103 protein-coding genes, 1 tRNA gene and 5 pseudogenes (1 of these 109 cut by a window edge) are annotated in these 112,083 nt (G+C 73.0%); 52 read left to right on the forward strand and 57 right to left on the reverse strand.

The features are described 5' to 3' along the window. Positions 1–122: 122 nt before the first annotated feature. A complete protein-coding gene (locus ACWGJ5_RS11740; protein WP_453309567.1) occupies positions 123–995 on the reverse strand; it encodes an SGNH/GDSL hydrolase family protein in 873 nt (290 codons plus the stop codon). A gap of 444 nt (positions 996–1,439) precedes the next feature. Between ACWGJ5_RS11740 and ACWGJ5_RS11745 the strand changes: the two genes are divergently transcribed. Further along, entirely contained in the window at positions 1,440–2,429 is a 990-nt protein-coding gene (locus tag ACWGJ5_RS11745; RefSeq protein ID WP_453309568.1) for an NAD-dependent epimerase/dehydratase family protein, read from the forward strand. A 100-nt stretch (positions 2,430–2,529) separates the two neighbouring features. Then, the gene (locus tag ACWGJ5_RS11750) at positions 2,530–2,838 is read left to right on the forward strand and encodes a hypothetical protein (protein WP_453309569.1); all 309 of its coding nucleotides are present in this window, start codon (positions 2,530–2,532) and stop codon (positions 2,836–2,838) included. Positions 2,839–2,842: 4 nt separating this feature from the next. Here ACWGJ5_RS11750 and ACWGJ5_RS11755 read toward each other — a convergent pair whose 3' ends face one another. Next, entirely contained in the window at positions 2,843–3,955 is a 1,113-nt protein-coding gene (locus ACWGJ5_RS11755; RefSeq protein WP_453309570.1) for a sensor histidine kinase, read from the reverse strand. Positions 3,956–3,957: 2 nt separating this feature from the next. Next, positions 3,958–4,689 carry a response regulator transcription factor gene (locus tag ACWGJ5_RS11760; RefSeq protein ID WP_453309571.1) on the reverse strand — a complete coding sequence of 244 codons (732 nt, stop codon included), beginning with the start codon at positions 4,687–4,689 and terminating at the stop codon, positions 3,958–3,960. Between the two features lie 111 nt (positions 4,690–4,800). On the opposite strand from ACWGJ5_RS11760, the gene ACWGJ5_RS11765 reads away from it, so the two are divergent. The 3 genes from ACWGJ5_RS11765 to ACWGJ5_RS11775 are packed head-to-tail and all read left to right on the forward strand — an operon-like array spanning position 4,801 to position 6,856. Beyond that, complete coding sequence (locus ACWGJ5_RS11765) at positions 4,801–5,493, forward strand: glycosyltransferase family 2 protein (RefSeq protein ID WP_453309572.1); 693 nt, start codon at positions 4,801–4,803, stop codon at positions 5,491–5,493. Continuing rightward, on the forward strand, positions 5,490–6,104 hold the full coding sequence (locus ACWGJ5_RS11770; RefSeq protein WP_453309573.1) for a TIGR04282 family arsenosugar biosynthesis glycosyltransferase: 615 nt from the start codon (positions 5,490–5,492) through the stop codon (positions 6,102–6,104). The genes ACWGJ5_RS11765 and ACWGJ5_RS11770 overlap by 4 nt, the downstream gene beginning before the upstream one ends. Continuing rightward, positions 6,104–6,856, forward strand: a complete 753-nt coding sequence (locus ACWGJ5_RS11775) for a class I SAM-dependent methyltransferase (RefSeq protein WP_453309574.1) — start codon at positions 6,104–6,106, stop codon at positions 6,854–6,856. The genes ACWGJ5_RS11770 and ACWGJ5_RS11775 overlap by 1 nt, the downstream gene beginning before the upstream one ends. A 313-nt stretch (positions 6,857–7,169) precedes the next feature. Here ACWGJ5_RS11775 and ACWGJ5_RS11780 read toward each other — a convergent pair whose 3' ends face one another. Next, complete coding sequence (locus tag ACWGJ5_RS11780) at positions 7,170–8,402, reverse strand: molybdopterin-dependent oxidoreductase (protein WP_453309575.1); 1,233 nt, start codon at positions 8,400–8,402, stop codon at positions 7,170–7,172. A gap of 113 nt (positions 8,403–8,515) precedes the next feature. Here ACWGJ5_RS11780 and ACWGJ5_RS11785 point away from each other — a divergent pair, with 113 nt between their 5' ends. Together ACWGJ5_RS11785 and ACWGJ5_RS11790 are read left to right on the forward strand one after the other, a co-directional pair. Continuing rightward, positions 8,516–9,850: a hypothetical protein gene (locus ACWGJ5_RS11785; protein WP_453309576.1), complete on the forward strand. Its 1,335-nt coding sequence runs from the start codon at positions 8,516–8,518 to the stop codon at positions 9,848–9,850. Positions 9,851–10,017: 167 nt separating this feature from the next. Further along, complete coding sequence (locus tag ACWGJ5_RS11790; RefSeq protein WP_453309577.1) at positions 10,018–13,179, forward strand: amidohydrolase family protein; 3,162 nt, start codon at positions 10,018–10,020, stop codon at positions 13,177–13,179. Positions 13,180–13,195: 16 nt separating this feature from the next. Here the strand turns inward: ACWGJ5_RS11790 and ACWGJ5_RS11795 are convergent, their stop codons facing one another. The 5 genes from ACWGJ5_RS11795 to ACWGJ5_RS11815 all read right to left on the reverse strand — a co-directional run bounded on the left by ACWGJ5_RS11795 (position 13,196) and on the right by ACWGJ5_RS11815 (position 21,587). Beyond that, a complete protein-coding gene (locus ACWGJ5_RS11795; protein ID WP_453309578.1) occupies positions 13,196–16,222 on the reverse strand; it encodes a CHAT domain-containing protein in 3,027 nt (1,008 codons plus the stop codon). Continuing rightward, the gene (locus ACWGJ5_RS11800) at positions 16,207–17,013 is read right to left on the reverse strand and encodes a hypothetical protein (protein WP_453309579.1); all 807 of its coding nucleotides are present in this window, start codon (positions 17,011–17,013) and stop codon (positions 16,207–16,209) included. Before ACWGJ5_RS11800 ends, ACWGJ5_RS11795 begins: the two co-directional genes overlap by 16 nt. Next, a complete protein-coding gene (locus ACWGJ5_RS11805; RefSeq protein ID WP_453309580.1) occupies positions 17,006–19,459 on the reverse strand; it encodes a tetratricopeptide repeat protein in 2,454 nt (817 codons plus the stop codon). The genes ACWGJ5_RS11800 and ACWGJ5_RS11805 overlap by 8 nt, the downstream gene beginning before the upstream one ends. Before the next feature lie 110 nt (positions 19,460–19,569). Then, positions 19,570–20,016: a DNA-binding protein gene (locus ACWGJ5_RS11810; RefSeq protein WP_453309581.1), complete on the reverse strand. Its 447-nt coding sequence runs from the start codon at positions 20,014–20,016 to the stop codon at positions 19,570–19,572. Between the two features lie 77 nt (positions 20,017–20,093). Beyond that, a complete protein-coding gene (locus tag ACWGJ5_RS11815) occupies positions 20,094–21,587 on the reverse strand; it encodes a long-chain-fatty-acid--CoA ligase (RefSeq protein ID WP_453309582.1) in 1,494 nt (497 codons plus the stop codon). A 160-nt stretch (positions 21,588–21,747) separates the two neighbouring features. On the opposite strand from ACWGJ5_RS11815, the gene ACWGJ5_RS11820 reads away from it, so the two are divergent. Next, positions 21,748–22,914 carry a PucR family transcriptional regulator gene (locus ACWGJ5_RS11820; RefSeq protein WP_453309583.1) on the forward strand — a complete coding sequence of 389 codons (1,167 nt, stop codon included), beginning with the start codon at positions 21,748–21,750 and terminating at the stop codon, positions 22,912–22,914. A gap of 108 nt (positions 22,915–23,022) precedes the next feature. Here ACWGJ5_RS11820 and ACWGJ5_RS11825 read toward each other — a convergent pair whose 3' ends face one another. Beyond that, a complete protein-coding gene (locus ACWGJ5_RS11825; RefSeq protein ID WP_453309584.1) occupies positions 23,023–23,766 on the reverse strand; it encodes a class I SAM-dependent methyltransferase in 744 nt (247 codons plus the stop codon). Positions 23,767–23,978: 212 nt separating this feature from the next. On the opposite strand from ACWGJ5_RS11825, the gene ACWGJ5_RS11830 reads away from it, so the two are divergent. The 4 genes and pseudogenes from ACWGJ5_RS11830 to ACWGJ5_RS11845 all read left to right on the forward strand — a co-directional run bounded on the left by ACWGJ5_RS11830 (position 23,979) and on the right by ACWGJ5_RS11845 (position 27,256). Next, complete coding sequence (locus tag ACWGJ5_RS11830; protein ID WP_453309585.1) at positions 23,979–24,950, forward strand: TIGR01777 family oxidoreductase; 972 nt, start codon at positions 23,979–23,981, stop codon at positions 24,948–24,950. 73 nt (positions 24,951–25,023) lie between these two features. Continuing rightward, positions 25,024–25,939, forward strand: a pseudogene (locus tag ACWGJ5_RS11835) (TIGR01777 family oxidoreductase). Between the two features lie 149 nt (positions 25,940–26,088). After that, complete coding sequence (locus ACWGJ5_RS11840; protein ID WP_453309586.1) at positions 26,089–26,958, forward strand: class II glutamine amidotransferase; 870 nt, start codon at positions 26,089–26,091, stop codon at positions 26,956–26,958. Positions 26,959–27,022: 64 nt separating this feature from the next. After that, positions 27,023–27,256 carry a hypothetical protein gene (locus tag ACWGJ5_RS11845; protein WP_451004570.1) on the forward strand — a complete coding sequence of 78 codons (234 nt, stop codon included), beginning with the start codon at positions 27,023–27,025 and terminating at the stop codon, positions 27,254–27,256. 49 nt (positions 27,257–27,305) lie between these two features. Here the strand turns inward: ACWGJ5_RS11845 and tatA are convergent, their stop codons facing one another. The 4 genes from tatA to ACWGJ5_RS11865 all read right to left on the reverse strand — a co-directional run bounded on the left by tatA (position 27,306) and on the right by ACWGJ5_RS11865 (position 31,271). Continuing rightward, on the reverse strand, positions 27,306–27,512 hold the full coding sequence (gene tatA / locus ACWGJ5_RS11850; protein ID WP_453309587.1) for a Sec-independent protein translocase subunit TatA: 207 nt from the start codon (positions 27,510–27,512) through the stop codon (positions 27,306–27,308). Between the two features lie 70 nt (positions 27,513–27,582). Further along, complete coding sequence (locus ACWGJ5_RS11855; protein WP_453309588.1) at positions 27,583–29,280, reverse strand: LCP family protein; 1,698 nt, start codon at positions 29,278–29,280, stop codon at positions 27,583–27,585. 344 nt (positions 29,281–29,624) lie between these two features. After that, the gene (locus ACWGJ5_RS11860) at positions 29,625–29,990 is read right to left on the reverse strand and encodes an ArsR/SmtB family transcription factor (RefSeq protein WP_453309589.1); all 366 of its coding nucleotides are present in this window, start codon (positions 29,988–29,990) and stop codon (positions 29,625–29,627) included. Positions 29,991–30,161: 171 nt separating this feature from the next. Next, the gene (locus ACWGJ5_RS11865; RefSeq protein ID WP_453309590.1) at positions 30,162–31,271 is read right to left on the reverse strand and encodes a TerD family protein; all 1,110 of its coding nucleotides are present in this window, start codon (positions 31,269–31,271) and stop codon (positions 30,162–30,164) included. 254 nt (positions 31,272–31,525) lie between these two features. On the opposite strand from ACWGJ5_RS11865, the gene ACWGJ5_RS11870 reads away from it, so the two are divergent. Together ACWGJ5_RS11870 and ACWGJ5_RS11875 are read left to right on the forward strand one after the other, a co-directional pair. Beyond that, the gene (locus ACWGJ5_RS11870) at positions 31,526–31,792 is read left to right on the forward strand and encodes a GlsB/YeaQ/YmgE family stress response membrane protein (protein WP_453309591.1); all 267 of its coding nucleotides are present in this window, start codon (positions 31,526–31,528) and stop codon (positions 31,790–31,792) included. 161 nt (positions 31,793–31,953) lie between these two features. Next, positions 31,954–32,406: a hypothetical protein gene (locus ACWGJ5_RS11875; RefSeq protein WP_453309592.1), complete on the forward strand. Its 453-nt coding sequence runs from the start codon at positions 31,954–31,956 to the stop codon at positions 32,404–32,406. Positions 32,407–32,635: 229 nt separating this feature from the next. Here the strand turns inward: ACWGJ5_RS11875 and ACWGJ5_RS11880 are convergent, their stop codons facing one another. Both ACWGJ5_RS11880 and ACWGJ5_RS11885 read right to left on the reverse strand, forming a co-directional pair. Further along, on the reverse strand, positions 32,636–33,508 hold the full coding sequence (locus tag ACWGJ5_RS11880; protein ID WP_453309593.1) for a trypsin-like serine protease: 873 nt from the start codon (positions 33,506–33,508) through the stop codon (positions 32,636–32,638). A 99-nt stretch (positions 33,509–33,607) separates the two neighbouring features. Further along, the gene (locus ACWGJ5_RS11885; protein WP_453309594.1) at positions 33,608–34,369 is read right to left on the reverse strand and encodes a helix-turn-helix domain-containing protein; all 762 of its coding nucleotides are present in this window, start codon (positions 34,367–34,369) and stop codon (positions 33,608–33,610) included. An 86-nt stretch (positions 34,370–34,455) separates the two neighbouring features. On the opposite strand from ACWGJ5_RS11885, the gene ACWGJ5_RS11890 reads away from it, so the two are divergent. Together ACWGJ5_RS11890 and ACWGJ5_RS11895 are read left to right on the forward strand one after the other, a co-directional pair. Further along, entirely contained in the window at positions 34,456–35,454 is a 999-nt protein-coding gene (locus ACWGJ5_RS11890) for an LLM class flavin-dependent oxidoreductase (RefSeq protein ID WP_453309595.1), read from the forward strand. A 198-nt stretch (positions 35,455–35,652) separates the two neighbouring features. Next, a complete protein-coding gene (locus ACWGJ5_RS11895; RefSeq protein WP_453309596.1) occupies positions 35,653–36,063 on the forward strand; it encodes a hypothetical protein in 411 nt (136 codons plus the stop codon). Positions 36,064–36,569: 506 nt separating this feature from the next. Here the strand turns inward: ACWGJ5_RS11895 and ACWGJ5_RS11900 are convergent. Continuing rightward, complete coding sequence (locus ACWGJ5_RS11900; protein WP_453309597.1) at positions 36,570–37,172, reverse strand: Rv1733c family protein; 603 nt, start codon at positions 37,170–37,172, stop codon at positions 36,570–36,572. A 410-nt stretch (positions 37,173–37,582) separates the two neighbouring features. On the opposite strand from ACWGJ5_RS11900, the gene ACWGJ5_RS11905 reads away from it, so the two are divergent. Then, a complete protein-coding gene (locus ACWGJ5_RS11905) occupies positions 37,583–38,086 on the forward strand; it encodes a pyridoxamine 5'-phosphate oxidase family protein (protein WP_453309598.1) in 504 nt (167 codons plus the stop codon). Positions 38,087–38,148: 62 nt separating this feature from the next. Here ACWGJ5_RS11905 and ACWGJ5_RS11910 read toward each other — a convergent pair whose 3' ends face one another. Continuing rightward, a complete protein-coding gene (locus ACWGJ5_RS11910) occupies positions 38,149–38,895 on the reverse strand; it encodes a TIGR03943 family putative permease subunit (protein ID WP_453309599.1) in 747 nt (248 codons plus the stop codon). After that, on the reverse strand, positions 38,892–39,932 hold the full coding sequence (locus ACWGJ5_RS11915; protein WP_453309600.1) for a permease: 1,041 nt from the start codon (positions 39,930–39,932) through the stop codon (positions 38,892–38,894). The genes ACWGJ5_RS11910 and ACWGJ5_RS11915 overlap by 4 nt, the downstream gene beginning before the upstream one ends. A gap of 203 nt (positions 39,933–40,135) precedes the next feature. Between ACWGJ5_RS11915 and ACWGJ5_RS11920 the strand changes: the two genes are divergently transcribed. Beyond that, a complete protein-coding gene (locus tag ACWGJ5_RS11920; RefSeq protein WP_453309601.1) occupies positions 40,136–40,960 on the forward strand; it encodes a serine hydrolase in 825 nt (274 codons plus the stop codon). On the opposite strand, the gene ACWGJ5_RS11925 is transcribed toward ACWGJ5_RS11920, so the two are convergent. Beyond that, entirely contained in the window at positions 40,957–41,736 is a 780-nt protein-coding gene (locus ACWGJ5_RS11925) for a hypothetical protein (protein WP_453309602.1), read from the reverse strand. The two genes, ACWGJ5_RS11920 and ACWGJ5_RS11925, sit on opposite strands and share 4 nt — an antisense overlap. A 102-nt stretch (positions 41,737–41,838) precedes the next feature. Between ACWGJ5_RS11925 and ACWGJ5_RS11930 the strand changes: the two genes are divergently transcribed. Both ACWGJ5_RS11930 and ACWGJ5_RS11935 read left to right on the forward strand, forming a co-directional pair. Further along, positions 41,839–42,024 (forward strand): response regulator transcription factor, encoded by a 186-nt coding sequence (locus tag ACWGJ5_RS11930; protein ID WP_453309603.1) that lies wholly within the window; start codon positions 41,839–41,841, stop codon positions 42,022–42,024. A 189-nt stretch (positions 42,025–42,213) separates the two neighbouring features. Then, positions 42,214–42,444: a response regulator transcription factor gene (locus ACWGJ5_RS11935; protein WP_228622134.1), complete on the forward strand. Its 231-nt coding sequence runs from the start codon at positions 42,214–42,216 to the stop codon at positions 42,442–42,444. 214 nt (positions 42,445–42,658) lie between these two features. Here the strand turns inward: ACWGJ5_RS11935 and ACWGJ5_RS11940 are convergent, their stop codons facing one another. After that, on the reverse strand, positions 42,659–44,464 hold the full coding sequence (locus ACWGJ5_RS11940) for an alkaline phosphatase family protein (protein ID WP_453309604.1): 1,806 nt from the start codon (positions 44,462–44,464) through the stop codon (positions 42,659–42,661). Between the two features lie 247 nt (positions 44,465–44,711). Here ACWGJ5_RS11940 and ACWGJ5_RS11945 point away from each other — a divergent pair, with 247 nt between their 5' ends. Then, positions 44,712–45,125 (forward strand): SRPBCC family protein, encoded by a 414-nt coding sequence (locus ACWGJ5_RS11945; RefSeq protein ID WP_453309605.1) that lies wholly within the window; start codon positions 44,712–44,714, stop codon positions 45,123–45,125. Between the two features lie 391 nt (positions 45,126–45,516). Here the strand turns inward: ACWGJ5_RS11945 and ACWGJ5_RS11950 are convergent. After that, a pseudogene (locus ACWGJ5_RS11950) lies at positions 45,517–45,738 on the reverse strand (hypothetical protein); the annotation flags it as partial. A 92-nt stretch (positions 45,739–45,830) separates the two neighbouring features. Between ACWGJ5_RS11950 and ACWGJ5_RS11955 the strand changes: the two are divergent. The 9 genes from ACWGJ5_RS11955 to hypA all read left to right on the forward strand — a co-directional run bounded on the left by ACWGJ5_RS11955 (position 45,831) and on the right by hypA (position 53,352). After that, positions 45,831–46,415 carry a LysR substrate-binding domain-containing protein gene (locus ACWGJ5_RS11955; protein ID WP_453309851.1) on the forward strand — a complete coding sequence of 195 codons (585 nt, stop codon included), beginning with the start codon at positions 45,831–45,833 and terminating at the stop codon, positions 46,413–46,415. A 337-nt stretch (positions 46,416–46,752) separates the two neighbouring features. Next, positions 46,753–48,315, forward strand: a complete 1,563-nt coding sequence (locus ACWGJ5_RS11960) for a hypothetical protein (RefSeq protein WP_453309606.1) — start codon at positions 46,753–46,755, stop codon at positions 48,313–48,315. A gap of 144 nt (positions 48,316–48,459) precedes the next feature. After that, positions 48,460–49,548 carry an NADH-quinone oxidoreductase subunit B family protein gene (locus ACWGJ5_RS11965; protein WP_453309607.1) on the forward strand — a complete coding sequence of 363 codons (1,089 nt, stop codon included), beginning with the start codon at positions 48,460–48,462 and terminating at the stop codon, positions 49,546–49,548. Positions 49,549–49,611: 63 nt separating this feature from the next. Further along, positions 49,612–51,405: a nickel-dependent hydrogenase large subunit gene (locus ACWGJ5_RS11970; protein WP_453309608.1), complete on the forward strand. Its 1,794-nt coding sequence runs from the start codon at positions 49,612–49,614 to the stop codon at positions 51,403–51,405. Further along, complete coding sequence (locus tag ACWGJ5_RS11975) at positions 51,398–51,958, forward strand: NifU family protein (protein WP_453309609.1); 561 nt, start codon at positions 51,398–51,400, stop codon at positions 51,956–51,958. Before ACWGJ5_RS11970 ends, ACWGJ5_RS11975 begins: the two co-directional genes overlap by 8 nt. Further along, a complete protein-coding gene (locus tag ACWGJ5_RS11980; protein WP_453309610.1) occupies positions 51,955–52,551 on the forward strand; it encodes a DUF5947 family protein in 597 nt (198 codons plus the stop codon). Before ACWGJ5_RS11975 ends, ACWGJ5_RS11980 begins: the two co-directional genes overlap by 4 nt. A 21-nt stretch (positions 52,552–52,572) precedes the next feature. Continuing rightward, complete coding sequence (locus ACWGJ5_RS11985; RefSeq protein WP_453309611.1) at positions 52,573–52,779, forward strand: hypothetical protein; 207 nt, start codon at positions 52,573–52,575, stop codon at positions 52,777–52,779. 59 nt (positions 52,780–52,838) lie between these two features. Continuing rightward, entirely contained in the window at positions 52,839–52,988 is a 150-nt protein-coding gene (locus ACWGJ5_RS11990) for a hypothetical protein (protein WP_453309612.1), read from the forward strand. A gap of 7 nt (positions 52,989–52,995) precedes the next feature. Then, positions 52,996–53,352, forward strand: a complete 357-nt coding sequence (gene hypA, locus ACWGJ5_RS11995; RefSeq protein WP_228622121.1) for a hydrogenase maturation nickel metallochaperone HypA — start codon at positions 52,996–52,998, stop codon at positions 53,350–53,352. A 19-nt stretch (positions 53,353–53,371) separates the two neighbouring features. Here the strand turns inward: hypA and hypE are convergent, their stop codons facing one another. The 11 genes from hypE to ACWGJ5_RS12050 form a co-directional block, all read right to left on the reverse strand. Next, positions 53,372–54,451: a hydrogenase expression/formation protein HypE gene (gene hypE, locus ACWGJ5_RS12000; RefSeq protein WP_453309613.1), complete on the reverse strand. Its 1,080-nt coding sequence runs from the start codon at positions 54,449–54,451 to the stop codon at positions 53,372–53,374. Next, positions 54,444–55,613, reverse strand: a complete 1,170-nt coding sequence (gene hypD, locus ACWGJ5_RS12005) for a hydrogenase formation protein HypD (RefSeq protein WP_453309614.1) — start codon at positions 55,611–55,613, stop codon at positions 54,444–54,446. Before hypD ends, hypE begins: the two co-directional genes overlap by 8 nt. Beyond that, on the reverse strand, positions 55,610–55,900 hold the full coding sequence (locus tag ACWGJ5_RS12010) for a HypC/HybG/HupF family hydrogenase formation chaperone (protein WP_453309615.1): 291 nt from the start codon (positions 55,898–55,900) through the stop codon (positions 55,610–55,612). Before ACWGJ5_RS12010 ends, hypD begins: the two co-directional genes overlap by 4 nt. Before the next feature lie 3 nt (positions 55,901–55,903). Continuing rightward, a complete protein-coding gene (gene hypF, locus ACWGJ5_RS12015; protein WP_453309616.1) occupies positions 55,904–58,249 on the reverse strand; it encodes a carbamoyltransferase HypF in 2,346 nt (781 codons plus the stop codon). After that, entirely contained in the window at positions 58,246–58,968 is a 723-nt protein-coding gene (gene hypB / locus ACWGJ5_RS12020; RefSeq protein ID WP_453309617.1) for a hydrogenase nickel incorporation protein HypB, read from the reverse strand. The genes hypF and hypB overlap by 4 nt, the downstream gene beginning before the upstream one ends. A gap of 73 nt (positions 58,969–59,041) precedes the next feature. Continuing rightward, positions 59,042–59,608, reverse strand: coding sequence for a hydrogenase maturation protease (locus ACWGJ5_RS12025; RefSeq protein WP_453309618.1), 567 nt, complete (start codon positions 59,606–59,608; stop codon positions 59,042–59,044). After that, positions 59,605–61,311, reverse strand: coding sequence for a hydrogenase maturation protein (locus ACWGJ5_RS12030; protein ID WP_453309619.1), 1,707 nt, complete (start codon positions 61,309–61,311; stop codon positions 59,605–59,607). Before ACWGJ5_RS12030 ends, ACWGJ5_RS12025 begins: the two co-directional genes overlap by 4 nt. Positions 61,312–61,377: 66 nt before the next feature. Next, a complete protein-coding gene (locus ACWGJ5_RS12035) occupies positions 61,378–61,746 on the reverse strand; it encodes a hypothetical protein (protein ID WP_453309620.1) in 369 nt (122 codons plus the stop codon). Between the two features lie 55 nt (positions 61,747–61,801). Beyond that, positions 61,802–62,014 carry a hypothetical protein gene (locus ACWGJ5_RS12040; protein ID WP_453309621.1) on the reverse strand — a complete coding sequence of 71 codons (213 nt, stop codon included), beginning with the start codon at positions 62,012–62,014 and terminating at the stop codon, positions 61,802–61,804. A 199-nt stretch (positions 62,015–62,213) separates the two neighbouring features. Beyond that, positions 62,214–62,432: a hypothetical protein gene (locus tag ACWGJ5_RS12045; protein WP_453309622.1), complete on the reverse strand. Its 219-nt coding sequence runs from the start codon at positions 62,430–62,432 to the stop codon at positions 62,214–62,216. Positions 62,433–62,509: 77 nt separating this feature from the next. Beyond that, positions 62,510–63,040, reverse strand: coding sequence for a hypothetical protein (locus tag ACWGJ5_RS12050; protein ID WP_453309623.1), 531 nt, complete (start codon positions 63,038–63,040; stop codon positions 62,510–62,512). Between the two features lie 340 nt (positions 63,041–63,380). Here ACWGJ5_RS12050 and ACWGJ5_RS12055 point away from each other — a divergent pair, with 340 nt between their 5' ends. The 3 genes from ACWGJ5_RS12055 to ACWGJ5_RS12065 all read left to right on the forward strand — a co-directional run bounded on the left by ACWGJ5_RS12055 (position 63,381) and on the right by ACWGJ5_RS12065 (position 65,120). Further along, a complete protein-coding gene (locus ACWGJ5_RS12055) occupies positions 63,381–64,028 on the forward strand; it encodes a DUF1360 domain-containing protein (RefSeq protein WP_453309624.1) in 648 nt (215 codons plus the stop codon). An 89-nt stretch (positions 64,029–64,117) separates the two neighbouring features. Further along, positions 64,118–64,561 carry a DUF2267 domain-containing protein gene (locus ACWGJ5_RS12060; RefSeq protein WP_453309625.1) on the forward strand — a complete coding sequence of 148 codons (444 nt, stop codon included), beginning with the start codon at positions 64,118–64,120 and terminating at the stop codon, positions 64,559–64,561. A gap of 193 nt (positions 64,562–64,754) precedes the next feature. Beyond that, positions 64,755–65,120 (forward strand): ANTAR domain-containing protein, encoded by a 366-nt coding sequence (locus ACWGJ5_RS12065; protein WP_453309626.1) that lies wholly within the window; start codon positions 64,755–64,757, stop codon positions 65,118–65,120. A gap of 22 nt (positions 65,121–65,142) precedes the next feature. Here the strand turns inward: ACWGJ5_RS12065 and ACWGJ5_RS12070 are convergent, their stop codons facing one another. Then, positions 65,143–65,289, reverse strand: a complete 147-nt coding sequence (locus ACWGJ5_RS12070; protein WP_453309627.1) for a hypothetical protein — start codon at positions 65,287–65,289, stop codon at positions 65,143–65,145. Positions 65,290–65,735: 446 nt separating this feature from the next. Between ACWGJ5_RS12070 and ACWGJ5_RS12075 the strand changes: the two genes are divergently transcribed. Together ACWGJ5_RS12075 and ACWGJ5_RS12080 are read left to right on the forward strand one after the other, a co-directional pair. Continuing rightward, on the forward strand, positions 65,736–66,449 hold the full coding sequence (locus ACWGJ5_RS12075; protein WP_453309852.1) for a nitroreductase: 714 nt from the start codon (positions 65,736–65,738) through the stop codon (positions 66,447–66,449). Positions 66,450–66,571: 122 nt separating this feature from the next. Further along, positions 66,572–67,783, forward strand: coding sequence for an AI-2E family transporter (locus ACWGJ5_RS12080; RefSeq protein ID WP_453309628.1), 1,212 nt, complete (start codon positions 66,572–66,574; stop codon positions 67,781–67,783). Between the two features lie 91 nt (positions 67,784–67,874). On the opposite strand, the gene ACWGJ5_RS12085 is transcribed toward ACWGJ5_RS12080, so the two are convergent. Further along, positions 67,875–68,432 (reverse strand): TetR/AcrR family transcriptional regulator, encoded by a 558-nt coding sequence (locus ACWGJ5_RS12085; RefSeq protein WP_453309629.1) that lies wholly within the window; start codon positions 68,430–68,432, stop codon positions 67,875–67,877. Positions 68,433–68,546: 114 nt separating this feature from the next. Here ACWGJ5_RS12085 and ACWGJ5_RS12090 point away from each other — a divergent pair, with 114 nt between their 5' ends. Further along, positions 68,547–69,704, forward strand: a complete 1,158-nt coding sequence (locus ACWGJ5_RS12090; protein ID WP_453309630.1) for an FAD-dependent monooxygenase — start codon at positions 68,547–68,549, stop codon at positions 69,702–69,704. A 538-nt stretch (positions 69,705–70,242) separates the two neighbouring features. Here the strand turns inward: ACWGJ5_RS12090 and ACWGJ5_RS12095 are convergent. The 3 genes and pseudogenes from ACWGJ5_RS12095 to ACWGJ5_RS12105 all read right to left on the reverse strand — a co-directional run. Beyond that, positions 70,243–70,755 (reverse strand): molybdenum cofactor biosysynthesis protein, encoded by a 513-nt coding sequence (locus ACWGJ5_RS12095; protein ID WP_453309631.1) that lies wholly within the window; start codon positions 70,753–70,755, stop codon positions 70,243–70,245. A 37-nt stretch (positions 70,756–70,792) separates the two neighbouring features. Further along, positions 70,793–71,209: a hypothetical protein gene (locus ACWGJ5_RS12100; protein ID WP_453309632.1), complete on the reverse strand. Its 417-nt coding sequence runs from the start codon at positions 71,207–71,209 to the stop codon at positions 70,793–70,795. Positions 71,210–71,297: 88 nt separating this feature from the next. Beyond that, a pseudogene (locus ACWGJ5_RS12105) lies at positions 71,298–71,723 on the reverse strand (PadR family transcriptional regulator); the annotation flags it as partial. Between the two features lie 429 nt (positions 71,724–72,152). Here ACWGJ5_RS12105 and ACWGJ5_RS12110 point away from each other — a divergent pair. After that, entirely contained in the window at positions 72,153–73,088 is a 936-nt protein-coding gene (locus ACWGJ5_RS12110; RefSeq protein ID WP_453309633.1) for an alpha/beta hydrolase fold domain-containing protein, read from the forward strand. 33 nt (positions 73,089–73,121) lie between these two features. On the opposite strand, the gene ACWGJ5_RS12115 is transcribed toward ACWGJ5_RS12110, so the two are convergent. Next, entirely contained in the window at positions 73,122–74,123 is a 1,002-nt protein-coding gene (locus ACWGJ5_RS12115) for a LacI family DNA-binding transcriptional regulator (protein ID WP_453309634.1), read from the reverse strand. Positions 74,124–74,703: 580 nt separating this feature from the next. Here ACWGJ5_RS12115 and ACWGJ5_RS12120 point away from each other — a divergent pair. From ACWGJ5_RS12120 to ACWGJ5_RS12130, 3 genes are all read left to right on the forward strand, one after another. Next, positions 74,704–74,931 (forward strand): hypothetical protein, encoded by a 228-nt coding sequence (locus ACWGJ5_RS12120; protein ID WP_453309635.1) that lies wholly within the window; start codon positions 74,704–74,706, stop codon positions 74,929–74,931. Positions 74,932–75,488: 557 nt separating this feature from the next. Beyond that, positions 75,489–76,124: a LysE family transporter gene (locus ACWGJ5_RS12125; protein ID WP_453309636.1), complete on the forward strand. Its 636-nt coding sequence runs from the start codon at positions 75,489–75,491 to the stop codon at positions 76,122–76,124. Positions 76,125–76,208: 84 nt separating this feature from the next. Beyond that, the gene (locus ACWGJ5_RS12130; protein WP_453309637.1) at positions 76,209–76,514 is read left to right on the forward strand and encodes a hypothetical protein; all 306 of its coding nucleotides are present in this window, start codon (positions 76,209–76,211) and stop codon (positions 76,512–76,514) included. A gap of 183 nt (positions 76,515–76,697) precedes the next feature. On the opposite strand, the gene ACWGJ5_RS12135 is transcribed toward ACWGJ5_RS12130, so the two are convergent. The 4 genes from ACWGJ5_RS12135 to ACWGJ5_RS12150 all read right to left on the reverse strand — a co-directional run bounded on the left by ACWGJ5_RS12135 (position 76,698) and on the right by ACWGJ5_RS12150 (position 82,077). Continuing rightward, complete coding sequence (locus tag ACWGJ5_RS12135; RefSeq protein WP_453309638.1) at positions 76,698–77,537, reverse strand: lysozyme; 840 nt, start codon at positions 77,535–77,537, stop codon at positions 76,698–76,700. An 87-nt stretch (positions 77,538–77,624) separates the two neighbouring features. Beyond that, complete coding sequence (locus tag ACWGJ5_RS12140) at positions 77,625–79,481, reverse strand: M1 family aminopeptidase (protein ID WP_453309639.1); 1,857 nt, start codon at positions 79,479–79,481, stop codon at positions 77,625–77,627. A 232-nt stretch (positions 79,482–79,713) separates the two neighbouring features. Beyond that, positions 79,714–80,454: a maltokinase N-terminal cap-like domain-containing protein gene (locus ACWGJ5_RS12145; RefSeq protein ID WP_453309640.1), complete on the reverse strand. Its 741-nt coding sequence runs from the start codon at positions 80,452–80,454 to the stop codon at positions 79,714–79,716. Positions 80,455–80,949: 495 nt separating this feature from the next. After that, positions 80,950–82,077: a hypothetical protein gene (locus ACWGJ5_RS12150; protein ID WP_453309641.1), complete on the reverse strand. Its 1,128-nt coding sequence runs from the start codon at positions 82,075–82,077 to the stop codon at positions 80,950–80,952. 494 nt (positions 82,078–82,571) lie between these two features. Here ACWGJ5_RS12150 and ACWGJ5_RS12155 point away from each other — a divergent pair. Then, positions 82,572–83,479 (forward strand): annotated as a pseudogene (locus tag ACWGJ5_RS12155) (SGNH/GDSL hydrolase family protein). Positions 83,480–83,779: 300 nt separating this feature from the next. Here the strand turns inward: ACWGJ5_RS12155 and pgm are convergent. Continuing rightward, a complete protein-coding gene (gene pgm, locus ACWGJ5_RS12160; RefSeq protein WP_453309642.1) occupies positions 83,780–85,420 on the reverse strand; it encodes a phosphoglucomutase (alpha-D-glucose-1,6-bisphosphate-dependent) in 1,641 nt (546 codons plus the stop codon). 159 nt (positions 85,421–85,579) lie between these two features. Between pgm and ACWGJ5_RS12165 the strand changes: the two genes are divergently transcribed. Next, the gene (locus ACWGJ5_RS12165) at positions 85,580–86,200 is read left to right on the forward strand and encodes a DUF4328 domain-containing protein (protein ID WP_453309643.1); all 621 of its coding nucleotides are present in this window, start codon (positions 85,580–85,582) and stop codon (positions 86,198–86,200) included. 10 nt (positions 86,201–86,210) lie between these two features. Here ACWGJ5_RS12165 and ACWGJ5_RS12170 read toward each other — a convergent pair whose 3' ends face one another. Together ACWGJ5_RS12170 and ACWGJ5_RS12175 are read right to left on the reverse strand one after the other, a co-directional pair. Next, entirely contained in the window at positions 86,211–87,053 is an 843-nt protein-coding gene (locus ACWGJ5_RS12170; protein WP_453309644.1) for a chitosanase, read from the reverse strand. Positions 87,054–87,209: 156 nt separating this feature from the next. Then, entirely contained in the window at positions 87,210–88,754 is a 1,545-nt protein-coding gene (locus tag ACWGJ5_RS12175) for an MFS transporter (protein WP_453309645.1), read from the reverse strand. Positions 88,755–88,932: 178 nt separating this feature from the next. Here ACWGJ5_RS12175 and mgrA point away from each other — a divergent pair, with 178 nt between their 5' ends. Together mgrA and ACWGJ5_RS12185 are read left to right on the forward strand one after the other, a co-directional pair. Next, positions 88,933–89,976 carry an L-glyceraldehyde 3-phosphate reductase gene (gene mgrA, locus ACWGJ5_RS12180; protein WP_453309646.1) on the forward strand — a complete coding sequence of 348 codons (1,044 nt, stop codon included), beginning with the start codon at positions 88,933–88,935 and terminating at the stop codon, positions 89,974–89,976. A gap of 160 nt (positions 89,977–90,136) precedes the next feature. Continuing rightward, positions 90,137–90,319 carry a hypothetical protein gene (locus ACWGJ5_RS12185; protein WP_453309647.1) on the forward strand — a complete coding sequence of 61 codons (183 nt, stop codon included), beginning with the start codon at positions 90,137–90,139 and terminating at the stop codon, positions 90,317–90,319. Between the two features lie 176 nt (positions 90,320–90,495). Here ACWGJ5_RS12185 and ACWGJ5_RS12190 read toward each other — a convergent pair whose 3' ends face one another. The 3 genes from ACWGJ5_RS12190 to ACWGJ5_RS12200 all read right to left on the reverse strand — a co-directional run bounded on the left by ACWGJ5_RS12190 (position 90,496) and on the right by ACWGJ5_RS12200 (position 94,185). Beyond that, complete coding sequence (locus ACWGJ5_RS12190) at positions 90,496–91,683, reverse strand: ANTAR domain-containing protein (RefSeq protein ID WP_453309648.1); 1,188 nt, start codon at positions 91,681–91,683, stop codon at positions 90,496–90,498. Between the two features lie 292 nt (positions 91,684–91,975). Further along, positions 91,976–93,628, reverse strand: a complete 1,653-nt coding sequence (locus tag ACWGJ5_RS12195) for an MFS transporter (protein ID WP_453309853.1) — start codon at positions 93,626–93,628, stop codon at positions 91,976–91,978. A gap of 134 nt (positions 93,629–93,762) precedes the next feature. Then, a complete protein-coding gene (locus tag ACWGJ5_RS12200) occupies positions 93,763–94,185 on the reverse strand; it encodes a MarR family winged helix-turn-helix transcriptional regulator (protein WP_453309649.1) in 423 nt (140 codons plus the stop codon). 157 nt (positions 94,186–94,342) lie between these two features. Between ACWGJ5_RS12200 and ACWGJ5_RS12205 the strand changes: the two genes are divergently transcribed. The 5 genes from ACWGJ5_RS12205 (at position 94,343) to ACWGJ5_RS12225 (ending at position 100,255) form a co-directional block, all read left to right on the forward strand. Then, positions 94,343–94,516: a CsbD family protein gene (locus ACWGJ5_RS12205; protein WP_453309650.1), complete on the forward strand. Its 174-nt coding sequence runs from the start codon at positions 94,343–94,345 to the stop codon at positions 94,514–94,516. A gap of 293 nt (positions 94,517–94,809) precedes the next feature. Further along, positions 94,810–95,256, forward strand: a complete 447-nt coding sequence (locus ACWGJ5_RS12210; RefSeq protein WP_453309651.1) for an ATP-binding protein — start codon at positions 94,810–94,812, stop codon at positions 95,254–95,256. Between the two features lie 1,275 nt (positions 95,257–96,531). Further along, positions 96,532–97,548, forward strand: coding sequence for a 4Fe-4S dicluster domain-containing protein (locus ACWGJ5_RS12215; RefSeq protein ID WP_453309854.1), 1,017 nt, complete (start codon positions 96,532–96,534; stop codon positions 97,546–97,548). After that, positions 97,545–98,558, forward strand: coding sequence for an NrfD/PsrC family molybdoenzyme membrane anchor subunit (gene nrfD, locus ACWGJ5_RS12220; protein WP_453309652.1), 1,014 nt, complete (start codon positions 97,545–97,547; stop codon positions 98,556–98,558). The genes ACWGJ5_RS12215 and nrfD overlap by 4 nt, the downstream gene beginning before the upstream one ends. 179 nt (positions 98,559–98,737) lie before the next feature. Continuing rightward, positions 98,738–100,255: an MFS transporter gene (locus tag ACWGJ5_RS12225; RefSeq protein WP_453309653.1), complete on the forward strand. Its 1,518-nt coding sequence runs from the start codon at positions 98,738–98,740 to the stop codon at positions 100,253–100,255. A gap of 128 nt (positions 100,256–100,383) precedes the next feature. Here ACWGJ5_RS12225 and ACWGJ5_RS12230 read toward each other — a convergent pair whose 3' ends face one another. Beyond that, positions 100,384–101,064 carry a haloacid dehalogenase type II gene (locus ACWGJ5_RS12230; protein WP_453309654.1) on the reverse strand — a complete coding sequence of 227 codons (681 nt, stop codon included), beginning with the start codon at positions 101,062–101,064 and terminating at the stop codon, positions 100,384–100,386. A gap of 5 nt (positions 101,065–101,069) precedes the next feature. Then, positions 101,070–101,195 carry a hypothetical protein gene (locus tag ACWGJ5_RS12235; RefSeq protein ID WP_453309655.1) on the reverse strand — a complete coding sequence of 42 codons (126 nt, stop codon included), beginning with the start codon at positions 101,193–101,195 and terminating at the stop codon, positions 101,070–101,072. 235 nt (positions 101,196–101,430) lie between these two features. Between ACWGJ5_RS12235 and fdh the strand changes: the two genes are divergently transcribed. After that, on the forward strand, positions 101,431–104,691 hold the full coding sequence (gene fdh / locus ACWGJ5_RS12240) for a formate dehydrogenase (protein ID WP_453309656.1): 3,261 nt from the start codon (positions 101,431–101,433) through the stop codon (positions 104,689–104,691). A 5-nt stretch (positions 104,692–104,696) separates the two neighbouring features. Here the strand turns inward: fdh and selD are convergent, their stop codons facing one another. After that, positions 104,697–105,716 carry a selenide, water dikinase SelD gene (selD, locus tag ACWGJ5_RS12245; protein WP_453309657.1) on the reverse strand — a complete coding sequence of 340 codons (1,020 nt, stop codon included), beginning with the start codon at positions 105,714–105,716 and terminating at the stop codon, positions 104,697–104,699. A 37-nt stretch (positions 105,717–105,753) separates the two neighbouring features. Here selD and ACWGJ5_RS12250 point away from each other — a divergent pair. Beyond that, positions 105,754–105,846, forward strand: a tRNA-Sec gene (locus tag ACWGJ5_RS12250). 35 nt (positions 105,847–105,881) lie between these two features. Here ACWGJ5_RS12250 and ACWGJ5_RS12255 read toward each other — a convergent pair. After that, a pseudogene (locus tag ACWGJ5_RS12255) lies at positions 105,882–107,624 on the reverse strand (SelB domain-containing protein); the annotation flags it as partial. Beyond that, a complete protein-coding gene (selA, locus tag ACWGJ5_RS12260; protein WP_453309855.1) occupies positions 107,624–108,970 on the reverse strand; it encodes an L-seryl-tRNA(Sec) selenium transferase in 1,347 nt (448 codons plus the stop codon). The pseudogene ACWGJ5_RS12255 and the gene selA, both read right to left, overlap by 1 nt. A gap of 514 nt (positions 108,971–109,484) precedes the next feature. On the opposite strand from selA, the gene ACWGJ5_RS12265 reads away from it, so the two are divergent. Further along, on the forward strand, positions 109,485–109,871 hold the full coding sequence (locus ACWGJ5_RS12265; RefSeq protein WP_453309658.1) for a hypothetical protein: 387 nt from the start codon (positions 109,485–109,487) through the stop codon (positions 109,869–109,871). A gap of 10 nt (positions 109,872–109,881) precedes the next feature. Here the strand turns inward: ACWGJ5_RS12265 and ACWGJ5_RS12270 are convergent, their stop codons facing one another. The 3 genes from ACWGJ5_RS12270 to ACWGJ5_RS12280 form a co-directional block, all read right to left on the reverse strand. Continuing rightward, the gene (locus ACWGJ5_RS12270; protein WP_453309659.1) at positions 109,882–110,904 is read right to left on the reverse strand and encodes an MASE1 domain-containing protein; all 1,023 of its coding nucleotides are present in this window, start codon (positions 110,902–110,904) and stop codon (positions 109,882–109,884) included. Between the two features lie 148 nt (positions 110,905–111,052). Further along, positions 111,053–111,883: a PP2C family protein-serine/threonine phosphatase gene (locus ACWGJ5_RS12275; RefSeq protein ID WP_453309660.1), complete on the reverse strand. Its 831-nt coding sequence runs from the start codon at positions 111,881–111,883 to the stop codon at positions 111,053–111,055. A 120-nt stretch (positions 111,884–112,003) separates the two neighbouring features. Next, a protein-coding gene (locus tag ACWGJ5_RS12280) for a hypothetical protein (RefSeq protein ID WP_228622071.1) crosses the window boundary here: on the reverse strand, positions 112,004–112,083 show its end. 241 nt of this gene lie beyond the right edge of the window; 80 of the gene's 321 nt are visible here — the last part of the coding sequence; its start codon lies beyond the right edge, outside the window; the stop codon is at positions 112,004–112,006.

Genomic DNA, 112,083 nt, shown 5'->3' on the forward strand with positions numbered 1-112,083 from the left:
CCCGCCCCGTCGCACAGCCCCGGGCCCGCGCCCTGGTGCGTCCCCCCCGGGCCCACTTTCGTGCCGGCCAGGTGGCGCAAGGGCCCGGTAGGCGCCCGCCCGTCCCGCGGGGGCGCCGGGGGTCAGCCGATGCCGAGAACACTCATGGTGCGCTCGGCCATGCGCTGCTCGCCGAGCGCGTTGGGGTGGACCGGGACGATGTTCTGCCCGAACAGCAGCGGCTCGATCCACCGGGTGCCGACGGCCTGGCACGCGTCATGGCCCTCCGACGCCTGCGAGAAGTCGACGTACGTGGCCCCGGTCTCCTCGGCGGCGCGCTGCAAGACGGCGTTGAGGTGGGCCTGCAGCGCGTGCAGGTACGGCACGTCACCGGAGGCGACCGGCAGTCGGGCGAAGCAGGACGGGTCGGCCGTGGCGGGCGTGATCCACGGGTAACCCAGCACTGCGAGCCGGGCGTTCGGCGCCTTGGCCCGCACGGCGCGCAGCGCGTCCTGCACCGCGGGGTAGGTCTTCGCGTCGATCGCGTCGTCGAAGGAACTGCCGTAGGTGTCCTTGCAGGGGCTGCCGTTGCCGCCGCTGAGGACGCCGGCGGTGCCGCAGGCGAGCATGGCGTCGACGAAGGTGCCGTTGTCGTTTCCGCCGATCGTCAGCGTCACCAGGTCGGTGTCGGCGGTGACCGCGTCCGCCTGCGGGGCGACCCCGGGGTACTGGGACTCGGTGAAGTGCTTGGCCTGGGCGGCGCCGCAGGTGACGTCCGTGAGCCCGGCGCCGGTGCGGGCGGCGATGACGTGGGGGTAGTCGGCCGTCGAGCGCAGGCAGATCAGGTTGCTCGTGTCGACGGGCAGGACGCCCGAGGCGGCGCTGTAACTGTCGCCGAGGGCGGCGTAGTTCAGGGGTGCCGTGGCGTGGGCGGGGGCGGCGGTGAGGCCGAGGGCCAGCGTGCCGGCGAGTGCGGACGTCACGGCGATGGCTCGGCGCAGGGCAGGTTTGGGCATGGGCATGGGCATGGGCATGGGCGGGTGCTCCCTGTTCTCGGGATGGGGGACACGCAGCAGGTGGGCATGGCTGTGCCCGGGTGGGTGCTGGTGCGCGAGAATGCGGCGGCTCAGGGCAAGGGAGGTGCCGTGTCGCGGGGTTACCGCGAGGTACTACCGAAAAGTAATGTGAGGGCGGAGCACCCGGGAGTCAACGTTGTTGACAGAAGTTCTTGAAACACTCACGAGACGGCCGACCGCAGTCCGTTGATCCCCCGGTGGCTCACGGCCGCTCGGGGCCCGCACGGTCGTGCAGCCGGCCGACGTCGGCCGACGCGGCCCTCCGGCACCCGGGCCGTGCGCCACGGTGGCCCGAGGACGGGCTGACATCGCCTTGCCTTACGGAGTCGTGACATGGCGGTCGCGTCACCCTGTTCCGGCGCCGTGCGCGTCTAGCGTGGCCGTATGCGTGTACTGGTCACCGGCGGTGCCGGGTTCATCGGGTCCCATGTCGTCGAGGCGCTGCGCGCGAGCGGGCACGAGCCGCTCGTGTACGACGTCCGGACCGAACGGGGCGCCGACGTGCGCAACCGGGCAGCGGTCGCCCACGCACTGTCCGGCGTGGACGCGGTCTGTCACCAGGCGGCCATGGTGGGTCTCGGCAACGGCGTCGCGGACGCGGCCGAGTACGTCTCCCGCAACGATCTGGGCACCGCCGTCCTGCTCGCCGAGATGGCCTCGGCGGGCGTACGGAAGCTGGTGCTGGCCGGTTCGATGGTGGTGTACGGAGAGGGCCGCTACGACTGCCCCGCGCACGGCGTCGTACGCCCGGGGCCGCGGACCGCGGCCGACCTGGAGGCGGGCCGCTTCGAACCCCCCTGCCCGCGGTGCGGCGCGTCCCTCGTTCCCGGTCTGGTCACCGAGGACGCCCCGCCCGACCCGCGCAACGTCTACGCCGCGACCAAGCTCGCCCAGGAACACCTCTCGGCCGCCTGGGCCCGCGCCACGGACGGTACGGCGATCTCGTTGCGCTACCACAACGTGTACGGCCCCGGGATGCCCCGCAACACCCCGTACGCCGGAGTCGCCTCCTTCTTCCGCTCGGCCCTCGAACGCGGCGAGGCCCCGCGGGTGTTCGAGGACGGCCGGCAGCGGCGGGACTTCGTCCACGTACGGGACGTGGCCGCGGCCAACGTCGTCGCGCTGGAGGCCGGGCCGCGCCCCGGAACCCTCAGGGCGTACAACACCGGCAGCGGCGAGCCGCACACCGTCGGCGACCTGGCCCGCGCCCTGTCCGCCGCCCACGGCGGCCCGGAACCGGTCGTCACCGGCGAGTACCGTCTGGGCGACGTCCGCCACATCACGGCGGACTCCTCCCGGCTGCGCGCGGAACTCGGCTGGAAGCCGGAGGTGGGCTTCGCGGAGGGAATGCAGGAGTTCACGCGAACGCACTGAGCGTGTCCACACGCGCGGGGCGGCCTGACCGTTGATCATGGCGCTGCTTCGAAATTCGCATGAACCAATCGATGCGTACGAACCAGTCGGAAGGACAGCCATGCCTCGACGGACCCTGAGGCCGACCCGCGCCCAGGTCGCAGCCCTGCTCACCGCGCCGATGCTCGGCCTGGGCCTCCTCGTCCCATCAGCCTCCGCGGACACGCCGCCGCCCGGCCCGAAGGTCGACAGCGGCACCGTCATCGACAAGGTCTGCCGTCACGCGAACGAGGACCCCGAGGACGGCGGCACGGGCTTGTCCTGCGAGAAGGACATCGCGCCGCTCCTGTCGCACATCATCGGCCCCGGGAGCGGGCTCACCTGCCGGAACGTGTCCCCGAACTCCATCACCTGCCGCCCGGAACAGTGACCGTTCACGCCTTCGCCGTCGGCAGGGTCACCTCGAAGCGGCAGCCGCCCGGGATGTTGCGGACGGTCGCCCGGCCCTGATGGGCCTCGACGATGCCCCGTACGATCGCCAGCCCCAGCCCCGCCCCGGCAGGCGGGGTCCGTGCGTCGCTGCCGCGCCAGCCGGTGTCGAAGACGCGCGGCAGGTCCTCCTCGGGGATGCCGCCGCAGCCGTCCGTGACGGACAGCACCACCCCGTCGTCGGTGCGCTCGGCGGCGACGGCGACGGTGCCGTCGGGCGGGGTCCGGCGGATGGCGTTGACCAGGAGGTTGCCGAGCACGCGGGTCATCTCCTTGCCGTCCACCTCCACCGGTACGGGTTCGACGAGGTCGCCCACGAGCCGTACCCCGTGTTCCCGGGCGAGCGGGTCGGCGCCGGCCAGTGCGTCGCCGACCAGGTCGTACAGGGAGATCCGGGTCGGGCTCAGCGGGAGGGTGCCCGCGTGGATGCGGGAGAGTTCGAAGAGGTCGCCGACCATGTCGTTGAGCCGTTCGACCTCGGTGCGGATCTGTTTGAGGTAGCGGCCGGGGTCGGCGGCCACGCCGTCCTCCAGCGCCTCCGACATGGCGCGCAGCCCGGCGAGCGGGGTGCGCAGGTCGTGCGAGATCCAGGCGACCAGCTCGCGCCGGGACTTCTCCAACGCCCGCTCCCGTTCGCGGGATTCGGCGAGCCGCGCGCTGGTGGCGGCCAACTCGCGGCTGAGGGCGGCCAGTTCGGCGGTGGCGGGGCCATGCGGGGCGGCGAAGGCGCCGGCGTCACCGAACGAGCGGGCGGCGTCGGTGAGTTCGCGGCTGCGGGCGACGACCCAGCGGCCCAGGAGCAGGGCGGTGGCCAGGGAGACCACGGCCGCCATCGCGACGACGGTGGTGACCACGGTCAGGTCGTGCGAGGACAGGAACATCGCCCAGGCGACGGCGAGCGTGCCGGCGAGCATGGCGACGACGCCGACCGCCGCGACGACGGCGATGGAGGCGGTGAGCGAGCGGCGCCGGATCAGGCGCAGCACGCCCGCGCCCGTGACCCCCGCGGCGGCGGCGCCGGCGAAGGCGTACAGGACGATGAGGAGGGTGGGGGGCATGTTCAGAGCACCTCCTCGCCGGACTCGAAGCGGTAGCCGACGCCCCACACGGTCTGGATCAGGCGGGGCCGGGCCGGGTCGTCCTCGACCTTGCCGCGCAGCCGGCGGACATGGACGGTGACGGTCGACAGGTCGCCGAAGTCCCAGCCCCAGACCTCACGCATCAGATCCTCCCGGCTGTAGGCCCGGCCCGGGTGCCGCAGGAAGAAGGCGAGCAGGTCGAACTCCCGGAGAGTGAGGGCGAGTTCGGTGCCGTTCTTGGTGGCCCGGCGGGCGTAGGGGTCGACGCAGAGGCCTGCCGCGGCCAGTTGGTGCCCCGTCCTGACCGGGCGGCTGCGGCGCAGCACGGACTCCACGCGCAGGACCAGTTCGCGGGGGCTGAAGGGCTTGGTGACGTAGTCGTCGGCGCCGACCTCCAGGCCCAGGATGCGGTCGTCCTCGTCACCGCGGGCGGTGAGCATGATGACCGGCACGGGCCCGCCGTCCCGCATCCGCCGGCACACCTCCAGGCCGTCCATGCCGGGCAGCATCAGGTCGAGCACCACGAGGTCGGGCCGGTGCGCGGCGGCGCGGGTGAGGGCGGTCGGGCCGTCGTCGGCGCGGTCGACCACATAGCCGGCGCGGTGCAGGTATCCGGTGACGACCTCGGCGACGGTCGGATCGTCGTCCACGACCAGGATCCGGGCGGTCCCGCCTGCGGCTTCGGTCTCGTCGGGCTCGTACAGCGATTGCATGCCACCAGCCTCGCACCACTCGGCAGCCGTCGTCCGGCCGCGGGGCGGGCGTCCGCGTTTCGTAAGGACCAAGAGTCCGATATGCCCGATCGGCGTTCGTAGGGTGAAACCGTGACGACCACTTCAGCGGACGTCGACGTGGTGCTCCCCTGCCTGGACGAGGCCGAGGCCCTGCCCTGGGTGCTCGGCCGGATCCCGGCCGGCTGGCGCGCGCTCGTCGTCGACAACGGTTCCACCGACGGCTCCCCCGGCATCGCCCGCGCGCTCGGCGCGACGGTGGTGCACGAGCCGCGGCGCGGCTTCGGCGCCGCCTGCCACGCCGGACTGACCGCGGCCACGGCCGACATCGTGTGCTTCTGCGACTGCGACGCCTCCCTCGACCCCGCGCTGCTCGTTCCCTTCGTGCGGGAGATCCGGGACGGCGCCGCCGACCTGGTCCTCGGCCGGCGGCGTCCTGAGGGCCGGGGCGCCTGGCCGGCGCACGCCCGCGCGGGCAATCTCGCGCTGGCGCGGATACTGCGCCGCCGTACCGGGCTGCGCCTGCACGACCTGGGCCCGCTGCGCACCGCCCGCCGTGAGCCGCTGCTCGCGCTCGGCCTCACCGACCGGCGCAGCGGCTATCCGCTGCAGATGGTCGTCCGCGCGGCCGACGCCGGCTGGCGCATCGCCGAGCACGACGTTCCCTACCGCCCGCGCACCGGCGCCTCCAAGGTGACGGGCACCTGGCGGGGCACCTGGCAGGCGGTGCGGGACATGAGCCGCGTGCTGGCCGAGACCCCGGCCGACGGGGGGCTCGCACGGTGACCACGCTGCTCGTCGTCGCGAAGGAACCGCTGCCGGGGCGGGTCAAGACCCGGCTCACCCCGCCGTTCACGCCACAACAGGCTGCCCGTCTGGCGGAGGCGGCGCTCGCGGACACCCTGCAGGCCGTGGCCGCGGCCCCCGCGACCCGGCGGGTCCTCGTCCTCGACGGGGTGCCGGGAGACTGGCTGCCGGCCGGCTTCGAGGTGCTGCCGCAGTGCGCGGGCGGGCTGGACGAGCGGCTGGCGGACGCCTTCGCGCACTGCTCCGGCCCGGCCCTGCTCATCGGCATGGACACCCCGCAGGTCACGCCGGAACTGCTCACGGTGGACTTCGCGGGCTGCGACGCCTGTCTCGGCCCGGCCGAGGACGGCGGCTTCTGGGCCCTGGGCCTGGCCGAGCCCGACCCCGCGCTGCTGCGCGGTGTGCCCATGTCGACGCCGGTGACCGGGGCCGTGCAGCGGGAGCGGCTGCTGGCCGCCGGGCTGCGGGTGCGCGAGCTGCCCCGGCTGCGGGACGTCGACACCGTCGCCGACGCGCACGCCGTCGCCGCGCTGGCTCCGCGCGGCCGGTTCGCCGCCCAGCTGGCCCGCTGTACGCCGGTCGGCCGGTGATGGGCGGCTCTGTCGCCTGGGCGGCCGCCGACCCTTACGCGGCCGCGCTGCGCACCGGCCGCGGCCCGCTGTTCCTGCGCCGCACCGACGGCTGGCTGTTGCCGCTGGAGGTGGAACGCTGGTGCGGCCGAGCCGATCACGTCGACCTGGAGGTCCTGGACCGCTGCGAGGGCGCCGTCCTGGACGTCGGCTGCGGTCCCGGCCGGCTGGTGGCGGAACTCGCGGCCCGGGGCCGTCCCGTGCTCGGCATCGACGTCAGCGAGGCCGCCGTCGACCACACCATCGGGCTCGGCGGACAGGCGCTGCGGCGCTCGGTCTTCGAGCCGCTGCCCGGCGAGGGCCGCTGGGACACCGTGCTGCTCATGGACGGCAACATCGGCATCGGCGGGGAGCCGTCCGTGCTGCTGGAGCGGGTGGCCGCGCTGCTGCGCCCGGGCGGGCTGCTGATCGCCGAGACCGTGCCGGGACACGTCGACGAACGCGCCCGGGTCCAGGTGGTCGACGCCATCGGCGCCGCCCGGGCCACCGGTGCCCCGTTTCCCTGGGCGCGCCTCGGCACCCCGGCCCTGCTGCGGTACGCGCGCAGGGCCGGGTGGCGGTCCGTCGCTCAGTGGTCGGCGGGCGGCCGGTGCTTCGCCGCCCTGCGCACCCGCCATCCCAGGAGCAGCGCCGAGCCGCCGAAGAGCACGGCGGTGATCAGCAGCCAGCGGGTGAGGAAGCCGTCCGGGCAGAGCCCGGTGGCGGACCGGTAACGCCGGTCCGTCATCCCGCTGATCAGCGGGAACCAGACGAGCAGGAGCAGCCCGGACAGCATGGCCGGGACGCGCACGTACAGCGTCCAGCCACGTCGTCCGGTTGCCCCCAGGCCGCCGGTGACCGCCCGGTCGGCCGCCGTGTACAGCGGCAGCAGGACGAGATCGTGCAGCAGGGCGGCTCCCACGATCCACAGCGCCACCCCGAACCAGTCGCCGGCGAGCAGCCGCACCCCGGCATACGCGGCGAGGGCGAACGAGCAGGCGAGCAGCAGCAGTTGGAGCGGACTTCCCAGGCGTACGCGACGCGGCATCACAGGTCTCCGAAGGTCAGTCGGGCCACCCACTTGGTGTTGAGCACGCCGGGTGCCGCCGGGACGATGATCCGCGCCGGGTGCCCGTGGTCGGGGGACAGTTCCTCGCCGTTGACGAAGAGCGCGAGCAGAGAGCGTCCGTCGGCCACCTGATTGGCGCGCAGGGCCGCACGCCGGAACGCTCCGTGCCGCTGCAGGGACTCCACGAGGACGTCCGGCGGATCGCCGTCGTACCCGACGAGCGCGGCGAGGTCGCGCAGCCGTACCCCGCGCCACCACTGGTCCGCGGTCGACCAGCCCTCGACACAGGCGATGGGCAACGACGCGCTGTGCTGCGGCAGTTGGAGCACCTGGGCGCGGCTGAGCCGGACGGTTCCGGTGCGGCCGGTGACGACGAGCCGCCAGGCGTCCTCGTGGGTGTCGGCCGCCGTGATGCCGGCGTAGGCGGCGGTCTTGTTGATCTGGAATCCGTTGGGGCCGCCGCCGGGATCGGCGGTGCCGTGCGGGGCGAGCAGGGCCGTACGGCGGAAGGGCCCGCCCAGGCTCTGCCCGACCGTGGTCAGGAACAGCAGCAGGGAACCCCCGCCGACCAGCCCCAGGGCGCCGCGCCGGGAGACGGTGGGCGCCGCGGGGCGCGGGGAGACCAGGTCGTTCTGCTCCTGCCGGCGCTGGCGTACGGCCCGTACCGCCGTGGGTGTCTTCAGCACGGCGTGGGCCACGAACGCGGCGAAGAACACCCATGCCCCGTAGAAGTGCAGCGGGTAGAAGGAGCCCGGGAAGACGTAGTCCAGCTGGACGTTGAGGACTCCGGTGGTGAACTCGAACAGCCCTCCACCGACCAGCAGCAACAGGGAGATCCGCTCCAGCGCGTGTGCGAGGGAGCGGGCCGGCGGCAGGGTGAAGAGCCTCGGCACCACCGACCACAGCTTGGCCAGCAGGACGGGGATCAGGGTGATGCCGAGAGTGACGTGGACGCCTTGGGTGAGCCGGTACAGCCACACCGGGTCGGTGGGCCAGGCGAAGAGGTAGAAGCCCAGGACGCCCTTGTCCGGGGTCATGTCGTTCACCCGGGACAGGCCCGGGTTGTAGGCGGCGTACGACACCAGGCCGGTCACGAACAGCACGGTGATGCCGACGAGCAGGACGAGGCCGAGCACCGAGGTGAACCAGGGGCCGCGCAGCGGGCTGCGCCAGAAACCTGGGGAAGTGGGAAGCCGGGAATGGTCACGCATGTCCCGACCGTAGGCCGGGAGACCACCGGAGAAGGGCCCGCGACCGGTGACGAAACGCTGACGTCCAGCCCGTACGGCGGCCGGTCGCCGCTCCCCCGGCCTAGCGTTCCGGTGTGACCAGATCCCTCCGCCGTGACCTGTACGCCGCCGGTGCCGCCGCCCTCCTCGTGACGGCGGCCGTCGTCGTCGGCCGGCACATCCAGGACACCCGCCACACCCTGTACGTGCACTGGCCGCCGCTGTTCGCGGACTGGGACCCGCACCTCGGCCCCGGCACCCCGGCGGCCCTGGCGGTGGCGGCGGCCACCGTGGCCCACGGCCCCGCACTCGCGGCCCGGCTGTCCTGGCGCGGGCTGCTCGCGGCGGCCTGGGCGGCTGCCCTGGCCTGGATCCTGTCCCTCGCCCTGGTCGACGGCTGGCACCAGGGCATCGCGGTCAGGCTGACCACCAGCAACGAATACCTCCGGGTGATCGGCCGCTTCCACGACATCCCGGCCACCCTGCGCGACTTCACCCACCACATCGTCAGCGGCACACCCGACCCCTGGCCCGCCCATATCGCCGGCCATCCGCCGGCCGCCACGCTCACCTTCGTGCTGCTGGACCGCATCGGGCTGCGCGGCGGCGGCTGGGCCGGGATGTGGTGCATCACGGTGGGTGCGACGGGCTGCGTGGCCGTGCTGATCGCGCTGCGCGCGCTGGCCGACGAGACGCTCGCGCGGCGAGCGGCGCCGTTCCTGGTGCTGGCCCCGGCCGCGGTGTGGCAGGGGACCTCCGCCGACGGCTACTTCGCGGCGGTCGCCGCATGGTCGCCGGCGCTGCTCGCCCTGGCACTGACCCGGCGGTCCCACGGGTACGCGGCGGCCTCGGGCCTTCTCTTCGGCCTGACCTGCTACCTCTCCTACGGCCTCGCGCTGTTCGCCCTCATCGGCGCCGCGGTCGTCGCGCTCGCGCGCCACGAACTCCGGGAACGCCCGGCCCTCCTGTTGTCCCTGCTCGCCGGACTGGCCGTGTTTCCGGTGGTGTTCACGCTGGCCGGCTTCGACTGGTGGCAGGCGTACCACCTCCTCGTCACGCGCTACTACCAGGGTGTCGGCGGCACCCGACCCTACGGCTACTGGGTCTGGGCCAACCTCGCCTGCACCGCCGTCATCACCGGCCCGGCCACGGTGGCGGGCCTGCGCCGGACGACCACCACGCTGCTCCCCGGGACCGCCACCCGACGCCCCGCGGAGCTGCGCCTGGCGCTCATGGTCTCCGCCGCGCTGTTCGCCCTGCTGGTCGCCGACCTGTCCGGCATGAGCAAGGCGGAGACGGAACGCATCTGGCTGCCCTTCGCCCTCTGGCTCCTCCCCGCCTGCGCCCTCCTCCCCCGCCCCCGCCCCTGGCTCACCGCCCAGGCCGTCCTGGCCCTGCTGCTCAACCACCTGCTGCTGACGGGCTGGTGAGCGTTCCGGAGCCGTCGGCGCGGCAGGGTGACCCCGCGTGACCGCCGTCCGGCCCGGGCGTTGCCCTGGGCGTGGGGCGGGGCCGGTGTGGCCGAAATGGCGTACTGGTGCGGGATGTACCGCTGCCACTTGGCTGAACGACAGGCGGCAGGCAGGAAGGACTGGGGATGGACTTCGGCAGGGTGGGTCGGCGCGGGTTTCTCGGGACGGCGGCGGCAGGGCTCGTCACCGGGGTCTCCGCACGGGCGGCGACGGCGGTCGGGCTGCCGGTCGGGTCCGGTGCGCGGGCCGGCGACGGGGGGCGGTTCCTCACCTGCACCCGGACGACAGGGGGTTCGGTCACCGGCAGCCGGGCCGGAGGTGACCTGATCGCCGAGGTGCAGGGGGTGCTGTGGCGGGTGCCCCGGGACGGCGGGACGGCCGTACGGGTGACGGAGTGGGAGCTGGAGGCGACGCGCCCCTCGCTGTCCCCCGACGGGAGGACGCTGGCCGTGTGCGGCTATCGCGGGGGAGGCTTCCATGTGTGGTCGCTGCGGCCGGACGGCGGCGGGCTGCGGCAGTTGACGGACGGGCCGTGGGACGACCGCGGGGCCGCGTGGTCGCCGGACGGCACCCGGCTGGCCTTCTCCTCCGAACGCGGCGGCGACGCCACGGCCGGTTCCTCCTACGGGCTGTGGGTGCTGGACGTGGCCGACGGCCGGCTGCGGCGGCTCACCGGCGGGGAGCACGAGGACTTCGATCCGGCCTGGTCGGCGGACGGGCGGTCGCTGGTGTGCGTGCGCGCCGCCCACACGCCGGGCGGCGGCAACGACGGCGGGCTGTCGCTGGTCCGCGTGCCGGTCTCGGGCGGTCCGGCCGAAGTGCTGCGGACGGTGACCGGGGGGCGGCTGCTGGGCCCGTCCGTCTCGCCCGCGGGGCGGATCGCGTATGTGCATCTGACCGGTGCGGGCAGCCCCGGGCATCCGGCCGACGCGGCACGGCTGATGGTCGATGACGAAGTCGTGACGGAGGACGAGGACTTGGCGGCCGCTCCGCCGTGCTGGCTGAGCGAGGACGAGCTGCTGTACGTCGGTGACGGCCGGATCCGCGTCCGCTCCCTGACCGGTTCCTCCGTGCGGGAGGTTCCCTTCACCGCCCGGATGCCGGTGCCCGGTCCGTCGCGGGGGCCCCGACGGGCGCCGCTCGCACCGGAGTTGCCGCTCCCGGTGCGCGGTCTGCACCGGCCGGCCCTGTCCCCGGACGGTCGCAGCGTGGCCTTCGTGGCGCTGAACGCCCTGTGGCTGATGCCGGTCGGCGGCACGCCGCGCAAGCTCCTCCAGGCGGCCGACGTCCACCTGGTGCAGATGCCGGCGTGGGCACCGGACGGGCGCAGCCTGCTGTACTGCACGGACCGGGACGGACTGGTGGCCGTACGCCGCCGTCACCTCGGCAGCGGCACCGACGAGCCGTTGGCCGAGGGCGGCCGGCTGTATCCCGCGCTGTCACCGGACGGCACCCGCCTGGCCTGCCAGGACGTGACAGGGAACCTGCTGCTGCGCACGCTGGCCACGGGCGACGAGCAGGTGCTGGCCCGGCCGCTGGCCACCGACGGGCCGCCCGGAGCGCCCACCTGGTCGCCCGACGGCCGGTACGTGGCGTTCTGTGACCGCAACCGGCTCAACCAGCGCTTCCGCGAAGGGTACAACCTCATCCGCGTCCTCGACACCCGCACCGGCGGCGAACGCCGTCACCTGCCCGCCGAGCACCAGTCGCTGTCCGACCGGGTCGCCTCCGGACCCGTGTGGTCGCCCGACGGCCGCTGGATGGCACTGGTCGCCGAGTCGGCGCTGTGGCTGCTGCCCGTGACGGCCGACGGCACACCGGCCGGTCCGGCCCGCCGGCTCACCGACGAACCGGCCGACCACCCGAGCTGGTCCGCGGACTCCGGCACGCTCCTCTACCTTTCCGAAGGCCGGCTGCGCCGGCTCTCCCTCACCACCGCACGGGCCCACACGCTGCCGCTCCGGCTGACCACCGGGCGCCGTGCGAGCGGCCCCGCCGCACCGCTTCGGATCCACGCCGGCCAGCTGTGGGACGGCACCGGCGCGCCGCCACGGCACGACGTCGACATCCTCGTCACCGGCAAGCGGATCACCGCCGTCGAGCCGCACCGTGCCCGCCGCCCCGGACACCGCACCCTCGACGCCTCCGGCCGGACCGTCGTCCCCGGCCTCGTCGACAGCCACACCCACCCGTATGCGGCCACCTACGGCGCCCGGCAGAGCCTGACCACGCTCGCGTACGGCATCACGACCACGTTCTGCCTGGGCAGTCCGCTGTACGACGCGGTACGGCTGCGCGAGGCGGCCGGCTCGGGGGACCTGCTCGGCCCGCGGCAGCTCGCCTGCGCCGAACTGATCGACGGGGCCCGCACCGCGTACAGCATGGGCCGCGCCCACCGCACCCGCGAGGGTGTCCGGCGTACTCTCCGGCGCGCCGCCGCCCTGGACGTCGACTTCGTGAAGACGTATGTGCGCGCCCCGGGCGAGGTCATGGCCGAGGCGGCCGAGGCGGCCCACGCGCTGGGCGTGCCCAGCGGCAGCCATCTGTGCTCGCCCGGCCGGGCGGCGGGCCAGGACCTGACCACCCATCTGCAGGCCACCCAGCGCCTCGAGTACGGGCATGCGACCACCCCGCTCGGCCGTATCGGACAGGATCTGGTGCAGCAGTACGCCGACGGCTCCTTCGCCCTGATCATCACGCCGTTCAGCGCGCAGATCCTGCTCGCCGCCGACCCCGGGCTCGCCGAGGATCCGCGCGTGACGCGTCTCATGCCGCCCTGGGACGTCGCCGTCGTCCGCGCCCACGCCCGCACCGCCCCCACGGAGGCGCAACAGCGGGCTCTCGCCACCGAGATGGCGGACTACCGGCGGCTGGCCTCGCACGGCGCCCGTATCGCCCTGGGCACCGACTCGCCCCTGGTCCCGGTCGGTCTCTCCCTGCACCTGTGCCTGCGTGCCCTGGTCGCGCACGGCTTCACGGCCGCCGAGGCCCTGCACACCGCGACCGTGGAGCCGGCCCGTCTCTTCGGCCTCGATTCCGACCTCGGGACGGTGGAGGAGGGCAGGATCGCCGACCTGACGATCGTCGACGGCGACCCGTTCTCCGACTTCGGCTCCCTCGTCCGCATCCCGGTCGTCGTGCGCGAGGGAGTCCCCCACGCCCAGGTCGACTTGACGTCGGCTCACCGGTCGGTCGTGGTGCACGAACCTCCCCGGGACATGTCCTGGCTCGGGGTGGCCGAGCGGCTCCGGCGGGGGTCGTGCTGCCATCCCGACGCGGACGGGTGAGACACCCGGCCGTGGCTCAGGGACCGATGTGCAGGTGGGGTGTCCAGAGCGAGGGCCGTTCGGGCTCTCGCTCGCGCACCTGGGACACGGCGTGATGGAGGGACTCGGCGACAGTCCCATCCTGACGGTCCGTCAGGTACTCGTAGAAGGCCTGCACCAGGTGGGTGTTGGTCCGGTCGGTGACCGGCCAGAGGCTGCCCACCAGGTGGCTGAAGCCGGCGAGCTGGAAGGCCGAGAGCAGGTTCAGGGACTCGTCCGGCAGGTCGAGGCGGTTCCGGGCGGTGCCGCAGGCGGAGAGGAAGGCCAGACCGGCCCGGTCGGTGCGGGCTGCCGCGATGTCGCCGATGTGCAGCCGGCCGTCGTGCAGGACGAGGTGGCTCTCGTGATGACGGTCGGCGTCGTGTCCGGCGTGGCAGGCCACATGGACGATGTCGTGGTCCGGGACGGCCGTCATCAGCCGCTCGCGGGTGGCGGCCGGCCCGCGCAGCAGGCGGGCTCCGGGAAAGGAGCCGGTGAGCAGGGCCGCCTCCTCGTCGGCGGCCGGCAGATCCGGGGCGCCGGGGGTGCGCGGCAGGGCGAGTACCAGGGGGCGGCTGTCCGGGCCGGGCCGCCAGGGCCGGAGGCGGCCGAGCGCGTGGACGGTGGGGGTGTAGGACGACACCACGAGGGCGAACGCGCTGCCCTCCTCGCGGCGTTCGGCCATGTGCAGCGGAAAGTGGCTCAGCGGCCCGGTGGGACACCACCACATGCGGGGCGGCACGGCGCCCTTCCGCGGGCCGCCCAGGTCGTCCCGCAAGGCATCGAGAACGGGCCCCACGACGGCGTCCCAGAGCAGTGCCAGACCGGTGCGCAGGGAGTACTCGCCGAGGCTCCGGCGCGCCGGGGAGACCCCGTGGTCGAGGGCCAGTTCGGCGCCGCCCAGCAGATCGCGGCCCAGCCGCAGGACGGTGTCGGCGGTGAGCCGGGGCAGCGGCAGCCGGCGGACGCCGTCCCGGGTGACGAGCAGGGCGTCGGAGCCGTAGCGGCCGAACATCGGGACGGCCACGGGGCCTTCGTGGCAGGCTTCGAGGATCTCCTGCAGGCGCGGCGGCTGAAGGAAGTCCTCGAACCCGGGGACGCCCTTGATCTCCTCGATCAAGTGCCGTCGTTCGTCGGCCAGTCGGTGGCGCCGGTCGGCGTCCGGCTCGGTCCGCAGCCGGGTCGGCAGCTCCTCCAGGGCCGTGGCGAGGTGCGGGGCGCGGACGCGCAGCCGCTCCAGATCGACGCGCACGGCCGACGCCTCCGCATGGAGCACCCCGCGTCCCTGTTCCAGCACTTCCAGCGCGCGGGCCGGTGAGCCGGTGGCCAGCGCACAGGAGGCCGCCAGCGTGGGCAGCGGCGCATAGGCGGGCAGCCTGCGTTCCCGGTCACCGGCGCGCAGCTGCCAGCCGGCGAGGTCCGGCAGCAGACGGACCGCGAGGGCGAGATCGTCGGCGGCGCGCGGCCAGTCCTCCAGGTTGATCTCCAGCTTGCCGGCGTGCCACGCGCTCTCCAGCCGTCGGTGGACGCTCTCCGTGGCGGCCCGCGCGACCTGACGGAGCAGGGCCGCCGCCTCGCGGGCGTCCGCCGACTCGCCGTACTCCACATAGCGGTTGTTGAGGGCCCCGCCGAGCAGAAAGCGGCGCGAGGCCAGTTGGGCGGGGCTCACGGCGGCGGCCAGGCCGTCCCGCAGCACGGCGATGGACTCGGCCAGCACGGCGGGGTCACGGGTGCGGGCGTACTGCTCGGCCAGGCCGTTGGCCAGCGCCTCCAGCACCACCTCCGTAGGCCGACCCGCCGTACCGGCGTGGGCCTGCCGGGCGAGCCGGAGTGCTTCGGCGAGGTCGGCTTCCGGGTCGTGCACAGGTCCGCCGCGTCCACCGCGTCCGGCACGCCGACGGAGCCAGCGGGCGAGGTTGGCCCGGACGGTCGTGTGCAGTTCCGGGTCGGTGCCGGGTGCGAGTGCGGCGAGGGCCGCCCGGCCCAGGTCGACGATCTCGTCCAGTGCGGCCGGGTCCCCGCCGTTGTCGCCCTCGCTGTCCAGTTCGCTCAGCAACTCGAGTTCGAAGGCGAGGTTGTTCAGTTCCCGGGCGCGGGCGGGACGGTCGTGTGGCAGTTCGGCGATCAGCGCGCGGGTCAGGCCGATGGCCTCCCGCAGCGACTCCGAGTCGCCGAGGTCTTCATGGCGCAGGCGCAGCAGTCCGGCGAGCTCGCTCACCGCGCCGGCTCGGCGAGGGTGGCCGGGCGGCAGGCCCGTGACCACCGTACGGGCGAGGCCGATGGCTTCGGCGAGCGCCTGGGGCTCCTGGTGGAGGATGTAGGCGTGCCGCAGGGCTTCGCACAGCCGGGACAGATGGTGGAGGTGCTCGGGAGCGCCTTCCGGTGACTCGGCCACCAGATTGCGCGCCAAGTCGACAGCTGCGTCGAGGAGTTCCGAGTCGGGGTGGTACTCGTGCAGCAGGAGCAGGGTGTGCACGTTGTTGCCCATGGTCCTGGCCCGGCCCGTGTTGTCCTCGGCCATGGCGCTGCCCAGGTACAGCACCGCGGCGGCGGCCAGCAGTACCGTGCGGTCGTGCACTCCCGCCTCTTCCAGGAGCAGACCCGTGTGGTCGTTCCAGAGGCCGACTTGGGGAGTGCCCGGCGGCGACGGGGCCGCGATCGCCTCGGCCACCTCCTTCGGCACGGACCGTGGCGCGGCGTCGCGCAGCGGGGCGAGGAGGGCGAAGGCGAGCAGGAGATCCCGGTGGTTCAGCGGGTTGCGCCGGGCGTCGACCGGCGCGCGCAGCCAGAACAGCCAGCCGGTGGCGTGGAGGAGACGCAGCCAGGGCTGCACGTCGATGTACTTGTCGCGAACGACGGAGCGTACGGCCGTCTCCAGGAGGGCGGCCGCTTCCTGCTCGGCTTCGGCGTCGAGCAGCACGCCGGGATCGTGGGAGGTCGCGTAGGCCTTGAAGCGCCGGGTGAGCGGATCGGCATCCGGGCCCGAACCGGCATCCGGACCGGCGGGGTTCAGGTCCGGCGGCAACGCAACCACTCCTGCCTGCTGTCGTCCCAGACGAGCGTACGGCCGCGCAGCTCCGAGCGGTCCATGGCGGTCAACTGCCGTACGGCGTCGGGCGGGATGGGGTCGGGCACGACCAGCTGGAGGTCGGCTTCCGGGTCGAGGATGCTGACGAAGCCGGAGCCGTCGGGGGGGATGCGCGGGGCCGGCGCCGAGAGGTCCGGGGCGGGGCCGGCCGTACCGGAGTCGGCCGAGGCGGACGGGTCCGGCGTGGGTCTGCCGCGCCGGGCCAACCGGGCGCGCAGGCCCGCGTAGGCATCGTCGGCCGATTTGCCGGCGATCGCCTGGACGAACGGAACGATCAGCGACGTGGCGGCCCCGCCGAGCACCAGCGATACCCAGTCGGGCAGGTCACGCAGCGCCGGTGGTCCGGGCGGCGTGCTCCCCTGGGCGGGCGACAGAACTGCGGCGATCGCGGCGGCGGTCGGGGCGGCACCGGCGTCAGCGGGGAGCCACCGGGTCGGGCCGTCGGGTGCGTAGACCTGCCAGTCGCCGTCGGCCGTGCTGTACCGGACCACGAGATCGTGCGTCTCCTCGGGGAACCGGCGGGGTGTGGCGCACAGCCAGAGCCAGAGCAGGTCTCCGGTCCCGTCGCCGCTCTCGTCGTAGTAGACGTTCCGGCGTACGACGCTCAGGCGGTGGGTGCCCAGGGCCGCGGTCAGCTCGGCGAGGCGTGCGTCCAGGCCGGACCGCCCGGCCCCCGCGCGGTCGCCGAAGTCCAGCGCGCTGTCCTTGCTCACGTCGATGTCACACATCCCCGTACGGTGGCTCGGTGGTGTTCGCTGCTGTGCGGTCAGTGCCGTGGCCGCGCCGCGGGCGGTCGGCCCGTTCCAGGGCGGCCTGCCGCACATGCGGGTCCTCGGAGAGCGCGGCGCGTTCCAGGGCGGACCGGGCGCCCTGCGGATCCCCCAGCCGTAGCAGGGCGTCGCTCAGCAGGATCAGGGACCACGCGGCCACGTGCGAATGCCCTGAGCGGACGGCCTGCTGCAACGCGTCGCGGGCGCCGTCGAAGTCGCCGCGCCGCAGGAGCATGGATCCGGCGCCGTACGCCGCAGAGGGTGCCGACTCCGGGTCGCCGGAGCGCATCGCCTCACGGTACGCGCCGAGCGCGCCGTCCGTGTCGTGCCGTTCCTCCAGCACCATGCCGAGCCGGAGTGCCGCTCGCGCGGCCGAGACGGGGTCGGTGCGGCCCGGCTCGATCGCCTCCTGGTAGGCGCGTACGGCGCCGGACGCGTCACCCCGGCGGCTGAGCAGCGCGGCCAGCCCGCACAGGGCCGGGCCCGCCAGGTGGGCAATGCCGCAGCCGGCCGCCTTCCGGTAGAGGGCCGCCGCCTGATCCGGATCCGTCTGCTCCGTCAGCACGGCGAGCTGGAGACGGGCAATGGCCGCGGGTTCCGCCTCTTCGGCCTCTTCGGGCTCGGCGGCGAGCCGTAAGGCCGCAGCGGCTTCCTCGGTGTCGCCCCGCTCGCTGAGCAGGAGCCCCATCCGGGCGGCGGCACGCGGCGCGGCAAGCCTGTGTCCGGAGTCGACGGCGACCTCGAACGCGATCAGTGCAGCGGCGGTCTCCCCCTGCTCGGCCAGCAGCCCGCCCAGGTCATGGGCCACCATTCCACGCAGTCCGGAGGGGTCGCCGTGCCAGGTGCACACGGCGAGCGCCTGCTCGTACGCCGAGCACGCCGCCGCCGTGTCACCCTGCCGGTGCAGCAGGCTGCCGAGGTTGTGCGCGGCCAGTACGGTGCCGACCGGGTCGTCCATGTCGATCGCCTCGCGGTAGGCGGCGACCGCCTCGGTGGTCCGGCCCTGCCCGGCGAGCGACTGCCCGAGGTTGACGCAGGCCATCGCGGCCATCATGGAGCCGGCGCTCGCACCGCGGCGGGTCCCGCTCGGCTCGTCCGGTGTGGCCTGTCGCCGGACACCGCTGTCGATCCCGCTGTCCGCGACGGCCTGCCGATAGGCGACGTGCGCGCCGGAGGTGTCACCGCGTTCGTCCAGGCTGCTCCCGAGGCGGAGCCCGGCGTAGGAGGCGACCAGCGGTTCGGCGCTGCGCGAGGCCTGTCGCAGCGCCGACTCGGCGACCTCGGTCATGCCACTGGTGTGCGCGGCCTCGGCGACCACCATCAGCTCCGGCGCGTCACAGCGCCGCAGCGCGAACTCCCATGCTGCGAGCGGGACTTCGGGCAGATCTGCACGGGACACGAGGGATTCGGCGGCCCGGAACGCCCGCCCGGCGGTCCGTCCGGGCGCCGGGCGCACTTCCTCCAGCAGCGCTGCGGTCGCCTCCGGGGGGACGGTCACCGCCCACTTCAGGGCATTGGCCCATCGGGTGCCGTCGTCGGGCTGCGGTGCGGGGAACCGCGGGTCGATCCCGGCCAGTTCACGCAGTTCGGCCTCGGTGATCGGACGCAACAGGCCCATGCGCCGCCAGTCCACGGCGGCCCGCACCAGCGCCGAGCCCAGCGCGGCCGTCTCGTCCCCTCCGGCGTCCCCGGCGGCGCGCAGACCCTCCTGCCGGCGCTGGTCCAGCACGGGTCCGCCATCGGTCAACTCCACGCCGGACGGCCGCTGTTGACCCTCAGCCGTTTCTCCCCGCGCGACGGGCTCGCTCGGTACGACGACCACGGCGGCCTGATCCAGGACCAGCCGTGCGGTCGATCCGAGCCGGCCCTCGGTGGACAGCAGGTGCTCGCGCACATTGGACTCGAAGGTCGCCAGTACCACCACCCGGGTTGCGAGCGAGCGGAGCCGGCCGAGCAGTTCGCCGTCGATGCCGCCTGCGATGCCCAGGTACCGCTCCAGGTGATCGAGCCAGACGACCACGACGCCGGCGGCTCCCACCCGTAACGGCGGTTCCAGCGCGAGCAGTTCGGCCAGTGCGGCGACGCCCGGCCGGGGCACCAGGATCCGGGCGCCGGGGAGGGTGCGGCGCACGGCCTCCCACGCGGAGCGCCACCGGGCCGCCCCGGAAACGCCGGCCAGGAGCACGAAGTCCTTGTCCCGCAGGGCCGAATCCAGCGCGTCGTCCACCCAGGGCCGGCCCACGCACGGGTCCTGCTCGACCCGGGTGTACAGCGAGCGGGAGACACCCAACTCGCCGTAGGCGTCCGCCTCGGCGACCGAGGGCAGCTCCTCGGGGCCCGACACCGCCGGGACCGCGAGCAGCGCACGGATCCGCTCGTCCCGCCCTGCGCCCGACTCCGCCACCGAAGTCTCCCGTCGCTTCAGCCTCGCGTTGTTTCACCATAGCCCGCCGGGGCGTTGCCCCGGGAAGCCCTCGGGCATGGTGGCCTGCGGCCGGCTGCCGGGCCACGTGTTCAGGCGTCGTCCTCGTCGTCGGTGGCGGTGCGGTCCGCCAGGCGTTCGTAGCGCTGCCTGGCGGCCTGCGGGGTGCCGAGTCCGAGGCCGAAGGCGATCTGCGGCCAGGTCATGCCGCGGCCGCGGGCCATCTGCAGGAGCGAGGCCTCCAGCTCGTCCAGCTCCGCCCGTACCAGCGGCACGAGACTCAACGCGGCCGTGATGTCGGCACGGTCCACCTCCGGCTCGCCGTCGTCGGGCAGCGCGGCGCCGCTCAGCAGGAACGTCACGAGCCGCACGGCCTCGTGCGGCGCCAGGACCGACGGGTGGATCTGGCGGCACCGCTGCCCGTCCGTCGCGGCGTGCCGCTCGGCGATACGGAACAGCGAGGCGTGGACCCGCTGGGCACGCGCCTGCTCCGGCTGCGGAGGGTTGAAGGGGTCGGTGTGATCGGCGGTTGATGACATGCGAGAAGAGTTGCGTTCAACACGACATGACGTCAACTGCTTATAGTGAACGGCCCGTTCATGCGGCAAGGACTGTCTCAGGGCGTCGGCGCGGTGATCTCCCGCTTGAGGATCTTGCCGCTCGGCCCCATCGGCAGCGTCTCCGTCAGCCAGAGCCGGCGCGGGTACTTGTAGGCGGCCACCCGGTCCCGGACGAACCGCTGCAACTCCTCGGTGTCCGCCCGGGCTCCCGGACGCAGGACGACCGCGGCGGCCACCTCCTCGCCGAGCCGTGCGTCGGGCACGCCGAGGACCGCGGCGAGGGCGACGGCGGGATGCTCGTGCAGCACCTCCTCGATCTCGCGCGGGTAGACGTTGTAGCCGCCGCGGATGATGAGGTCCTTCTTCCGGTCGACGATGTACAGATAGCCGTCCTCGTCCCGGCGGGCCAGGTCGCCGGTGCGCAGCCAGCCGTCGGGGATCGCGGCGGCCGTCTCCTCGGGGCGGTGCCAGTACTCCTTCATCACGTTCGGCCCGCGCACGGCCAGTTCACCGACCTCCCCCGGTGCGACGTCCCGGCCGCAGTCGTCCAGCAGCCGGACCTCGACGTCGCGGATGGGGGTACCGATGGAGCCGGGCTTGCGCGGGCGGTCGGGGTGGTTGAAGGAGACGACCGGGCTGGTCTCGGACATGCCGAAGCCCTCCAGCACCATGCAGCCGAAGCGCCGCTCGAACCCGTGCAGGATCTCCACCGGCAGCGAGGCACCGCCCGAGACGCACATGCGCAGACTGGAGACGTCGGCCGCGTCGGCACCCGGGTGCTGGAGCAGCGCCGCGTACATGGTCGGGACGCCCTCGAAGACGGTCGCCCGGTCGCGTGCGACGGCGTCGAGCACGGTCTGCGGATCGAAGCGGGGGACGAGGGTGAGGGACGCGCCGCTGCGGACGGCGACGTTCATGGTGCAGGTCTGCCCGAAGATGTGGAACAGCGGCAGACAGCCCACGATCACGTCCTCGGAGGTCAGCCGCTGGACCTCGGTGACGTTGACCTCGGTGTTGTGGCGCAGCCCGGCGTGGGTGAGCGCGGCGCCCTTGGGGCGGCCGGTGGTGCCCGAGGTGTAGAGCAGCACGGCGATGTCGTCGCCGGCGGCGGCCGTCACCTCGTGTTCCGGGTCCAGGCGGGCCAGTTCGGCGGCGAAGGCGGCCGGTTCGACCGTCAGGTGCCGTACGCCGGCGGCCCCCGCGCCCGCGGCGCCCTCGCCGGGCGCCTGATGCCACTCGAAGAGGAGCACGGCACCGGAGTCCCGCAGGTGGTACTCGGTCTCGCGCTCCTTGAGCAGCGGGTTCATCGGCACCACGATGCCGCCGGCGCGCAGGACGGCGTAGTACAGGACGACGAACTCGGGCACGTTCGGGAGCATCAGTGCTACCCGGTCACCGCGGCGCAGGCCCTCGGTGCGCAGCAGCTCGGCGGCCTGGGCGCTGAGCCGGTCGAGCTCGGCGTAGGTGGTGGTCGCGGTGCCGAGCCGCAGCGCCGGGCGCTCCGGCAGCCGTCGCGCCGTCTCCGCCAGGAATTCCGCCAGATTGGCCATGATGCCTCCTCGCACGCATGCTCCCGCCGCGCTCACGGGTCCCGCCGCGAGCGCTCCCGGCATGGTCGCGTGCACGGTCACGGGCGTCCATGGTGGCGTCCACAGTCCGCCCGTGCCGGAGTTGTTCCCGTGCACAATCAGACCGCCGTACGCTGCGGGTATGGGTCTGTCGAATGTGGGCGCCGCCTTGCGTGTGCGCCTTCCGGAGCTCGGCGAGCGGATGGCCGGGCGCATCCGTGCGGAGGTCGAGTCGTACGCGGACGAGTCGCTGATCCCGTTCGCGTCGCTCAGGGAGTCGTGCCGGGGCAACGCCGATCTGCTCCTGGGGCGTTTCGCCTACGGCGCCGAACCCGATGTGGGGGCAGCTCAGCAGACCGGCCGGCTGCGCGCCGAGCAGGGCGTGCCGCTTGCGGACACGCTGCACGCCTACCGGGTCGGTTTCGAACTGCTGTGGTCGGAGATGGTCGACGAGGCGCGCAGGCATCCGGAGGTCACGGACGCGGAGCTGGTGGCCGGTTCCTCGGAGATCTGGGCGCTGTTCGGCCGGTACGCGGAGGCCGTCGCGGCCGCCTACCGCGAGGCGAGCGCGGAGCTGGCGCTGCAGCGAGAGGCCCGTCGATCGGCCCTGGCCGAGGCGTTGTTCACGGGCGCACTCGCGGATCGTACGACGCCGTGGGAGGCGGCCCGGCAGCTGGGCCTGCCGGAGCGCGGGCCGTACGCGGTCGTGGCCGCGGCGGTGCCGGATCCCGGCCAGGAGCCGCTGCCGGGGATCGAGGCGGCGCTGCGCCGTTCCGGCGTGCCGTCGGTGTGGCGACTGCTGCCGGACCAGCAGATCGGGCTGGTCTCGCTGGGGCACCGGGACGCGGAGACGGTGAGCCTGCGCGCGCTGCGCCGTCGGCGGGCCCGGGTGGGTGTCAGCCCGCGGTTCGACTCGCTTCGGGACACGCCGCAGGCGCTGCGGTTCGCCCGGCTCGCCCTGGCCGGACGGCCCGGCGGGGGTCCGGGGGTCACCCGGTTCGACGACAGCCCGCTGGCGATGCTGGTGGCGGCGGCCCCGGCGGAGGCGAGCCGGCTGGTCGAGGTCGCATTGGGTCCGCTCCTCGAACTACCGGAGGCGGAGCGGGCTCGGCTGCTGCAGACCCTCGGTCACTGGTTCGCCTCGGGCGGTGTGGCCGCCGGTGCCGCGGAAGGACTCTTCGTCCACCCCAACACCGTGCGCTACCGGCTGCGCCGTGTCGAGGAGCTGACCGGGCGTCCGCTCACCGACCCCATGGCCCTCGCCGACCTGGGCGCCGCGCTGTACGCACTGCGGCTGCTGCCTTCCTGAGTGTCCCCGGCGACCCCGCCTCCCAGGGGGCGGAACTGCTCGGCCGGCTGCCCGTGCGCCCGGAACGAGGGCAGTGTGCGCGCCGTACCGGAACGCGTTGTTCCTCGGCTATTGCGTCAGCGGCAGCCGGTACACCGAGACATGAGCACGCGACTCGGCGGTGAACTCGGTGCCGGACCAGTCGGCATGCCTGGACTCCAGCCCGAATCCGGCCAGTTGGGCCATGAGGTCGAGTTCGGAGGGCCAGATGTAGCGGTGCGGGCTGCGGTACAGCCGGGCTTCCTCGGTCTCGTCGAAGCGGAAGTGGTGCGATACGACACGCTGGTTGAGGATGTCGTAGGTGTCCAGCCCGATGTACCCGGCGTCGGTGCGCCACACGGTGGCCTCCTGGCCGGGGGGAAGCGTGCGCAGCTCCGGCACCCACAGCTCGATCACGAACCGGCCGCCGGGCGTGAGGTGGCGGGCGGCGTTGCGGAAGCACTCGACCTGCTCGGCCTGGGTGAGCAGATTGGAGATCGTGTTGTAGACGAGGTAGACGAGGCGGTACGTCCCCGGGGCGCGGGTCGTCGCCATGTCGCCCATGACCACGGGGATCGTGGCTTCGCCGGCCTTGGTGCGCAGTTGCTCCACCATCGGCCCGGACAGCTCGATGCCGGTGACGGGAACCCCCCGCCCGGCCAGCGGGACAGCGACCCGGCCGGTCCCGATCGCGAACTCCAGTGCCGCTCCGCCGTCCGCCAGCTCGGCGAGCCGTTCCACCGTGGGGGTCAGGACGTCCGGCGCGAACATGCCGGTACCGGGCGTGTCGTAGCGCCGGGCGACGGCCGCGCCCCAGATCTCCTTCTGCTCCATTGCATCAACACTGGCCTCCTGCAGGGGGAGTTGTCCATCGACTTGCCGCCGTACGCTCCGGCCTCCCGGGTGCCGTTGACACCGGCACTGCGAACGACCAGTCAGCGAGGCGGGCCGGAAACCCGGCCGTCGGCAAGTGGCCGGGAGGCCCGCTTTTGAACGTGTTCAAATTCAGGGCTACCCTGGGGGTGGTACCGAACCGAGGGGGCTCGATGAAGGTAGTTCTGCCGGGAGGAACCGGACAGATCGGTGCGATTCTCGACCGTGCGCTGACGGCAGCCGGACACGAGGTCACCGTGGTGACCCGGTGCCCGACGCGCGAGCGGCAGGTCGGCTGGGACGGGGCCACGCTCGGCCGCTGGGCCGAGGTGGTCGACGGCAGCGACGTCGTCATCAACCTGGCCGGACGCAGCGTGTCCTGCCGCTACACCGCCGAGAACCTGCGGGCCATGATGGACTCGCGGGTGAACTCGGCGCGTGCGGTCGGACAGGCCATCGCCGCCGCCGCGCAACCGCCGCGGGCGTGGCTGCAGATGAGTACGGCCACGATCTACGCCCACCGCTTCGACGCAGCGAACGACGAGGCGACCGGCACGATCGGCGGCTCGGAGGCGGGAGTTCCGGACTACTGGGCCTACAGCGTCGACATCGCCAAGAACTGGGAGCGCGCCCAGGCCGAGGCACCGACACCCGCGACACGGAAGGTGGCGCTGCGCGCGGCGATGGTGATGAGCCCGGACCGGGGCGGGGTCTTCGACGTGCTGCTGGGCCTGGCCCGGCTGGGGCTGGGCGGGCCGGTCGCCGGTGGTGCGCAGTACGTCTCCTGGATCCATGACGCGGACTTCGTACGCGCGGTGGAGTTCCTGATCGACCGGGACGACATCGACGGCCCGGTCAACCTGGCCTCCCCCGGCCCGCTCCCGCACCGGGAGTTCATGCGGACACTGCGCGCGGCCCGGGGCGTCCCCGTGGGACTGCCGGCGACCCGCTGGATGGCGGAACTGGGAGCCTTCGCGCTGCGCTCGGACACGGAGTTGCTGCTCAAGAGCCGCCGGGTGGTCCCGGGCCGGTTGTCGGCGGCCGGGTTCGACTTCGACCATCCCGAGTGGCAGCCGGCCGCCGTGGACCTGGTGCGCCGGGTCAGGTCGTCGCGGTCCCGGGCGGGCCGCCTCCTGCTTACTTGAAACAACAAATAATCATGTATCTTGCGATGCGACATGATTCACATTTGAAGCACAGCCTCCTCGCGAGGACGCCGTGCGCGTCGCCGTCACCGGATCCACCGGACTCATCGGCTCCGCTCTCACCCGCTCCCTCCTCGCGGACGGCCACCAGGTGGTCCGCCTGGTCCGCGACCGGTCCGCCGCCGCCCCTCAGGACGGCAGCGCGTCCGCCCACTGGGACCCGGGCGCGGGCCGAGTCGAGCCCGGTGCACTGGACGGCGTCGACGCCGTAGTCCACCTGGCCGGTGCGGGAGTCGGCGACAAGCGGTGGACCGCCGCCCACAAGCGGGAGATCCGCGACAGCCGGGTGCGCGGCACCGACACCATCGCGCGAGCCTGCGCCGCGTCCGCCGGCCCGCCGCGCATCCTGGTGTCCGCGTCCGCGACCGGCTACTACGGCGACACGGGTGAACGGACCGTCGAGGAGAGCGAGTCGGCCGGGCACGACTTCCTGTCCTCCGTCTGCGTCGAATGGGAGGCGGCCGCCGACCCGGCACGGCAGGCCGGCATCCGCGTGGTGCACCCGCGCACCGGGCTGGTCGTCTCCGCCCGGGGCGGCGCATTCGGCCGGCTCTTCCCGCTCTTCCGCCTCGGCCTGGGCGGCCTGCTCGGCTCGGGCGACCCAGTACTGGCCGTTCATCTCCCTGACGGACCACGTCGCGGCGCTCCGTTTCGCCCTCGGCACCGAGGAGCTATCCGGTCCGGTCAACTTCACGGCCCCCGAACCGCTCACGAACCGCGAGGTGATCCGGGCACTGAGCCGCGCCCTGCACCGTCCGGCGCTCGCCGTCGTCCCGGCCTTCGCCCTGCGCGCAGCGCTCGGCGAGTTCGCCGCGAGCATCACGTGCAGCGCACGCGCCGTACCGGCCGCCCTGCGCAAGGCTGGTTTCACATTCGCCCATCCGACGATCGACGCAGCGCTCGACTCGGTGCTGCGACCGGCCGCTTGACGAAGCCGCCGGCAGGACGAAGGCCGCCGGTGCGGGGCCGGATTCCGCCGGTGGCGCGCGTGCGCGAACGTCCGGCACGCGGGACCATGGTCGTCCGTGCGGGGCACCGGACGACGGAGCTCGGCGGAAGACGGGTGAAGGAGGATGCCGTGTGCCGACTGTTCGGACTGATCAGCTCCCCGCTGCGCACGCACGCCACGTTCTGGCTGCTGGACGCCCCCGACAGTCTCAGCGTGCAGAGTCGGCGCGAGCCCGACGGCACCGGGCTCGGGTTCTTCGACGCGGACGGCACGCCGGAGGTGCACAAGGCACCCATTGCCGCGTACGAGGACCGCGCCTTCGCCCGGGAGGCCCGGGAGGTCGAGTCGGCCACCTTCCTCGCACACATCCGCTACGCCTCGACCGGAGGGCTGGACGTCCGCAACACCCACCCCTTCGACCAGGACAGGCGGCTGTTCGCGCACAACGGCGTGATCGAGGGGCTGGACAGACTGGACCAGCATCTCGGCGAGGACCGGTCACTGGTGCAGGGGGACACCGACTCCGAGCGCTTCTTCGCCCTGGTCACGAGGGAGACGGCGGCGCACGGCGGGGACGTGTCAGCCGGCATCGCGTCCGCGGCCCGCTGGGTCGCCGGGAACCTGCCCCTGTTCGCCCTCAACGTCATCCTCGTCACCGCCCGAGAGCTGTGGGCCCTGCGCTATCCCGCCACCCACGAGCTGTACGCCCTGCGGCGCCCGGCCGGCGGTCACCACGGCACGCGGCATCTCGACCACGCCGGCCGGCACGGTCACATGCGTGTGCGCTCGGCGCATCTGGGTGATCGTCCGTCGGTCGTCGTGGCCAGCGAGCCCATGGACGAGAACCCGCACTGGCAGCTCATGGCGCCCGGCGAGTTGCTCCACGTCGACGCCGATCTGCAGGTGACCTCCCGCATCGCCGTGCCCGATCCCCCGGCCCGCCCGCTGACCCTGTCCGACCTGCGCCCCGAAGCGGCCGCCTCCCAACGGCACACATAGAGCGGCTTCTCGCCGTGACCCGGCTCACGGGCTCGAAACTTGCGCAACCCGTAAACTTTCCGGCGTGGAGACTACCGAGGTGACGGGTTGGGAGACCGCCGTGCTCGACGGCGGGCCGGCGGACGGGCTGCGGATGAAGGTCTCCGACCGACCGCGCGTGATCCAGGTGACGTACCCCTGCCAGGTCGAGGCCGCACCGCCCGGCGGCGTACGCGCCGAGGCGGTGTACCTGTACCGCCGCGACTACACCGTCACCAGCGAGCCCCTGCGGTACGGCTTCGACATCGCCAGCCCCTGACCCACGCGGTGGACGCGGTGAGTCGGCCGGGCCGCGCGATGGGCGCGGTTCAGGCGGCCGGCCCGCTCTCGACGGTGGGCGCGGTGGACGGCCGGGCGGCGTCGTCCTCCTTCATGGCCTTGGCCTCGCTCTTCAGGATGCGCATGGACTTGCCCAGTCCACGCGCGGCCTCGGGCAGCTTCTTCGAGCCGAACAGCACGATCACGACGATCGCCACGATCAGCAGGTGCCAGGGTTCCAGTCCGTTGCGGAGCATCGCGCCCACCCCTCCCTGACTTGCAGTATTGCGCAACCGTACAACCTGGCCATCGACGCGGTCGCCACGGTCAGGCGTCGGAGTCCGGCTTGCCGCGCGCCGCAGCGTACGCCTGGGCCGGCGTCATGGGGATGCCGTTGAGGCTGACCGTCCGGTACGGGCTGACCTTGGCGCAGGTCTTGGCCTGGTCGGCGGTGGAGGCGTGCGCGCCTCCGACGGCGGCCTTGGTGTCGGCGGGCGCCGGCGAGGAACTGCCACCCGGGTAGCTGGTGCCGCTGGGCCAGTCGCTGCCGATGACCACGGTCAGGCCGGTGCCGGTGCCCTGTTTCAGGTGCGCGGAGGACAGACCCAGCGCCTTGGCGACCGTCTGGGCCTCCGCCTTCTGACCGGTGCCGTAGGTCAGCGTGGTGGTGCTCGCCGGGCTCGGTGCGTTGGCCGTGGTCGTGCCGGAGCCGAAGCCCTGGTCGGTCAGTGCGGTCGCGATGTCCGAGGCGCGGCCGGTGACCGGGGTGCCGTTCTCGACGGTGACGGCGATCTGCGAGGCGGGGACGGCCGAGGCCGTCGCGGTCGCCGAGGCCGCCGCGGCCTTCTTGCCCGAGCCGGTGGTCAGCGACTGGTCGTTGGCGATGGTCGAGAAGAGGGTCTTCGCGCCCGGACCCACCACCACCCGGTCCTTGTTGTTCGGGTCGGGGGCCGTCTGCATCGTCGTGAAGGTCATCCGCTTCGTCGGGACCTTGTTCACGTCCGACGCCAGGGAGATCAGCTTCTTCACGCTGCCCAGGCCGTCGTCCACGGTCAGCGCCTTGGTGGCGGCGTCTGCCAGGCCGTAGACGGCGGTGGGGTCGGTGAGCGTGCCCGCGCTCTTGAAGTTGCGGATCATCGCGCTGAGGAAGATGTGCTGCGAGATCGTACGGCCGAGGTCGCTGCCGTCGCCGAAACCGTGCCGGGAGCGGACGAACTCCAGCGCCGCGTCGCCCTTGAGGGTGTGGGTGCCCTTGGACAGCTTGAGGTGGGAGTAGGTGTCGTACACGTTGTCGCTGACACAGACGGAGACACCGCCGATGGCGTCGGACATCTTCACGACGCCGGAGAAGTCGAGCTTGACGAAGTGGTCGATCGGGATGCCGGTGAGCTGGTGGACGGTGGCCACCTGGCAGGCGGGGCCGTACTGCAGAGCGCTGTTGATCTGGCCGTAGTAGCCGGACGTGGACCGGCCCGTCTCGCTGTCCTTGCAGGCCGGGACCTGGGTCATGGTGTCGCGCGGGATGCTCATGACCGTCGCGTTGGAGCGGTCGGCGGATATGTGCAGCACCATCTGTACGTCAGCGTTGCTGCCGGTCTGCACACCGGTCTTGGAGCAGCCGCCGCCGAGCTTGCAGTCGGCCTGGCTGGTACGGCCGTCCGAGCCCATGACCAGGATGTCGATCGGGGTGCGGCCGAAGGCGTCGGCCTTCTCGGCGCCGCCCTTGCCGTCGAGGGCGACGCTGTGGATGTTGCCGTTCAGGTGCTGGTAGAACCACCAGCCCGCACCGGCCGTGACCACGATGATCACCGACAGGCCTATCCCGAGGACCTTCAGCACCCTCCTGCCGCGGCCGGCCGGACGGGCCCGGCGCCCCCGCCGGCCGCGCTCCCGGGCGGCGGCCCGCGCCGCGGCCCGGCCACCCGGCCGGTGCGCCCCGTCGGGCTCGGCGGTGCGCTGTCCGGGCACCCGCGCGGTACGGCTGCGCGTGGCCTGCCCGCTCGGCCCGTCCCACGGGTCGCTCATCTACCACTCCCATGAACGGTCGGGCCTGTCAGGCTGGGCCGTGGGGTTTACGGCCTGACCCGCGCGGCGGTGTACGGGCAGGCGGAGCACACAGCTCCACCTTTACTTGCGTGGTTGCGCAATCTAACAAATCTGCGGCCCGAACAGCACAGATGCACACATGATTCACAGGTGAGGCATCTCATGGAACCGCCGTACGAACCCGGGACGGTGCCGGAGCGGGAGTCTACGCGCCTCATATAAGAGCGACATATAGACCTCGCACAGAGCCTGCAGCATAGAGCCTGCACAAGTGCGTCATGCAGAAGGGACCTGCACGGGCCGGCCGGCTTCCCGCGCTGCTCTCAGCCACCGATCCCGTGCACGCTGTGGACCGGGGCGGAGGCGTGCGCCGACCGCACGGTCAGCTGCCCCACCATCACCCGGACCAAGGTCACCACGTCGGGGTCGTCGATGCAATAGACCTGCCGACGGCCTTCGCGGCGCGCGCGGACGAGTCCGGCGAGCTTGAGCTTCGCCAGGTGCTGGCTGACCGCGGGGAGTGCTCCGCCCACCCGGTCGGCGAGATGCGTGACATCGCTCTCCCCCTGCGACAGGGCCCACATCAGATGCAGCCGGGCGGAGGAGGCGAGCAGACCGAACGCCACGGCGGCCTCGGCGAGCACCTCGGCGGGCGGGTCCTCGAAGCCGGCGGCGCTGCTGTCCGTCACAGTCCCCTCCCGTCCGCGCCCTCGTCACAGCCGACGCACCTGCGCCCACCCAGTGTAGGCGTCCGGTTCCGACGGTCCGGCGCCGCCCGGAGGGCCCGGCCGTCCACGCGGGGACCGGGCGCATGCTCGCGGGGCGGAAGGAAAGGAGATGTCCGCTTCCCTCCCGGGGACTCAGTCCTCGTAGAAGTTGTTGACCACCTCCGGCTCGTCGTCGTCGAACGCCTCGTTGAGCAGCGCGCCGCCGATGAGGCCTGCCGCGCCGGCACCGATGAGCGCGCCCGCGCCGAAGCGCCGGCCGCCGCCCTGATGATGGTCGTGATCCTCGTACGGCTGCCCGTATCCCTGCTGGGGGTAACCCTGCTGCGGATAGCCCTGCTGCGGATAGCCCTGCGGCACGGGCTGCGGATAGCCCTGCTGGGGCGGGGTGTAGAACGGCGGCGCGGTGGTCTGTACGCGCTGCGCGCAGGCGCCGCAGGTCTGGACGGGCCGGGGCACGCCCCACTGCGGTGACCAGGTCACGGTCGTCACGCCCGGGCCGTGGTTGGGGTCGAAGAAGCAGGTCACGCTGGAACTCCCGGTGGTTGGTTGCGGGGATGTGGAGAACGCCGGGACCGGCGGAGCGGCGACCGGCGGCTTCGACGGGACGGGCGGCACCTTGCTCCCGCCGTGCGTCTGCGGTGCGGGGACCGGGTCCGGAGCCGGGCTCGGGGACGTGTCCCTCAGCACGGCCACGCCGTAGTCGGTGGCGATGCCGGCGAGGCCCGAGGCGTAACCCTGGCCGACCGCGCGGAACTTCCACTCCGCGCCGTGCCGGTACAGCTCGCCGAAGACGAGCGCGGTCTCGGTCGACAGGGCGCCGGACGCGAGGCCGTAGCGGGCCAGTTCGGTGCCGCCTTCCCGGTCGAGGACACGGATGTGCGCGCAGTGCACCTGCCCGAAGGCCTGGCCGCGACTCGCGCCCTCGTACAGCGACACGGTGAAGACGACCTTCTCGACCCCGTCCGGGACTCTGGTCAGGTCGACCTCGATCCGCTGGTCGTCGCCGTCGACCGGACGGCCGCCGCCCAGGTGACGGACCGAACCGTCGGGGCTGCTCGGGTTGTTGAAGAAGACGAAGTGCTCGTCGGAGGGCACCTTGCCCGACGGGGCGCACAGCAGAGCGCCGGCGTCCGGTTCGTACCCGGCGTTCGCCTGCCAGCCCAGCCCGACCGTCACGGCACTCAGACCGGGGGCCTGCTTGCTCAGCGACACATTGCCGCCCTTGGTCAGGGACACACTCATCCACGTCCTCCGCAGCCGCTCACACTTTCCGTGTCCATCATGATCGACGCCCCGGGGCCACTCTGAGTTCCTCGATTGCGCAATGTCTTAATCATGTAGCAGAACCTCGACGGCTCATCACCAGTGGCCCGCCGCAGGCCAACACCACTTGTCCGGCCCCCTCGACGGGCCTCTAGGCTTGCGCAAAGGGGCAATCAAGTGTCGGACTCCGCCGCACTCGGCGCGGATCCCGACCCGACGGGAGGAACAACACCATGGGCTTCATCGGCTGGATCATCCTGGGCCTGTTCGCCGGAGGCATCGCCAAGATACTGCTGCCGGGCCGCGATCCCGGCGGCCTGATCGGCACCACGCTCATCGGCGTCGCCGGCGCCTTCGTCGGCGGCTGGCTCTCCGCCCACTTCCTCCACCGTTCGGTGGAGAAGCACTTCTTCGACCTCTACACCTGGGGCGCGGCGATCGCCGGCTCCCTGGTGCTGCTCATCGGATACCGCATCCTGTTCGGCAACTCACGGAACTGAGCCGCCCCCTCCCGGACGACCCGCCCGCTCCGCACCCGGCCGGGACTCTGTTCCGCGGCCCGGGCGCAGGAGCGTCCGCCGACCGGCCCCGCCTGCCGGGTGGCGCAGGCGAGTTGCGCCGCCCCGCGACCGCATGGCGACCAGCGACCGCTGCCGCGCACTTGTGGACCAGGCCGACGACGACCGAGCACCTGCTGCTGACCGCCGCCTCCACGGTGACGGCGCCGCGCAGCAAAGTGCGCCTGACCCCGCTGATGGTGCTCGGCACGCCCCCGCGAGAGCGAACCACCGCACGAGATCGTCGGCGCCTGCTGCGGCACCACCGGGTACGGCAGCGGGCCCACGCGGCGCTGCGGGGGCTGCAGTCCACCCAGGTGACGGTGCTGCCCGACAGCGAGCCGTACGCCTGCACCTCGCCGCGCGGCCCACGTGACCGGATCGTGGTGTCGGCGGCGATGCTGTTCCTCCGGCCGCTGCGGACCTCCTCGCCCACCCGGCGGAGCGCCGGGCGGGCGAGGAGGCGGCCCGGGCCGTCGGCATCGGCCGTCGCAAGGCGGTCGCCGCCTGGGCGATTGGCACGCTGGCGCCCGTCCCGCTCGCCAGGCCAGTGCTGACGCTTCCCGCACCCGGGCCTCTCCCCCGGCGGATCGCCGCGCTCCTCGCTCTGCCCCCCACGAACGTGTGCGCCTGGCCGTCCGTGTTCACGACGACGGCCCGGTGGGCGGGCGCGGAGCGCGCCGTCGGTCGTGGGCTTTCCCGGCGTACCGTCGGTGCCGGTGTTCGACCGGTCTCCGCGGCCGGGCCCTTGCCGTCAACGGCCCAGCCGGCGCGGGGTGTTCAGCGTCAGGGCAGTTTCGTGAACGGTGCCAGGAAGGCTCGGGCTTCGGGGGTGTCGAGGCGGTAGGTGACGTTGGTGGCGTAGCAGGGGGTGTCGCCGGTGATGGTCGTGGCGGCGAGGACGTTCCTGCCGTGGATGACCGCGAAGTTGGGTCCGCCGGAGTCGCCGTAGCAGGCGCCGCCGTTGCCCTGGGGAGCGGTCATGGCGAGCCGGACCCAGGCCGCGTTGAGGGCGTCGAAGGTCACGGGTGCCTTCATGCGGACGCCTCCGCCGGGATGGGTCTGGCCGCCGGGGCCGTTGGCGGCCTCCTGGGTGCCGTACCCGGCCACGAACCAGTCGGTGGAGTTCAGTCCCTGCGGGCCGAGCGCGCCCAGTTGGTTCTCGGTCGGCAGGGTGGCCGGGGTGAAGGACCAGCGTGAGGCGACCTTGGCGGCGGGCAGTTCGATCACCGCGATGTCGTGCGGGTCGGAGGCGGGGCCCGGATAGTCGGGGTGGGTGTGCGCGACACCTTCGACGGCCACGGCGTTCGCCTGGGCGGCCGGGTCGCCCGGGTACTTCTTCGCGGCGGCGTCGAGTCCGGCCTGGACGTCCTGGTCGAGCGAGACATGGAACCGGACGCCGGCCGGCCAGTCGCTGGTGCAGTGCGCCGCGGTCAGGAAGGTGTCGGCGTCGATCATCGTGCCGGAACACACCCAGTCGACGCGGTCCGGGGTCGCCGGATCGTTGTCGTCGTCCCAGGTGGCCACGAGCGCACCGACCTCGGTGCGTTCGGGTGCGGGTGTGGCGTTGTAGGAGTTGATCGCGGAGGAGGGCAGCGCGACGGCGAGCACGGTGGCGCAGGCCGCTGCGGTGACGGCGGTGACGCGTAGGGCGGTCAAGAAGAACCCCTTCACTGGGTGTGTGGGACAGGTGTTCTCCTGTGGGAGGTAGGAGCATTGAAGTGGGTGGAGCGGTCCGGGACAAGACCGCGACAGGCCCTAGCGGGGCCCCTGGATGTCCCGGTGCGCCGCGGCCGTTGCCAGGGCCCGCTGGGTCGCCGGGTCGGCCGGCAGGAACGCCTCCAGTTTCAGCTCGGCGAGGGTCACGTCGACGGCGGTGGCGAAGGTCGTGACGGTCGTCATCAGCCGTAGGTCGCCGTACGAGGAGCGCAGGTGCAGGGGGACGGCAAAGCCGAGATGATCGGCTGACGGTTCCAACTCGGGTATGCAGGCGCCGAGTTCGTCCCGCAGCTGGGGCAGGTGGCCGAGGCGGGCCAGGATGTGCCGGGACCAATCGGCGAGATTGGCGATCCGCGGGGCCAGACCCCGCGGATGCAGTGCGAGCCGGTAGACGTTCGTGCCCGGGCCGACCAGTTCCGGGGCCGCTCCCTCGGTGAGCACGTCGAACGCCTCGTTCGCGGCGATCAGATCACCGCCCCGGTCCACCACCAGCGCCGGATACGGCAGGTACCCGCGCAGGATGTGGTCGATCGCCGTACGCACCGGGGCCAGTTCGGGGCCGTCGAGGGAGCTCTCGGGGTAGGCGGGCGCGTACCCGGCCGCAAGCAGCAGCTCGTTGCGTTCGCGCAGCGGCAGTTCCAGCGACTCGGCGAGGCGTACGACCATGGTGCGGCCGGGTACGGATCGGCCGGACTCGATGAAGCTCAGGTGGCGCTGGGTGGTGCCCGCCCGCAGGGCCAGGTCGAGCTGGCTGAGGTGACGGCTGGTGCGGCGGGCGCGCAGGGCGCGGGGGAAGTCCACGCGCCCGTTCTAGCGCCCGGCGCGGCTTCCCGGCCATTCCCTGAGGGGAATTGTCGCGCCGCGGCCGCGGCCGGAGCATCGTCGGCATGGACATCGGCGTACTCATTCCCACCGGAACCGCGCAGTGGGGTCCGGGCGACGGCCCGCGCGAACTGCTGGCCTTCGGTCGCCGGGCCGAGCGCCTGGGCTTCTCCTCCGTCTTCGTCAACGACTCCCTGGTGAGCCCGCGCATCGAGGCACTGACCATGCTGGCCGCGCTCGCCCCGGCGACCGAGACCGTGACCCTGGGCACGGCGGCCCTGTTGCCATTCCTGCGCCGGCCGGTGCAGACCGCGCAGACCCTGGCCTCCCTCGACCTGCTGTCCGGCGGCCGGCTCACCGTCGCCGTCGGCGCGGGGTTCCCCGGCCGCTTCGGACGGCCCCTCTACGACCTGTCCGAGGTGCCGTGGGCACGCCGCTTCGCCCGGCTGGACGAGACCGTCGCGCTGTGGCGGGCCCTGTGGAGCGGCGCGGACTCCTTCTACGGCGAGATCCTCCGGTTCGACGGCCTCCCGCCGGCGACGGCACCACACCGTCCCGGCGGGCCGCCGGTCTGGCTCGGCGGCGGAACCCCGGCGGCGCAGGACCGTACCGGCCGGCTGTACGACGGCTGGCTGCCGTACCCGCCCGGCCCGGCCGACTACGCCTCCGGCCTGCTGAACGTGCGCGCGGCGGCGGCCGGCGCCGGGCGCCCAGCGCAGGACGTCACGCCGGCGCTCTTCGTCTCCGTACGGGTCGACGAAGCCGGCGAGGACGGCGCCCGGCACGACATGGAGGCGTACGCGCGGGCCGTCTACGGCATGCCGCTGGAGGAGCTGGAACGTATCCAGTCGGTGGTCGCCGGCACCGCCGCGCAGGTGCACGCCCAGCTCACCCGGTTCGTGGAAGCCGGGGCCCGGCATCTCGTCGTCCGCCCGGGCGCCCTCGGTCTGGCCTCCCAGCGCGATCAGCTCGAACGAGTCGCCGGCCTGATCCCGGGGCTGAAGGCCTCGGCTGCGGCAGCCGCACCGGCGGTGCCGGACGCCCAGCGGGACACGGTGGCCTGAGCGGCACGCTCCGTGTACTTCGGGCGCTGTCTTGCACCCCTCGGACGGCCCGTGGGACAGCCAGGCCACTTTTCATCCCTACGGGTGAATCGACGGATGGATGTTCCGGACTCCTCCCGCTCTGTGCGGTGTGCTGAGCCACGCGGCCCTGACGCCACGGCAGGGCCCGGCCGTATGGAGGACAGGGGGGCGGGACGTATGGGTGTCTTCGTTCTGTGTGCGTGGCTGCTGACCGCCGGGCTCGGCGGATACCTCGCCACGGTGTGGGTGCGGCACGGCGGACTGCGGCAGCGCACACCCGGTGTGACGCGGCTGCCGTTGTGGCTCGTGCTCGGACATGTGGCGCTCGCCGTGGCCGGACTCGCCGCCTGGACCGCCTATGTGGTGGGAGGCGTGCGGACTTCGGCCTGGGCCGCGTGCGCGGTCGTGCTGATCGTGGCCGCGTTCGGCTTCATGATGCTGCTGCGCTGGCTGCCCAGTTCCGGACGCCACTCCCACGGGGACGCCACGGCCGAGCGGCACTTCCCGCTCACGGCCGTGGTCGCCCACGGCACGACCGCCGGCGCCACCGTGCTGCTGGTGCTCCTCGTCGTCCTGCACAAGGCCTGAGCGGCAGTCCGCTGTCTCGTCCGCCCGTATCCGTTCATGCCGCGGGGGCACCGGTGAGATGCGGGAACGGCCGCTTCGGGGACGGGCCGGGCCGGGAGTACGACGGCGCAGGGCCGCTGGGCCTGGTGGGACGGCGGTTTCCGTGGTGTGCTGGTAGTGGCGGGAAGGACCGAGAACAGACGCGGAGAAGCGGCCCGAAGCCGTGCACCGCGCAATCCGGATCCGCGAGAAGCGGATGGCCCTTCCCGCCCTGTCGCCCTGTCACGCTCTCGCCGTGTCGCCCCGTCCGCCGACCCGCCCCGCCTCCTCGTGCGCACCATCTCGTCGCGCATCCGCCTCTTCGCGCACCCGTCTCCTCGCGTCGGCCGCACCGCGCGGCCGGTGCCTGGGCGCAGCGGGGATCCGCCCTGGAGTGAGGTCCGGACACGGCGCCGTCCGTACGCCGCGGCTCGGCGTCGGCGATGGGCCCGGGGGGTCGGAGCACCGGGCAGTGGCCCGTCGTGTGCTCAGCCTCGTCCGCCGCTGAGGTTCCCCCAGCGGGGGCCGATCTGCTTCCACTCCTCGTCCCACTCGGCCATGCGCCGCCTGATCAGCCGGCTGCGCACCACCCAGCCGGCGCCCCAGACCGCCGTGCCGGCCGACGGGGCGACGAGGAAGCCGGTGAGGGCCGCCTGCAGATCGGCGGCCGCGCCGGTGACGGGCGCGGAGACCACATGGCCCGCGCGGTTGGTCCACACGGTCACCTGGGATCCGGTGGGGGCGCCCGGGAGTACCTTCGCCCGGTCGGTGTGCACGGTGCCGTGGGCGTCCGTCCACCGCACGCCGGCCCACACCCGCCCGTCGTCGTAACCGGTGCCGTAGGCCGGGGTCCGCGCCGCGCCGTCGGTGACCACGGCGGACACGGCGTGCACCTGGGCCTGCCGCGCGGAGAAGGCCGCACCGGCGGTCTGGGCCGCCAGGAAACCGGCGGCGGCTCCGCCGAGAACGGCGAGCACCCAGGTCACGAGGACGATCCAGGCCTCGACGACGTCGCTGTGCCGGCGCAGCGGATTGCGTCGCCACCGCCACAGCCGTGCCTGGGTGATCGTCATGGGAGGTGTCCGGTTCATTGTCACGGCCTCCTCTCGCGCACCGGCGGCCTCGCCGCACCCCACTCCACGGGCCCCTCGCCGGGCGGGATCGCGCCGGGCGGGCGGCGGGCGGGCTCGGGGCGGTCACCCGGACCCGGCCGTCGAGTGTCACCACACCATCGTGCACCTCATTCCGGATCTCGGCGGGGTGAGTACGAAACAGGCCCATGACGACTTCTCGCCCGGCCCCGCCTACCGGCGGAATCGGGACGTCCGGCCCTGCCGCCGTGGGCCGAACGACACTGGGGGGGACGGAGTGGGACGGGTGAGAGTGGGGATCAGGAGCGGCGCCGATTCCCCCGCGGTGTCGCTCCGCCCCCGGATTGCCGGCGTGCGGGCCGGGGGCCTGTGAAGGCGGGGAGAGTCACACACCCGCGAAGAAGCCAGCCATGATCCGTAACGGCAAGCCGAAACAGCGTCGCATCGAACTCGACCCGGTCGAAGCGCTGGGGCTGCTGGACAGCGTGTCCCTGGGGCGGATCGTCTTCACGCGGCAGGCGCTGCCCACCGTGCGCCCGGTCAACCACATCATCGACGGCGGCGACATCGTGATCCGCACCCACGAGGGCGCCGCGCTGACCGCGCACACGCAGCAGGGCGGAGGCGACGGCGTGGTGGTCGCCTACGAGGCCGACGCGATCGATCCGGAAACGCATCTCGGCTGGAGCGTGGTGGTCACCGGCTACGCCCGGCTCGTCACCGACCCCGCCGACCTGGCCCGGGTCCGGACGCTGCTCACCCCCTGGGCACCTCAGGAGGGCACGGACCAGGCCGTGCGCATCCGCCCCTCCCTGGTGACGGGCGTGCTCCTCACCGACACGCCGGCCGTGTCCGCGAAGGGCTCCGCCCGGCCGGCGTCTTGGATGCCGGGGTCGTTGTGGTACGACGGCTAGGGCCTGTCGTCGAACTTCCTCCTTCAGCCTTCGGCCGGGGACGCCCGAGCACACGCCTGCGGCTACGACGGTGTGAGCGGCAGGTCGTCGGTGTAGGCGTTCACCGGCTGGGCGACGGCGTGGGCGTTCCTGGCGTCGAGGGCGGCCTGTGCGGTCTTCGTGCCGAGGGTGCCCCGGGGGTGCCAGGTGCCGGTCACCGCGAGCCAGGTGTTCGCGGGCGGGGCCTCGGTGCCGTACACGCGGATCTTGACGGTCTGGGAGTCCGCCGCGCAGCACGTGAAGATGATGCGGGTCAGGTACCAGCCGTCGCCGTTCTCGGCCGGGGTGACGAAGCCCGTGAGCTGGACGAGCCTGGTCCTGATGGCCCGGCCGGGGTCCTGTTGGACCCGCTTGGTGAAGTCGGTGAGGGTCAGGGGCAGCGGTGAGGTCGCGGGCAGCGGCGCGAATCCCTTCTGCACGCCGACCGGCTTGGCGTTCGAGCGTGCTGCGGTGTACGCGCCGAGGGCGGGCGGAGCGTAGAAGAGCAGGCTGATCGCCGGGAGGAACAGCAGCCAGGCGATCCGCGGGGCGCCGGAGTGTTCGTGGCCGTGTTCGTGGCCGTGTTCGTGGTCGTCGTGGGCGGCGTGCTCCGGTCCGCCCCGTGCGGCCGCCGCGGCCAGCCCGAGCAGCAGGAGGACCACCCCGGAGGTGATCAGCAACGGCCGCAGACCGGCCTTGACGTAGCGCAGATAGGTGTCGGTGAAGAGGGCGGCGTGCAGCAGGCCGATGCCGGTCAGGGTCAGCAGCAGGGTCTGGACCTGGCGTTTCACAGCAGCGCGCCTCCGATCAGCACGCTCGCGGCGACCGCCACGAGGGTGGTGGCCGTGGAGAACCGCCAGGCGAAGGCCCGCCCGAAGGTGCCCGCCTGAAGGGCGATCAGCTTCAGGTCGACCATCGGCCCGACCACCATGAACGCGAGCCGGGCGGCCGGGGAGAACCCCGTGAGCGAGGCGGCGACGAAGGCGTCGGCCTCCGAGCAGACCGCCAGCAGTACGGCGAGCCCGGCCAGGAAGAGCACCGAGAGCCAGGGTGAGCCGGAGAAGGCGTCGAGGACGGAGCGCGGCACCGCGACGTTGAAGGTGGCCGCGGCCATGGCGCCGAGGACGAGGAAGCCGCCGGCGTGCAGGAAGTCGTGCTGGAAGCCGAGCCGGAACTCGTGCAGGCGGCTGCGGCCATGCCGGTGGCCGGTGTGCCGGTGCCGCAGGACCGGCCGCAGCCACTTCTCCTTGCCCAGCCAGAGCCAGAGCCAGCCCATCACGGCCGCCGTGGCGAGGGAGGCGAGCAGCCGGGCGGCGACCATCGCGGGGTCGCCCGGGAAGGCGACGGCGGTGGCGGTCAGCACGACGGGGTTGATGGCGGGCGCGGAGAGCAGGAAGGCGAAGGCGGCGGCCGGGGTCACGCCGCGCCGGATCAGGCTGTGCGCGACCGGGACGGAGGCGCACTCGCAGCCGGGCAGCACCGCGCCCGCCGCCCCGGCGACGGGCACGGCCAGGGCGGGCCGCTTCGGCAGAACCCTGGTGAACAGGTCGGCCGGCACGAAGGCGTTGATCGCGCCGGACAGGGCGGTGCCGAGCAGCAGGAAGGGGAGTGCCTGGACGGTGATGGCGAGGCACACCGTCCGCCAGGCCTGGACGGCGGGCCGGTTCAGCCACTGGGTGCCGACGAGGGCGAGCACGGCGACGGCACCGAGCGCGATCACGAGAGCGGCAGCGAGCGGCCACGGCCGGATGCGCCGTACGGACGGCGTACCGACGGGGACGACCGTCACACCCTCGGCCACGCCAACCAGTTCATCCGTTTTTTCCATGATCACTCCGGATGTCGGTGTCCGGCCGACGTTAAGCGAGGCGCGTGGTCCGGCAGCGCGTACACGCCGCCGCATGCCCGAACCGGACGTGGCAATGCGTCCCATCGGCGGCGCCGGTGGCTCTTCTCACAATTCGCCACGAAAAGGCCCGAAGGTGACCGCCGCCACGTCGCTCGTCGCACGTTTTGCCTACGTTCGACGCCATGCCGTCTCACCCCTCCCCCACCACCGCACGCACCCGGGCCGGAGCCCTTCTGACCTCGGTCGCGGCCCTCCTCTCCGTCGGCGCACTGCACCCGGCACCGGCCGCGGCGGCCGCCGCTCCGACCCCCTCCCCGCACGCCACGGCCGCCGTGCTCGACCTGGACGGAGCCGGCCGCACCCCGGTGCTGCACGGGCAGGACAGCGCGTACGACACCGCCAGCATCGTCAAGGTCGACATCCTCGCGGCGCTGCTGCTCCGAGCGCAGGACGCGGGACGTCAGCTCACCGCCGATGAGCGCGGCCACGCCGAGCCGATGATCGAGCGCAGCGACAACACGGCGGCCAATGCGCTCTGGCGGGAGATCGGCCAGGCCTCCGGGCTGGCGGCGGCCAACAAGCGGCTGGGGCTGACCTCGACCACGGGCGGACCGGGCGCGAAGTGGGGGCTGACCCGGACGACCGCGAGCGACCAGATACGACTGCTGCGGGCCGTGTTCGACGGCGACACGACGGCGCGGCCCGGCTCCGCCACCGCGAAGCCGGCCCTGAACGCGAAGTCCCGGTCCTATGTCCACACCCTCATGGGCAAGGTCATCCCCGAGCAGACCTGGGGCGTCTCGGCCGTCGGCGGCTCCGGCACCCCGCGGGCACTGAAGAACGGCTGGTTGCAGCGCAACACCTCGGGCCTCTGGGACGTCAACAGTGTCGGCCAGGTCACCGTGAAGGGACACCGCTGCCTCGTGGCGGTGCTGTCGAACGGCAGCTCCTCGATGAGTGACGGGATCTCCCTGGTCGAGCGGACGGCACGCGCAGCTGTCGCCTAGCGTCTCAGCGATCCCCCGGGCGCCGGGGCCGGACGACAGCGGTGACCGTGAGCGCGACGAGCGCGGCTGGCAAGGACATGCCCCTCGGCGTCGTAGGTGGCCGAGAGCCCTTCGGCGTCCTGGCGGATCAGGGCGTAGCCGTTCTCGACGGCGCGCAGGCCCGCCTTGCCGGTGTGCGCGGCGCCGTACTCCTTCCAGTCGTGCGAGCGGACGAGCATGGTGTCGGCCCGGGTGCGCATCAGGGCCGGGAAGTCGGCGTCGTAGCAGATGACGCCCGCGAGACGGCCGTGGTGTGCGGACGACGGGGACACGGCCGTCGCCCTGCGCGAAGCGCTCGGACCCGGGAATGGGATGGGCCTTCTGGTAGGTCCGGAGCACCTTGCCGCGGGGTCGATGAGCAGTGCCTCGTCCCGCCCGTAGGCGGGCGGGGCGGTGCTGTGGACGCGGACCCCGGTCTCCAGGTGGACGTCCGAGCGGCGGGCCTGCCGCTGTGCGGCGGCGATGGCGGCGGCCTCGTCCGGCTCCCGCGTCCGCACGGCGTTCTCCGGCCAGATCACGAGCTTCGCGCCGGCGGCGGCTTCGTGGCGGGTGGCCGCGAGTAGGTCGTCCTCGACCGCGGTCATCGCGGGCCGCACCGCGGCGGCGGGGGCGGCGGCGACGCCTCCCGACCCGTTGCCGAACCGGGCGAGCGTGGCCTTGAGCGTGTCGGTGGCGCCGCGAGCGGGCGTGACGCCCGCGATCCGTACGGTCGCGCCCTGCGGTGGCCAGCCGGGCACCACCTCGCCCCGACCGTCACCCGTCGCCTCATCGACACCGTCACCGCGCTGCCGCCCGCGCTGCCGCCGACGGCACCCGCGCCCGTGCCTGCGGACGTGCCGGTGACCGAGCGCGAGATCCAGGTCCTGGTGCTTCTCGCGCGTGGGCTGTCCAACGCCAGGATCGCCGCGGACCTGGACCTGAGTGAGGCGACGGTGAAGAGCCGGGTCAACCGCATCCTGACCAGGCTGGGCCTGGAGAACCGGGTCCAGGCCGCCCTGTACGCCCACCGGGCCGGTCTCGCCTGACGCGGTCCACACGGGTTCCGCATCGGCTGACCCCGCACCCGCCGCCGCCTCAGTGGATCAAACCATCCCCCCTTCCCTGTGACGCGCCTGTGACAGTCGGCGGACACGGCCATGACGTCCGCCGAGCAACCTGGAGGAACAAGGGCAAATCGCCCCAAACGGCCAGATGTCTCGCCGGAGGACACCAACATGAGCGCCACTCTCGTCACGCCGCACACCGAGGCCCCCGCCCCCGCGCTGGCTCCGCGCGAGCGGGAGACGCTCCGGCACATCGCCGCCGGCCGCACCTACCTCCAGACCGCCCGCCACATGGGACTGTCCACCCACACCGTGGACGCCTACCTGCGCCGCATTCGCGCCAAGCTCAACATCACCAACACCGCCGAGCTGACCCGCATGGCCATCTCGCTGGGCCTGTGAGACACGGGGCGGCGGTGTGCGGGGGCCGGGTGCGGTGCGAGGCGACGGGGCCGCCGGCCCAGTCCGCGGACCGAACACCGGGCGTCGCCGCCGCTCCGCGGGCAGTGAGCGGCGACGACGACCTGCTCGTGCGGCTGGAGGCCGCGTACGGTCCCGTCCCGCGCGAGGACGCGTGGGCCCGTTTCCGCAGGGTCCGGTCAGCCGGCGGTTCCGGTCAGCCGACGGTCAGGGGGAACGGTCCGGCCAGGACCGAGTAGCCGTCATTGGCGAGGTAGTACACGTCGTACTTGCCCGCTCCGCTCAGCTTGCCCGTCGAGAAGGTCAGGGCGCCGCTGGCATTCGGGGCGTAGGACCAGCTCAGCGAGGACTGCTTGCCCGGGGTGACGCCCGCCGGGTAGATGCCGACCCAGTTCTTGGCGTTCGCCTGGGCCGCCGACGGCACCGAGTAGCGGAACGTGACGTTGCCACCGTCGGAGACCTCGTTCAGGTCGCCGGTGAGCGTCGGCGTGCTCGCGGTGGACGGGGCGAACGCGGCGTTGAGCGGGGTCGCGTAGGTGTCGTTGGCCGTGAGGCCGGGCAGGCCGAGGGCGGCCTCGATGGTGCGGCCGATGCCGTAGTGGTCGTAGTGGAGCGGGCTGCTGGTACCGGCCGGGACGGTGCCCTGGGAGCCGACGACCGTGGTGACCACGTGGTTGTAGGCCTCGCCCGCGCTCTCGTCCCAGGTCAGGATCAGCAGCGAGCGCTCCTGCGTCCAGGCCGGGGAGGCGAGGACCGGGGCGAGGGTCTGCTTCAGCCAGCCGTCCTGGGTCTTCAGGCTGGTGGGGTTGCCGTTGCCGGAGGCCTCGCCGTCGTAGTAGTCGTCGGCGGCGATCCAGGAGAAGTTCGGGGTGGTCGAGGCCGACTTCAGGTCGGTGGTCAGCTGCGTGGTGTCGAACAGGTGGGCCGCGCAGCGGGAGGCGTTGCCGCTGATGTCGGTGTAGTTGATGAAGGGCGCGTCGTCGGGCTCGTAGTAACTGTCGTTGTTGTTCTTGGTGTTGCAGGGGGTGCCCATGCCCTGCTCATAGGCCTTCCAGGTCTTGCCGGCCGCCTCCAGGGTGTCACCGAGGTTGCGCTGCGGTGAGTTGATGTTCGGGAAGTAGGTGGCGCCCTTGGTGTAGGTGTCGCCGCCGGCTATGGCGAGGTAGTTCTCGTCGCTCGGATGGTAGACGCCGTGGTGGTCGGTGAGCGTGGCGCCCTGGGACATCAGGCTGTGCATGTACGGCGTGTCCGCCGGGTCGTTCATGACCTCGGAGTAGTCCGTGTTCTCCATCATGACCGTGAAGACGTGGTCGTAGCGCGGGACCTTGGAGACCGGCGGTGCCAGTGGGGCGGGGGCGGTGACCGGGGTGTCCAGGGTGAGGGAGAGGTTGTCGAGGTAGCCGGTCTCGCTGCTCGTCGACAGGAACTGCACCTCGACCTGGATGGAACGGGTGCCGGCCGGGACCGCGCCGGTGGTGCTGCGTGAGAGGAACTTGGTGGCCAGGCCCCGGTCGCTCGCGGACACCGTGGGCAGCTTGGCGGGCGAGCCGACGGGACGGCCGCCGGCGTCGTGGAAGTGCAGGCTGACCGCGACATGGCCGCTGTAGGTGGTCCAGCCGCCGAGCCAGCCGGAGAGGTTGTAGTGCACTCCGCCGCCGTCGATGGCCGGGGCGGCCGAGGAGACGTCGACGGTCTGCGTCATCGCTCCGTCGCCGAAGTTGCCGGGCCCGAAGAACGCCTGGCCGGGCGTCCGGCCGTCGCTCGGCAGCCCGAAGGACGCGACGCTGTGGCACATGACGTCCGGGCCGCCTGCCTCGGTGGTCCAGCCGGGGACCGTGGTGGCGGCCGACCAGTCCTGGGTGCAGTAACCGCCGCTCTCGGCGTCGCCGTTGACGATCAGGTTGCCGCTGTTCCCGGCCGCATGGGCGGGGGCGGGAGCGGCGACGATCAGCGCACCGAGGAGGGCGGGCAGCCCGCTGAGAGATCTCCAGCGCAGTCGCATACGTGGTACCTCGTCCCGTTGAGGAGGATGCCGTGACGGGCGGCACCCGCACGGCCTGACTGTGCGCAACGAACAGGACATGAGTACTGGTCGTGACTGTCGAGCGGAAGAACCGTGGCCAAACTTGACCAGACAAGTTCGCGGAGCATGCGGTCCGGCCGGGGCGCGGGAGGGCGGTGGGCTTTTCGGTCGCCGCGGAAGGGGCACGTGGTCGGGGTAGGACTTCCGAGCGGAGGGCGGTGTCACCATGACCGAGTACGAGTGGTCCCGAGCGATGCCCGCACAGCCCGAGCAGGTCTTCGACCAGGCCGCCAATCTCGGCCGGCTCGACGCATGGCTTCCGCACGACCTCCACGTGGAGGCCGAGGAGCCGCCGTCCGTCACGGTCCACGAGGACCGCTCCGGGCAGGACATGGCCGCCCTGCTCCGGGCCCGGCCCGACCAGATGCGCCTGGAGTGGGGCACTCGGGAGCAGGACAGCTACACCGGCTGGCTGCAGGTGTCCGGCATCGGCAGCGGGGCCAGCGAGGTGACCGTGCACCTGTCGTTCTTCGACCCCGGCCATGATCCCGGCGAGGAGGCGGTGTTCAACGCCCTGGACGGCAGTCTGCGGCGCCTGGAGGAACAGGTGCGCATGCGTGTCGACAACGCGGCCGGCTGAGGCGCCGGCCCCGCTGACGTGCGCGGCGCCTCCCCGGTCGCTCCGGGGAGGCGCTGTGCCGGACAGGCCGCCGGCGGCGCAGTGCGGCCATGTCGCGATAGTCGGTGATTGCGGTGGCCCACGCGGGAGAAGGACGTCGTGCAGTCGATGACGCCGGTGCCGAAAGGGACCACGTCGCGGACCATCCCGTTGGTCGTGCCGGTGACCCCGTCCTTGGCGTGGAAGAGCGGGTAGCGCTTGTCATGGCGGGTGACCAGGGCCGCCGGGTCGAAGGGGGCAGGTCTGCGTGGAGCCGTCGTTGGGTCACGGTCGCCCTGCGCGGGAGCACTCGCGGTCGTACGGCGCCGGGGCGGGCGGGAGCACTGGCCGGCGCGCGGGCCGCCGGTCGGATACCGGACCCGAACGTCTGGGTCGTGCAGGCGCACTCCGTGTAGATGTAGCCGGGTCGCAGCTTGGCCGTGTCGGAGGCCGGGGTCGCGGTGCTTCTGCCGTTCGGCTCGTGCACGAAGTAGGTGGTGCCCGCCGGGAGGCTGATGGTGCGCTGCGGATAGTTCCTGCCGCTGTCGCTGCACGGCTCGAAGCCGGCCATCAGGGTGTCGGCGAGCGTGTACGCCTTTCCGCCGGGCGCGCCCGGCGGCCTAGGCCCGGGCGACCCTGCTCGGCGCGTTCCGTGAACTCGCCTACGAGGAGGCCTCGTTGACGAAGGTGGCGGAGCAACTGGACGAACGGGCACGCCGGCACATCGCCGCGCTGGACGGCACACCGGAGGGCGGCAGGCCCGGTGGCCCCGGCACGGGCGCCCTGTTCGCGGAGCGGTTCGCGACGGCGCTCCTGGTGGAGTTCCCGCCCGGCGAGCCCGTGGCCCGGATCGTGCACTGCGGCCACCCGGAGCCGTACGTCGTCCACTCCGGCGAGGTACGGCCGTACGAGCCCGACCAGCCCGGCGCGCCGCTCGGCCTCGGGACGAGCCGTTCGTCGCCGCGCCGGAGGAGACCGGCGCCTGGCGCGACCCACTGGCTGGCCGCCGACGAACGCGAGGGCCGGCCGGTGCGTGTCGGCGCGGTCACCGAACAGCCCGACGACTGGCTGAGTGCCATCGCCAACGGGTACGGCATCGCCCTCGCCCCCGAGTCCGCCGCACGGTTCCACTCCCGCCCCGGCGTGGTGTACCGGCCGGTCACGGGAGTGAGCCCGACGCGGGTGGGCGTGGCCTGGGCCACGGCCGACGACCGCAGTCCGGCCGTACAGGACTTCGTCCGCTGCTGCCTGGATCTCGCGCGACGGGCGTGACAGGACAGGGAAGCCTCCCATGACCGACCTGGTGCGCAGGCTCCCCGGGGAGCGCGCCGGTCGAGGCCGGGATCAGTGCTGCGCGCCGTTCTCGCCGAGCTTCTCGACGGGGCCTGCGTCTTGTCGACGGCCGTGTCGACCGTGTCGCTGTGCCTGCCCTCGGTCTTGTCGGCACGTGCCGGAGCGCACGGAGTCCTCATGTGCCGGGAAGCCCTCTCGGACACTCGTCGTCCCCCGCGCGGCGCAATCGGCGTGCGCCGGAGGGGCGAGGCTCCGTGACCGGTGTGACGGTGGTGGAAGGAGTGCGCGCAGGAGAGACCTGCGATGAGGAGGCGGCATGTCCGAGGAAACCGGCGGGGGCGGAGCGGCGAGCCCCGCCGTGCTGGACTGCCGTGGCGCCGAGATGCCGTACGGCACGGCCGACGGCGCCTTCGCACAGGTCGGTGCGGTCGCGGACGCCGTGCTCTACGAGGGCTACCTGCTCTACCCGTACCGCCGGTCCTCGCCGAAGAACCGGGTCCGCTGGCAGTTCGGCGTGCTGCTGCCCCGCGACTGGGTGGAGCGGGACGGGCCGGTCGCGCCGGGGATCTCCGGCTCCGCGGACTCCTGGTACCAGCAGGCCGAGTGTCTGTTGCGAACAGCGCTCGCCGACGCGGTCGTACGGGTGCGGGTGCGCTTTCTCCAGATGCAGGACAAGCGGGTCGAGGCGGCCGGACCGGACGGACGGTACCGCCCGGTCGAGTCGTTGCGGACGGCCGACGGTGCCACGCATCTGTCGTTCGAGGAGGCGGTTCCGCGCGAGACCGAGCTGGTGCTGCCGCTGCGGGAGTTGCTGCTCGGCGGCCGTACGGCCTTGGTGGGTGCGGCCGCCGGCACGGACGCCGAGGCCCTGCCGGACGGGACCGGGCGGACGGTACGGCGGCGCGGGGAGGTGCGGGCGGTGACGACGGTCGAGGCCGAACCGCTCGCGCCGGAGCTGTACCGGCTGCGGGTGCGCACCGAGAACACCGGCGAGGCGACGGACCCGCGCGCCCCGCGCACCGAGGCTCTGCGGCAGGCGCTTCTCGCCACGCACACCCTCGTCGGCGGTGACGGCGTCGAGTTCGCCTCACTGATCGATCCGCCCGGTGGTCTGGCGCGGCACTCGCGGGGCTGCCGGAACGCGTTCACGTTCCCCGTGCTCGCCGGCCCGCCCCAGCAGGGCACGACGGGCGCCGTCATGCTCTCCGCACCGATCATCCTTCCGGACTGGCCCCAGGTGGCGCCGGAGAGTCCGGGAGATCTGCACGACGCGGCGGAGATCGACGAGATCCTCACCCTGCGCACGATGCTGCTGACCGACGAGGAGAAGGCCGAGGCGCGGGCCACCGATCCACGGGCGGCACAGATCCTCGACCGGGTCGACACCATGCCCCGGGAGGTCTTCGCCCGGCTGCACGGCACCATCCGGTCCCTGACCCCGGCCCGGACCCGGCCCGGTGCGGAGCGGCCCGCCTGGTGGCGGGAGGACGGCGACGACGGCCTGGCCCCGGCGACCGACACGGTGCTCGTGGACGGCGTGCCCGTCGGCGGCGGCAGCCGGGTCCGGTTGCGTCCGCGCGTCCGCGGCGCCGACGCCCAGGACATGTTCCTGGCGGGACGGACCGCGCAGGTCGCCGCCGTCTTCCACGACGTGGACGGCAGCGTGCACCTGGCCGTCACCGTGGACGACGACCCGGCGGCCGAACTGCACGGCTGGTACGGCCGTTTCCACTACTTCCGGCCCGACGAGCTGGAGCCGCTCACCCCTGCGGACGTGCCCGGTCCGGGTCCGGTGCGATCACCCCGGCCGCAGTCCCCGCGGCCCCCCGAGCGTCCGGCCGACCGGCCGGAGGAGGGACGGTGCGATGGATGCCCCTGAGGCACCGCGACACGACCACCCGACGGTCGAGCGGTTCGTCCGCGATCACGCCGCCGCCCCTGGTCACCCCCGGGCCCGGACCCCCGTGGTCCCGGCCGTCCCCTACGACCGACTCCCAGACCGGCAGCGACGGAGGCCGCAGCGATGACCCCACAGAGCGGTACCACCGATGTCCGCGGCGAGCCCAGCGGGGCCGAGGCGCGGAAGGGATTCGACGAGATCACCATCCTCTGGATCTCGGAGGGCATGAGCTGCGACGGCGACACCGTGTCGCTGACCGCGGCCGGCCAGCCGTCCATCGAGGACGTCGTGCTGGGCCTCATCCCGGGCCTGCCGAAGGTCAACCTCGTCAACAAGGTGCTCTCACCGAGCCTGGGCGGCGAGGACTTCCTCGCTCCGTACCGTGCCGCGGCACGGGGCGAGCTGGAGCCGTTCATCCTCGTCATCGAGGGTTCGATCCCGAACCAGAACATCATTCAGGGCGAGGGCTACTGGACGTCGTTCGGCAACGACCCCGACACCGGCGAACCGCAGACCCTGAACTGGTGGATCGACCAGCTCGCGCCCAGGGCCTGGGCGGTGGTGGCCGCCGGGACCTGTGCCACGTTCGGCGGCATCCACGCCATGGCCGGCAACCCGACCGGCTGCATGGGCCTCGCGGACTACCTGGGCTGGGAGTTCAAGGCGCGGTCGGGGCTCCCGGTCGTCAACGTACCCGGCTGCCCCATCCAGCCGGAGAACTTCATGGAGACCCTCGTCTGGGTCCTCCAGCACGCGGCAGGCGCCGCTCCCCCGCCACCGCTGGACCACATGCTGCGCCCGCAGTGGCTGTTCGGGAAGACCGTGCACGAGGGCTGCGACCGGGCCGCGTACTACGAGCAGGCCGACTTCTCGAAGGACTACAACTCCCCCAAGTGCCAGGTGAAGGTCGGCTGCTGGGGCCCGGTCGTGAACTGCAACGTGCCCAAGCGCGGCTGGATGGCCGGCATCGGCGGCTGCCCCAACGTCGGCGGCATCTGCATCGGCTGCACGATGCCCAGCTTCCCCGACGCCTTCATGCCGTTCATGGACGAACCCCCGGGCGGCACGCTGTCGACCATGCTCGTCAAGCCGTACGGAGCCGTCGTCCGCCGGCTGCGCGGCCTGACCAACGACGTGGTGAACCACGAGCCCAAGTGGCGCCACAACAAGCGCAAGCTGACCAGCGGTTACGACCCGCACTGGCGTGCATGACGCCGTGCGTCCCCAACCCGCCACCGATCCGCCCGACCCCAACAGCGAGGGGCAGTACCGCAGATGACCACCACCGAGTCCCGGCCCACGGAGCGCAAACCCGCCCAGATCGTCGACATGTCCTGGGATCCGATCACCCGGATCATCGGCAACCTGGGCATCTACACGAAGATCGACTTCGCCAACCAGGAGGTCGTCGAGTGCCACAGCACCTCGTCGCTCTTCCGCGGCTATTCGGTGTTCATGAAGGGAAAGGACCCGCGTGACGCCGGTTTCATCACCTCGCGCATCTGCGGGATCTGCGGCGACAACCACACCACCTGCTCCAACTACGCCCAGCAGATGGCCTACGGCGTCAAGCCGCCGAAGCTGGCCGAACACATCACCAACCTGGGCGAGGCGGCGGAGTACATCTTCGACCACACGATCTTCCAGGACAACCTGGTCTTCGTGGACTTCTGCGAGGCCATGGTCAAGGCCACCAACCCCGGTGTCCTGGCCCGCGCCGAGCGCACCGACGCACCTCGCGGGGACGTCCACGGCTACCGGACCGTCGCCGACATCATGAAGGCCTTCAACCCCTTCGAGGGCGAGGTCTACAAGGAGGCGCTGAAGGTCAGCCGGATCACCCGGGAGATGTTCTGCCTGATGGAGGGGCGGCACGTGCACCCCTCCACGCTGTACCCGGGCGGCGTCGGCACGATGCCGCAGCCGAACACCTTCACCGACTACCTCAGCCGGCTGATGCGCGTCATCGACTTCATCAAGAAGGCGGTGGCGATGAACGACGACGTCTTCGACTTCTTCTACGAGGCCCTGCCGGGCTACGAGGAGGTGGGCAAGCGCCGCATCCTGCTGGGCTGCTGGGGCGCCTTCCAGAACCCGGACGTCGTCGACTACCGCTACGCGACGATGAACGAGTGGGGCCGGGCGATGTACGTCACCCCGGGCGTCGTCGTGGACGGCAAGCTGGTCACCAACAACCTGATCGACATCAACCTCGGGCTGCGCGTCATGCTGGGCAGCTCCTACTACGAGGACTGGGTGAACGAGGATCCGTTCGTCACCCACGACCCGCTCGGCAACCCCGTCGACATGCGCCACCCGTGGAACCAGACCACTGTGCCGGTGCCGCAGAAGCGGGACTTCGACGGCAACTACAGCTGGGTGATGAGCCCGCGCTGGCACCACCCGGGCACCGGCGAGTACCTCGCCCTGGACACGGGTGGCGGTCCGCTGGCCCGGCTGTGGTCCACCGCGCTCAGCGGCCTGGTCGACACGCCGTACGTCAAGGCGACCGGCGGCGGCATCCGCATCACCCTGCCCAAGAGCGAGAAGCTGCCGGAGCAGACCCTGGAGTGGCGCATCCCGAAGTGGAGCAACACCCTCGAACGGGACCGCGCCCGGCCGTACTTCATCGCCTATGCCGCCGCCATGGCCCTGCAGTTCCTGGAGGAGGCCATGGGGATGCTCAGGAGCGGCGACACCAAGGTGTTCGAGAACTTCGAGGTGCCCGACGAGTCGATCGGCTGCGGCTTCCACGAGGCGGTGCGCGGGGTCCTCTCCCACCACCTGGTGATCCGGGACAAGAAGATCGCCAACTACCACCCGTACCCGCCGACCCCGTGGAACGCCAGCCCCCGCGACAGCTACGGCACGCCGGGCCCGTACGAGGACGCCGTCCAGGGCCAGCCGATCTTCGAGGAGAACGGGCCCGACGACTTCAAGGGCGTCGACATCATGCGCACCGTGCGCAGCTTCGACCCCTGTCTGCCGTGTGGTGTCCACATGTACATGGGCAAGGGCAAGACCCTGACCACCGTGCACTCGCCGACGTACGGGGCCAACCATGGCTGACACCGCCGTACGGCTCGCGGACCCGGCGGTGGAGGCGCGGCTCGCCCGGCTCGACGAGGTGCTGGCCGGGCTGGAATCCGCGCCCGGCCCGGCGCTCGAGGCGGTACGACTGCTGACCGAGGTCTACGGCGAAGCGCTCGCCCGCGTGCTGGACGGCGCGGACGAGCGGCTGCGGGAGCGCCTCGCCGACGACGACCTGCTCGGGCATCTCCTGGTCCTGCACGAGATCCATCCGGAGTCCCCGGAGCGCAGGGCCGCCCGCGCGGTCGAGAAGCTGCGGCCGGCGGTGCGCGAGCGCGGCGGCGACCTGGAGTGGGCCGGCGTCGACGGGCAGGTGGCGCGGGTGCGGCTGACCTCCGGCGGCGGGTGCGGGTCGGGGTGCGGCGGCGGCTCGTCGGAGGTCATCGAGGCGGTCCGCGACACGGTGCTGGCCGTCGCTCCCGAGCTGACCTCGGTGGAGACGGTGCCCGCAACCGCCGAGCGGAAGCCCACACCCGCGTTCGTACCGCTGAGCACGATCAAGCGACGGGCCCTGCCCGAGGGGGCGCGGTGAGGGTGGACGGAGCACTCGCCCGGGTCATCCGCTCCACGGCCGACCGCGCGGCCACGGCCGAGGCCGAGCTCTGCGAGCTGTGCGCCGCCCGCCTGGCCGAGGAGCATCCCCACCTGTACGACACGAGCGCCGCCGAGGTCCGCTGCGTGTGCGGCCCCTGCTCGGTGCTGTTCGCCGACGACGGGGCGGGCGAGGGCCGCTACCGGCTCGTGCCCAGGCGCCGGCTGCGGCTGCCGCCGGTCGACACGGCGGTGCTGGGCGTCCCGGTGGGGCTGGTGTTCTTCGTGCCGCGCTCCGACGGCACGGTCACCGCGCAGGGGCCGAGCCCGGCCGGGGCCATGCGGTGGGAGGTGGACGCGGCGGCCTGGCAGCGGCTGGCCGCCACGGTTCCGCAGCTCGCCGCCATGGCACCCGATGTGGAGGCCCTGCTGGTGAACACCGTGCGGGGCCTCGACGAGCACTGGATCGTGCCGGTCGACGACTGCTACCGGATGATCGCCCTGGTCCGCCACGAGTGGCGGGGCCTCTCCGGTGGCGGCCGGGTCTGGCCGGCCGTAGAACAGTTCTTCAGGGGGCTGACCGAACGGTCCTGAGGACCCGGAAGGAGAACCGGAATGGGCAGCATCCGAGTGGGCCGCCCCCAGGCGAAGCCCGACACACCGAGCCATGTGCGCGGACTGCACCAGGGCAACATGGGCCCCTACAAGCACCAGCCCGGACACCACAAGGACGGCAGCTCCGACGCGCGCCGCTCCACCGGTATCCACTGGAAGCGGCATGACGCCCTGGTGCAGGACATGCCGAACATCTCGCCCGGATGAGACAGCGGAAAGAGAGCGCCATGAAGGTTGGCATGGGAAGAAGGACCACGCGGTCCGGCATGTCCGGACGTCAGCTGCTCGTCGTGCAGGCGGCCGTGATCGGCGGCCTGGCCATGACCCTGTTCGTCAAGGAACTCCCGGGAATCGTACGTGAGTTGCGCATCTACCGGATGACCGGTGGCATGCGGGCCAACCGCCGGTATCCGTGAGCCGGCCGTGCACGAGCTGTCGATCGCGACCGCGATCGTGGAGCAGGCCGGCGAACTCGCCCGCGCGGACGGCGCGGACGCCGTCTCGGCGGTGACCGTCCGCGTGGGCGAGCTGGCGGGCGTCGTGCCCGACGCGCTGCACTTCGCCTTCGAGGTGGCCCGGGACGGGACGGCGCTGGCGACGGCCGAGCTGGTCGTCGAGCAGGTCACGGCGCACGCCTACTGTGCGCCGTGCGCGGAGGAGTTCGCGGTGGGCATGCCGCCGTTCTTCTGGTGCCCGCGCTGCGACCGGCCTTCGCAGGAGCTGCGCAGCGGGCGGGAATTGGAGATCACTCGGGTCGAACCGGTCCCGGCCCCGCGCTGACGGCGGGGCCGGGGGCCGGTCAGCAGATGCGGGGCAGCTGTTCCCCCAGCGGCAGGTCCACCACCCGGGTGCCGCCGAGGCCGGTGGCGACGACGACCATGCCCGGGTGCTCCGCCACGCACTCGCCGATGAGGGCGGCACCGGTGCCCTGCGGGTGTGCCCGCATCGCCGCCAGGACGCCCTCCGCGTGTTCCGGGGGCACGAAGGCGACCAGTCGGCCCTCGTTGGCGACGTACAGCGGGTCCAGGCCGAGGAAGCCACAGGCGTTCGCGACCTCGTCCGGGACCGGGATGGACCGGTCCCGCAGCCGGACGCCGGTGCCGGAGGCGCGGGCGATCTCGTTCAGGGAGGCGCCGAGGCCTCCCCGGGTCGGGTCGCGCAGGACGTGGAGGTCCCGCGTGACCGCCAGCATGGCCGCCACGAGGTCCGCGAGCGGCGCGGTGTCGGAGGCGATCTCGACGCCGAACTCCAGGCCTTCGCGCACGCTCATGATCGCCACGCCGTGCAGGCCGATCGGGCCGCTGACGATCACGGCGTCGCCGGGCCGGGCGCGCTGCGGGCGGATGTCGACGCCGTCGGGGACGAGGCCGACGCCGGCGGTGGTGACGTAGACGCCGTCGCCGTGTCCGGACTCCACCACCTTGGTGTCGCCGGTGGCGACGATGACGCCCGCGGCCTCGGCCGCCGCGCCGATGGCCCGCGCGACCCGGCCGACGACGTCCAGTTCGACGCCCTCCTCCAGCACGAAGGCCGTGGACAGGCAGGCGGGCCGGGCGCCGCTCATCGCCAGGTCGTTCACCGTGCCGTTGACGGCGAGGTCGCCGAGGCTGCCGCCGGGGAAGAACAGCGGCCGTACGACGTAGGAGTCGGTGGAGAAGGCCAGCCGGGCGCCGCCCAGGTCGAGGACGGCCGAGTCGGTGAGGGCGGCCAGGGTGGGGTTGCCGTAGGCGGGGGCGAAGACCTGCTCGATGAGCTCGGCGGACAGGGCGCCGCCTCCGCCGTGCCCCATGACGACGACCGGCTGGTCGCGCAGGGGGGCGGGGCAGGTCCAGTTCGCGGGGTCGACGGCGGCCGTCCCGGGTGTGGCGAGGTCAGCCAACGGGGTTCATCTCCTCCGGCGAGTCCTGCGAATGCTGCGAGTCCTGCGGGATGCGGGATCCCTGAGCTGCCGGGGTGTTCATCCGGCGGTACAGGTAGTAGGCCGCGCAGGCGCCCTCGCTGGAGACCATGGTGGCGCCGAGCGGGGTGCGCGGGGTGCAGGCCGTGCCGAAAGCCTCGCACTCGGTCGGCTTGATCAGCCCTTGCAGCACCTCCCCGGCTCGGCACACGGCGGGCTCCTCGGTGCGGATGCCGGTGACGTCGAAGCGGTGTTCGGCGTCGTAGGCACGGTAGGCGTCGGACAGCCGCCAGCCGCTGGCGGGGATGCGTCCGATGCCGCGCCAGTTGCGGTCGGTGACCTCGAAGACCTCCTCCAGCATGCGCAGGGCCGCCGGGTTGCCCTGCTCGCGCACGGCGCGCCGGTAGGCGTTCTCCACCCGGTGCTCGCCGCGCTCCAGTTGGTGGACGGCGCGGCGGACGCCCTCGAGGATGTCCAGCGGCTCGAAGCCGGTGACGACGATGGGTACGCGGTGCTTCCCGGCCAGGTCCGGGTACTCGGCGGTGCCCATCACGCTGCACACGTGACCGGCGGCCAGGAAGCCCTGGACCCGGCATTCGGGTGCCGCCATGATGGCCTCGATCGCGGGCGGCACCCGGACGTGGGAGACCAGCAGGCTGAAGTTGGCGATGCCCAGGCGGCGGGCCTGGTGGACGGCCATGGCGTTGGCCGGGGCGGTCGTCTCGAAGCCGATGGCGAAGAACACGACCTGGCGGCCCGGGTTCTTGCGGGCGAGGTCGAGGGCGTCCAGCGGTGAGTACACCACGCGTACGTCGCCTCCCTCGCCCTTCACCCGGAACAGGTCCCGGTCGGTGCCGGGCACGCGCAGCATGTCGCCGAAGGAACAGAAGATCACCTCGCGGCGGGCGGCGATCTCCAGGGCCTTGTCGATGACGTCGAGCGGCGTGACGCACACCGGACAGCCGGGTCCGTGGATCAACTCGACCTTCTCCGGCAGCAGTTGGTCGATGCCGTGGCGGATGATGGAGTGGGTCTGGCCGCCGCAGACCTCCATCAGCGCCCAGGGCCGGGTGACCGTGGCGCGGATCTCGTCCAGCAGCCGGCGCGCCAGCCCGGGATCGTTGAACTCTTCGATGTACTTCACCGGGCCTCACTCCCGCTCTCCTGCCGGGCCGCCTGCTCCCAGGCGTCCCCGAACTCCTCCTCCAGCAGCCCCAGTTGCTCGAAGAGCTCCAGGGACGCCCGGGCCGACTCCTCGTCCAGGCGCTGCAGGGCGAAGCCGACGTGGACGATGACGTACTCCCCCACCCGGACGTCGGGCAGGTACTCCAGACACGCCTGTTTGCGCACTCCGCCGAAGTCGATCAGCCCGGTCAGGGGGTCGGCACTCCGGTCGATGGACACGACCTTGCCGGGCACTGCCAGACACATGGGTCACTCCGTCCCGTGGTGGGTTGCTGTTCCCGCGACCATGAGCTGGCCGAGCGCCAGCCCTCCGTCGTTCGGGGGTACTTCGCCGTGCCGGAGCACCGTGAAGCCGTCGCGGGCGAGCAGCGCGGTGCACTCCTCCTCCAGCAGGCCGTTGACGAAGACGCCTCCGGTGAGGGCGACCGTGGTCAGGCCGGTCTCCGCGCGGGCACGGCGGCAGATCTCTGCGACGGCCCGTGCGACACCCCGGTGGAAGCGGGCCGCGAGGACGGGGCCGGGGGTGCCGCGCCGCCGGTCCTCCAGGAGGGCGCGCAGCATCGGCGCCGGGTCGATCTCGCGCTGCCGGGCGAAGCCGAAGGGGTACGCCGCCGCGTCCGCGTCCCGCGCCTCGGTCGCCGCCGCCTCCAGCTCCGTCGCGGCCCGTGCCTCGTACTCCGCGCGATGGCACACACCGGCCAGGGACGACACCGCGTCGAACAGCCGGCCCATACTGGACGTCGGCACGCAGGCCACCTGCCGGTCCAACTGCCTTCGCAGCAAAGCGAGTTCGGCCTCAGTGCACGCCCGCACGCTCGGCAGGTCCGGCTCCCAGTCGAGCCCGGCCGCCCACAACCGGGCCAGTGCCAGCCGGCAGGGGTTGGCCACGCCGGCGTCTCCGCCGGGCAGCGGGGCAGGTGTGAGGTGGGCGAAGCGCCGGTGGCCGGTGTAGTCGGCGAGCAGGATCTCGCCGCCCCACACGGTGCCGTCGTCGCCGTACCCGGTGCCGTCGAACGCGACGCCGATCACCGGCGTGGTGCCGTCCAGCCCGTGTTCGGCCATCGCGGAGGCGATGTGGGCGTGGTGGTGCTGGACCAGCCGCAGGGAGCCGCCTGCGAGGCGGGAGGCACGGCGCCGGGCCCAGCCGGTCGAGTGGTAGCCGGGGTGCCGGTCGGCCGCGACCAGGGCCGGGGTGACTCCGGTCAGACGGGTCAGGTGCCGCTCGGCGCGCTCGGCGGCCTCCAGCGTGGCCAGCTCGCCCATGTCGCCGATGTGCGGCCCGAACCACGCCTGGTCGCCCTCGCCGAGGCACAGGACGTTCTTCAGGTCGCCGCCCACCGCGAGCACGGGCGGTACGGGCACCGGGAGCCGCAGGGAGCGGGGGACGTGGCCGCGGGACCGTCTGAGGACCTGTGCGGTGCCGTCGGGGCGGACCCGCAGCAGGGAGTCGTCGCACGGCGAGGCGATGGGCCGGTCGTGGGCGAGCCAGGCGTCGGCCAGTCCGGCGAGCCGGGTCAGGGCCTCGGCGTCGTCGGTGACGATGGGCTCGCCGGAGCGGTTGCCGCTGGTCATGACCAGCACCCGGGGGCCGGGCGGATCGTCGGGCAGCCCGAACAGCAGGGTGTGGACCGGGGTGTAGGGCAGCATCACGCCCACGTGCGGGCTGCCCGGGCAGACCTGGTCCGCGAGGCGGAGGCCGTCCGGCGGAGTGCGCCTTGGGAGCAGGACGATGGGGCGCCGGGCGCTGGTCAGCGCGGCTCGTTCGGCGTCGGAGAGGACCGCGATCCGCTCGGCGGTGGCGAGGTCGGCGCACATCACCGCGAACGCCTTGCCGCCGCGTTCCTTGCGGTCGCGCAAGGTGGCCACGGCCCGGTCGTCGGTGGCGTCGCAGGCCAGGTGGTAGCCGCCGACGCCCTTGACGGCGACGATCCGCCCGGCGGCCAGCAGCGCCCGGGCCGTGGCGAGGGCGCCTGCGTCCCGGGCGGGGCGCAGGCCGCCGAGGCCCGGGATGAGGGTGAGCCGCGGCCCGCAGTCGGGGCAGGCGACCGGCTGGGCGTGGAAGCGCCGGTCGACGGGGTCGCCGTACTCGCGGGCGCAGGAGGGGCACATCGGGAAACCGGCCATCGTCGTGGCCACCCGGTCGTAGGGCATCCCGGTGGCGATGGTGAAGCGGGGGCCGCAGTGGGTGCAGGTGACGAACGGGTGCCGGTGCCGGCGATCGGCCGGATCGGTGAGTTCGCGCAGGCAGTCGGCGCAGGTCGCGGTGTCGGGCGGCAGCTGGGTGCGGCCTGCGGCGCGCTCGGTGGAGCGGATGGTGAAGGGGCCGGCGTCGCCGGTGGCGGGCAGGTCCTCGCCGGCGATGCCGCTCACGGTGGCCAGGGGCGGCGGCTGTTCGGCCAGCACGGCGCAGAAGCGGTCGACCTCGTCCGCCGGACCCTCGACCTCGACGATCACGCCGTCGCCGGTGTTGCCGACGAACCCGGCGAGGCCGAGGCCGGCGGCCAGTCGGTGCACGTACGGCCGGAAGCCGACCCCCTGCACGGTGCCGCGCACCGTGAGCCGGCGGCGGACCAGGCCGGTCGCCGGGGCCGTCATACGGCGGAGGCGGGCGCGCTGTGGTGGTGGCCGTGCGGATGCGGCGCGAGCGGTGGCCGGTGGAGGGTGCCGTCCCGGGCGGCCAGGGCGCGGTCCAGGAGGGTGCCGACACCGACGCCGGTGCGGGCACAGGACCGTACGATCTCCACGCCCGGATTGACCCGGTGCACGTTCGCCCGGAAGGCGGTCTCGTCGAAGCCGGCCGGCTCGGCGAGGTCCGTCTTGGTGATCACGACCAGATGGGCGGAGCCGAACGCGGTCGGGTACTTCAGCGGCTTGTCCTCGCCCTCCGTGACCGCCATCAGCACCACCCGCAGGGTCTCGCCGAGGTCGTACGCGGCCGGGCAGACGAGGTTGCCGACGTTCTCCACGAAGAGCACGGAGGTGTCCGCGGGCAGCCAGCCCGCCAGCCGGGCCCGCACCTGACGGGCCTCCAGGTGGCACAGCCCGTCGGTCAGCACCTGCTGGACGGGGACGCCGGACCGGGCGAGCCGGACGGCGTCGTTCTCGGTGGCCAGGTCCGCGGTCAGCGCAGCCACCGGCACCTCCCGCTGCACCGCGCGGGCCAGGACCCGGCCGAGGAGTTCGGTCTTGCCGCTGCCGGGGCTGGACAGCAGGTTGACGACGGTCACGCCCTGCCGGGCGAGATCGCCGCGCAGCTCCGCGGCCAGGTCGTCGTTCTTCGCCAGGACTGCCTGCTTGACGTCGGACCGGCACATGGGCGCTGCTCCTCGGATACGGCGGTGGAGCCCGGTCCGCGTCCTTGCGGCCCGGGTTCCACCGATGTTCCGCTCAGCCGCCCGCCGTTCCGGGCAGCGCAGCCGGGCAGGGGGGCCCGGATTCCACCGGGCGGCCCAACGGGGGCGCGGGCGCGCCGGGGTCGGCGAGCAGGGCCGGGATCAGCGTGTGCAACGCGTCCACGGCCCGGCCGACGGCTTCCCGGACCGGTGTGCTGAGCCCCGGCAGGAGGTCCTCGTCGCCGCTGGGAACCAGCTCGGGCTCGCATGCCAGGACGAGAACGCGCGGCAGGGGCTCCTCGCCGAGATGCGTGGCGAGGGCGAGCACCTTCACGGGGTCCATGCCGTGGGCCTCGGGCACGACGCTGCCGTCGGGCGGTTCGGCCTCGATCAGGGACAGGGTGCCCGGGTGGTGGCCGCGGCGCGCGGTGTCCACCAGGACGGCGGCGTCGTAGCCGTCGAGCAGGTCGTAGGCGAGGTCCATGCCACGGATGCCGTAGTCGTGGACCTGCACCTCGGGCGGCAGCGGGCGCGGGCCCAGCGCACGGATCACCTCGGGGCCGAAGGCGTCGTCGGCGAGGAAGATGTTGCCGACGCCGGCCACCAGCAGCCGCGGCGTCAACGGAGGTCTCCGGCGGGCGCGGTCAAGGGCCGGGGCGAGCCGGAGGGCGTCTTGCGGACGAAGGCGGAGCGCAGGGCGTGATAGGGGGCGGCGGGGTCGAAGAAGATGGCCCGCATACGGTCCAGTTCGGTCTCGCGGTACGCGGCGAGGGGGCGTTCGCGCTCGTCCGCCGCGCGGGCCGCCTTGGCGGCGATCCGCGCGTCCAGGAAGGGCGAGGAGGCCAGTTCGGCCGCCAGTTGCTCGACCTCGGCCGGGAAGTCGCCGGGCGCGGCCGGTACGAGTCGGTCCACGAGCCGCATCCGCTCCGCGGACGCGGCGCTCACGGGCAGGGCCTCGGTGGTGAGGCGCTGGGCGTGCTCCGCTCCGACGCGGCGGGGCAGGGTGTACGTCCAGAACTCCGAGCCGTACAGGCCCATGCGCCGGTAGTGCGGGTTGAGGACGACACCGGTGCGGCACCACACCTCGTCGGCGGCGAGGGCGAGCATCGCGCCGCCGGCCGCCGCGTTGCCGGCGAGGGCGGCCACCACCAGCCGGTCGGTCGTGCGCAGTACCGCCTCGACCAGGTCGTCCATGGCGTTGAGGTTGGTCCACGACTCCTGGGCCGGGTCGGGGGCCGCCTCGATGACGTTCAGATGGATGCCGTTGGAGAAGAAGTCGCGGGCCCCGCCGAGCACGAGGACGCGGGTGGGCCGGCAGAGGGCGTGCTCGTAGGCGGCGAGCAGCCGGCGGCACTGGTCGGTGCTCATCGCGCCGCCCGGGAAGGAGAAGCGCAGGAAGCCGGTGTCGCCGCGCTGCCGGTAGCGGATGTCGGTCCAGGTCCGCCGGTCGGGCGGAAGCTCCAACGGGACGGCGACTTCCGGGAGTTCGAGGGAGGGTTCCCAGGCGGCGAGCACGGAGGCGGCGGGGCGGCGGAAAGGGGCGGGATCGCCGGAGTTCCGGCGGGGGCGGAGTTCCGGGATCCAGACGGCGCCGTCGCGGGTGGCCCGGCAGACGGCGCCCGCCCGCCGCGCGAGGAGTTCGCCGGGGCGGCCGCGCAGCCGATCCTCGGGGTGCCCGCCGTGCAGGAACACCTCCCGGCCGAGGAGTTCGTCCAGGACGCCCGGCTGCGAGTCGGCACCGCGGAGTTTGCGCAGGACCGTTTCGGTGTCGTCCCGCTCCCAGTCCATGCGCCGCCGGTCCTGCCGGAAGGCGTCGCGCCAGACCACTGTGACCGCGTCGTCGGTCTGCGGCCGGGGCTTGTGGGCGCCTTCGGCGTAGTGCCGTACGGCGGTGAGGACGGCGGTGACGGCGGCGTCGGACGCCTCGTTGCGGTACAGGTCGCTCTTGCCGACCGGCGGTAGGGGGAACGGCTCGGCCGCCCAGATCGGTCCCGCGTCCATCGCCGCCTCGGCCTGCAGGACCGTGACGCCCCACTCCCGCGCCCCCTCGGCGATGGCCCAGTCGAGCGAGGACGGGCCGCGGTCACCGGGCGGACCCGGATGGACGATCAGGCAGGTGTGGTCACGCCACACATCCTCCGGGATGGCCGACTTCAGCATCGGCGCGACGACCAGTTCCGGCCGCAGTTCGTGCAGGGCGGCCCGGACGGGGTCGGCGCCGTGCGAGGCGAGTACGACGTCCAGGTGGTGCCCGAGGTCCGACAGTTCGGCGTACACGCGCTGCGTGAGGCTGTTGAACGCGCTGGCGACGAGCAAAATGTCCATGACATGGCATGGTCGACCCTGACCGGCGCGCCGTGAAGAACCGCCGCGCCGTTTTGTCCGCCTCCGTCAGGTCTCTTCCTCCATCCGGATCGCATTGCGCAGTTCCTCGAAGGCCTGGCTCGTGTTCTCGGCGTGGGCCTCCAGCAGGGCGCCGGCGATCGCGTCGAGCTTGCGCTGGATCGCGTGCTCGGCGCGCATCTCGGCGTTCTTCAGCAGGGCGAGGAGCAGCAGGGTGACCGCGGTCATCGACTCGCCCGCGAGGAGCAGCAGTTCGAGGCGCAGTTGCGCGACGTGCGCGGCGACGAAGAAGCCCACGAGGAGCAGGCAGAAGAGGAAGAACACGGGGGAGCTGGTGAAGTTGGAGGCGTACTCCGCGAACTGCTCGAACCGGCCGCGGCCGGCCCCGCCGCGGTACACGGGATTCTTGAAGGTCATGGCCGGGCCTTCCCTCATGCCCGGCGGCACCGGATCACCGGCGGCCGCCGGCCCGTCATACGGCGGCCTGGGCCGCTGCGCCTGTCCGGTCGCGGACAGCCGTCGCCGGGCCCACGGCCCTTGCGGTGCACACGCCGCTCGGTACGGCCGCGGCCGTGCGCTCCGGCAGGACCGAGCCGGGGGGACGCAGCAGGGTCGAGTGCCCGGCCTCGAGGGCGAGCACCTCGCCGGTGCCGGCTCCGGCGAGCAGCAGCCCGACCGCACCCAAGCCGCCTCGGCGCGGTCGTGATCTCGTTCCGGACGGCGCCGATCTCCTTGCGGGCCAGTTCGCCGGTGTCCTGGGCCGGCCGGGTCGCCGATTCCCCGACACCGCCGGCGGCCGGCTCTCGTCGCCTTGCGCGCGCATCGCCTTCTCCTGCCTGCCGTCGCTGGGGGCAGGCCGCCGCCGTCGGCGAACGGCCCACGGATCAGCTCCGCAGTACCCCTGCGGGGGGCGTACGACACCGGGCCCGGGCCGGCGCCGCGCTGCGCACGGAGGTGGAGCGGGGCGCGCCGGTGTCGAGGGGATCCGCACCGGCGGCGTGCGGCAGGGCGAGCAGCGTGAAGGCGGCCGGGCGGTCGGCTTCTGCCCGCTGCGGGCCGCGGCCCGCAGCGGTGCCGGCGATGGCCGCACGGTCGACCCGCACTCCCGGGGCCGGCCCGCCCGTCGGGGCGCCGGCGAGGCCGAGGACGGCGACGGCGGGCGGGGCGGGCTGCTGTGCGGTCAGGCGGCGAGGGCGCGGCCCGGCCCGAGCCGGTCCACCAGCTGGTCGAGGTGGAGTTCGGCCACCGGGGCGAGGAGGTCGGGGTGGCGCAGCAGTGCGGCGGCGCTCCGGTCGCCGTCGCCGGGAGCGAGCAGCCGCCGGAACTCGACCTGGGCGTCCGAGGCATGCTCGCCGTCGGCGAGCGCGGCGACGGCCAGTGCGGCCAGCTCCGGATCGGTGAGCAGGGCGGCCGCCCAGCTGGCCACGACCTCGTCCACCCAGGTGCGCCAGGCCCAGTCGTCGTCCGGGCCGTCCTCGGCCGCCCGCTCGGCACCGGTGATCCAGTCGAGCCGGGCAGCGCCGCCGGGGCCGGCCATGGTGACGAGGCCCGCGTCGATGTCGGTGGGGTAGCGCAGCCACGCGGCGACGGTCGCTGCCTGCCGGGCCTGCACCTCGCACAGGGCGGAGGCAAGCGCGCCGCCGCTGGGCGGATAGGCGACCGTCAGCCAGCGCGCCGTCGCGGCGATGAGGGGGGACAGATCAGTGGGCACAGCCGGGCCGTCCGAGACGCACAGGGAAACAGGGGTTCGACGCAACGGTAGTCTCCCTGCAGGCCCGCGGGGAGGGGGTGCGAACCAGGTCATATGTGGCATCGCCCACGTCGAACCGGCCGTCCGCACAGAGGCGGCCCACCGGCTCCCCCGGCCCGTGGCCGGTGCACGGGAGCGGGACCGCCGCGGGCGGGCGCCCATGCACGCGGGATCATCACCATCTGGGCCGGCCGGATGCACGACCGCTCCCCCGGCCCCGGTGCCGCGCGAGCCCGTGTCACGCCCGGGCCGCGGGGCACTCGTTGCGGGCCACGGCTGCACAGCCACCGGAGGCCAGGGCGTGAGGTCGGTTGCCGAGCGGTACGACGACCGGGGCGACGTGCCTCTCGCCGGGTATGCCGTCCTCGCCTCCGTCTTCACGGCGGGCGCCGGGGCGTACGCGGTACTGGCCCGGCGCCGGGGCGTGCGGCTGCCGCGGGAGGTGCCGCCGTGGGACGTCGTGCTGCGGGGCGCGGCGGCGTACAAGGCCTCCAGACTGCCGGCCCGGGACGGGATCACCAGCTTCCTGCGGGCGCGTTTCACCCGCCGGGCGGACGAGGGCGAGGCGTGCGAGGTCATCGACGAACCGCGCGGCGACGGGATCCGGCGGGCCGCCGGTGACCTGCCGTCCTCCCCGTTCTGCACCTCCGCCCGGAGCGCAGGCGCCCTGGTGTGCTCGTACGCGGCCGCACCCCGGTTCACCCGTCCGGTCCGCGGGGGCCTCGGCGCGCTGACGGTCGCGGACTGGCTGACGTCCCACAACGGCGCCGCCGGCTCCGCTCCCGCCATGCACACCGCGCAGTCGGTTCCGCCGATGTCCGGCGTCCTTCGTTGGTCCGCCGAGCGCGCCTGCGGCGTGACGGCGCCGCGACTCCACGGGGCCGGGTACCGGCGGCGGCGACCGGGGTACTCGGCCGGGGCCGCGGGAGACCCGGCCCACTCCCGGTGACGGCGCCGCGGGCTGGGGGCACGGCTGCTGCCCGGCCCGCGACGGGGGGCGTCGCACCGTCAGGACTTCGTGAGGAAGGAGGCGGCCTCATGCACCACGACGAGATGATCGGAAAGGTACAGGCGCTGGCCCAACTGCCGGACCGGGGTTCGGCCGAACGGGCCGCGCACGCCGTCGTGAGCACGCTGTCGGAGCGGCTGCCGTCCGGGCTGGCCCGGCATGTGGCCGCACAGCTGCCGGCGGACATGGCGGCGGCGATGCGGGAGGCGGCCGACGCGTCGGCCGGGACGGACTCCGGCGCGTCGGGCGAGCGGTTCGGACTGACCGTCTTCGCCGGACGCATCGCCGACCGGGCGGGCACCGACGAGGACACGGCCCTGCGGGAGGCCGCCGCCGTGATGGAGGTGCTCGACGCCGCGCTGGCCCCGGAACTGACCGAGCGGATGGCCGGCGCCCTGCCCTCGGACATCCGTGACCTGCTGCCGGTGGGCCGGGCGACCGAGAGCGCCGGCGGCATGGGCCGGAATGACTGACAGCGTGTCGGCAGGGCCGGGCCCGGCGGACCGGAGCGGGACGGCAGGACCGGGTCCGGCGCACGGATGTTCACGCTTTGTGCCGCGGCCCGTGCGGCGTGACGGTGCCGAACGCTGCTGGTTCAATTGGGTGTGCAAGCGCCCGTTGAGGGCAAGCGTGGCAGTGACGCCTCCCACCCCGCAAAGGTGCTCCATGGCCTTCTTCGCGCTCTCCCGGCGGCAGCCGCTCGTGTTGCTCTCCTCGACGGAACTCGCCGCCGAGTACGACCGGCTGACGACCGAGAACGAGCAGTTGCGGCGCGCGGTGTCCTCGCACGCGGTGATCGACCAGGCCATCGGGGCCGTGCTCGTCCTCGGGCAGATCGCCCCGGAAGAGGCCTGGCGGGCGCTGCGGGACGTCTCCCAGCGCACCAACACCAAGCTGCGGACGGTCGCCGAGCACATCCTGGAGTACGCCCAGGGCGGCACTCTCCCCGAACCGGAGCGGATCGAACTCGGCAAGGCGATCGACCGTTACCGGCGGTGCGCCGATCTGGGCGAGGACACGGCGGGCCGCTGACGGCCTGCCGACAGGCATGGGATCAGCGGCGGCCCACCTTGACACGACGGTGCCGGTGGGACCTGGTCTGGCGCGTCGGGCGATGCAGGATCCAGCGGTCCTCGACCCGGTCGAGACCGAAGAGCAGGATGGCGAGGACGGGGAGCAGCAGAACGGCGATAGTGATCACTGGAGGATCCCCTCTGCCGACGACACTCCCCGGGTGCCCTGCCCGGGCCGGGCCACCCGCGGCGGTTGTGAAAGTCCTGTGAGCGCCTTCTGCCGCTCCCGGCCGTCGACGAAGATCTGTTGCGTGAGCGCGCAGGTGGGGCCGCCGTGCCGAGCGGGCGTGCCGAGGGGGACATGTGGAGGCCGGGCTCGGCGGGGAGGCGGTGGCCGGGCGTGTCGCACCGGCGGCCGGGCGGCCCGCAGAGCTCGCCCGGCCGGAGGCGGTCCCGGCCCTTCACGCGCCTCTTCGCCGGTGCCGCGTCCGCCAACCTTCGGCCGGCCGCCCGCAAGGCGCTGATCGACGACAGCGCAGCAGGTCGAAGACCGGGTGGGACGGTCCCGGTCACATCCGCCCGAGGGCTTCCGTCAGTACAGCGGATCCGCGGAACGGACCCGGAGGTCGTGCGGGTGGATGTGTACGAGGCGGTGGCGAGCCGGTGGGCGGTGCGGGCCTTCACGGACGAGCCGGTCCCGCGTGCGGTGCTGGAGCGGGTCCTGACCGCCGCCGCACGCTCGCCCTCGGGCGGCAATCTCCAGCCGTGGCACATCTATGTGCTCACCGGTGCCCCGCTGGCAGAGTTGAAGAAGCGCACCGTAGAACGTGCCGCGTCCGGCGGTCCCGGGGACGAGCGGCAGTACCGGATGTATCCATCGGAGCCGAGGTCCCCCTACCGGGAGCGGAGGTCGGCGGCGGCCGCCCGGCGTTTCGGGGCACTTGGGATCCGGCGCGGGGACGCGGAGGCCCGCCGGGCGGCCGTCGCCGCGAACTGGCGCTGTTTCGGGGCCCCGTGTCTCCTGCTGTGCTACATCGACCGGGACATGGGCGCAGCGCAGTGGGCCGACCTCGGGATGTACCTGCAGACGGTGATGCTCCTGCTGCGTGCCGAGGGCCTGCACAGCTGTGCGCAGATGGCCTGGTCGGTCTACCACCGGACCGTCGCGGAGGTCGTCGCGCCGCCGAGGGAGCCGATCCTGTACGCCGGTGTGTCCATCGGCTTCGCGGACCCGTCCGCCACGTTCGCACGGATCGACCGGGCGCCGCTCGGGGAGACCGTCACGTTCCTCGATGACCGGGAGACGGGGAGACGGGGAGACGGGATACCGGATGACCGGGTCGGATGACGGAGAGATCGTCCAGGTTTCCCGATGACGGTGACGCGCCGGGCGAACCGTCGCCGTCCGGGGGAGACCGCGCGCGGGTGCATTGCGCGCGCGCCTCTCGCGATGCGTCTACGGTTCTAGGTGTGACCGACCGTCATCAGGGTGACGGAGAGGAGCCGGGAGCGGTGGTGGGCGATGCGCGTCGGCGGGCGGCCGGGCCGGGCGGCCTGCGCCGCAGGACGCGAGTGCTGGGCAGCCGGCCGGCGTACACCGTGCGGCTCCCGGCCGTCCCGCGCACCGAGCCGGTGCCGGCGGCCGAGCGGACGGTACCGTGGCTGCGGGTCGGGGCGGCCTACGCCTGGCGGCTCATCCTCGTCGGGATCGTCGTCTACGGCGTCTTCAGCATCCTCGGCAGCTTCCAGCTCGTGGCCGTGGCCCTGTTCCTCGCGCTGGTCGTCACCTCCGTCCTGCGCCCGCTGACGGACCTGCTCGAGAGGGTCCTGCCACGGCCGCTGTGCGTCGCCGTGGCGCTGGTCGGCAGCATCCTGCTCCTGCTGGCCCTGCTCGCCCTCGTCGGCAACGCCGTGGCGGGCGAGTCGGCCAGGCTGACGGGTGAGTTCCGGGGCGGTGTGCACCGCATCGAGCAGTGGCTCCAGCGGCCGCCGTTCCGGCTGAGTCCCGGCCGGCTGTCCGAGCTGGAGAACCAGGTGACGCACTACCTGGCCGCGCACCGGTCCAGCCTGCTCAGCCGTGCCGTCAGCGGGCTGAGCCGTGTGGTGGAGCTGGTCACCGGGGGCGCGCTCGCGCTGTTCGCCTCGGTGTTCTTCATCCACTCCGGTGAACGCCAGTGGCGTTGGGTCCGCGACCAGCTGCTGCCGGTCGGCGCCCGTCCGGCGTGGGACCGGGCGGGGTGGGCCGCCTGGCGGGCCTTCGCCGGGTACACGCGCGGCATCATCATCGTGGCCGCCACCAACGCCGTGCTCGTCGGTATCGCGCTGCTCGTGCTGCGCGTGCCGCTCGCGCTGCCGCTGACGCTGCTGGAGTTCTTCGCCGCGTTCGTGCCCCTGGTGGGCTCGCCGGTCGCGCTCGCCGTCGCCACCATCGTCGCGCTGGCCGGGCGGGGACCGCTGACGGCACTGGCCGTGCTGGCGCTGATCGTCGTGATCGGCCAGCTGGAGGGGCATGTGCTGCATCCGCTGGTGATGAGCTGGGCGGTACGGCTGCATCCGCTCGTCGTCGCGGTGTCGGTGATCGCCGGCACCATCATCGCCGGGGTGATCGGTGCCGTGGTGGCCGTGCCGCTGGTGTCGGTGATCTGGGCGGTGCTGCGCGCACTGCGTGCGGTGCCGCCGTGAGCCCTGACCGCCGTCAACTGCCGTAGGTCTCAAGGGACACAGCGCCGATCGGAACAGGTACGCACCACCGGCGCCCCCGTCGTCGTTCCGCTCAGCGCAGGGCCGCCGTCACCAGTCCGCGGAGCTCCTCCTCCGCCACGCTCCCGCCGTTCACCAGCCGGTCGAAGACCAGGCCGTCCACGCAGGTCAGCAGCGTCACCGTCCGTTCCTCCGGGTCGGCCACGCCCTGCGCGGCGAGGAAGTCGCACAACGCCTGCCGCGCCAGGTTCTCGCGCGGCACCAGGATCTCGCGCAGTTCGGGATGACGGGCGCTCTCGACGGCGCACGCGTAGCGTGCCAGGGAGCGTCTGCGCCCGTCCCCGGAGAGCCTCGCCGCCGTGAACGCGACGAGCCCGCGGACCACTTCACCGGCGGCCCGCAACGGCGGCGTCCGCGCCCCGATCTCCTGCAGCTCGGCCTGGTCGAGCGCCACCAGGCGCCGGACCAGCGCGGTGAGGAGGGCCTGACGGGTTCGGTAGTAGGCGGACGTGGTGCCGGGCGGCAGCTGTGCCGCACGGTCCACCGCGCGATGGGTCAGCCCTCGCACGCCGGCGTCGGCGAGGACGCCGATGGCCGCGTCGGCGAGGAGAGTACGTCGGTCTGTGGACACGCTCACTTTCTACACCCCTGCTTCTACAACCGTAGAACACCGCTGTAGGGTCTTCGCCGGCACTTCTACATCTGTAGAAGCCTCCGTGCGAACCGAGGTCGAAGGGGGTCCGGCATGGGCAGTACGGCGGTGGTGGTCGGCGGTGGCATCGGCGGGCTGGCGGCGGCGATCGGACTGCGCCGGATCGGCTGGGACGTACGGGTCGTGGAGCGGGCCGGCACCCCCGCCGACGCGGGCGCGGGCATCTCGCTGCACGCCAACGGCCTGCGCGCCCTGGACGCCCTCGGCGTCGGCGCTGCCGTACGCGCGGCGGCACGCCCGCAGTACACCGGCGGCACCCGCGCCCCCGACGGCCGATGGCTGGCGCGGATGGACGGTGCCGCCCTCGAACGTGCGCTGGGCACGCCGATCGTCGGCATCCGGCGCGCGGTCCTGCACCGCCTGCTGCGCGAGGCCCTGCCGGCCGAGAGCATGGTGATCGGCGTCACCGTGCCCGCGCTGGACCGCTCGGCCCCCGACCGGGTGGGAGTGCCGGCCGGGGCCCGGGTGCTGGACGCCGACCTGGTCGTCGCGGCCGACGGGGTGGGCAGCCGGCTGCGCGGACTGCTGTTCCCCGGTCATCCCGGCCCGGTGTACGCGGGCTCGACGGTCCTGCGGGCCGTGACCCACGGGCCGTTGGATCTGCCCACCGACTTCGAGCTGACCTGGGGCGAGGGTGCGGAGTTCGGCCACATCGGCTTCTGTGACGGCCGGGCCGAATGGCACGCGGTGCTCACCGCTGCACCCGGGGTGCGCCACGCCGACCCGCTCGGCATGCTGCGCCGCCGCTTCGACGGCTGGCACGAACCGGTCCGCGCCCTCCTGGACGCGACCCGGCCGGAGGCCGTTCTCCACCACGACATCCACGAACTGGCCACGCCCCTGCGGTCGTTCGTCGCGGGCCGGGTGGCGCTCCTCGGCGACGCCGCGCACGCCATGACACCGAATCTCGGCCAGGGCGCCTGCCAGGCCCTGGAGGACGCGGCCACGCTCGCCGCCGCGCTCGCCACGGAACCCTCCGTCGCCTCCGCCCTGGCCCGGTACGACGCCGAGCGCCGCCCGCGCTCACAGGCGGTCTCCCGCGCGGCCCGGCAGGCGGGCCGGATGGGCCAGCGGCTGTCCCACCCGCTGGCCGTGGCCCTGCGCAACACCGCGCTGCGGGTCATCCCGTCCCGGCTGACGACACGAGCGGTCCTCCGGCACGCCGACTGGACACCACCTCACCTGGGCTGACCTGCCCTCGGGGGGTATCAGTGCTGATCCGGGTTGGCACGGGCGCCGTCCGGGCGCTGCAGGTACATCCAGCGGACGGCAGGACCACGGCCGTTCTGCCCGTACGCCGTGGACGCACTCCCCCAGCCCGCGTACCGCCCGCTGCGGCACGGGCGGACCGCGGCCGTCGCGCCTCGTGACCAGGGCCGATGGGCGGGGAAGGTGCGTAGTGGGTGGGCCGTTGGTCACCCGGGTGGTATGCGATGCAGGCGACGGGTGCGCAGCCCTGTGCGGGCCGTGCGCGGGGCATGCGCGTGACGTGGCAGGCGCTGCGGCATGAGGTGACGGTCCCGGCGCGCGGTGCCGAACGGGCCTGGGCCGGACCGTGCCGGGAGCGCGATCTGGCCGCCCAGGCGGCGAAGGCGTCGGCGATGGCGAGGCCGATGCCCTTGCTCGCTCCCGTGACGACAGCGACATTGTCCTTGAGCTGGAGGTCCGTGGCGGTCCTTGTCCGAGTCGGCCCCCTGTCCTCACGGTAGGCGGTTCGGGCACCGCGGGCTCAGCAAGCAGCGGTGAGACCCGGATCGCGCACCCCGAACAGGGCCGGGCCCACGGTGAGGGTGCCGTCGGTCAGCGGCCGGCAGCGCACTCCCCCGCCGCCGCGCAGCGCGCGCTGCGCCCCGGGACCGAGGGTGGTGTCCATCCAGGCACAGGGCCGGGCGGCGCTGCGCACCGCGAAGTCCACGGGGCCGGTGCCGCAGTCGAGGAAGACGGTCGCGCCGATGTAGGCGTCGATGTCGATCCCGCGCAGCAGGACGTTGCGCCGGGTGCGCAGCAGGTCCGCCGGGTGCGCGCGCGGCTGCGGAAGCCGTTCGACGGCCATGAGGGTGATCGAGGCGTTGCGGTGGGCGGGCCGGTTGAAGTAGCGGTCGCCGACGAGCCCCAGCCCGGCGCGCACCTCGGCCGTCGTCACCAGCTCCCCGGAGGGCAGTTCCGGCATCCCGTCGCCCGGCCGGCCCGCGAGCCGGTGCACCGGGGAGACCAGCAGTTGAAGGATTTCGACGTGGGGCACACGGCGAGCCTACGACGGCGGCGACGCTCGCCCGCGCTCAGCCGGCGCCCCGCATCGCCTCGCCCGACCCGACGGCCCCGGCGTCGCCGCCGGGCACCGACCCCCCGGCGTTCCCCCTGAGCAGGAGCCGTCCGCTCGCCCCGGCCGCGAGCAGCCCGGCCACCATGGCGATCAGGCTCACGCCGGGCCCGGAGGACCAGTCGACGTGGGGGGCGCGGGCGGCGAGGACGACCGTCAGGGCGAGGGCCGTGCCGGGCAGGGACATGAGGGCGGGGCGGGTACGGTCCAGGTCGTCCTCGGCGAGGGAACCGAGGACGCCCACGCCGAGGGCGAGGGCCCAGACGCCGAGCGCCTGCGCGTCCACGCGGTTGGTGTGCCAGGGCACGAACTCGGCCCAGAAACCGGGTCGTACGAGCAGTCCGGTGCCGATGCCCAGCCAGGAGGAGCCGAGCACGGCGAGCGGCGGTTTGGCCCAGCCCGGCAGGGGCGCGGTGCGCGGGGCGGCCGGCCCGGACCGGGTGACGGCCTGGCCGGCCCCGGTCGGTCAGGGCCAGCACCCGGCGGCCCCGCCCGCTCTCCTGCCGCACCTGGGCCAGCAGGCCGGCCGCGAGCAGCCGGTCGCACTGCGCGTACACCTGCGCGTGCGGCACCGACCAGAACGGGGCGACGGTGCGGGCCGCCTCCACCTTCACGTCGTACGCGCTGGCTTCGCCGAGTGTGTCGATGACGCCGAGGACGAGGAAGGAGGAGGTGGTCAGCCGAGCGTCAGCCGTGGGGTCGACCGTACCGTGCCCCAGACCCGCACCGTGATCCGGACGCGGAAGGCATCTTGTGCCACAGCACCCGGGAGCGTTCGCCGTCTCCTGCCTGCCGCAGTTCGTGCCGCCGGGAGCCCACGGTCCTGCAGGTGCCGGTCTGGCCGGCGCCGGGCACACCCTTTCGCATTGGCACTGGTTGGCACTGGTCACCGGATCGTCGTCCCGGATCGGCGCGGCCGTGGCCCGGCGGCTGACGGCTGACGGCGTCCGGCGTCCGGATCGTCGTCAACTCTGCGCGGAGCACGACCCCGAGACGCCCTGGTACGACCGGGCCGAAGAGGTGTGGGAGAACTCCCGTGCCTGGATCAAACGTCATGAGGGCGGATCCGAAGGCCGCGTCCGGTTGGCGGACATCCGAGGACCCGAGGACCCGAGGACCCGAAGGCCATGCCGGCCGACGTCGGCGTCCATACCTGACCCGCCCCGGCACTGCCCCGACCTCCCACCCAGGCCCCGGCACGACGCGCCGCGCGGCCGTCGAGAACCCTCGCCAGTCGATGGTTACACGTGTAACATCTCGCTGCGCCGACGGCTCCGCGCCGCGGCGCACCGCCCCGGCCGACGACGGAAGGCCCCGCCATGACCTCGACCGCCCCCGCCCAGCTCGACACGGGCTGGCCGCCGCCCCCGTTCCGCGCCCCCACCCCCGCTGCGACCGGCACCGACGGTGTGCGCCGTTTCCACGGGCTGACCTACGCGACCTCGCCGGGCTACCGGCCGCGCCTGCTGGACGTCCATGTACCGCACACCACAGGGCCCGTGCCGGCCGTCGTGTGGATCCACGGCGGCGGCTGGCTGGAGGGCGACCGGCGCTATCCGCCGCCGACGGTGCCGGTCGAGCTGCTGCACGGTGCTGTCCTCGGGGCCGGCCTGGCGCTGGTCGGAATCGACTACCGGCACAGCCTCGAGGCGCCCTTCCCCGCCCAGCTGCACGACGTCAAGGCCGCCATCCGGTACGTACGGCACCACGCCACGACCCTCGGCATCGACCCCGAACGGATCGGCACCTGGGGCGAGTCCGCCGGTGGACACCTCGCCGCACTGGCCGGACTGGTCCGCGCCGACGCACACGGCACCGGCCTCGAAGGCGTGGAGGGCGTACGCGAGGGCGACAGCGGGGTGCGGGCCGTAGTCGACTGGTACGGCGTCTCCGACCTCGAACCGCTCCTGGCGCACTCCATGCCGTCCCTGCCCGGCGAGCCGTCGTACCCGAACCCCGTCCACACCCTGCTCGGCGGGCCGGAGACCGAACGCCGGGAGCGGGCGCGCCTCGCCAGCCCCGTGACGTACGCGGCGGAGCGCGGCGCACCCCCGTTCCTGCTGATCCACGGCCGCGAGGACCAGGTCGTGCCCTACGGCCAGAGCGAGGCGCTGGCCCGGGCGCTCCAGGACGCGGGCGGTGACGTCACGCTGCGGCCGGTCGAGGGCGCCGACCACATCTTCCTCGGCTCCGCGGAGGTGCCTGCGATCGTGGCGCACAGCGTGGACTTCCTGCACGGCCACCTGACCGCCTGACTCCCTCAGGCCCCTCCCCGGAGGCCGGTGCCGTCAGGCCGACTCGCGGCGTACGAGCACCGGCTCGACCGCCGGCAGGGGTGCCGCCGTGCCGGTCTCGATCAGGTCGTGCAGCGCCGCGGCCGCCTGCGCGGCGGAGGGCAACTCCAGCCGGATCGTCGTGAGCGCGGGACGCTGCAGGGCCGCTGTCACGAGGTCGTCGCAGCCTACGACGGCGACGTCACCGGGAACACCGGTCCCCACGTCCCGCAGCACGGCCAGCAGCAGCGCCGCGTACTCGTCGTTGTAGGCGAAGACGCCGTCCAGACCGCGCTCCGCAAGGCCGTTCGCCAGTTCGGCGGCGGACGCGTGTGTGTACTCCATCTCCACCCGCGTCACGGTCGCCGTCGTCCGGGCGGCCACGCTCCGCGCGCCGGCCAGGCGGGGCTCGGCGAAGGCGGAGAGGCCGCGTTCGCGGGGCATCACGACGCCGATGTGCCGCCGCCCCTGCGCGACGAGGTGTTCGGCCGCGAGCACGCCCACCCGTCGGTCGTCGCACACGACCGTGTACACGCCCTCGACCGGCTGCGGCGCGAGCGCCATCAGGGCCCGGACACCGGCGCGCCGCAGTACGTCCACGGCGGCCCCGTCGAGGCTCGTACCGTACAGCGCCAGGACCGCGCCGGGGCGCAGTTCGGCCCAAGCGCGGGCCGCGGTGCCGGGGTCGGTGAACCGGCCGGCGTGCAGGACCGCCGTGTAGCCGTACCGCTCCAGCTCCGTGTGCAGGTCGTCTGTCCAGCCGCTGACCAGGCGGCCCATCGCGGACACTGCGGCGGGGATCAGCACCAGGTTGTTGCGGCCCGCGCGCAGGGAGCGGGCCGGCGCGTGCGGCACGTAGCCGAGGGTGTCCGCGGCGGCGAGGACCTTCGCACGGGTCGCCTCGCTGACACGGTGCGCCTGGGTGTTGTTCAGCACGAAAGAGACCGTGGCCCGCGAGACGCCCGCCAGCCGGGCGACATCGGCGCTGGTGACGGCCGCGGCCGCGTTCCTCGCCATGGTTCCCTTCCACTCGGCTTCGCGTGCCTTCAGGTTACACGCGTCAAGTGACGAATCGGCTTCCCTGACCCGGGCCCCTGTTCAACCCCGCAACCGGCTGCTACACAAGGACCACTCTTCTTGGTTACTCGTGTAAGTAGCCGGTCCTGCTCCCCGCTGCTTGCCTTCCTCCCAGGAGTCGCCATGCCTTTGCCGACCGAAGATCGACCGTCCGCCACCGTGCCGACCGCGCCCGAGTCCCGGCAGCGGGGGCTGATGACGCTGCTGCTCGTCGCCAACGCGTCGATGTACGCCGTGTATCTGGGGGTGGGGTCCGTCCTGTTGCCCACCCAGGTCGCCGCGATCGACGCGCACCACAAGGTGGCGCTGCTGGGCCTGATCGGCGGGGTCGGCTCGGTGTTCGCGACCGCGTGCAATCCGGTCGCCGGCGCGCTCTCGGACCGTTCGGGGCGGCGCAACCCCTGGGTGCTCGCCGGGGCGCCGGCCTCACTGGTCGGGGGGCTCGCCTTCCTCGGCAACGTGCGCACGGCGCTGCTGGCGGGCATCGGATGGTGCCTGGTCCAGGCGACCATGAACGTCTATGGCCGTGGACACCGCCGTCGTCACCCTCGTGCTGCCCCGCGCCGAGGACGCCGCACGCGATCTGGGCGTGCTGAACATCACCAACGCCGGGCCGCAGATCGTGGCGCCGTTCGTCGCCTCGGCCGTGGTCACCGCGCTCGGCGCCTACACCCCGCTGTTCCTGTTCGGCGGCGCGCTGTCGCTGCTCGGCGCGCTCGCCATCCTGCCCATCCGCGGTGTGCGCTGAGCAACCGTCACGCACCGTCTGAGGTGCGCGGAGCCGCCGTCACACCCCTCCCGAGGAGTATCCGTACCTCACAGACGTTTCCTCCCGCTCCTCCGGAGTACCCACATCTCCAGTGCGCCGACGATCGGCGTACGGCACCCGCGGCCGAAGGTGTGGGCGGTCGGCGGCTCGCCTGTGGACGCGGTGACCTTCGGCCTCTCCGCCGTGTTCGACCGGCACGCCCCCGACCTGGTGGCCCCGGCTGGAACCCGGCTCCGGGCGGGTACGGCCGGACGGCGGCCCTCGTGGCGGGACTGCGGCACTGGTCGCGGCCGGCGCCATGGCCCGGGCCCACGACGACAGGTCGGCCGCCAACGGCATGCCCCGCCACGCCGCACTGCGGCTGGAACGAGGCGGTCGCAGCGGCGCGGCGAAAAGGAGTTGTCCGGGCGGCCGCGCTGCCGTCACGATCAGCGCATGACCTCGCTGACCGCCTTCCTGTCGTGGACCGCCGCCGACCGACCGGTGCGCGGTCGACAGCAGCGCGGCCGCCGGAGAAGGCCTCAGCCCGTGCACGCATGAGCGCGGCGCTGGTCGCGGGGCTTCTCGCGGGTTACGGCATCGCCGTGCCGGTGGGGGCCGTCGGGACGTATCTGGTGGCGCTGACCGCCCGGACCTCGTTGCGGATCGGCGCGTGTGCCGCGCTGGGGGTCGCGGCGGCGGACGGCCTCTACGCGCTGATCGCCGTGATCGGAGGTTCCGCACTGACGCACGCCGTCGAGCCGATCGCGCATTCCCTGCGCTGGGTCGCCGGCGCGGTGCTCGTCGTGCTGGCGGTGCGCGGCGCGGCAACGGCGATCACCCACTACCGCACGGCCCGGACGGCCTCCCGGCCCGACGCGACTCCCCTGCGCCCTTCCCGGGCCTTCCTGGGTCTGTGGGGCGTCACGATGCTGAACCCCCTGACCGTGGTCTACTTCGCGGCCCTGGTGCTGGGCAGCCAGACCTCGGCGGCACCGGACCACCTCGAACGGGCCGTGTTCGTCCTGGCCGCCTTTACGGCATCGGCCAGTTGGCAGTTGCTCCTGGCCGGCGGCGGAGCCCTGCTCGGCCGGCTCCTGACCGGCAGCCGGGGGCGGCTCGTCACGGCCCTGGCGTCCAGCGGCGTGATGACGGCGCTCGCGCTGCGCATGCTCTTCGCGCACGGCCGCTAGGAACAAGGCCTGCCCGGCCTCTCCCCCTCTACTCCTCTCCCCCTCTCCCTGCTTTCGGAGCGAGCGCGGTCATTGCCGGCGCGGATGCTCGACCAGGTCACCGGGATCGTCTCGCGCCGGGCCGTGGCCGGGCTCGAGTACGCCTCGACACTCGCGGTGCGGGCGGCCCGGCCCGCGCCCGTGCGGTCCGGGCCGGCGCCGTACGACATGGATCTGCTGGTGTTCGCCTCCGCCACGCGGGACATGGCCGAACCGGCGACCGCCCGCGTCGTCCAGGCCGAGCCCGGCTCCCGGGCGCATGCGTCGTCCTGGACATCTCCAAGACCGGTCGCAAGGGTGGACGGCGCATCGCACCCTCACGTACCGCACGCAGGCCTGCCGGCGAGGTGAACGGCCGTGACCACGGCGGCACGCCCGCCGGACCGCGACAGCTCGGCGTGAAGCGGGCCGGGTCCCCCGGACTCGATCCGCTGCGCAGCCAGGGCCCATGACGGGGCCCCAGTGGGGCCCCGTCGCCCAGCCGGCGGTTCGTCCGGCGCACGAGAGGTGGCCGGAGTGGCGCCCGGCGCGGGGTCAGCCGGTCGCGAAGGTCTTCAGCCGGTCCGGGGCGCCGTTGAAGCGGTCGTGGTCCCCGACGGTCTTGCCGGCCGACGTGTACTGCCACATCGTGTGGTAGGACCAGCCGGCCGGCAGCGTCCCCGGGTCCGAGGCGTAGCGGGCGATCCACAGCGGTGTGGTCGCCGCGAAGCCGCTGTAGTTGCCGGTGCACTGGGTCCACCAGCTGGTCGCCGTGTAGATGACGGCGGCCCGGCCGGTGCGCGACTTGTAGCGGTTCAGGAAGTCTCGGATCCAGGCGACCATGTCGCTCTTGGACTTGCCGTAGCAGGCGGCGCCGTACGGATTCCACTCGATGTCGAGCACGCCGGGCAGGGTCTTGCCGTCCTTCGACCAGCCGCCGCCGTGCGCCAGGAAGTAGTCGGCCTGCTTGACGCCACTGGTGGTGTCCGGGGTGGCGAAGTGGTAGGCGCCGCGGATCATGCCCACCTTGTACGCGCCGTTGTACTGCTGGGTGAAGTAGGGGTTGGTGTAGTACGTCCCCTCGGTGGCCTTCGTGTACGCCCACTGTGTGCCGTCCTTCCACAGGGTCGGCCAGTCGACGTCGAGTTGGTGGCTGGCGACATCGACGCCCTCGGGCTGCGAGGTGCGGCCCGCCGGGGGACGGGCGCCGGTGTCTCCGTCATGGGCGAGGACGCCGATGCCCATGTAGGCGCCGCCGCGCACGCGTGCACCCCCACCGGGTTCGGGCATGGCCGGGGGGCTGGACAGCAACAGGACAAGGGCGGCCAGGGCACCGGTGAGGCAAAGGCGGGACCGGCCGCGGAAAGGGACGATGAGGCTTCGCACGCCATCCATCTGACATGTGGTCGGGTGGTCTCGCACTCCGGGTTCCGCCCCATGAAGCAATCCGCGGCCGGATTTTGAGCCATGCGGGTGGTCCGGTCAGCCTTCTATGCGGTGCTGGGACCAGAAGGAGGTGAGGTCGGTGCTCGTGGCGGCCTGGGCGGCGGCCTTGAACTCGGCCGTGGTCGACACGCCGTACCAGTGCGCGGTCGCGTAGTCCTTCAGCAGCTTGGCCATGGCGGTGTCACCGAGGAGGCGGCGCAGGTCGTGCAGCGCGCACTTGCCGTAGCCGTAGACGACGGTGGAATAGCGGGAGGAATGCGCGTCCCAGTAGGCCATGGGGTTGGTGATCTTCTCGGCGCTGAAGGCCCAGGAGACGCTGTTCCAGCAGTTGGTGCCGGTCTTGCCGAGGGCGAGGTCGGTGGCGTAGTCCGTGAACGCCTCGTCCAGCCAGGGGCTGTTGTACTCGTCGTCGCCGACGATGCCGTACCACCACTGGTGGCCGGTCTCGTGGGTGAGGGCGGTGGAGCTGACCACGTCCAGGACGAACCCGGGGTACTCCATGCCGCCGAACCAGTAGTTGTTGTCGAGCACGGCGTCCAGCTCGCCGTAGGGGTAGGCGCCGAAGCGGGCCGCGTGGGCGTCCACGGCGCTCTTGGCGGTGCTGAGCATGGACTGGGCACTGGAGGAGCTGATGCCCGAGACCGAGTAGACGTTCACCGCGACCCCGGCCGCCGAGGTGCCGGAGATCTTGGTGAAGGGCCCGGCGGCCCAGGCGAAGTCACGGACCTTCGACGCCGTCGCCGTGGTCACCGTACGGCCGCTGGAACCGGGCGTGTCGATGGAGGTGCCACTGGCCGGGACCAGCAGGCCGCTGGGGTGGTCGAGGGTCACCTTGAAGTCGGCGGCCAGGGAGTAGAACGACTCGCCGTTGTCCGTGTACGGGTCGAGGTGCCAGCCGGCGCCGTCGCGGACCGCCAGGACGGGCAGGGCGTTGCCGATGAAGCTGTAGGCGCCGTCGTGGCCGAACCGGTCGGCGCCGCTGGGCACGGTGATGCCGAGGTCGAAGCCGATCGTGGCGCTCTGGCCCTGGGCGAGCGGGGCCGGCAGGTCGATCTTCAGCGCGGTGCAGGCCACGGAGGGTGCCTCCGCGGTGCCGCCGGTGACGTTCGTGACCCGGATCGGCATGGCGTCACAGGTGCCGTGGTAGTTGTCCCACAGCCTCAGGTAGACCTCGTTCAGCGCGGTGGCGGACGCGTTGCTGAAGGTCACGCTCTCGTGCCCGGTCCATTCGGTGCCACTCGTGTCGCTGCCGAGGTTCACGGTGTACGAGGGCGCGGCCGGGGTGCGGGTGGAGTCGCCGGGCGGTGGCGCGGTGCCGCCCGAGGTGTCGAGCGCGATGTCGTCGAGGACGAAGCTCGTCTGGAGACTGGAGTCCTCGGTCCCGGTGAAGGAGAGAGTGACGGTCTGCCCGGCGTACGCCGACACGTCGATCGACTTCCGGACGTACCCGGTGTTCTCGTCGAGGTTCGAGTAGGTGGCCAGCGTCGTGCTGCCGATCTTGGCGGTGAGCTTGTCGTACGCGACGGAGGAGGTCGTCTCGTCCGTGTCGATGTGCAGCCAGAAGGTGAGGGTGGCCGCGTCGCAGCCGGAGGGTATGGTGACGCTCTGACTGAGGGTGTCCGTATGGGTGCCGCCGACTCCGTCCAGCCAGGCGTAGGAACTGCCGCTGTGGGCGGTCTCGCCGGAGCGGCTGGTGATGACGGTGGAGGAGGACGCCGACCAGGGCGATGTCCCGCTCTCGAAGCCGCCGTTGCCGACGACCTGCGCCGGACTGCAGGCGGCGGGTGCCGCGGCCGGCCGGGCCGCGGCGGACGTGCCGGGGAGCACGAGGGCGGCCACGGTGGCGACGGTGAGCGCACCGGCGCCGAGGACCTTGTGGGGGGTCGATCTCACACGCTACTCCTTTGCGGAGGCCGGGATTCCCGGCCTGCTCGATGGCCACCGGCGGCTGGGGTACGCCGGGGCGGCCGCTGACGGGGCTTGCGCGATCGCTGCACCGAAAGGTGCGCCGCGTCCTCACGGGGCCAGGGCGCGGACTGCCGAAAGAGTGACAGATTTGTCCTGACCATGCCAGATGGGCGGTGTGAGTCGATGAGCGGTGTGGGTCGAGCGTGTGAAATGCCGGTCAGGCGGTGCGCAGCGTCACGAAGACCGCCGTCAGCGGAGGGCCCTGCGGGTCCTGCCAGCCGCGCGCCACATGACCGATCGCACCCTCGGGGCGCAGCGGCGGGTTCTCGGGCACGGGGGCCAGGACCCGGTGGACGTGCAGGACCGTGCCGTGCGGCGCGGGGATGCGGGTGCCCTCCCGGTCGTCGGCCGGCTCGGGGGTGAAGTCGTCCAGGGTGAAGGCGGCGCCGGCGTAGGAGCGGACCACCTCGGGATCCGGGGCGCCGTCGACGCTCTGGGCGTGCGCCGGGGCCCTGCCCTCCATCAGCGACAGCAACTCGGCGACCAGCACCGGGTCGTGGCAGCCGTCATAGACCCAGCGCTTGCCGAGCACCCCGTGCTCCATCGTGCCGACGAGCGCGTGCTCCGCCCCCGCCAGCGGCGCGCCGCGGTAGGTCAACGGGACCAGGTAGGCGGTGGGTTGGGCGGCGGAGATGTCCGTGGCGGTGTTGGTGCCGGTGCCGGTGTTGGTGTCGGTGTCGGTGTCGGTGTCGGTGTCGGTGTCGGTGTCGGTGTCGGTGTCGGTGGCCACCATGAACTCGATGCCGACCTCGCCCTCCGGGTCCTCCAGCCGGAAACCGCCGGACTTGGTCAGCACCGGGGTGTCCGGGCCCCCGCGGTACCAGGGGCGGGAGGGCAGCCAGTCGGTGAGCAGCTCCAGCTTCGTGGGCTTGAGCGTGGTGTGGTGGATGATGGCCATACCGTCGATGCCCCTCCATCGTTCGGACGTGCTGACCACCGCAGCTTCTCACACCGTTCCCGCAGGTCATTCGCCTGTCCCGGTTCAAGCTGAAGGTTGACTCGGCCTGGCGGTCGGCCAGTTGACAGGCGAGACGGTGGTCATCAGGCCGAGGGTGTGGCCGTCGGTACGGGGCGTGGGCGGGTGCCGGCGGCGCGTGTTGCCGATGGCTTCGGGTCGCTCCTGGACACAGTGGTCGGAGTCGACGTACCCGGGGAGAACGGCGCCCATGGCGTGCGGGGCGGCCGTGAGAGCCGTCGGTTGAGGTCGATCGGAGGACCGACTCCCGCAGTGGCAGGCGGCCTTCCGCCTTCGATACCAAGAACGGCCGGCAGTTGTCCGTGCGAGCACATCATCGGTCCGCTCCGCCGGCACACCGCTGGGCCGCCCGCAGCGGGCGGCCCAGCGATCTCCTGTGGGTGTCCCGGATCCCCTCAGCTGTCCTTTGTCAGCTGCTCACTCGTCCCGCGAGTCGTGCTCGTGGTCCGACTTCTTGTGAGCATGATGCGGCTCCGACGGCTTCGACGGCCGAACGGGCTTCACCGGGTGCTCCGGATAGGTCGGCTTCACCGGGTGCTCGGGGTAGGTCGGCTTCACCGGGTGCACCGGCTTCTCCGGGAGGGTCGGCTTCACCGGCTGCACCGGCTTCTCCGGGAGGGTCGGCTTCACCGGCTGCACCGGCTTCTCCGGGTAGGTCGGTTTGACCGGCCGCTGCGGATACTCGGGCTTCACCGGCTGCACCGGCTTCTCCGGGGCGGTCGGTTTGACCGGCCGCTGCGGATACTCGGGCTTCACCGGCTGCACCGGCTTCTCCGGATAAACCGGCTTCACCGGCCGCTGCGGATACTCGGGCTTCACCGGGCGCTGCGGGTACTCAGGCCGTACCGGCTGCACCGGCTTCTCCGGATACGAAGGTTTCACCGGCCGCACGGGCTTCTCCGGGTAGACCGGCTTCTCCGGGTAGGTCGGTTTGACCGGCCGCTGCGGATACTCGGGCTTCACCGGGTAGACCGGCTTCACCGGATACTCAGGCTTCACCGGCCGTACTGGCTTCTCCGGGTAGACCGGCTTCACCGGATAGACAGGCTTCTCCGGCCGCTGCGGATACTCGGGCTTCACCGGGTGCACCGGCTTCTCCGGATAGACCGGCTTCACCGGATAGACAGGCTTCTCCGGCCGCTGCGGATACTCGGGCTTCACCGGATACTCAGGCTTCACCGGCCGTACCGGCTTCACCGGATAGACAGGCTTCTCCGGCCGCTGCGGATACTCGGGCTTCACCGGATACTCAGGCTTCACCGGATAGACAGGCTTCTCCGGCCGCTGCGGATACTCGGGCTTCACCGGGTGCACCGGCTTCTCCGGATAGACCGGCTTCACCGGATGGACCGGCCTCTCGGGATGTACCGGATACTCCGGTCTCTCGGGATGAAGCGGGTAGCCGAGCCCCTTCGGGTAGGGCGGTTGCGGGGTGGTGTGATCCTGCGCATAGGCGGCACACGGGATCGCCAGCGCGCCTGCGGTGAGCGCAGCGATGGTGGCTGCTGACGCCAGAACGGATCGCCTTCGCGGCGATGTCGTCATTCTCTCCACTCTCCTCGACTTGGGTCAGAGCTTGATGACGCCGGGTCAGTCCTGATGGGTCGTTAGTGGAATGATCTGGAAATCGGGGCCGTGAATAACGCTGATGCGACCAGAAGCCACCGGATGGTGTAGCGCACAGCACTCCGCAGTCGGCACCCCTGGGCAGTCACGCCCCGCCGCGTACGGCAGCCGCAATCACGACGAACATGCAGGTCGCGCACACGGCCTGTCGGCCAGACAACACGGAAGACTGACGCGTCATCAGTTTGGGAGCATGGCCGCCGCACCCAAAAGCGGAGCTGACGCGCCATCAGTCCCGCACACGCTCGACCAACGCATCGCCATTACGCCACTCGGCGACCAGGCGCCCGAACTCGTTGCTTCCCGCTTCTGGTCCGCAGGACCTACCGGACGGTATACAGACTCAATCGAACGCGCGAGGGCCGCTCTCCGGTGCCGGCACCGTGCGATGAGCGGGCTCAGGGGGAGGATCCATGGCGAACGGCACAGGTGCCACGGGCGGGGCGAGAGGCCGGCGGGGAACCGCCGTCGTAGGGGCGGCGCTGGGCGGTTGCGTCCTCGTCGCGGCCGCCACGGCACCGGCCTCCGCGCACTCCACGGGACACGGCCACGGCATCGGCTACGTCGCTCTGGGCGACTCCTACACCTCGGGGCCCGGAATCCCCCAGCAGGTGGACGCCAACTGCGCCCGCTCCGATCGGAATTACCCCTCGCTGGTGGCGGACGGGCGTCAGGTGAGCACCTTCAAGGACGTCAGCTGCGCCGGCGCGACGACGGCCGAGATGTGGCAGGCGCAGGGCACCAACGCGCCCCAGCTCGACGCCGTGCAACGGGACACGGACCTCGTGACGGTGCAGATCGGCGGCAACGACGTCGGCTTCGGCCCGATCATCAACACCTGCGCCCACCTGGCCGCCCAGGACCCGACGGGCAACCCCTGCGAACGCTCGTACGAGGCCTCCGGATACGACCAGCTGGCCCTCGCGATCGTAGAGGCCGCGCCGAAGGTCGACCGGGTGCTGCGGGCCGTGCACGCGAGGGCGCCGCACGCGCGCGTGGTCGTCGTCGGTTATCCGGACCTGCTGCCCGACGACGGCAGCGGCTGCTTCCCGCAGGTGCCGTTCGCGCAGAAGGACTTCCCCTACCTCCGGGACACCGAGAAGCGGCTGAACCTGATGCTGCGCCTGGTGGCCGGGCCGAGTACGTGGACACCTACGGTCCCACGGTCGGCCACGACATGTGCAAGGCGCCCGCGGACCGCTGGATCGAACCTCTCCAGCCGTCCGCACCCGCCGCCCCGGCGCACCCCAACGCCAAGGGAGAGCAGGCCATGGCGCAGGCGGTGCTGAACAGGCTGGACCAGGGGCGCGGCCACGGCTGATCCTGCCGGGCCGGACTGCCCGGCAGGGTGGCTCTCGGTGGCCGGGCCGAACACCATGCCCGGCCCGGTCTCCCGGCAGCGGCAGAACTCGTGGCAGGTTCGAACCCCGTGCCGCGCGGGGCAGGCCGCGGGCCCCGCCGGCTGCGGCGCACCGCCGGGGTCACGGCGGCGTACCGCACCGCCGTCGGCCGCACCTGCCGTCGGTCCCGGCCGCCCACCGGGCCCGTCTCGCCCGCCACAGGGGCCGCCGGCCGCCCGCAGGCCCCGTCCGGCCCGCCGCACAGGCAGCCCGCCCGTCCCTCATCCGCCGAGCGCCCCCAGCACCACCGCCTGGGCCTCCTCCTGCACCCGGGCGAGGTGGTCGGGGCCGAGGAAGGACTCGGCGTAGACCTTGTAGACGTCCTCGGTGCCCGAAGGGCGAGCCGCGAACCAGGCGTTCTCCGTGGTGACCTTGATACCGCCGATCGCGGCGCCGTTACCGGGCGCCTCGGTCAACACCGCCGTGACAGCCTCTCCGGCGAGCGTGTCGGCGGTTACCTGGGCCGGTGACAACTTGCCGAGCAGCGCCTTCTGTTCGCGGGTCGCCGGCGCGTCGATACGGGCGTAGGCGGGTTCGCCGAAGCGGGCCGTCAGGTCGGCGTAGTGCTCCGACGGGGTCCGGTCCGTGACGGCCGTGATCTCGGAGGCGAGCAGGGCCAGGATGATGCCGTCCTTGTCGGTGGTCCACACGGAGCCGTCGCGGCGCAGGAAGGAGGCGCCGGCGGACTCCTCGCCGCCGAACCCGATGGCACCGTCGACCAGTCCCTCCACGAACCACTTGAACCCGACCGGGACCTCGACCAGTTGGCGGCCGAGGTCGGCGGCGACCCGGTCGATCATCGTGGAGGAGACCAGCGTCTTGCCGATGCCGGCGCCGGCGGGCCACTGGTCGCGGTGGCGGTACAGGTAGGAGATGGCGACCGCGAGGTAGTGGTTGGGGTTCATCAGGCCCGCGTCCGGGGTGACGATGCCGTGCCGGTCGGCGTCGGCGTCATTGCCGGTGGCGATCCGGAACCGGTCGCGCTGCTCGATGAGGGAGGCCATCGCGTAGGGCGAGGAGCAGTCCATGCGGATCTGGCCGTCCCAGTCCAGCGTCATGAACCGCCACGTGGGGTCGGTGTGCGGGTTGACCACGGTGAGGTCGATGCCGTGCTGTTCGGCGATGCGTCCCCAGTAGGCGACGGAGGCTCCGCCGAGCGGGTCGGCGCCGATGCGCACGCCGGCCCCGCGGACGGTGTCCAGGTCCAGCACGCTCGGCAGATCGCCGACGTAGACGCCGAGGAAGTCGTACCGTCCTGTCGTCTCCGCGGCGAGCGCCCGCTCGTACGGCATCCGGCGTACGTCCTTCAGGCCGCCGGTGATGATCTCGTTGGCCCGGTCCTGGATCCAGGAGGTGGCGTCGGAGGCCGCCGGGCCGCCGCTCGGCGGGTTGTACTTGAAGCCGCCGTCGGCGGGCGGGTTGTGGGAGGGGGTGACGACCACGCCGTCGGCGAGACCGGAGGTGCGGCCCCGGTTGTGGGCGAGGATCGCGTGCGAGACGGCGGGGGTGGGCGTGTAGCCGTCGGTGTTGTCGATGAGCACACTGACGCCGTTGGCCGCGAACACCTCCAGCGCCGTGACCTTGGCGGGCTCGGACAGGGCGTGGGTGTCGGCGCCCAGGAACAGGGGGCCGTCCGTTCCCTGGGCCGTGCGGTACTCGCAGATGGCCTGGCTGGTGGCGGCGATGTGGTCCTCGTTGAAGGCGGTCGCCAGGGACGAGCCCCGGTGCCCGGAGGTGCCGAACGCCACCCGCTGTGCCGGGTCGGCGGGGTCCGGGTGCAGTGCGTAGTACGCCGTGACCAGCCGGGCCACGTCGACAAGGTCCTCGGGACCGGCCGGCCGGCCGGCTCGCTCGTGCGGCATGAGTCCGCTCCTCCGCGTCATCCGATCGTTCGCTCTCCGCCCATCTTTCCTCGTCAGGGCCCTGACACGCGAGTGGGCCCCGCCTTATGATCCGGTGCTTCGATCTTCGTGCCGCCCCGCCGCCCGCGCAGGGCGCCTTCCACAGACAGGTCTTCGAACGTGACCGGATCCGCCGCCCAGGCTCCTTGGTTCCTCGCTCGTTGCGCCCAGCTCGCCGTGCCCGCGGCGGCCGGTGTCGAGCTGGTCCGGGCGCTGAAGGTCCGCGCCCGTCTGCTGCATCCGTCGGCCACGACGGCCACCGACTCCGCCCGCGTGTCGATGATCCTGGTGTACGTGATGACGGCGGCAGCCCTGCTGTTCCTGCTGTGGTTCGCCCGCTGCCGGCGCAACGCCGAACTGCTCTCGCCCGGCCGGGTTCCCGGTTCCGTCACCTGGGCCGTCCTGGCCTGGCTGATACCGGTGTTCAACCTCTGGGTGCCTCGTGGGCTGGTGCAGGACGTCCACCGCGCGAGCGCGCCGGACGGCGCGGACGATGGCCGCGGGGACCTCCTCGTGAACGTGTGGTGGGCGGCCTGGGTCGGGCACGCGGCGCTGTCCCTGGCCGCCGTGAACCTGGGCTACGGCACCTCACTGCCCCTGCTGGTGGCGTCGGAGGCCCTCGACCTCCTGGCCGCCGTCCTGGCGATCGCCGTGATCCAGCGCATCACGGTGCGGCAGGCCGCCGGGCTCGGCGCGTGGCCTCAGGTGGCCACGCCCGTCGACCTGCCGCACGCCTCGTGACACCGGCGCGTCAGCCGATGTGGTAACTGTCCCCGTACACCTTCCAGTCGAGCGGGGTGTTGAGGTCGAGGTTGCCCTTGCGCAGGAAGACCCGCTGCTCGGTGTCGACCCGGGTGGTGTCGCTGTGCGCCTCCTCCTGCTTCATGGCCCACACCCGGGCGTCGAGGAAGGCGTCGAGGTACGTCGTCTCGTCGCCGCCCTGCGCCGGCGGCTTGGCGCTGCGCAGGGCGCGCTTGCGGATGTTGCGGAAGCTGGTCGGGTCGTCGCCGTCGCCGTGCATGACGATGGCGTCGTAGTAGCAGAACTGGCCGAGGGCGCGCAGGCCGTCGGTCTTGCCCTGGGCGACCGCGGGGTTGAAGTAGACGCGGTCGCGCTCGTCGTTCTGGCACTGCTGGAACACGGCGTCCTGGGCGGCCTTGCGCCAGTCCCTGGGGTAGTTGGGGTCGAGGCCGCTGTGGGAGTCGCTGCCGTTCACCTTGCGCAGGGCGGGCAGGTACTTGGCGAGTACGTTGCCGGGCTTGCGGTCGGCGTAGAGCTGGACCAGGTCGAGCATGTCGCCGGTGCCGGAACAGAAGCCGATGATGCCGGCGGTGTAGCCGCGGCCGTCGCCGATGTCCTCGATGTACTTGTACTGGGCCTTCCAGTCGAGCGAGGAGTTCTCCGCGCTCGACACCAGTTCCATGGCGATCTCCTTCTTCGCCGGGTCGTCGAGGCCCGACGCCGCCGCCGGGGCGGCGGTCGCGCGCTGGGACACGAGCAGGGCACCGGAGGCGACGGTGGCGCCGAGCAGGGCGACGACGGTCCGGCGGGATATGGGCGCGGGGGCTGCTGTCTCGCGGTCTGTGTTCACCACAGGGCTCCAAGCGGGAGTGGGGGGTGGGTCGTTGGTCCGTGCTGGTCCGTACCGGACACTGGTAGGAAAGTTTCCTATCAAACACGGCCGACCTTGGTAACCAGACTCGCGAGAAGTTCGTAGGATCGAACGAGGACTTTACCGGAGGGGCGCGCCTCAGGTGTGCCGGACGCCGTCCCGCTGCTGCACGTAGTTGTACAACTCCCGTGACACTGTGATCAGTTCACGCTGCTCCTCCCGCGAACCGACCATCGGCCGCGAACCCTTGAGCGGCACCTGGGCGGTCTCGGGCAGGAACTTCACCGTCAGCAGTCCGATGACCCCGGCCAGCATCAGGTAGTAGGCCGGCATCAGGTCGTCACCCGTGGCCGTGACCAGCGCGGCGGTCACCAGCGGGGTGGTGCCGCCGAACGCGGAGACGGCGACGTTGAAGCCGATGCCCATCGCGGCGTAGCGGACGGCGGTCGGGAACAGGGCGGGCAACGTGGCCGCGCTCGGTGCGGCGAGGCACGCCAGCAGAGTGGCGAGCAGCAGGACGCCGAGGATCGGCAGCCAGGTGCCGTGCGCCTTGATCAGCAGGAAGGCGGGCACCGCCAGTACGATCATCGCGGCGGCAGCGACGGCGTAGACCGGCCGTCGGCCGACGCGGTCACTGAGCCGGCCGAGGAAGGTGATCAGCACGACGATCCACAGCATGCCGATGAGCACCAGGACGTCGGCGGAACCGCTGGAGCGGTTCAGGACCTCGGTCTGATAGGTCGGCAGATAGCCGGTCACCATGTAGTTGGTGACGTTGTACAGCAGCACCAGCCCCATGCAGACGAGCAGCTCCCCCCAGTGGCTGCGGACGATGTCCTTGAACTCGCTGCGCGCCGATTCCTGCGCCAGGGCCTTCTCGTGTTCGTCCAGCTGCTGCTGGAAGGCCGGGGACTCCTCCAGCCTGAGCCGCATGTAGAGACCGATCACACCGAGCGGTCCGGCGATCAGGAACGGGATGCGCCAGCCCCAGGACAGCATCTGACCGTCGGTCAGGGCCAGGTTGAGCACGGTGACCAGGGCCGAGCCGAGGGCGTAGCCGACGAAGGTGCCGAAGTCCAGCCAGCTGGAGAGGTAACCGCGCCTGCGGTCCGGCGAGTACTCGGAGACGAAGGTGGTCGCGCCGCCGTACTCCCCGCCGGTGGAGAAGCCCTGCACCATGCGGGCCAGCAGGAGCAGCACGGGAGCGGCGATGCCGATCGTGCCGTAACCGGGGATGACACCGATGGCGAAGGTGCCGACCGCCATCATGATCATGGTGGTGGCGAGCACCTTCTGCCGGCCGATCCGGTCGCCGAGCGGTCCGAAGACCAGGCCGCCGAGCGGCCGGACGACGAAGGCGGCGGCGAAGGTCGCGAAGGAGGAGATGACCTGCGCGGCCGGGGAGGCGCCGGGGAAGAACACCTTGCCGATGGTGGCGGCGAGGTAGCTGTAGACGCCGAAGTCGAACCACTCCATGCAGTTCCCGAGCGCCGAGGCACCCACGGCACGCCGGAGCAGCTGCGGCTCGACGACCTCGACGTCGTCCCTGCCGAACGCCCGCCGGTTGCGGCGAAGCCTGCGGGTCAGCTCCTCGCCGACCTGGCGGGGCAGCCGTGCCACGGCCTGCGGCGTCCGCGGGCCGCCTCGGCTCTCCCGCCGACCCTGCGAACCGGCACCGCTCACGAGCGCCTCCTTCTGCCGCGTCACCGGTCACCGCCTGCCCCCCTGGCCGATTCAGAAACGGAACCGCTCAATCCCATCCGGTACGGCGGTTGGACTTGCGCCGCGCGCGGGCGCAGGGTGGACGAGCCCGTCCGTACACGGAGGGGCGACCCGAACAGCACCACCCGGAGAGGACCCGATGACCCACGTCGCGGACCCCGCACGCTACGACGGCACCATGCACTACCGGCGCACCGGCCGCTCGGGGCTGGACCTGCCCGTCCTGTCCCTGGGCTACTGGCACAACTTCGGCGACGACCGCCCCTTCGAGACCCAGCGCGAGATCGCCCTGCGCGCCTTCGACCTCGGGATCACGCACCACGACCTGGCCAACAACTACGGCCCGCCGTACGGCGCAGCCGAGCTGAACTTCGGGCAGCTGCTGAAGCGGGACCTCGCGCCGTACCGCGACGAGCTGGTGATCTCCACCAAGGCCGGCTGGGACATGTGGCCCGGCCCCTACGGGCAGGGCGGCGGCTCCCGGAAGTACGTGCTGGCCTCGCTGGACCAGTCACTGCGCCGCATGGGCGTGGACTACGTGGACATCTTCTACTCCCACCGGCTGGACGCGACCACGCCGCTGGAGGAGACGATGGGGGCGCTCGACACCGCCGTACGCCAGGGCAAGGCGCTGTACGTCGGCATCTCCTCCTACGACGCCGAGCGCACCCGGCAGGCGACGGCGATCCTGCGGGAGCTGGGTACGCCCCTGCTGATCCACCAGCCGTCGTACAGCATGCTCAACCGCTGGATCGAGACGGACGGCCTGCTGGACGTGGCCGAGGAGGAGGGCTTCGGGGTCATCGGCTTCACCGCCCTCGCCCAGGGCCTGCTGACCGGCCGCTACCTGGACGGCGTGCCGCAGGACTCGCGGGCTGCGCGCGGCACGTCCTTCGACGCCTCCTGGCTGACGGACGACATGCTGCGGCGGCTGCGCGCCCTGAACGACATCGCGGCGCGGCGCGGTCAGACGTTGGCACAGATGGCGCTGGCCTGGGCGCTGCGCGACGAGCGGGTGACGTCGCTCGTCATCGGGGCCTCGCGCACCGAGCAGCTGGAGCAGAACGTCGCCGCGCTGGAGAACCTCCGGTTCGACGCCGAGGAACTGGCCGAGATCGACAAGTACGCGACGGACGGCGGCGTGGACCTGTGGCGTGAGGCGCGGCTGGGCCAGTTGGGGTGACCCGGCCCGGGCGGTCCCGGGTTAAAGGTGGGCATTCGGTGACATCCATCACAGACACCGGGAATAAAGCGGACATAATGGGTGTCATACGGACAGCGTTGTCAGCGCGGACTACAGCGCCCTCAGGTTCAACCGCGACTTCCAAGGAGCCGCTCGTCCTATGGCATACGGAGCCCACCGCAGCACGCTCATGCCTCCCCGTCCCGACCTGAGCCTCGCCCACGACTGCGAGGTGTGCCTCGGCTGGGGCACCATCGTCACCCGCGACGGCGACCACGAACTGTGCCACATGTGCCAGGGCGTGCCCTCGGACGACGAGGGCATCGTCCGCGCCGACTCCTAGTCCCCCACTTCCTGCCCCACCCGGGCGAGCCCGGCGACCGCAGCGCCCTTGCGGCTACGGGGCCGTGGGGGCGCTTCGGGGCCCCGCGCCCGGTGAGACGCTCCTGCCGGCCGCGCCGTCCTCGTCGTACGGCAGGTCGCACGGCGGCGCCGCGAGCGCTGCCCCCGACAGACCGCTCAGCCGCCCCCGGCAGCCTGGAGGTGCAGGTGCTCCAGGGCGTCCTGCACCACGGTGCGCCAGTACCAGGACCGCCACATGGCCAGGCCGTGGGCCATGACGTCCAGATCGGCCTCCTGACCTGGGTGCAGCCACGCACCGGGGTCGACACGGTGCAGCGAGATCACTCCGGTGCAGTCGCCGGCGTCCGTGATCATCGGCACGCCGTGCAGCGCGCGGCTGCCCACGGCGAGCGCCGCCCAGCCCACCGGATGACCGGCCAGTTCCGGATTCGCGGCCACGTCCGTCACGGTCACCGGCCGGCCGGCGATCCGCGCCAGCGCACACACCGCGGGCGGTCCGGCCACCAGCGCGAGACAGTCGCGGTAGGCGGCGTCCAGCCCGTGATGAGCCTCGAGCACGAGCGCCTCGTCCTGCACCTTGTCGGTCAGATGGATCTCGGCCGCGTCGGCGTCCGCCAGCGTCACCGCCGCGTACAGGGCCGCCCTCAGCACCTGTCGTCGGTTCCGCGGGTCCACGGCGTCGGCCTGCGGCAGTCCGAGGTCGGGCGGCGGAGCGTGCCGGCGCCCGGGGAACCACTCCCGTTCCGTCGGCGGCGGCGGTGCGGCCACCACGGCCGAGGCCACCACCCGCAGCGGCACGTTGTGGTGCTGGGAGGCCGCACGCAGCAGGGCGAAGGCGTCAGCGGGTCCGGGCAGGGAGTAACGGGCGATGAGCATGCCCTGGGCGATGCCGATGATCCCGCTGGTACGGGCCTTTGCACGCAGGCCGAAGACCTCACCGGGGACGCCCTCGGCCGGGTAGGGCCAGGTCTGCGCGGTCCGGCTCGCCCGCCCACTGCTCACGGTGGCGAGCGCGCCCTCGAGACTCGGATACAGACGGATGCCCGGCAGGGGAGTCGTCGTGAGCAGCCGGTGCACCTGCGGGGTGGCCCCGGTGACCAGGACGGGGCCGGCGGCGCGGTGCCGGGTGTGGAGGTCGAGGGTGTGCACCGCCGTGCTGCTCACGTGTCGCACACCGGACATGTCCAGGACGAGCCGCAGGCCCCGCTCGTCGGCCCGCCGCAGCCGCAGGTCCAGCTCGCGTCCGAGCACTCCGGCGCCGTGGGCGTCGAGAGTCCCCGACAGTCGCAGCACCACCGCCTGCTCGGTCACCGGCTGCACGGTGACCGTGGCCTCTCCCGTCACAGAGCCTCACCCACCGATATCGGCTCGCAGCCCTTCGCCGCTTGCTGAGCGCTGACTCCTCCACCTTGTTCCCGCGCACGACGAAAAGGCAAGCAGCCCACCGACACGCTGATGCCTCGCCCCGGCCGGGTGCCGTGTCACGGTGGTGTGCGCCTGTGCCGTCGGCGCACACTGGAATGAAGACCGCGGCCCGTGGTCGGTGGTCCGGATTCCCTCGGTTCGGAACAGTGCTGGGGGAGCTTCGACGTACCCCCGGGCCTCCGCGGCGCCGGACGGGCATCCGCCGCGGCTTCTAGGGCGAGGTGCGCGTGGGCCGGGCCTGCGCCGTGTGGTCCGCCCCCGCCTGCGGGGTGTCGTCGTCGGCGCGCACGTGGCCGCCGCGCAGGGCGGAGGCGAGCGCCGAGACCAGGGCCATGCCCGCGGCGACGCCGAAGACGATGGTCAGGCCGTGGTGGAAGGGCCCGGAGACCAGCTCCGGGAAGAAGGTGTGGCCGGTCAGGGTGGCCCGCTGGGCGGCGGTCAACTGGTCCAGGGTGCCGCCGCCGAGCAGATGGCCGATCGGGTTGTCGCCGAGGAACGTGGCGAACAGGGTGCTGACGGGCGGCAGCGAGGCCGCCTGGTGCGCGGTCGCGGCGGGCACGCCGTGCGCCTGGAGTCCGCTGCCGAGCGTCTTCGGCAGGGTGCTCGCGAGGCCGGAGACCATCAGCGAGAAGAAGACGCCGATGGACAGGGCCGTGCCGGAGTTCTGGAAGGTGGAACGCATCCCGGAGGCCACGCCCCGGTCACGGGCCGGCACGCTGCCCATGATGGAGGAGGTGTTGGGCGAGGAGAACATGCCCTGGCCGAGGCCGTTGAGCAGCAGCAGCGTCGCGAAGCCGCCGTAGTCGAAGTCCACCGGGAGGGCCAGCAGGCCGAGGAAGGAACCGGCGACGACGATCAGTCCCGCGGTGGAGAACAGGCGGGCGCCGAAGCGGTCGGAGAGGTAGCCGGAGACCGGGCCGGCGACCAGGAAGCCGAGGGTGAGCGGCAGCATGAAGATGCCGGCCCACAGCGGGGTGTCCTCGAAGTCGTAGCCGTGCAGCGGCAGCCAGATGCCCTGCAGCCAGATGATCAGCATGAACTGCAGCCCGCCGCGGGCGATCGCGGTGAGCAGGGCGGCCAGGTTGCCGGCGGCGAACGCCCGCACCCGGAACAGCGACAGCCGGAACATGGGGTCGGCGACCCGCGTCTCGACGCGGGCGAACACCAGCAGCAGGAGCACGCCGCCGATCAGCCCCGCCAGCACCCAGGGGTTGGTCCAGCCCGTGGAGTGGCCGCCGTAGGGCTGGATGCCGTAGGTGATGCCCGCGAGCAGGACGCCCGCACCGGAGGCGAAGGTGAGGTTGCCGAGCCAGTCGATCCGGCCGCGTGCGCCGGCCGAGGTCTCGCGCAGGCTCAGGTACGACCAGACGGTGCCGGTGACGCTGACCGGGACGCTCACCCAGAACACCGCCCGCCAGTCGACCGCGGCCAGCAGGCCGCCGGCGAGCAGGCCGAGGAACTGCCCGGCGAGCGCGGTGATCTGGTTGATGCCGAGGGCCATGCCGCGCTGCCGGGCCGGGAAGGCGTCGGTGAGGATGGCGGCCGAGTTGGCGGTGAGCATGGAGCCGCCGAAGGCCTGCACGATCCGCCACAGGATCAGCCACAGCGCGCCCGGCCCGGCCTGGAACGGGTCGAGTGACAGGGCGACGGAGGCGCAGGCGAAGACCAGGAAGCCCAGGTTGTAGATGCGGACCCGGCCGAACATGTCGCCGAGCCGGCCGAGCACGACCACCAGGACGGCCGAGACCAGCAGATAGCCGAGGATCATCCACAGCAGGTAGCCGATGTTGCCGGCCGCGAGCGGGTCCAGGCCGATGCCGCGGAAGATCGCCGGCAGCGAGATGATCACGATGGAGGCGTCCATCGTGGCGATCAGGACACCGAGGGTGGTGTTGGACAGCGCGACCCACTTGTAGCCGGGACCCGGTGGCGTGTCCCTGAGGCGGGCCGAGCGGGCGAGGAGCCGGCCGCGTATGCCCGTGGCAGGCGTACGGCCGGTCACAGTCGTTCCGCCAGCCGGTCGAGCAGGGGCAGGACGTCGTACAGGGCCTGCCGCTCCTGCGCGGTCAGCTCGTCGAGAGCGTGGGCGAGCCGGGCCACGGACTCGGAGCGGCGCTGCTCCAGCATGGTCCGCCCGTCGTCCGTGATCGACACGATGGCGCGGCGGCCGTCGGCGGTGTCGGGGGTACGGCTCACCAGTCCGCGTTGTTCGAGTCCGGCGAGGGTGCTGGCCATGGCCTGCGGCCGGACGCGTTCGAGTTCGGCGAGCGAGCCGGGCGAGTCCGGACCGGTGCGGGCCAGCCGGGCCAGCACCGAGACGCCGGACAACGTCACGTCGCCGACCGCGTGCGCCTGGCGCAGTCGGCGGACGATCCGGCCCATGGCCAGCCGCAGTGAGGCGGCGAGTGCAACCGTGTCCACGGTTACTAACGATAGGTTTATCAGTCTGGACTGTTCAACCAAGCGTAAGTAATCAGGCTCTCGGCAGTGGGACGTCCACGATTTCCTGTTTGGGTGGCGGCATCACGGTTATCCGACTGTGGACCGGACCCCGCACGACGTTGGGATGTGACACCCGATGGCAGGCAACCAGAAGGCGAAGGCCAAGAAGGAGCAGGCCAAGGGCAGGGCCAAGGAGGCCATGGGCCGCGCCGTCGGCAACGAGCGCATGGAGGCCGAGGGCCGTGTGGAAGGCGCGCGCGGCGACGCCCGGCAGGCCAAGGAGAAGGGCAAGGACGTCTTCAAGCACTGAGCCGCCCGTCAAGCAAGGAGCCGCGTCCAGGCCCGGAGCCGACGCCGGATCGGCGGCTCCTCCGATCCCGAACGGGTCCGGGAGTTCAGCGGGCGCTGGGCTCCCGGGCCCGTTCCACCGTGCGCACGCCCCGTCCTTGGCCCGGCCTGCGACCTGGGGCTCGTGGGCAACCGGAGGATTCGCGGCGTACGTCCCCCCTTGATCGCCGGCCCAGCGGGTATCCGCGCAGAGGACGGGACGTTCCCGTATGCACAGGAAGGGCACCTGGCGCCGCACGAAGAGGGCAATGACGTATGGACATCCCGCCCGGGACGCACACAAGGACGCAGGCCCGCCCCGCGCTCCGGCGCTCCAGCCGCACCTGGGACGACGCCGTGGCCGGCATCGGCGACGCGAGAGACGCCGTCGCCGCGCTGCTCGCCGAGGTACGCCCCTCACCCCCAGGGCGCTCCGTGCAGGACGCCCGGCTCGTCGCCAGCGAGCTCGTCACGAACGTGGCCAAGCACGCCCCCGGCCCGTGCACCCTGAGCCTGGAAGTGCTGCCCGGCGCCGGCGCCCTGCGCATCACGGTGTCGGACACCTCGCCCGACCCGCCCCTGATGCGCCCTCCTGATCCCCGCCGGATCGGCGGGCACGGGCTGCACCTCGTCGCGATGCTCTCCCGCGCCCTCGAGGTGGCCTGGCTGCCCCACGGCAAACGGGTCACCGCCACCGTGCCGCTCACCGCCGAGCAGGAGTGAGCGTCCAGCCCTTCGCGGTCCACGGTGACGATCCGGCAGTCGCCGGCTCGGGGCAGGAGACCGGCGGCCGGGCCCTCCGCGCCCACGAGGAGCAGCGTGGCGCAGGGAAGGCCGTCGGGCAGGGGGCGCGGGCCAGGGCCGTGGTGGCGACACCGACGCCGAGGAGGCATGCGAGGCCAACGGCCTGCCAGGAAGCGGCGCGGCCGGCGTTGCCCACGGGCACGGCCGGTTTTCCGGCGCCGTCGAGCACCTCGGCCGCGCGCCGCACGTCGCCCTCGTCCGCCGTCGCCTCGAGGACATGGCGGGGTACGACGAGGCTCGCGACGCCGCAGTCGGTGGGCGCGGCCGGTGCGGCATGGTTCAGGGCGCCGCCGATCGGCTACGGCCCGGAGACCTCTTCGCAGAAGACGGAGACCTCCGCCATATGGAGCACGGTCCCTCCGCCGGTCCGCCCAGGGATGGCTTCCCCGCCCACGAAGCGAGCACCGGCGTCCGGTCCGCGGCCGCATCGTCGAGCCCCCCAGCAGCCGCAGCGCACCCGCGCCGGGTGGAGCGAGACAGCAGCCGAAGCGGCCGGTGAGCTTGGCGTCGGCGCACGCCATGAGGGCGGCGGACTCCGCCACACGCGCCTGGACGAACCACGGCGCCTCCGGCCCGCCGCCCAGGGCGCCGGCCGGCGGGTCGACCTCCGGTCCCCACACACCGTCCGCGGCGCCGGGTAGCCCCACCGGGTGGCCCCGGACCGGTCCGGCAAACGAGCCCGGCGGCCGTTTCGGGCGCGCAGGCCCCGGGCACCCGTGCCAGGCTCGAAAGGGAGCGCCGAGAGTGAGGGACCCAGCACGGGCGGAAGGCGAGCACGCGGTGGCGGTGTCCGAGGAGCGGCGGTCGGCCCCGGGCGAGGGCCGTGGCGGGCGCCTGGTGTCCGCGCTGGACCCTCGGCTGCCGGTCTCCGCGGCCGGCAAGGAGTTCCCGCGCAAGGCGTTCCCCGACCACTGGTCGTCCCTGCCGGAGGGTTTCTGCGGCTACTCACTCCCGCGGACGACCTGCTGTCGGGTACCGGTCTGCGCATTCGTGCTGCCGTTCCGGCCCTGTCACGCCACGGAACGGGCCTGCCCCGGTCTGCACGACGCCGACCGGCGGCGGCTGCTGGTCGGCGATACGACGGGGAGGTGCGGCGGAGCCGGCTGGTACTTGGAGATGCCGGCCACCGCCTGGCAGCAGCGCCTGGCGAGGTACCCGAGGGGGGCGAGAAGTCATGATCGAGGAGGTAGGGCGATGAGGGACGGCGACGAGGACCGCGGTCATCTGTGGTACGGCCCGCAGCCGGACGTGGCCGGGGACTCCGGCTACCCGGACGCCCCGCCGAGGATGGGCTTCTTCACCGACACCTCGGTGTGCATCGGCTGCAAGGCGTGCGAGGTGGCGTGCAAGGAGTGGAACGCCATCCCGGAGGACGGTCTCGTCTGGACCGGTATGTCGTACGACAACACCCAGGGCCTGGGCGCCGACACCTGGCGGCATGTGGCCTTCATCGAGCAGCGCAAGCCGTTCGGCGGGCAGGAACCCGGGGTCGCGCACGAGGACGTCGACGTGTTCGCCGCTGCGGCCCGCCTCGGCACCGACGCCTCCTCCCCCGGCCCGGGTGCCACCGCTCCCCCGCCCGGGCGGGCCCCCGAGGGCGCGCCCGCCGGGCAGATCTCCCCCCTCTCCCCGGACGGCCGCACCGAGCTGCGCTGGCTGATGTCCTCCGACGTGTGCAAGCACTGCACGCACGCCGCCTGTCTGGACGTGTGCCCCACCGGAGCGCTGTTCCGGACCGAGTTCGGCACGGTCGTCGTCCAGGAGGACGTCTGCAACGGCTGCGGCTACTGCGTGCCCGCCTGCCCCTACGGCGTCATCGACCAGCGCGAGGACGACGGCCGGGTGTGGAAGTGCACGCTGTGCTACGACCGGCTCGGTGTCGGCATGGAGCCCGCCTGCGCCAAGGCCTGCCCCACGGACTCCATCCAGTTCGGCCCGCTGGACGAGCTGCGGGAGCGGGCGCAGGCCCGGGTGGCGCAGCTGCACGCGGCCGGCGTGCCCGACGCGCGGTTGTACGGCGCGAGCCCGGAGGACGGGGTCGGCGGCGACGGCGCGTTCTTCCTGCTGCTCGACGAGCCGGAGGTCTACGGCCTCCCGCCCGACCCGGTGGTCACCACCCGGGACCTGCCCGCCATGTGGCGGCACGCGGCGCTGGCCGCCGGCTCGCTGCTGGTCCTGGCCCTGGGCAGCTTCGCGAGGAGGCCGCGATGAGCGAGTCGGAGGTCACCGGGGACGGCGTGCGGGGTGTACGGCCCGGCAGGCGGGCTCCGACGGGCGCCGGCAGGGGACGCCGGAGGCACCGGCGCGGGCGGGGCGAGCAGCCGATGGTTCCGGACGCCGCGTTCTCGTCGTACTACGGCAAACCCGTGCTGAAGAAGCCGACCTGGAAGCCGCTGGACATCGCCGGATACCTGTATCTCGGCGGGCTGGCCGGGGCGTCCTCGCTGCTCGCGGCCGGGGGCCAGGTCACCGCGCGGCCGGGGCTCGCGGCTCCCGCCAAGTTCGGGGCCGCCGGGGCCATCTCCCTGTCGCTGGCCGCGCTCGTCCACGACCTGGGCAGGCCCGCCCGGTTCCTGAACATGCTGCGCGTCCTCAAGCCCACGTCCCCCATGAGCGTGGGTTCGTGGCTGCTGGCGGGGTACGCGCCGCTGACGCTGACCGCCGCGGCGACGGAGGTGACAGGTCGGTACCGGCTGCTGGGCTCGGCCGCCACCGTGGCGTCCGCCGTCCTGGGCCCGGCCGTGGCCACCTACACGGCGGTGCTGCTCTCCGACACCGCGGTGCCGTCCTGGCACGAGGGCTACCGCGAGCTGCCGTTCGTCTTCGCGGGCTCCGCCGCCACCGCGGCCTCCGGCCTGGCCCTGGCCGCGGCCCCGCCCGCCCAGGCGGGGCCGGCCCGCCGGCTGGCCGTACTCGGGGCGGCCCTGGAACTGGGCGCGTTCCAGGCGATGAAGCGGCGCATGGGCCTGCCCGCTGAGCCCTTCGAACAGGGCAGGCCGCATCTGCTGCTGCGCGCGGCGGAGGCGCTGACGGCGGGCGGCGCGGCCCTCGCCCTGTGCTGCGGGCGGGACCGGCGCCTGGCGCTGGCGGCCGGAGCGGCGCTGCTCACCGGCTCGGCGGCCCTGCGCTTCGGTGTGTTCCACGCCGGGGTTGCCTCCGCGGAGGATCCGAAGTACACCGTCGTACCACAGCGGGAGCGGCTGGAGCGGCGCGGCCGCTGACGGTGTGGCCACCGGACGGGCAGTGTCGGCCGCGCCAGAGGTGCCGGTGGCGCGTGCGTCCACGGTGGTCGCGGCCTGCCGTGGGCACGGTGCGGTGTGTGTTCCGTGCCGCGTGGGGAACTTGGTCCGACCCGGGCGACGCTGGTGAGCCGGGTCCGGGCCTGGCGAGAGGAGCCCCTGTGACAGCGTCGGCGTCAGCGGCGGACGGTCGGCACGCGGGCGATCAGGAGGCCGGACACGAGCCGGATCCGCGCCGGTGGCGGGCCCTGTGGGTCACCTTGGTGGCCGGCTTCATGAGCCTGTTGGACGTGACGATCGTGGCGGTCGCCCTGCCCACGATCCAGCGCGATCTGCACGCCTCCCCCGCGCAGGTGCAGTGGGTGGTGTCCGGATACGCGCTCGCCTTCGCCCTCGCCCTGGTCACCGCCGGCCGCCTCGGCGACGCGCTGGACCGGCGCCGCATCTTCCTGCTGGCCCTCAGCGGTTTCGTGGTCTTCAGCGCGGCCTGCGGAGCGGCTCCCGGCATCACCCTGCTGGTGGCGGCCCGGCTCGCCCAGGGACTGGCGGCGGGCTTCATGGCGCCGCGGAACTCCGCGCTGATCCAGCAGATGTTCCGCGGCGCCGAACGCGGCCGCGCCTTCGGCTTCTTCGGCGCCACCGTCGGTATGTCGTCCGCGACCGGACCCGTCGCCGGCGGCGCCATCCTCGCCCTGGCCTCGGGCGCCCAGGGCTGGCGGTGGATCTTCTACGTCAACGTCCCCATCGGCATCCTGGCCGTCCTGCTCGGCCGTCGGCTGCTGCCCCGCACTTGCCGGTCCGGACGGGGGCGCGTGGACCTGCCCGGCGTGCTGCTGCTCGGTCTCGGCGTCCTCGCGGTGATGTACCCGCTGGTCCAGGCGGCCTCCGGCGGCATCGGACGCGTGTGGTGGCTGTTCCTCGTCGGCCTGGCGATCCTCGCCGTATTCGCTCGGTGGCAGCGCCACCTCGTCGCACGCGGTGCCCAGCCGCTGCTCGACCCGCGTCTGTTCACCACCGTGCGCGGATACGCCGTCGGCGCCGGAGTCGGCACGCTGTACTTCGTCGGGTTCAGTGGTGTGTGGCTGGTCTTCGCGCTCTTCTACCAGCACGGTCTGGGCTTCTCCCCGCTCCGGTCCGGCCTTGCCGTGACGCCCTTCGCCCTGGGCTCGGCCGGTGCGGCCGTGGTCGCCGGCCGGCTGGTGGACCGGTTCGGCCGCCTACTGACCGTGTGCGGTCTGACGGGCGTGGTCCTCGGCCTTGGCGGCACCGCGCTGCTGCTCCGCTTCGCGCCCCTCGGCAGCGCGCCCTGGGTCGCCGCCCCGCTGCTGTTCCTCGGCGGTGTCGGCAGCGGCTGCGTGGTCTCCCCCAACATCACCATGACGCTGCGGGACGTGCCCGTACGCATGGCGGGTGCGGCGGGCGGCGCCCTGCAGACCGGTCAGCGGCTGGGTGCCGCGGTCGGCACCGCGGCCCTGCCCGGCTTCTTCTACCTCGTGCTCGGCAGGAGTCACGACTACCGCGGTGCCGTCGTCACCGCGCTGGGCGCCGCCCTCGTCGGCATGGTCGCCTCGCTCGCCCTCGCGTCGTCCGACTGGCGGCGCGACCGGCGCACGCGCCCGCCGCACCGGAAATGCCCGGACGAGGTCGCCAACAGCCCCATGCACGCCCGACAGACCTGACCGAGTCCCGTCCCCCGGTGACGGCGGCTGCCGGTACCGGCTGGTGCCTCGTCGGAGCTGCCCGTCAGGGGCAGAGGCAGGCATGCCCGGCGGCCGCGCAGCCCACGACGGCCGGCGGGAAACGCCGCTCAGCCGACCGCGAGCCGCGCCGCCAGGTCCGTCATGGCGGTGACGGTCAGGTCGGCGGGGCGTGCCGTCGAGGGGTAGGGGCGTGAGGTCCGGCGCAGCCAGGCGGTGGGCAGGCCTGCGCGGGCGGCGCCGTCGACGTCCCACGGGTGCACCGAGACCAGCAGGGCTGCACCGGCCGGCACGCCCATGGCGTCCAGCGCGTGGGCGTAGGCCTCCCGAGCAGGCTTCCAGCGGCCCGGTGCCTCGACGTCCAGGTGGGACTCGAAGCAGTCGGTCAGTCCGGCCCGGTCGAGCACCGCGCGGGTGGTGTCGGCGCTGCCGTTCGTCAGGGTCGCCAGCCGGTACCCGGCCGCGCGCAGCGCCCGTACTCCGCCGGGCACGTCCGGGTGCACGGGCAGCTCGGGCAGTCCGGCGAGGACATGTGCCGCGGCCTGTTCCGGGTCGGTGGCGCCCTGCGCTCCTGCTGCCAGCGCCCGCAGCCCGTCCCCGGCGACGGCCGCGAAGGAAGCGTGGCCTCCGGCGAGGGTGAGCGCCACGCCGTCGCGCAGCACCCCCGCGAACCAGGCGGACAGCAGGTGGCCGGGCAGACCGACGTGTTCCAGGCGGTCGGCGAGTGGTGTCATGTCGGTGAGCGTTTCGTTGACGTCGAAGACCAGGACGCGTGGGCGGTCAGCGGGCAAGGGGATCACCTCCGGGCGGGGGCAGGCCGAGCCCCTGCGCCGATCACCAGGAACACGCAGCCCGCGACGAGCGACTCCAGCGCGAAGCCGGCCCCGAGGATGCCCACCGCCCAGCCGTCCCCGGCGCTCATGCGATCACTCCCGTCACCTCACTCGGGACCGCGACGCCCCGGGCCCTACCGGCGGCACCCGGTGCGGTCCGTGCGTCGACACACCGCAGCGGCGGAGTCCCCCGGATCGGCCCCCTCACACCTGCCGGGTCCGTTTGGCAGTGCCCGGCCGGGGTACTCCGCCGCGCACCGGGGCGGGAGATGCCGTGGCCGCGCGCATCCGGGAGAATCGAGAGACCGAGCGGGAGGAGTGGCTGTGGGCGTACGTACCTGGATCGACTCCTGGCCGGTCTACCGGCAGTTGACGGGGACCGATCCGCTGGGCCGGGGCGCCGCTGCGAAGAGCGGGCAGAGCGAGCTGCTTGAGGCCCGGGTGGCCGCGGCCGACCGGGTGGTGAAGTCCGTCTGCCCGTACTGCGCGGTGGGCTGCGGCCAAAACGTGTACGTCCAGGGGGGGCAGGTCACCCAGATCGAGGGCGACCCCGACTCCCCGATCTCGCGCGGGCGGCTGTGTCCCAAGGGCGCGGCGAGCCTGCAGCTGACCACCGGCGAGGCCCGTGAGCACCAGGTCCTCTACCGGCGCCCGCACGGCACCGAGTGGGAGCGGCTGGACCTCGGCACGGCGATGGACATGATCGCCGACCGGGTGATCGCGGCGCGCCGGGCGGGCTGGCAGTGGGAGGTCGACGAGACCCGCACCCGGCGCACCCTCGGCATCGCGAGCCTCGGCGGGGCCACGCTCGACAACGAAGAGAACTACCTGATCAAGAAGTTGTTCACGGCGCTCGGGGCGATCCAGATCGAGAACCAGGCGCGTGTTTGACACTCCTCCACCGTTCCCGGTCTGGGAACCTCGTTCGGACGCGGCGGCGCGACCACATTCCAGCAGGACCTGCAGAACGCGGACTGCATCGTCATCGAGGGCTCGAACATGGCCGAGTGCCATCCGGTCGGGTTCCAGTGGGTGATGGAGGCCAAGGCGCGGGGCGCGAAGCTGGTCCACGTCGACCCGCGGTTCACCCGCACCAGCGCACTGGCCGATGTGCATGTGCCGCTGCGCGCGGGCACGGACATCGCCTTCCTCGGCGGGATGATCAACTATGTGCTGGAGCACGAGAAGTACTTCCGCGACTACATCGTGGCCTACAGCAACGCCCCGGTGATCCTCAGGGAGGACTTCCGCGACACCGAGGACCTCGCGGGTGTGTTCTCCGGCCTGGACTCGAAGAACCGCTCCTACGACAACGCCAGTTGGCAGTACGAGGGCACCGAGATCCAGGCGGCCTCCGGGGAGCGCGACCGGGGGTACGACAAGCGCACCCGCGGCGGCAGTTCGGTGACCGAGGCGGCACGCGGCGAGGCGCACGGGGCGGGCGGCGCGGTGATCGGCGAGGGCGAACCCGAGCGTGACGAGACGCTGACACATCCGCGCTGTGTCTTCCAGGTGCTCAAGCGGCACTACGCCCGCTACACACCGGAGATGGTCGAGGAGGTCTGCGGGGTGCCGCGGGACCTGTTCCGGCAGGTGTGCGAGCTGGTCACGGAGAACTCCGGCCGCGACCGGACCACCGCCTTCGCCTACGCGGTCGGCTGGACCCAGCACACGGTCGGCGTGCAGTACATCCGGGCGGCCTGTGTCCTGCAGACCCTGCTCGGCAACATCGGCCGGCCGGGCGGCGGCATCCTCGCGCTGCGCGGACACGCCTCCATCCAGGGCTCCACGGACATCCCGACCCTGTTCAACCTGCTGCCGGGCTACATCCCGATGCCGCACGCCCACCAGAACCAGGACCTGGACGCCTTCGTGCAGGCCGACGCGGCCCACAAGGGCTACTGGGGCAACATGCGCTCGTACCTGGTGAGCCTGCTCAAGGCCTACTGGGGTGACGCGGCGCGGGCCGACAACGACTTCTGCTTCGACTACCTGCCCCGGCTGACCGGCAGCCACTCGGCGTACGAGACGGCCATGGCCCAGCTGGAGGGCACCTGCAAGGGCTACTTCCTGTACGGCGAGAACCCGGCGGTCGGCAACGCCAACTCCAAGGTGATGCGGCTCGGCATGGCGAACCTGGACTGGCTGGTCGTCCGGGACTTCTCGCTGATCGAGTCGGCGACCTGGTGGCAGGACGGGCCCGAGATCGAGACCGGTGAGCTGCGCACGGAGGACATCCGCACGGAGGTGTTCTTCCTGCCGGCCGCCGCGCACACCGAGAAGGACGGCAGCTTCACCAACACCCAGCGGCTGCTGCAGTGGCACGACCAGGCGGTCGAGCCGCCCGGCGAGGCGCGCAGCGACCTGTGGTTCACCTATCACCTGGGGCGGATCATCCGGGAGAAGCTCGCCGGGTCCTCCGACGAGATGGACCGGCCGCTGCTCGACCTGGCCTGGGACTATCCGACGAGGGGCCGGTTCGCCGAACCGGACGCGGAGGCCGTCCTCGCCGAGATCAACGGCCACGACGCCGAGGGTAACCCGCTGTCCTCCTACGAGCAGCTGAAGCCGGACGGCTCGACGTCCTGCGGCTGCTGGATCTACTGCGGTGTCCGCGCCGACGGCGTCAACCAGGCCGCCCGCCGCAAGCCCGGCCGGGAGCAGGACTGGGTGGCCGCCGAATGGGCGTGGGCCTGGCCCGCCAACCGGCGGATCCTGTACAACCGCGCCTCCGCCGACCCGCGGGGCAGGCCCTGGAGCGAGCGGAAGGCGCTGGTGTGGTGGGACCCGGAGAAGGGCGAGTGGTCCGGGCACGACGTACCCGACTTCAAGAAGGACAAGGCACCCGATCACCAGCCGCCCGAGGACGCGACCGGTCCGGAGGCGCTGTCCGGCACGGACCCGTTCATCATGCAGGCCGACGGCAAGGCCTGGCTGTACGTGCCGTCCGGTCTCACCGACGGCCCGCTGCCGGCCCACTACGAGCCGCAGGACTCTCCGTTCCCGAACCTGCTCTACGATCAACAGCGCAATCCCGTACGGCAGTTGATGCCGACGATCCCCGACAACCGCTACCAGCCGAGCGGTGACGAGCGCGGTTCCCAGGTGTTCCCCTACGTGGCCACCACCTACCGGCTCACCGAGCACCACACGGCGGGCGGCATGTCCCGCTGGCAGCCGTATCTGGCCGAGCTGCAGCCGGAGTTCTTCTGCGAGGTCTCCCCGGAGCTCGCCGCCGAGCGGGGCCTGGAACACACCGGGTGGGCGACGATCGTCAGCGCCCGCGCGGTGATCGAGGCGCGGGTGCTGGTGACCGACCGGATCGCGCCGCTGACGGTGCAGGGCCGCAGGCTGCACCAGGTGGGGCTGCCCTACCACTGGGGTCCCAACGGCTACAGCACCGGGGACGCGGCCAACGAACTGCTGCATCTGTCCCTCGACCCCAACACGCACATCCAGGAGTCGAAGGCGTTCGCCGTGGACATCCGCCCGGGGCGGCGACCGCGCGGTCCGGCCTCGGTGGAGCTGGTGCGGGCGTACCGGGCCCGGGCGGGCATCGACGAGCACACGGGAACGGAGCCGTAGCGGCCCTATCGGAGGACGATCGAGTGGGGGCCGCGCGGCAGGAGTTCCCCCACCACCGGCGCCCCGGGCACCTCGCCGGCGACCAGCAGACCGCCGGAGGTCTGGGCGTCGGCCAGCAGCAGCCGGGTGTCGGCGTCGGTGTCCCCGAAGTCGGTGTGCGGGGCGACCCATTCGAGGTTGCGCCGGGTGCCGCCGCTGACGTATCCGTCCCGGACGGCCTCCCGGGCCCCGTCCAGGTACGGGACGGCGGCGGTGTCTACCACGGCGGTCACTTCCGAGGCCCGCGCCAGCTTGTGCAGATGGCCGAGGAAGCCGAACCCCGTGACGTCGGTGGCACAGGTGGCCCCGGCGGCGAGGGCGGCCCCGGCGGCGTCCCGGTTGAGTGCCGTCATGGCGGCGACGGCCTGCTCGAACCGCTCGCCGGTGACCTTGTGCCGGTTGTTGAGCACGCCCACGCCGAGCGGCTTGGTCAGCGACAGCGGCAGCCCCGGCCGGCCGGCGTCGTTGCGCAGCAGCCGCTCGGGGTCCGCGAGGCCGGTGACGGCCATGCCGTACTTGGGTTCCGGGTCGTCGACGCTGTGTCCGCCGCCGACATGGCAGCCGGCCTCGGTGGCGATGTCCAGGCCGCCGCGCAGTACCTCGCGGGCCAGGTCGAAGGGGAGCCGGTCGCGGGGCCAGGTCAGCAGGTTCACGGCGAGCACCGGCCGGCCGCCCATCGCGTACACGTCGGACAGGGCGTTGGCGGCGGCGATGCGGCCCCAGTCGTAGGGGTCGTCCACGACCGGGGTGAAGAAGTCCGCCGTGCAGACGACCCCCAGCCCCCGGTGTGTGACCACGGCGGCGTCGTCGCCGGTGGCGAGGCCGACGAGCAGCGGCGTGTCGCCCCCGGCGAGCTGGGGCACGGTCAGCCCGGCGACCACGTCCTCCAGTTCCCCGGGCGGGATCTTGCAGGCGCAGCCGCCGCCGTGCGCGTACTGGGTGAGCCGGACGGGCGCCGGGTGGATCGGTGGGGATGTCGATGTCATGGCGGCGGTCTCCTGGGGCAGTAGCCTGACGAGCGGTGGAGGCGTGTGGGTGCCTGGTGGCCCTCCCGGTCTTCAAAACCGAGGGGCCCGAGGATCTCGGGCCGGCGGGTTCGATTCCCGTCCGCCTCCGTTCACCGCGTCGGTACGGCAGCGCCGGTGCTGGTCGTCGACGCGCTCGGTGTGCCCCCGGGCGTCCAGGAACTCCAGCAGAGGTACGGCGACCCGCCGGGTGGTGTCCAGCGCACGGCGGGCCTCTTGAAGCGTGAACGGCTGGGGCAGGGTGCGCAGGACGGCGGCGGCCTCGGCGTCGGCGCCGGGCAGCAGCACGATTCCGTCGGCGATCCGCAGCAGCGCACCGGCCGTGACGGCGGCGGCCAACGCCTTGCGGTCCAGGCGGAGTTCGGCGAGCCGGCCGGCCTCGGGGGCGCGGAACGGTGTACGGTCGAGGTCCTCGCGCACGGCGTCCACTGCGGCGCGGACGGGCGGGGGCAGAACGGGGCGAAGGCCGTCCGGGGGGTACAACCGGCCTTGCTCACTGCGGAGTCGGGGCGTGGTTTCGGCCAGGGCGTCCACGAGGGCACGATCCGGCAGGCCGAGCAGCCGGCGGGCCGCCTCGGCGGGCAGGCCCGGCTCCAGCGGGTGTTCCCTCGCATGCCGTTCCACCTCATCGGCAAGCCGGTCCTTCAGGGCGGTCCAGTAGGTGTCGTCCGCCAGCCAGTCCCCCGTGACGGGTTCGGCGGGGGCCGGGAAGCCCATCGCCAGCAGGTCGGCGCGCCGGATCAGTTTGCGGCGGCGCAGTTCGGCGGCGCCGTCGGGACGGCCGGTCAGGGCGTCGAGTTCGGCGGCGCGGGCCCGCCCGGCGCCGCGCCGGGTCAGCCGGGGCGGCCGTACGTCGAGGACGGTGACCCCGCAGGGCATACGACTGCCGCCAGGTTCGCGCAGCACTGCGCGGTCGCCGACCCGCAGCGGCAGGCCCCGGGCGAGGGTGAGCCGGGCGGTGTCCCCACCGAGCGGGCGGAGGGTGACGGGCACGGCGGCCGTGCCGATGTGCAGGGTGACCGAGCGGGGCAGGTCACGGACCGGCTCGCCGGTGACCCGTACGTCGAGCGCCGCGCTGCTCAGCCAGCGGTCCGGGGTCAGCAGCACCTGTCCCCGGCGCAGTCCGTCGGCCCCCCGGCCGTGCACATTGACCGCGACCCGGGCCACCCCGCTGACCGTCGTCCGCTCCTCGTGCAGGGTCTGCAGCCCGCGCACCCGGAGCACGGCCGAACCGTCGCCGGTGACGAGCCGGTCGCCGATACGCAGGGTGCCCGCGCCGAGGGTGCCGGTCACCACGGTGCCGTGGCCGCGCACGGTGAAGGCGCGGTCGAGCCACAGCCGTACGTCGGTGTCGGGGTCCGGCTCGGTCAACTTGCCTGTCAGCCGCGCCAGTTCACCGCGCAGCTCGTCCAGTCCGGCACCGGTGACGGCGCTCACCGCGACCGCGGGGACCTTGCCGAGACAGGTCCGGGCCAGCCGCTCGACGGCGTCGACGCGTACGGTCTCGGGGTCGGCGAGGTCGCTGCGGGTCACGGCGAGGACGGCGTGCCGGACGCCGAGCGCGTCGAGGACGGCCAGGTGCTCCTCGGACTGGGGCTGCCAGCCCTGGTCGGCGGCGACCACGAACAGCACGGCGGGCACCGGTCCGACTCCGGCCAGCATGGTCGGCACGAAGCGTTCGTGCCCGGGCACGTCGACGAAGGCAAGGTGGTCCCCGTCCGCGCCGAGCCGTGTCCACACGAAGCCCAGGTCGAGGGTGAGCCCCCGGCGCCGCTCCTCCTCGTAGCGGTCGGGCTCCATGCCGGTGAGGGCCCGTACCAGGGCGGACTTGCCGTGGTCTACATGGCCGGCGGTGGCGAGCACCCGCATCAGGTCCGCCTGTCCTCTCCCGGCCGGGCGCAGCGCACGGCATCGGCCAGCCGTGCGTCTTCCTGCTCGGGCACCGCGCGCAGATCCAGCAGGCAGCGGCCCGCCTCCAGCCGTCCGACGACGGGGACCGGGCCGGTGCGCAACGCGACGGCGTACTGCTCGGGCAGGGAGAGCGCCGCGCTGGGCAGGGTGACTCCGGGGGCGCCGCCGCCGCCGACGGTGGCGAAGGAGTCGACGGCCCGTACGTCGATGCCGTCGGCGGCGAGTCCGCCCGCGAGCCGGTCGGCGCGGGCGCGCAGGCCGGCCGGGTCGGCGGTGAGGGCGAGGGCCGTCGGGGTGGGCGGGCCGGTGAGGGTGGCCTCCAGGGCGGCCAGGGTCAGCTTGTCGACGCGCAGGGCGCGGGCCAGCGGGTGCCGGGCGAGGGCGCGGACCAGGTCCCTCTCACCCAGCAGCAGCCCGCACTGGGGGCCGCCGAGGAGCTTGTCGCCGCTCGCGGTGACGAGGGCGGCGCCCGCGCGGAGTTCGGTGTCGGCGTCGGGTTCCTCGGGCAGCGCGGGATGCGAAGCGAGCAGTCCGGAGCCGATGTCGACGACGACCGGCACGCCGAGAGCGGCGAGTTCGGCGGTCCCGGCGGACCGGGTGAAGCCGGTGATGCGGAAGTTGGACGGATGCACCTTGAGCACGAAGCCGGTGTCCGGGCCGACCACGGCGGCGTAGTCGGCCGCCGTCGTTCGGTTGGTCGTGCCGACCTCGCGGAGCCGGGCGCCGGTCGAGACGAGCAGGTCCGGCAGCCGGAAACCGTCGCCGATCTCCACCATCTCGCCCCGGCTGACGACGATCTCCTTGCCGGCCGCGAGGGCGGTGGCGGCGAGCACGAGCGCGGCGGCGCCGTTGTTGACGACGTGCGCGGCCCCGGCGGACGGCACGCGCTCGTGCAGGGCGGCGAGGGCGGAACGGCCACGGCGGGCGCGTACCCCGGTCGCCAGGTCCAGTTCGACGTCCGTGGGTCCGGCGGCCTCCTGGACGGCCTGCCGGGCGGCGGCCGACAGCGGGGCCCGGCCGAGGTTGGTGTGCAGCAGCACCCCGGTGGCGTTGATCACCGGCCGCAGTCCGCTCGCGGTACCGGGCAGCAGGGCCACGGCCGTCTCCGGCACCTGCTCGGGCGGGAGGCCGCCCTCGCGGGCCCGCGTCTGGGCCTCGCGTACGGCGGCCTTCACCACAACGGCACCGAGCCGCTCCACGGCCGCCGACAGCCGGGGCTCGCGCAGCAGGTGGTCGGTGCGCGGGATGCGACGGCGGGCGTCAGTGCCGTCCGATGGCCGTGCGACGTGTTCAGCCGACCGCAGCGCGTGGTCCGCCGACCGCTCGGCCGTGCGGCCGCGCGGTTCGGACGGGCCGCCGCGCGGTTCGGGTGGGCCGTCGCGCGGTTCGGGTGGGCCGTCGTACCGTTCGGGCGTGCCGTCGCAATTTTGGAATGCGGCGTCGCGCCATTCACCGGTGCAGTCGCGCGGTGCGGATGTGCCGGCGTGCCGTTCGGATGTGCCGCCGCGTGGTTCGGACGTGCCGTCGCGCCATTCACCGGTGCCGTCGCAACGTTTGGATGTGCCGTCGCAACGTTTGGATGTGCCGGCGCGCCGTTCGGAAGTGTCGCCGCGCCGTTCCGCACCGCCGGAGCTGGGTCGGGCCGCCCCGGGCCGCTGCTCCGCCCCGCTCGCCGTCCGCTGCTCCATGCCGTGCCTGTCCCTCCGGTCCGGCCCGGGCCCGTCCGGGCACCGCCCATCGTCCCCCAGTGCCCCCGACCGGCGGTTCGACACGCCGGGAGGTGTTGGCGCCGGCCACCGCCCGGGTACTCGGCCGCGCATGAAGGACACGGACCGTGGGCACGACAAGGGCCGTCCGCAGGGCGAGGACCACGACCGGCAGGGTGAGGGCGAGACGGCCGCCGAGCGGGCCGCACGCCGGCAGCGCGAGGCGGAGCGCGAGCGTGTCTCCGCCGAGCCGTTCGACCACCCGTACCCGGAGTGCCGGGCCGGGGTCAGGGCCCGGCGTCTTGTGGGCGAGGCCGAGGCCGTCGCGGACATGCCACCCGGCATCCCTGGCGGCTACGGGACGACCGGCGTCAGTCAGCCCGGCGTCACCGGTGCCGCGCACCCGCCGACGCCCACGCCCCGGGACGTCAGGTCACGCAAGGACTTCGCGGAGCCGGGCAGCGACGACGAGGGGCCGGTGAACCGGTCCGGCCGGTGACGCCGGACCGTTACGGGGGTCGGGTCGGCCGGGGCGTGGCGGACCCGCCGTCGGCGCCCTCGCTGCCCGGCCGGGTCCTGGGCGGCGGTGGTTCGCCGGCGGTGAGGTGTTCCAGGACCTCGACCAGTTCCTGGCAGGCCTTTTCCACCGAGCGCCGGGTGTTGCGCTGCTCGGTGATCACGCCGGACAGCAGCAGCGCGGTCAGCGCCATCGCGCCGTTGAACGCCTGGAGCTTCGCCATGATCTCGATGCGGCTCAGCCCCGCGAAGGCCCCGGCACCGTCCGTCGCGGCGACCGTGGCCACCACGGACGTCAGCAGCGCGCACAGCATGCTGCCCAGGAGCTGGAAGCGCAGGGCGGCCCAGATGAGGAGCGGGTAGACGAGGTAGAGCACGCTGATCGAGCTGCCGACGGCCACCGGTACGAGAGCACAGGCGACGACGGTCAGCGCGGTCGCCTCCTTCCAGCGGGCCAGGGTCGGCGGCCAGCGCGCGCGGTGCAGCATCAGCAGCAGCGGGGTGACGAGCAGCACTCCCATGGCGTCGCCCACCCACCAGGCCAGCCAGACCGGCCAGAAGCTGTGCACGTCCAGCTTGCCCATGAGGACGAGGAGGCCGATGCCGACGCTCGCGCTGATCAGCATGGCGGTCAGCGCGCCCAGGAACACCAGGGCGACGCCGTCCCGCAACCGGCCGAGATCGGTGTGGAAGCGGGCCCGGCGCAGCAGGAGCGCCGCGCACACCGGTGCGAGGGTCTGGCCGGCGAGGGTGCCGAGCACGTCAAGGCGGAAGGTGGTCACGGACATCACGGCGAAGAAGGCACCGATCGTGATGCCGGGCCAGCAGCCGAGGCCGAGGATCAGCAGGGCGGCGAGGGCCACGCCGGTCGGCGGCCAGATGGGGGTGACCACGGCGCCCTCGACGGTGAGTTCGCGCAGGAGTCCGAGCCGGGCCGCGCCGTAGTAGCAGGCCGCGACGGCCACCACCTGGACGGCGTAGCCGCCCGGTCGGCGCAGATCGTCGATACCCACCACAGCAGCAATCCCACACCGATGGCCCCGGGTCGGCGAGGCGAGAGCCGGTGCGGTCCGGCCCTATGGCTGAATCACGCGGCGGCTTCGCGTGTCCGTCCCGGCCTACGGGCGCCGGATCCAGGTCCGCACCCGCGGCCGGCCGCTCCGGTCACAGGTGGTTTCCGGGGCCGTCCAGGCCCACGACGAGGACGGCCGCGTCGTCCTCGTGGCCGACGCTCTCGGCGCCCTTGATCACGGCGGCGGCCAGGGCGTGGGCCTCCAGGCCGGCGACGGCGGCGATGCCGGCGAGGCGGACCACCTGCTCGAGGCCGTCCTCGATGTTCAGCGAGGGGCCCTCCACCACGCCGTCGGTGAGCAGCACGAACACGCCGCCCGTGGTGAGCCGGTGCCTGCTCACCGGGAACTCCATACCCCTGTCGATCCCGAGCGGCGGCCCGCCCTCGTCGTCGACGACGCCGGACTTGCCGTCCGCCGTGGCCCACACGAACGGGATGTGGCCGGCCCGGGCGCTCTCCAGCACTCCGGTGGCCGGGTCGAGGCGCATGAAGACGCAGGTGGCGAACAGTTCGCTGCCCAGGGCCAGCAGCAGTTCGTTGGTGCGGGTGAGGAGTTCGCCGGGCTCACCGGTCACGGAGGCGAGGGCACGGAGCCCGGCGCGTACCTGGCCCATGAACGCGGCGGCCTCGATGTTGTGCCCCTGGACGTCGCCGATGGCCAGCCCGATCCGCCCGTCGGGCAGGGCGAACGCGTCGTACCAGTCGCCGCCCACGTTCAGGCCGAGGTTGGCCGGCGTGTAGCGGACGGCGAGGTGCAGGCCCGGTGCGGTGGGCAGGTCACGGGGCAGCATGCCGCGCTGCAGGGCGAGGGCCAGCTCCACCTGGGTGCGCTGCAGCTCCGCGCGCTCCCGCGCCTGGGCGGTGAGCGAGCCGAGTCTGGCCAGCAGCTCATCGCCTTCGTCCGTGGAGCGCTTGCGGGGCATCGATCACTTCCGGCGGGGCGGGCGGTCGTCAACGATCGCCGCCTGAATTTTCGGCAAACGTCTAGATTTTACCTATATCGGATGATCTCGCCCCGCGAGCGGCCGCGGTACTACTCCTGGTCAGCGCACCTCGGAGTCGATCCCGGTGACCACGGCGGGCCCCAGCGCCGCGCTCCGCTCGTCCAGTCCCGCGTCTTGGA

It is taken from the genome of Streptomyces sp. NPDC054783 (genome assembly GCF_053611725.1).

Bases quoted from the DNA above. Each gene is read 5' to 3' on its own strand.
- ACWGJ5_RS11740 (WP_453309567.1), bottom strand. From the start codon at position 995: ATGCCCAAACCTGCCCTGCGCCGAGCCATCGCCGTGACGTCCGCACTC.
- ACWGJ5_RS11745 (WP_453309568.1), top strand. From the start codon at position 1,440: ATGCGTGTACTGGTCACCGGCGGTGCCGGGTTCATCGGGTCCCATGTC.
- ACWGJ5_RS11750 (WP_453309569.1), top strand. From the start codon at position 2,530: ATGCCTCGACGGACCCTGAGGCCGACCCGCGCCCAGGTCGCAGCCCTG.
- ACWGJ5_RS11755 (WP_453309570.1), bottom strand. From the start codon at position 3,955: ATGCCCCCCACCCTCCTCATCGTCCTGTACGCCTTCGCCGGCGCCGCC.
- ACWGJ5_RS11760 (WP_453309571.1), bottom strand. From the start codon at position 4,689: ATGCAATCGCTGTACGAGCCCGACGAGACCGAAGCCGCAGGCGGGACC.
- ACWGJ5_RS11775 (WP_453309574.1), top strand. From the start codon at position 6,104: ATGGGCGGCTCTGTCGCCTGGGCGGCCGCCGACCCTTACGCGGCCGCG.
- ACWGJ5_RS11780 (WP_453309575.1), bottom strand. From the start codon at position 8,402: ATGCGTGACCATTCCCGGCTTCCCACTTCCCCAGGTTTCTGGCGCAGC.
- ACWGJ5_RS11790 (WP_453309577.1), top strand. From the start codon at position 10,018: ATGGACTTCGGCAGGGTGGGTCGGCGCGGGTTTCTCGGGACGGCGGCG.
- ACWGJ5_RS11800 (WP_453309579.1), bottom strand. From the start codon at position 17,013: ATGTGTGACATCGACGTGAGCAAGGACAGCGCGCTGGACTTCGGCGAC.
- ACWGJ5_RS11810 (WP_453309581.1), bottom strand. From the start codon at position 20,016: ATGTCATCAACCGCCGATCACACCGACCCCTTCAACCCTCCGCAGCCG.
- ACWGJ5_RS11815 (WP_453309582.1), bottom strand. From the start codon at position 21,587: ATGGCCAATCTGGCGGAATTCCTGGCGGAGACGGCGCGACGGCTGCCG.
- ACWGJ5_RS11820 (WP_453309583.1), top strand. From the start codon at position 21,748: ATGGGTCTGTCGAATGTGGGCGCCGCCTTGCGTGTGCGCCTTCCGGAG.
- ACWGJ5_RS11825 (WP_453309584.1), bottom strand. From the start codon at position 23,766: ATGGAGCAGAAGGAGATCTGGGGCGCGGCCGTCGCCCGGCGCTACGAC.
- ACWGJ5_RS11830 (WP_453309585.1), top strand. From the start codon at position 23,979: ATGAAGGTAGTTCTGCCGGGAGGAACCGGACAGATCGGTGCGATTCTC.
- tatA (WP_453309587.1), bottom strand. From the start codon at position 27,512: ATGCTCCGCAACGGACTGGAACCCTGGCACCTGCTGATCGTGGCGATC.
- ACWGJ5_RS11855 (WP_453309588.1), bottom strand. From the start codon at position 29,280: ATGAGCGACCCGTGGGACGGGCCGAGCGGGCAGGCCACGCGCAGCCGT.
- ACWGJ5_RS11865 (WP_453309590.1), bottom strand. From the start codon at position 31,271: ATGAGTGTGTCCCTGACCAAGGGCGGCAATGTGTCGCTGAGCAAGCAG.
- ACWGJ5_RS11870 (WP_453309591.1), top strand. From the start codon at position 31,526: ATGGGCTTCATCGGCTGGATCATCCTGGGCCTGTTCGCCGGAGGCATC.
- ACWGJ5_RS11890 (WP_453309595.1), top strand. From the start codon at position 34,456: ATGGACATCGGCGTACTCATTCCCACCGGAACCGCGCAGTGGGGTCCG.
- ACWGJ5_RS11895 (WP_453309596.1), top strand. From the start codon at position 35,653: ATGGGTGTCTTCGTTCTGTGTGCGTGGCTGCTGACCGCCGGGCTCGGC.
- ACWGJ5_RS11900 (WP_453309597.1), bottom strand. From the start codon at position 37,172: ATGAACCGGACACCTCCCATGACGATCACCCAGGCACGGCTGTGGCGG.
- ACWGJ5_RS11905 (WP_453309598.1), top strand. From the start codon at position 37,583: ATGATCCGTAACGGCAAGCCGAAACAGCGTCGCATCGAACTCGACCCG.
- ACWGJ5_RS11915 (WP_453309600.1), bottom strand. From the start codon at position 39,932: ATGGAAAAAACGGATGAACTGGTTGGCGTGGCCGAGGGTGTGACGGTC.
- ACWGJ5_RS11920 (WP_453309601.1), top strand. From the start codon at position 40,136: ATGCCGTCTCACCCCTCCCCCACCACCGCACGCACCCGGGCCGGAGCC.
- ACWGJ5_RS11935 (WP_228622134.1), top strand. From the start codon at position 42,214: ATGAGCGCCACTCTCGTCACGCCGCACACCGAGGCCCCCGCCCCCGCG.
- ACWGJ5_RS11940 (WP_453309604.1), bottom strand. From the start codon at position 44,464: ATGCGACTGCGCTGGAGATCTCTCAGCGGGCTGCCCGCCCTCCTCGGT.
- ACWGJ5_RS11945 (WP_453309605.1), top strand. From the start codon at position 44,712: ATGACCGAGTACGAGTGGTCCCGAGCGATGCCCGCACAGCCCGAGCAG.
- ACWGJ5_RS11960 (WP_453309606.1), top strand. From the start codon at position 46,753: ATGTCCGAGGAAACCGGCGGGGGCGGAGCGGCGAGCCCCGCCGTGCTG.
- ACWGJ5_RS11965 (WP_453309607.1), top strand. From the start codon at position 48,460: ATGACCCCACAGAGCGGTACCACCGATGTCCGCGGCGAGCCCAGCGGG.
- ACWGJ5_RS11970 (WP_453309608.1), top strand. From the start codon at position 49,612: ATGACCACCACCGAGTCCCGGCCCACGGAGCGCAAACCCGCCCAGATC.
- ACWGJ5_RS11975 (WP_453309609.1), top strand. From the start codon at position 51,398: ATGGCTGACACCGCCGTACGGCTCGCGGACCCGGCGGTGGAGGCGCGG.
- ACWGJ5_RS11985 (WP_453309611.1), top strand. From the start codon at position 52,573: ATGGGCAGCATCCGAGTGGGCCGCCCCCAGGCGAAGCCCGACACACCG.
- ACWGJ5_RS11990 (WP_453309612.1), top strand. From the start codon at position 52,839: ATGTCCGGACGTCAGCTGCTCGTCGTGCAGGCGGCCGTGATCGGCGGC.
- ACWGJ5_RS12010 (WP_453309615.1), bottom strand. From the start codon at position 55,900: ATGTGTCTGGCAGTGCCCGGCAAGGTCGTGTCCATCGACCGGAGTGCC.
- hypF (WP_453309616.1), bottom strand. From the start codon at position 58,249: ATGACGGCCCCGGCGACCGGCCTGGTCCGCCGCCGGCTCACGGTGCGC.
- hypB (WP_453309617.1), bottom strand. From the start codon at position 58,968: ATGTGCCGGTCCGACGTCAAGCAGGCAGTCCTGGCGAAGAACGACGAC.
- ACWGJ5_RS12030 (WP_453309619.1), bottom strand. From the start codon at position 61,311: ATGGACATTTTGCTCGTCGCCAGCGCGTTCAACAGCCTCACGCAGCGC.
- ACWGJ5_RS12035 (WP_453309620.1), bottom strand. From the start codon at position 61,746: ATGACCTTCAAGAATCCCGTGTACCGCGGCGGGGCCGGCCGCGGCCGG.
- ACWGJ5_RS12060 (WP_453309625.1), top strand. From the start codon at position 64,118: ATGCACCACGACGAGATGATCGGAAAGGTACAGGCGCTGGCCCAACTG.
- ACWGJ5_RS12065 (WP_453309626.1), top strand. From the start codon at position 64,755: ATGGCCTTCTTCGCGCTCTCCCGGCGGCAGCCGCTCGTGTTGCTCTCC.
- ACWGJ5_RS12090 (WP_453309630.1), top strand. From the start codon at position 68,547: ATGGGCAGTACGGCGGTGGTGGTCGGCGGTGGCATCGGCGGGCTGGCG.
- ACWGJ5_RS12110 (WP_453309633.1), top strand. From the start codon at position 72,153: ATGACCTCGACCGCCCCCGCCCAGCTCGACACGGGCTGGCCGCCGCCC.
- ACWGJ5_RS12115 (WP_453309634.1), bottom strand. From the start codon at position 74,123: ATGGCGAGGAACGCGGCCGCGGCCGTCACCAGCGCCGATGTCGCCCGG.
- ACWGJ5_RS12120 (WP_453309635.1), top strand. From the start codon at position 74,704: ATGGCCGTGGACACCGCCGTCGTCACCCTCGTGCTGCCCCGCGCCGAG.
- ACWGJ5_RS12125 (WP_453309636.1), top strand. From the start codon at position 75,489: ATGAGCGCGGCGCTGGTCGCGGGGCTTCTCGCGGGTTACGGCATCGCC.
- ACWGJ5_RS12130 (WP_453309637.1), top strand. From the start codon at position 76,209: ATGCTCGACCAGGTCACCGGGATCGTCTCGCGCCGGGCCGTGGCCGGG.
- ACWGJ5_RS12135 (WP_453309638.1), bottom strand. From the start codon at position 77,537: ATGGATGGCGTGCGAAGCCTCATCGTCCCTTTCCGCGGCCGGTCCCGC.
- ACWGJ5_RS12145 (WP_453309640.1), bottom strand. From the start codon at position 80,454: ATGGCCATCATCCACCACACCACGCTCAAGCCCACGAAGCTGGAGCTG.
- ACWGJ5_RS12150 (WP_453309641.1), bottom strand. From the start codon at position 82,077: ATGACGACATCGCCGCGAAGGCGATCCGTTCTGGCGTCAGCAGCCACC.
- pgm (WP_453309642.1), bottom strand. From the start codon at position 85,420: ATGCCGCACGAGCGAGCCGGCCGGCCGGCCGGTCCCGAGGACCTTGTC.
- mgrA (WP_453309646.1), top strand. From the start codon at position 88,933: ATGACCCACGTCGCGGACCCCGCACGCTACGACGGCACCATGCACTAC.
- ACWGJ5_RS12185 (WP_453309647.1), top strand. From the start codon at position 90,137: ATGGCATACGGAGCCCACCGCAGCACGCTCATGCCTCCCCGTCCCGAC.
- ACWGJ5_RS12195 (WP_453309853.1), bottom strand. From the start codon at position 93,628: ATGGACGCCTCCATCGTGATCATCTCGCTGCCGGCGATCTTCCGCGGC.
- ACWGJ5_RS12205 (WP_453309650.1), top strand. From the start codon at position 94,343: ATGGCAGGCAACCAGAAGGCGAAGGCCAAGAAGGAGCAGGCCAAGGGC.
- ACWGJ5_RS12210 (WP_453309651.1), top strand. From the start codon at position 94,810: ATGGACATCCCGCCCGGGACGCACACAAGGACGCAGGCCCGCCCCGCG.
- ACWGJ5_RS12215 (WP_453309854.1), top strand. From the start codon at position 96,532: ATGAGGGACGGCGACGAGGACCGCGGTCATCTGTGGTACGGCCCGCAG.
- nrfD (WP_453309652.1), top strand. From the start codon at position 97,545: ATGAGCGAGTCGGAGGTCACCGGGGACGGCGTGCGGGGTGTACGGCCC.
- ACWGJ5_RS12235 (WP_453309655.1), bottom strand. From the start codon at position 101,195: ATGAGCGCCGGGGACGGCTGGGCGGTGGGCATCCTCGGGGCCGGCTTC.
- selD (WP_453309657.1), bottom strand. From the start codon at position 105,716: ATGACATCGACATCCCCACCGATCCACCCGGCGCCCGTCCGGCTCACC.
- ACWGJ5_RS12265 (WP_453309658.1), top strand. From the start codon at position 109,485: ATGAAGGACACGGACCGTGGGCACGACAAGGGCCGTCCGCAGGGCGAG.
- ACWGJ5_RS12275 (WP_453309660.1), bottom strand. From the start codon at position 111,883: ATGCCCCGCAAGCGCTCCACGGACGAAGGCGATGAGCTGCTGGCCAGA.